101 protein-coding genes, 10 tRNA genes and 2 pseudogenes (2 of these 113 cut by a window edge) are annotated in these 115,343 nt (G+C 45.5%); 71 read left to right on the top strand and 42 right to left on the bottom strand.

Features of this window, described 5'->3' with window-relative positions; translation table 11 throughout:
* Positions 1-204, top strand: the final stretch of a protein-coding gene (locus tag MZ182_RS15810; RefSeq protein ID WP_248068201.1) for a cobyric acid synthase. The gene continues 1,386 nt to the left of window position 1, outside the view; the window shows 204 of its 1,590 coding nt (coding positions 1,387-1,590); its start codon lies beyond the left edge, outside the window; the stop codon is at positions 202-204.
* A 59-nt stretch (positions 205-263) separates the two neighbouring features.
* Positions 264-887, top strand: coding sequence for a cob(I)yrinic acid a,c-diamide adenosyltransferase (gene cobO / locus MZ182_RS15805; protein WP_011919831.1), 624 nt, complete (start codon positions 264-266; stop codon positions 885-887).
* A 297-nt stretch (positions 888-1,184) separates the two neighbouring features.
* On the opposite strand, the gene MZ182_RS15800 is transcribed toward cobO, so the two are convergent.
* A complete protein-coding gene (locus MZ182_RS15800) occupies positions 1,185-2,633 on the bottom strand; it encodes an efflux transporter outer membrane subunit (RefSeq protein ID WP_248068203.1) in 1,449 nt (482 codons plus the stop codon).
* A 118-nt stretch (positions 2,634-2,751) separates the two neighbouring features.
* On the opposite strand from MZ182_RS15800, the gene MZ182_RS15795 reads away from it, so the two are divergent.
* From MZ182_RS15795 to fabF, 5 genes are all read left to right on the top strand, one after another.
* Positions 2,752-3,372, top strand: a complete 621-nt coding sequence (locus tag MZ182_RS15795) for a TetR/AcrR family transcriptional regulator (protein WP_248068205.1) — start codon at positions 2,752-2,754, stop codon at positions 3,370-3,372.
* Positions 3,373-3,463: 91 nt separating this feature from the next.
* Positions 3,464-4,579, top strand: a complete 1,116-nt coding sequence (locus MZ182_RS15790) for an efflux RND transporter periplasmic adaptor subunit (RefSeq protein ID WP_248068207.1) — start codon at positions 3,464-3,466, stop codon at positions 4,577-4,579.
* On the top strand, positions 4,576-7,665 hold the full coding sequence (locus MZ182_RS15785; protein WP_248068210.1) for an efflux RND transporter permease subunit: 3,090 nt from the start codon (positions 4,576-4,578) through the stop codon (positions 7,663-7,665). The genes MZ182_RS15790 and MZ182_RS15785 overlap by 4 nt, the downstream gene beginning before the upstream one ends.
* A gap of 32 nt (positions 7,666-7,697) precedes the next feature.
* Complete coding sequence (locus MZ182_RS15780) at positions 7,698-8,507, top strand: oxidoreductase (RefSeq protein WP_248068213.1); 810 nt, start codon at positions 7,698-7,700, stop codon at positions 8,505-8,507.
* 46 nt (positions 8,508-8,553) lie between these two features.
* Entirely contained in the window at positions 8,554-9,834 is a 1,281-nt protein-coding gene (gene fabF / locus MZ182_RS15775) for a beta-ketoacyl-ACP synthase II (RefSeq protein ID WP_248068216.1), read from the top strand.
* A 619-nt stretch (positions 9,835-10,453) separates the two neighbouring features.
* On the opposite strand, the gene MZ182_RS15770 is transcribed toward fabF, so the two are convergent.
* The gene (locus MZ182_RS15770; RefSeq protein WP_014609791.1) at positions 10,454-11,470 is read right to left on the bottom strand and encodes an IS110-like element ISSpu22 family transposase; all 1,017 of its coding nucleotides are present in this window, start codon (positions 11,468-11,470) and stop codon (positions 10,454-10,456) included.
* Positions 11,471-12,176: 706 nt separating this feature from the next.
* Here MZ182_RS15770 and MZ182_RS15765 point away from each other — a divergent pair.
* Both MZ182_RS15765 and MZ182_RS15760 read left to right on the top strand, forming a co-directional pair.
* Positions 12,177-13,214, top strand: coding sequence for a DUF2235 domain-containing protein (locus tag MZ182_RS15765; protein ID WP_011788370.1), 1,038 nt, complete (start codon positions 12,177-12,179; stop codon positions 13,212-13,214).
* A 16-nt stretch (positions 13,215-13,230) separates the two neighbouring features.
* On the top strand, positions 13,231-14,058 hold the full coding sequence (locus MZ182_RS15760; protein WP_262917209.1) for a cobalamin-binding protein: 828 nt from the start codon (positions 13,231-13,233) through the stop codon (positions 14,056-14,058).
* A 62-nt stretch (positions 14,059-14,120) separates the two neighbouring features.
* On the opposite strand, the gene MZ182_RS15755 is transcribed toward MZ182_RS15760, so the two are convergent.
* Positions 14,121-15,512, bottom strand: coding sequence for an NAD-dependent succinate-semialdehyde dehydrogenase (locus MZ182_RS15755; protein WP_248069190.1), 1,392 nt, complete (start codon positions 15,510-15,512; stop codon positions 14,121-14,123).
* A gap of 217 nt (positions 15,513-15,729) precedes the next feature.
* The gene (locus tag MZ182_RS15750) at positions 15,730-16,848 is read right to left on the bottom strand and encodes a glycerol dehydrogenase (protein ID WP_011919820.1); all 1,119 of its coding nucleotides are present in this window, start codon (positions 16,846-16,848) and stop codon (positions 15,730-15,732) included.
* A 468-nt stretch (positions 16,849-17,316) separates the two neighbouring features.
* On the opposite strand from MZ182_RS15750, the gene MZ182_RS15745 reads away from it, so the two are divergent.
* The 7 genes from MZ182_RS15745 (at position 17,317) to MZ182_RS15715 (ending at position 26,613) form a co-directional block, all read left to right on the top strand.
* Positions 17,317-18,633, top strand: a complete 1,317-nt coding sequence (locus MZ182_RS15745; protein WP_411028092.1) for a DEAD/DEAH box helicase — start codon at positions 17,317-17,319, stop codon at positions 18,631-18,633.
* Between the two features lie 99 nt (positions 18,634-18,732).
* Positions 18,733-19,542, top strand: coding sequence for a M48 family metallopeptidase (locus MZ182_RS15740; protein WP_011788375.1), 810 nt, complete (start codon positions 18,733-18,735; stop codon positions 19,540-19,542).
* A gap of 128 nt (positions 19,543-19,670) precedes the next feature.
* The gene (locus MZ182_RS15735) at positions 19,671-20,288 is read left to right on the top strand and encodes an FKBP-type peptidyl-prolyl cis-trans isomerase (protein WP_248069210.1); all 618 of its coding nucleotides are present in this window, start codon (positions 19,671-19,673) and stop codon (positions 20,286-20,288) included.
* Between the two features lie 72 nt (positions 20,289-20,360).
* On the top strand, positions 20,361-21,173 hold the full coding sequence (gene dapB / locus MZ182_RS15730; protein ID WP_248069214.1) for a 4-hydroxy-tetrahydrodipicolinate reductase: 813 nt from the start codon (positions 20,361-20,363) through the stop codon (positions 21,171-21,173).
* Positions 21,174-21,346: 173 nt separating this feature from the next.
* The gene (gene carA / locus MZ182_RS15725; protein ID WP_248069217.1) at positions 21,347-22,507 is read left to right on the top strand and encodes a glutamine-hydrolyzing carbamoyl-phosphate synthase small subunit; all 1,161 of its coding nucleotides are present in this window, start codon (positions 21,347-21,349) and stop codon (positions 22,505-22,507) included.
* A gap of 27 nt (positions 22,508-22,534) precedes the next feature.
* Positions 22,535-25,759: a carbamoyl-phosphate synthase large subunit gene (gene carB / locus MZ182_RS15720; protein ID WP_011788379.1), complete on the top strand. Its 3,225-nt coding sequence runs from the start codon at positions 22,535-22,537 to the stop codon at positions 25,757-25,759.
* 143 nt (positions 25,760-25,902) lie between these two features.
* Positions 25,903-26,613, top strand: coding sequence for an RluA family pseudouridine synthase (locus MZ182_RS15715; RefSeq protein ID WP_248069220.1), 711 nt, complete (start codon positions 25,903-25,905; stop codon positions 26,611-26,613).
* A gap of 60 nt (positions 26,614-26,673) precedes the next feature.
* Here MZ182_RS15715 and MZ182_RS15710 read toward each other — a convergent pair whose 3' ends face one another.
* The 3 genes from MZ182_RS15710 to MZ182_RS15700 form a co-directional block, all read right to left on the bottom strand.
* Positions 26,674-27,447, bottom strand: a complete 774-nt coding sequence (locus tag MZ182_RS15710; RefSeq protein ID WP_011919816.1) for a substrate-binding periplasmic protein — start codon at positions 27,445-27,447, stop codon at positions 26,674-26,676.
* A 396-nt stretch (positions 27,448-27,843) separates the two neighbouring features.
* Positions 27,844-29,217, bottom strand: a complete 1,374-nt coding sequence (gene mgtE, locus MZ182_RS15705) for a magnesium transporter (protein WP_248069222.1) — start codon at positions 29,215-29,217, stop codon at positions 27,844-27,846.
* Between the two features lie 19 nt (positions 29,218-29,236).
* Positions 29,237-29,950, bottom strand: coding sequence for a hypothetical protein (locus MZ182_RS15700; protein WP_248069225.1), 714 nt, complete (start codon positions 29,948-29,950; stop codon positions 29,237-29,239).
* Between the two features lie 749 nt (positions 29,951-30,699).
* Here MZ182_RS15700 and MZ182_RS15695 point away from each other — a divergent pair.
* A complete protein-coding gene (locus MZ182_RS15695; protein ID WP_248069228.1) occupies positions 30,700-31,890 on the top strand; it encodes an endonuclease/exonuclease/phosphatase family protein in 1,191 nt (396 codons plus the stop codon).
* Between the two features lie 302 nt (positions 31,891-32,192).
* Entirely contained in the window at positions 32,193-33,383 is a 1,191-nt protein-coding gene (locus MZ182_RS15690; protein WP_011788387.1) for a class I SAM-dependent rRNA methyltransferase, read from the top strand.
* 183 nt (positions 33,384-33,566) lie between these two features.
* Here MZ182_RS15690 and rpiA read toward each other — a convergent pair whose 3' ends face one another.
* Positions 33,567-34,229 (bottom strand): ribose-5-phosphate isomerase RpiA, encoded by a 663-nt coding sequence (gene rpiA, locus MZ182_RS15685; RefSeq protein ID WP_014611139.1) that lies wholly within the window; start codon positions 34,227-34,229, stop codon positions 33,567-33,569.
* Positions 34,230-34,459: 230 nt separating this feature from the next.
* On the opposite strand from rpiA, the gene MZ182_RS15680 reads away from it, so the two are divergent.
* The 3 genes from MZ182_RS15680 (at position 34,460) to MZ182_RS15670 (ending at position 37,506) form a co-directional block, all read left to right on the top strand.
* A complete protein-coding gene (locus MZ182_RS15680) occupies positions 34,460-35,392 on the top strand; it encodes a DUF808 domain-containing protein (protein WP_248069230.1) in 933 nt (310 codons plus the stop codon).
* Positions 35,393-35,473: 81 nt separating this feature from the next.
* Positions 35,474-36,370 (top strand): 3'-5' exonuclease, encoded by an 897-nt coding sequence (locus MZ182_RS15675; protein WP_248069232.1) that lies wholly within the window; start codon positions 35,474-35,476, stop codon positions 36,368-36,370.
* Positions 36,371-36,576: 206 nt separating this feature from the next.
* Positions 36,577-37,506: a hypothetical protein gene (locus MZ182_RS15670; RefSeq protein ID WP_248069234.1), complete on the top strand. Its 930-nt coding sequence runs from the start codon at positions 36,577-36,579 to the stop codon at positions 37,504-37,506.
* 105 nt (positions 37,507-37,611) lie between these two features.
* Here the strand turns inward: MZ182_RS15670 and MZ182_RS15665 are convergent, their stop codons facing one another.
* A complete protein-coding gene (locus MZ182_RS15665; RefSeq protein ID WP_011919807.1) occupies positions 37,612-37,950 on the bottom strand; it encodes a PBPRA1643 family SWIM/SEC-C metal-binding motif protein in 339 nt (112 codons plus the stop codon).
* A 348-nt stretch (positions 37,951-38,298) separates the two neighbouring features.
* Here MZ182_RS15665 and MZ182_RS15660 point away from each other — a divergent pair.
* Positions 38,299-38,375, top strand: a tRNA-Trp gene (locus tag MZ182_RS15660).
* Between the two features lie 94 nt (positions 38,376-38,469).
* On the opposite strand, the gene MZ182_RS21465 is transcribed toward MZ182_RS15660, so the two are convergent.
* Together MZ182_RS21465 and MZ182_RS15655 are read right to left on the bottom strand one after the other, a co-directional pair.
* On the bottom strand, positions 38,470-38,661 hold the full coding sequence (locus MZ182_RS21465) for a hypothetical protein (protein WP_025008466.1): 192 nt from the start codon (positions 38,659-38,661) through the stop codon (positions 38,470-38,472).
* Positions 38,644-38,706 (bottom strand): annotated as a pseudogene (locus MZ182_RS15655) (integrase); the annotation flags it as partial. The pseudogene MZ182_RS15655 and the gene MZ182_RS21465, both read right to left, overlap by 18 nt.
* 292 nt (positions 38,707-38,998) lie before the next feature.
* On the opposite strand from MZ182_RS15655, the gene MZ182_RS15645 reads away from it, so the two are divergent.
* Complete coding sequence (locus tag MZ182_RS15645; protein ID WP_011919768.1) at positions 38,999-39,418, top strand: tetratricopeptide repeat protein; 420 nt, start codon at positions 38,999-39,001, stop codon at positions 39,416-39,418.
* A gap of 63 nt (positions 39,419-39,481) precedes the next feature.
* On the opposite strand, the gene MZ182_RS15640 is transcribed toward MZ182_RS15645, so the two are convergent.
* Positions 39,482-40,174 (bottom strand): IS6 family transposase, encoded by a 693-nt coding sequence (locus MZ182_RS15640; RefSeq protein WP_248069238.1) that lies wholly within the window; start codon positions 40,172-40,174, stop codon positions 39,482-39,484.
* A 202-nt stretch (positions 40,175-40,376) separates the two neighbouring features.
* Between MZ182_RS15640 and MZ182_RS15635 the strand changes: the two genes are divergently transcribed.
* The 3 genes from MZ182_RS15635 to MZ182_RS15625 all read left to right on the top strand — a co-directional run bounded on the left by MZ182_RS15635 (position 40,377) and on the right by MZ182_RS15625 (position 44,143).
* A complete protein-coding gene (locus MZ182_RS15635) occupies positions 40,377-40,667 on the top strand; it encodes a DUF2607 family protein (protein WP_011788396.1) in 291 nt (96 codons plus the stop codon).
* Positions 40,668-40,752: 85 nt separating this feature from the next.
* Positions 40,753-42,897, top strand: a complete 2,145-nt coding sequence (locus MZ182_RS15630; RefSeq protein ID WP_248069240.1) for a TonB-dependent siderophore receptor — start codon at positions 40,753-40,755, stop codon at positions 42,895-42,897.
* Positions 42,887-44,143, top strand: coding sequence for a DUF1624 domain-containing protein (locus tag MZ182_RS15625; RefSeq protein WP_248069242.1), 1,257 nt, complete (start codon positions 42,887-42,889; stop codon positions 44,141-44,143). The genes MZ182_RS15630 and MZ182_RS15625 overlap by 11 nt, the downstream gene beginning before the upstream one ends.
* 94 nt (positions 44,144-44,237) lie before the next feature.
* Here the strand turns inward: MZ182_RS15625 and dpsA are convergent, their stop codons facing one another.
* Positions 44,238-44,705, bottom strand: a complete 468-nt coding sequence (dpsA, locus tag MZ182_RS15620; protein WP_011788399.1) for a DNA starvation/stationary phase protection protein DpsA — start codon at positions 44,703-44,705, stop codon at positions 44,238-44,240.
* 207 nt (positions 44,706-44,912) lie between these two features.
* On the opposite strand from dpsA, the gene MZ182_RS15615 reads away from it, so the two are divergent.
* Together MZ182_RS15615 and rimI are read left to right on the top strand one after the other, a co-directional pair.
* A complete protein-coding gene (locus MZ182_RS15615; RefSeq protein WP_011788400.1) occupies positions 44,913-45,263 on the top strand; it encodes a DNA polymerase III subunit psi in 351 nt (116 codons plus the stop codon).
* Between the two features lie 23 nt (positions 45,264-45,286).
* A complete protein-coding gene (gene rimI / locus MZ182_RS15610) occupies positions 45,287-45,784 on the top strand; it encodes a ribosomal protein S18-alanine N-acetyltransferase (RefSeq protein ID WP_025008471.1) in 498 nt (165 codons plus the stop codon).
* Positions 45,785-45,851: 67 nt separating this feature from the next.
* Here the strand turns inward: rimI and lipA are convergent, their stop codons facing one another.
* The 14 genes from lipA to leuS form a co-directional block, all read right to left on the bottom strand.
* Positions 45,852-46,817, bottom strand: a complete 966-nt coding sequence (lipA, locus tag MZ182_RS15605; RefSeq protein WP_011788402.1) for a lipoyl synthase — start codon at positions 46,815-46,817, stop codon at positions 45,852-45,854.
* The gene (gene lipB, locus MZ182_RS15600) at positions 46,814-47,467 is read right to left on the bottom strand and encodes a lipoyl(octanoyl) transferase LipB (RefSeq protein ID WP_011788403.1); all 654 of its coding nucleotides are present in this window, start codon (positions 47,465-47,467) and stop codon (positions 46,814-46,816) included. Before lipB ends, lipA begins: the two co-directional genes overlap by 4 nt.
* Positions 47,468-47,560: 93 nt before the next feature.
* A complete protein-coding gene (ybeD, locus tag MZ182_RS15595; RefSeq protein ID WP_011788404.1) occupies positions 47,561-47,827 on the bottom strand; it encodes a DUF493 family protein YbeD in 267 nt (88 codons plus the stop codon).
* 118 nt (positions 47,828-47,945) lie between these two features.
* Positions 47,946-49,121: a serine hydrolase gene (locus MZ182_RS15590; protein WP_014611130.1), complete on the bottom strand. Its 1,176-nt coding sequence runs from the start codon at positions 49,119-49,121 to the stop codon at positions 47,946-47,948.
* Between the two features lie 145 nt (positions 49,122-49,266).
* Positions 49,267-50,112, bottom strand: a complete 846-nt coding sequence (locus MZ182_RS15585; RefSeq protein ID WP_011788406.1) for a septal ring lytic transglycosylase RlpA family protein — start codon at positions 50,110-50,112, stop codon at positions 49,267-49,269.
* Positions 50,096-51,160, bottom strand: coding sequence for a lytic murein transglycosylase B (gene mltB, locus MZ182_RS15580; protein ID WP_248069244.1), 1,065 nt, complete (start codon positions 51,158-51,160; stop codon positions 50,096-50,098). Before mltB ends, MZ182_RS15585 begins: the two co-directional genes overlap by 17 nt.
* Positions 51,161-51,176: 16 nt before the next feature.
* Positions 51,177-52,283: a rod shape-determining protein RodA gene (gene rodA / locus MZ182_RS15575; RefSeq protein WP_248069253.1), complete on the bottom strand. Its 1,107-nt coding sequence runs from the start codon at positions 52,281-52,283 to the stop codon at positions 51,177-51,179.
* Complete coding sequence (gene mrdA / locus MZ182_RS15570; protein ID WP_011788409.1) at positions 52,280-54,136, bottom strand: penicillin-binding protein 2; 1,857 nt, start codon at positions 54,134-54,136, stop codon at positions 52,280-52,282. The genes rodA and mrdA overlap by 4 nt, the downstream gene beginning before the upstream one ends.
* A gap of 61 nt (positions 54,137-54,197) precedes the next feature.
* Positions 54,198-54,668 (bottom strand): 23S rRNA (pseudouridine(1915)-N(3))-methyltransferase RlmH, encoded by a 471-nt coding sequence (gene rlmH / locus MZ182_RS15565; protein WP_011788410.1) that lies wholly within the window; start codon positions 54,666-54,668, stop codon positions 54,198-54,200.
* Positions 54,668-54,997, bottom strand: a complete 330-nt coding sequence (rsfS, locus tag MZ182_RS15560) for a ribosome silencing factor (protein ID WP_011788411.1) — start codon at positions 54,995-54,997, stop codon at positions 54,668-54,670. The genes rlmH and rsfS overlap by 1 nt, the downstream gene beginning before the upstream one ends.
* A 107-nt stretch (positions 54,998-55,104) precedes the next feature.
* Positions 55,105-55,752, bottom strand: coding sequence for a nicotinate-nucleotide adenylyltransferase (gene nadD / locus MZ182_RS15555; RefSeq protein ID WP_248069254.1), 648 nt, complete (start codon positions 55,750-55,752; stop codon positions 55,105-55,107).
* Between the two features lie 9 nt (positions 55,753-55,761).
* Positions 55,762-56,793 carry a DNA polymerase III subunit delta gene (gene holA / locus MZ182_RS15550; RefSeq protein WP_025008473.1) on the bottom strand — a complete coding sequence of 344 codons (1,032 nt, stop codon included), beginning with the start codon at positions 56,791-56,793 and terminating at the stop codon, positions 55,762-55,764.
* Positions 56,794-56,845: 52 nt separating this feature from the next.
* The gene (gene lptE, locus MZ182_RS15545; protein ID WP_011788414.1) at positions 56,846-57,340 is read right to left on the bottom strand and encodes an LPS assembly lipoprotein LptE; all 495 of its coding nucleotides are present in this window, start codon (positions 57,338-57,340) and stop codon (positions 56,846-56,848) included.
* Between the two features lie 20 nt (positions 57,341-57,360).
* Positions 57,361-59,940 carry a leucine--tRNA ligase gene (gene leuS / locus MZ182_RS15540; RefSeq protein WP_011788415.1) on the bottom strand — a complete coding sequence of 860 codons (2,580 nt, stop codon included), beginning with the start codon at positions 59,938-59,940 and terminating at the stop codon, positions 57,361-57,363.
* 122 nt (positions 59,941-60,062) lie between these two features.
* Between leuS and MZ182_RS15535 the strand changes: the two genes are divergently transcribed.
* The gene (locus tag MZ182_RS15535) at positions 60,063-60,563 is read left to right on the top strand and encodes a zinc ribbon-containing protein (RefSeq protein WP_011788416.1); all 501 of its coding nucleotides are present in this window, start codon (positions 60,063-60,065) and stop codon (positions 60,561-60,563) included.
* A 105-nt stretch (positions 60,564-60,668) separates the two neighbouring features.
* Here MZ182_RS15535 and MZ182_RS15530 read toward each other — a convergent pair whose 3' ends face one another.
* From MZ182_RS15530 to miaB, 7 genes and pseudogenes are all read right to left on the bottom strand, one after another.
* The gene (locus tag MZ182_RS15530) at positions 60,669-61,328 is read right to left on the bottom strand and encodes a class I SAM-dependent methyltransferase (protein ID WP_248069256.1); all 660 of its coding nucleotides are present in this window, start codon (positions 61,326-61,328) and stop codon (positions 60,669-60,671) included.
* 114 nt (positions 61,329-61,442) lie between these two features.
* Positions 61,443-61,946, bottom strand: a pseudogene (locus MZ182_RS21385) (type II secretion system protein).
* A 10-nt stretch (positions 61,947-61,956) separates the two neighbouring features.
* Positions 61,957-63,513 carry an apolipoprotein N-acyltransferase gene (gene lnt, locus MZ182_RS15515; RefSeq protein WP_248069258.1) on the bottom strand — a complete coding sequence of 519 codons (1,557 nt, stop codon included), beginning with the start codon at positions 63,511-63,513 and terminating at the stop codon, positions 61,957-61,959.
* Between the two features lie 42 nt (positions 63,514-63,555).
* Positions 63,556-64,431: a CNNM family magnesium/cobalt transport protein CorC gene (gene corC, locus MZ182_RS15510; protein WP_011788421.1), complete on the bottom strand. Its 876-nt coding sequence runs from the start codon at positions 64,429-64,431 to the stop codon at positions 63,556-63,558.
* 39 nt (positions 64,432-64,470) lie between these two features.
* On the bottom strand, positions 64,471-64,932 hold the full coding sequence (gene ybeY / locus MZ182_RS15505; protein ID WP_011788422.1) for an rRNA maturation RNase YbeY: 462 nt from the start codon (positions 64,930-64,932) through the stop codon (positions 64,471-64,473).
* Entirely contained in the window at positions 64,922-65,971 is a 1,050-nt protein-coding gene (locus MZ182_RS15500) for a PhoH family protein (RefSeq protein WP_025008478.1), read from the bottom strand. The genes ybeY and MZ182_RS15500 overlap by 11 nt, the downstream gene beginning before the upstream one ends.
* Before the next feature lie 246 nt (positions 65,972-66,217).
* Complete coding sequence (gene miaB, locus MZ182_RS15495) at positions 66,218-67,642, bottom strand: tRNA (N6-isopentenyl adenosine(37)-C2)-methylthiotransferase MiaB (protein WP_011919754.1); 1,425 nt, start codon at positions 67,640-67,642, stop codon at positions 66,218-66,220.
* Between the two features lie 465 nt (positions 67,643-68,107).
* On the opposite strand from miaB, the gene MZ182_RS15490 reads away from it, so the two are divergent.
* From MZ182_RS15490 to MZ182_RS15445, 10 genes are all read left to right on the top strand, one after another.
* Complete coding sequence (locus MZ182_RS15490) at positions 68,108-69,244, top strand: FAD-dependent monooxygenase (RefSeq protein WP_231137093.1); 1,137 nt, start codon at positions 68,108-68,110, stop codon at positions 69,242-69,244.
* A gap of 144 nt (positions 69,245-69,388) precedes the next feature.
* Positions 69,389-69,976, top strand: coding sequence for an aminoacyl-tRNA hydrolase (gene pth, locus MZ182_RS15485; protein ID WP_011919752.1), 588 nt, complete (start codon positions 69,389-69,391; stop codon positions 69,974-69,976).
* Between the two features lie 134 nt (positions 69,977-70,110).
* Complete coding sequence (ychF, locus tag MZ182_RS15480) at positions 70,111-71,202, top strand: redox-regulated ATPase YchF (RefSeq protein ID WP_011788427.1); 1,092 nt, start codon at positions 70,111-70,113, stop codon at positions 71,200-71,202.
* Between the two features lie 208 nt (positions 71,203-71,410).
* Positions 71,411-71,487: transfer RNA gene (locus MZ182_RS15475), tRNA-Met, on the top strand.
* A 70-nt stretch (positions 71,488-71,557) separates the two neighbouring features.
* Positions 71,558-71,642, top strand: a tRNA-Leu gene (locus tag MZ182_RS15470).
* A gap of 48 nt (positions 71,643-71,690) precedes the next feature.
* Positions 71,691-71,765: transfer RNA gene (locus MZ182_RS15465), tRNA-Gln, on the top strand.
* 22 nt (positions 71,766-71,787) lie between these two features.
* Positions 71,788-71,862: transfer RNA gene (locus MZ182_RS15460), tRNA-Gln, on the top strand.
* A 2-nt stretch (positions 71,863-71,864) separates the two neighbouring features.
* Positions 71,865-71,941 (top strand) — tRNA-Met (locus MZ182_RS15455).
* Positions 71,942-72,023: 82 nt separating this feature from the next.
* A tRNA-Leu gene (locus tag MZ182_RS15450) sits at positions 72,024-72,108 on the top strand.
* A gap of 43 nt (positions 72,109-72,151) precedes the next feature.
* Positions 72,152-72,226, top strand: a tRNA-Gln gene (locus tag MZ182_RS15445).
* A gap of 479 nt (positions 72,227-72,705) precedes the next feature.
* Here the strand turns inward: MZ182_RS15445 and MZ182_RS15440 are convergent.
* Positions 72,706-73,410: a hypothetical protein gene (locus tag MZ182_RS15440; protein WP_014611124.1), complete on the bottom strand. Its 705-nt coding sequence runs from the start codon at positions 73,408-73,410 to the stop codon at positions 72,706-72,708.
* A 399-nt stretch (positions 73,411-73,809) separates the two neighbouring features.
* On the opposite strand from MZ182_RS15440, the gene MZ182_RS15435 reads away from it, so the two are divergent.
* The 7 genes from MZ182_RS15435 (at position 73,810) to secF (ending at position 80,404) form a co-directional block, all read left to right on the top strand.
* Positions 73,810-74,406, top strand: a complete 597-nt coding sequence (locus MZ182_RS15435) for a PepSY-associated TM helix domain-containing protein (RefSeq protein WP_025008482.1) — start codon at positions 73,810-73,812, stop codon at positions 74,404-74,406.
* A 15-nt stretch (positions 74,407-74,421) separates the two neighbouring features.
* Complete coding sequence (locus MZ182_RS15430) at positions 74,422-74,934, top strand: DUF2271 domain-containing protein (RefSeq protein WP_248065708.1); 513 nt, start codon at positions 74,422-74,424, stop codon at positions 74,932-74,934.
* A gap of 37 nt (positions 74,935-74,971) precedes the next feature.
* Positions 74,972-75,790 carry a DUF4198 domain-containing protein gene (locus MZ182_RS15425; RefSeq protein WP_248065709.1) on the top strand — a complete coding sequence of 273 codons (819 nt, stop codon included), beginning with the start codon at positions 74,972-74,974 and terminating at the stop codon, positions 75,788-75,790.
* A gap of 299 nt (positions 75,791-76,089) precedes the next feature.
* Positions 76,090-76,566, top strand: coding sequence for a transcription elongation factor GreA (gene greA / locus MZ182_RS15420; RefSeq protein ID WP_011788432.1), 477 nt, complete (start codon positions 76,090-76,092; stop codon positions 76,564-76,566).
* Positions 76,567-76,919: 353 nt separating this feature from the next.
* On the top strand, positions 76,920-77,465 hold the full coding sequence (locus tag MZ182_RS15415) for a hypothetical protein (protein ID WP_248065710.1): 546 nt from the start codon (positions 76,920-76,922) through the stop codon (positions 77,463-77,465).
* A 225-nt stretch (positions 77,466-77,690) separates the two neighbouring features.
* Positions 77,691-79,505: a protein translocase subunit SecD gene (secD, locus tag MZ182_RS15410; protein ID WP_248065711.1), complete on the top strand. Its 1,815-nt coding sequence runs from the start codon at positions 77,691-77,693 to the stop codon at positions 79,503-79,505.
* 2 nt (positions 79,506-79,507) lie between these two features.
* On the top strand, positions 79,508-80,404 hold the full coding sequence (gene secF, locus MZ182_RS15405; protein ID WP_011788435.1) for a protein translocase subunit SecF: 897 nt from the start codon (positions 79,508-79,510) through the stop codon (positions 80,402-80,404).
* Between the two features lie 78 nt (positions 80,405-80,482).
* Here the strand turns inward: secF and yhbY are convergent, their stop codons facing one another.
* A complete protein-coding gene (gene yhbY, locus MZ182_RS15400) occupies positions 80,483-80,782 on the bottom strand; it encodes a ribosome assembly RNA-binding protein YhbY (protein WP_006082725.1) in 300 nt (99 codons plus the stop codon).
* Between the two features lie 90 nt (positions 80,783-80,872).
* Here yhbY and rlmE point away from each other — a divergent pair, with 90 nt between their 5' ends.
* From rlmE to rpsO, 14 genes are all read left to right on the top strand, one after another.
* On the top strand, positions 80,873-81,502 hold the full coding sequence (rlmE, locus tag MZ182_RS15395) for a 23S rRNA (uridine(2552)-2'-O)-methyltransferase RlmE (protein WP_011788436.1): 630 nt from the start codon (positions 80,873-80,875) through the stop codon (positions 81,500-81,502).
* A 29-nt stretch (positions 81,503-81,531) separates the two neighbouring features.
* Positions 81,532-83,505 carry an ATP-dependent zinc metalloprotease FtsH gene (gene ftsH / locus MZ182_RS15390; protein WP_248065712.1) on the top strand — a complete coding sequence of 658 codons (1,974 nt, stop codon included), beginning with the start codon at positions 81,532-81,534 and terminating at the stop codon, positions 83,503-83,505.
* A 211-nt stretch (positions 83,506-83,716) separates the two neighbouring features.
* Positions 83,717-84,550 (top strand): dihydropteroate synthase, encoded by an 834-nt coding sequence (gene folP / locus MZ182_RS15385; RefSeq protein WP_011788438.1) that lies wholly within the window; start codon positions 83,717-83,719, stop codon positions 84,548-84,550.
* A gap of 80 nt (positions 84,551-84,630) precedes the next feature.
* Complete coding sequence (gene glmM / locus MZ182_RS15380) at positions 84,631-85,968, top strand: phosphoglucosamine mutase (protein ID WP_014611115.1); 1,338 nt, start codon at positions 84,631-84,633, stop codon at positions 85,966-85,968.
* A 194-nt stretch (positions 85,969-86,162) separates the two neighbouring features.
* Positions 86,163-86,945 (top strand): triose-phosphate isomerase, encoded by a 783-nt coding sequence (gene tpiA, locus MZ182_RS15375; protein ID WP_006082720.1) that lies wholly within the window; start codon positions 86,163-86,165, stop codon positions 86,943-86,945.
* A gap of 1 nt (position 86,946) precedes the next feature.
* Complete coding sequence (secG, locus tag MZ182_RS15370) at positions 86,947-87,282, top strand: preprotein translocase subunit SecG (protein ID WP_011788440.1); 336 nt, start codon at positions 86,947-86,949, stop codon at positions 87,280-87,282.
* Positions 87,283-87,293: 11 nt separating this feature from the next.
* Positions 87,294-87,380 (top strand) — tRNA-Leu (locus MZ182_RS15365).
* Positions 87,381-87,462: 82 nt separating this feature from the next.
* A tRNA-Met gene (locus MZ182_RS15360) sits at positions 87,463-87,539 on the top strand.
* Positions 87,540-87,713: 174 nt separating this feature from the next.
* Complete coding sequence (rimP, locus tag MZ182_RS15355) at positions 87,714-88,169, top strand: ribosome maturation factor RimP (protein WP_011788441.1); 456 nt, start codon at positions 87,714-87,716, stop codon at positions 88,167-88,169.
* A gap of 29 nt (positions 88,170-88,198) precedes the next feature.
* The gene (nusA, locus tag MZ182_RS15350; protein ID WP_011788442.1) at positions 88,199-89,698 is read left to right on the top strand and encodes a transcription termination factor NusA; all 1,500 of its coding nucleotides are present in this window, start codon (positions 88,199-88,201) and stop codon (positions 89,696-89,698) included.
* A 25-nt stretch (positions 89,699-89,723) separates the two neighbouring features.
* The gene (infB, locus tag MZ182_RS15345) at positions 89,724-92,366 is read left to right on the top strand and encodes a translation initiation factor IF-2 (protein WP_011788443.1); all 2,643 of its coding nucleotides are present in this window, start codon (positions 89,724-89,726) and stop codon (positions 92,364-92,366) included.
* 63 nt (positions 92,367-92,429) lie between these two features.
* Positions 92,430-92,879, top strand: coding sequence for a 30S ribosome-binding factor RbfA (rbfA, locus tag MZ182_RS15340; RefSeq protein ID WP_014611112.1), 450 nt, complete (start codon positions 92,430-92,432; stop codon positions 92,877-92,879).
* Complete coding sequence (gene truB / locus MZ182_RS15335) at positions 92,879-93,835, top strand: tRNA pseudouridine(55) synthase TruB (protein ID WP_011788445.1); 957 nt, start codon at positions 92,879-92,881, stop codon at positions 93,833-93,835. The genes rbfA and truB overlap by 1 nt, the downstream gene beginning before the upstream one ends.
* A gap of 128 nt (positions 93,836-93,963) precedes the next feature.
* Positions 93,964-94,233, top strand: a complete 270-nt coding sequence (gene rpsO, locus MZ182_RS15330; RefSeq protein WP_011788446.1) for a 30S ribosomal protein S15 — start codon at positions 93,964-93,966, stop codon at positions 94,231-94,233.
* Positions 94,234-94,309: 76 nt separating this feature from the next.
* Here rpsO and MZ182_RS15325 read toward each other — a convergent pair whose 3' ends face one another.
* A complete protein-coding gene (locus MZ182_RS15325; protein WP_248065713.1) occupies positions 94,310-96,358 on the bottom strand; it encodes a putative bifunctional diguanylate cyclase/phosphodiesterase in 2,049 nt (682 codons plus the stop codon).
* Positions 96,359-96,553: 195 nt separating this feature from the next.
* On the opposite strand from MZ182_RS15325, the gene pnp reads away from it, so the two are divergent.
* The 3 genes from pnp to MZ182_RS15310 all read left to right on the top strand — a co-directional run bounded on the left by pnp (position 96,554) and on the right by MZ182_RS15310 (position 100,711).
* The gene (pnp, locus tag MZ182_RS15320; protein WP_011788448.1) at positions 96,554-98,653 is read left to right on the top strand and encodes a polyribonucleotide nucleotidyltransferase; all 2,100 of its coding nucleotides are present in this window, start codon (positions 96,554-96,556) and stop codon (positions 98,651-98,653) included.
* A 191-nt stretch (positions 98,654-98,844) separates the two neighbouring features.
* Entirely contained in the window at positions 98,845-99,750 is a 906-nt protein-coding gene (nlpI, locus tag MZ182_RS15315; RefSeq protein WP_011788449.1) for a lipoprotein NlpI, read from the top strand.
* Between the two features lie 766 nt (positions 99,751-100,516).
* A complete protein-coding gene (locus tag MZ182_RS15310) occupies positions 100,517-100,711 on the top strand; it encodes a helix-turn-helix transcriptional regulator (RefSeq protein WP_000127614.1) in 195 nt (64 codons plus the stop codon).
* 16 nt (positions 100,712-100,727) lie between these two features.
* On the opposite strand, the gene MZ182_RS15305 is transcribed toward MZ182_RS15310, so the two are convergent.
* Genes MZ182_RS15305 through MZ182_RS15295 form a run of 3 tightly spaced genes read right to left on the bottom strand, consistent with a single transcriptional unit; the run spans position 100,728 to position 103,217 of the window.
* Positions 100,728-101,969, bottom strand: coding sequence for a tyrosine-type recombinase/integrase (locus tag MZ182_RS15305; RefSeq protein ID WP_008305558.1), 1,242 nt, complete (start codon positions 101,967-101,969; stop codon positions 100,728-100,730).
* 1 nt (position 101,970) lies between these two features.
* Positions 101,971-102,240, bottom strand: coding sequence for a hypothetical protein (locus MZ182_RS15300; protein ID WP_024024505.1), 270 nt, complete (start codon positions 102,238-102,240; stop codon positions 101,971-101,973).
* Between the two features lie 2 nt (positions 102,241-102,242).
* On the bottom strand, positions 102,243-103,217 hold the full coding sequence (locus MZ182_RS15295) for a ParM/StbA family protein (RefSeq protein WP_000497807.1): 975 nt from the start codon (positions 103,215-103,217) through the stop codon (positions 102,243-102,245).
* A 464-nt stretch (positions 103,218-103,681) separates the two neighbouring features.
* Between MZ182_RS15295 and mobI the strand changes: the two genes are divergently transcribed.
* From mobI to MZ182_RS15280, 3 genes are all read left to right on the top strand, one after another.
* Positions 103,682-104,128: a conjugative transfer protein MobI(A/C) gene (gene mobI / locus MZ182_RS15290; RefSeq protein ID WP_223419486.1), complete on the top strand. Its 447-nt coding sequence runs from the start codon at positions 103,682-103,684 to the stop codon at positions 104,126-104,128.
* A gap of 364 nt (positions 104,129-104,492) precedes the next feature.
* The gene (locus MZ182_RS15285) at positions 104,493-105,461 is read left to right on the top strand and encodes a calcium/sodium antiporter (RefSeq protein WP_248065714.1); all 969 of its coding nucleotides are present in this window, start codon (positions 104,493-104,495) and stop codon (positions 105,459-105,461) included.
* Positions 105,462-105,529: 68 nt separating this feature from the next.
* Positions 105,530-106,363 carry a mechanosensitive ion channel family protein gene (locus tag MZ182_RS15280; protein ID WP_248065715.1) on the top strand — a complete coding sequence of 278 codons (834 nt, stop codon included), beginning with the start codon at positions 105,530-105,532 and terminating at the stop codon, positions 106,361-106,363.
* Positions 106,364-106,371: 8 nt separating this feature from the next.
* On the opposite strand, the gene umuC is transcribed toward MZ182_RS15280, so the two are convergent.
* Both umuC and umuD read right to left on the bottom strand, forming a co-directional pair.
* Entirely contained in the window at positions 106,372-107,640 is a 1,269-nt protein-coding gene (gene umuC, locus MZ182_RS15275) for a translesion error-prone DNA polymerase V subunit UmuC (RefSeq protein WP_248065828.1), read from the bottom strand.
* Positions 107,641-107,647: 7 nt separating this feature from the next.
* A complete protein-coding gene (gene umuD, locus MZ182_RS15270) occupies positions 107,648-108,097 on the bottom strand; it encodes a translesion error-prone DNA polymerase V autoproteolytic subunit (protein WP_248065716.1) in 450 nt (149 codons plus the stop codon).
* Positions 108,098-108,737: 640 nt separating this feature from the next.
* On the opposite strand from umuD, the gene MZ182_RS15265 reads away from it, so the two are divergent.
* The 5 genes from MZ182_RS15265 to MZ182_RS15245 all read left to right on the top strand — a co-directional run.
* Positions 108,738-109,643, top strand: coding sequence for a 3'-5' exonuclease (locus MZ182_RS15265; RefSeq protein ID WP_248065717.1), 906 nt, complete (start codon positions 108,738-108,740; stop codon positions 109,641-109,643).
* A gap of 213 nt (positions 109,644-109,856) precedes the next feature.
* Complete coding sequence (locus tag MZ182_RS15260) at positions 109,857-110,156, top strand: hypothetical protein (RefSeq protein WP_087741052.1); 300 nt, start codon at positions 109,857-109,859, stop codon at positions 110,154-110,156.
* A gap of 317 nt (positions 110,157-110,473) precedes the next feature.
* Positions 110,474-111,427, top strand: a complete 954-nt coding sequence (locus MZ182_RS15255; RefSeq protein ID WP_064497051.1) for a WYL domain-containing protein — start codon at positions 110,474-110,476, stop codon at positions 111,425-111,427.
* A gap of 80 nt (positions 111,428-111,507) precedes the next feature.
* Entirely contained in the window at positions 111,508-113,343 is a 1,836-nt protein-coding gene (locus MZ182_RS15250; RefSeq protein ID WP_064497050.1) for a site-specific DNA-methyltransferase, read from the top strand.
* Position 113,344: 1 nt separating this feature from the next.
* Positions 113,345-115,343: the 5' portion of a DEAD/DEAH box helicase gene (locus MZ182_RS15245; RefSeq protein WP_064497049.1), read on the top strand. Its footprint extends 653 nt past the window's final position; 1,999 of the gene's 2,652 nt are visible here — the first part of the coding sequence; it begins with the start codon at positions 113,345-113,347; its stop codon lies off the right edge, out of view.

Genomic DNA, 115,343 nt, shown 5'->3' with positions numbered 1-115,343 from the left:
GATGACGGGCAAATCCTTGGCACTTATTTACATGGGCTGTTTGATAGCCCGGATGCGTGTCAGTTGATTTTGCGCTGGGCGGGATTAAACGATGCTAAGGCAATAGATATCAATCAAATACGTGAGCAGCAACTCGATCGTTTAGCCGATGTGTTAGCTGAGCATTTAGACATGCAAAAATTACAGCCAATTTTAGAAGCATAAGTTTTAGAAACATAAGTTTTAAAAGCAGACATTTTTAGCAGCAGAGTGAAAAGAAGACCATGACAGCACAGAACGACAACGAACAAGCGCAAATCAAGGCCGAACGCCACAAGGCTCGCCAACAGAAAGTGAAAGCCGGTGTGGATGCTAAAATTGCCGCCGCCCAAGAGGAGAAGGGGATTCTGCTGGTGTTAACCGGTAACGGTAAAGGCAAATCGACCTCAGGTTTTGGCACAGTGGCCCGCGCCGTCGGTCACGGTAAAAAAGCCGCGGTAGTGCAATTTATCAAAGGCACTTGGGAGTGCGGTGAGCGCAATTTACTCGAAGGCGCAGGGGTTGAGTTTCATGTAATGGGCACAGGTTTTACTTGGGAAACCCAAGATAAAGAAAAAGATACCGCCGCCGCTGTACTCGCTTGGGAAGCCGCCGAAAAGCTGCTGCAAGATGAGAGCATAGATTGCGTGATGCTCGATGAACTCACCTATATGGTGAGCTATCACTATTTAGATGTGGAGCGTGTGCTTAGCGCACTTAAAAATCGTCCACCCATGCAGCATGTGATTATTACGGGCCGTGCTTGTCATCGCGCGATTATCGAGTTGGCTGATACTGTCAGCGAAGTGCAGCCGTTGAAACACGCATTCGAATCGGGTATCAAGGCACAGCAAGGTTTTGATTATTAAACTGAGCGTGTTGTTATCATCATAAAGCGATATTTTTATATCCATATTGGGCAGATAGTAAATGGCGGCCAAGCCGCCAACGATCACGGGTGCAACAATGCCAATCTTCACGAACCCTCTAGCTGTTCGTTTAGCTAAAAGCTATTGCCCCAAAGCGAGTTTCGTCCCTACAAGAAAACCAAGTAAAGAGAAAGTCATTGACCAAATTTAAGTAATGATACAAATTGCTTACTGTCAGAGCTCTACCTCCTTTACTCAAATCATGGTGCTTTAAATGATTTAGAGGATAAGCAGATATTACAGGCTCTCCTTATCTGTTTGCCAACCCCCACCAAGAGCTTTGAAAGCTGTGATGGCAGCCTTTGCCGACTCTGCTTGTGCAAGCGTTTTCCTATCCAATGCTTGTAATAAACTTTCGTCAACTTGCAAAACTTCAATCATGCTAGCTGAACCTCTCTGGTATGCAGAAAGAGAGGCATTTCTGGCGCGGTGAAGGGCACCAACTCCCTGCGTTAGTATCACGGTTTGTTGCTCTTGCTTTTCCAGTGTAGAGAATGCGCTTTCCACATCTTCAGTGGCTTTCAGAACCGCAAGTCTATAGGCTGCAAGCATCTCAGCTTCACGGCCATTAGCTCGTGTTATCTGGGCATCAATTCGACCAAAATCAAATAAGCGCCAGCGTAAACCCAGTACACCAGCAGCTTGATTTGCACCATGGGTTAATAGATTTCCTTCCGCTATTGATGTAGCACTACCGAGCAGGCCACTCAGTGATAGTTTCGGATAGTACTCGGCAATGGCTGCACCAATCTGTGCATTTGACGCCGCCAGATGACGTTCAGCAATAATAAGATCGGGTCTTCGCGTCAGTAATTCTGCCGGAGTCCCCATTTGGATCATTTTAGGTGTCGATGGAATTGGTGATTGCGTGGTCAGTTCTTCCCTATGTGTGCCTGGAACACTGCCTAACATAACATCGAGAGCATTCAACATTGTCTCTAAGCTTGCCTCCATAACAGGAACCGTTGCTTGGTATTGGGCGAGTGCAGCCTGAGCTTGGTCTACTTGACGCTCAGATGTCAAACCTTTGTTATAGAGGAGATTGGTCATTGCGAGTATTTGTTGCTGCGTATCTACTTGCTTGAGAGCAATATCAAGTCGGGCTTGTATTTCACGAATATTGACGTAAATGCTTGCTGTTTGTGCGGCTATCGCTAGCCGTGTTGCTGCTATTCCCGCTGATGTGGCTTGATATTCTGCCAGCGCTCTTTCTCTGTCACGGCGAAGACCTCCAAATAAATCAAGTTCCCAGCTTGCACTTAGGTTGGCGTCGTAGCTGTTTCCATAACGGTCAAAACTTGGATTAGTGTTTAAGATCTGGCCTAGTGGTGTTTCCACGGATTGATAGGCACGAGCTGCTTGTCCTGATACATGACCAGATGGTAACAAGGCCGCATTTGCAGCGCCTAGGCCTGCTTGGGCTTGAGTTAATCTGGCTGTTGCTTGTGCCAAGTCAAGATTTTGGTTCAGCGCAATCTTGATGTACCGAGTCAACTGCTCATCGCCAAATCTTTCCCACCAGACGTAAAGATGGCTGTCATCATTTATTTCTGGATTGCCTTGGGGAAACTGTCCATAAAAATACTTGGGAGTGGAATGTTCCGGAGGGGTATAGTCAGGTCCTACAGTACAACCAGTCAGTAAGTAGGCCATGGTCAATATAATAGATGAGTATTTTAGATGCATATTCTTACCAAAGATTGATAGTTTGTGACTATATTATCATTTGGTCACTTGTTGTCAATCTGGCTATGGCACGTTAAAATTCCAACACGCATGTAAGTTAGTTAGTTAGAGAGAAAGAATGATGAGTGAAGAAAATAACAGTCCCACATTGAATCGAGGCCCTGTTGATCACGATGTTCGGAATCAGATTGTTGCTGCAGCAACTGAGCATTTCAGTCGTTACGGTTATGGGAAAACAACCGTGTCGGATTTGGCAAAATCAATAGGTTTTTCTAAAGCTTATATCTATAAGTTTTTTTCTTCCAAACAGGCAATCGGGGAGAGCATTTGTACAAACTGCTTAGGCGAGATTGAAGCCGATGTTCGAAGCGCGATTAAAGACGTTACTCAGCCGCCAGAAAAGCTACGCCGAATGTTTAAAGAGATTGTTCAGGCCAGTTTTCGTTTATTTTCTCGTGATCAAAAGCTCTATGAGATAGCGGCATCAGCCGCCGCTGAGCGTTGGCAAGCCACCATTATTTATGAGCAAAACATCAAAACATTACTTCAGAGTATCCTCCAAGAGGGGCGCCAAACTGGAGATTTTGAGCGGAAGACGCCCATGGATGAAATAACAACCGCAATTTATCTTGTGATGCGGCCTTACTTGAATCCGCTGATGTTGCAGCATAACTTCGATCATATTGAAGAGGCTCCTATTCAGCTATCTAACCTCGTTCTTCGAAGTCTCGCACCGTAAAAGTTCTAAGCAAAATTATAGTGACTGTTGACTAATTTGGTCACAAGAATAATAATTGCCTTCCTGAATGGTTCTTCATGGAGGCTTATGTATGTCTCGTCACAGCATACTTACAATTGCAGTGATCACTGCCTTACCGCTTGTCTTAACTGCTTGTGGTGAAAAAAAACAATCTGATCCTCGTGCACAAGCACCGCTGGTGCGCACTGTAATGGTCAAGGACATTGGGGTTGAATCACGCTCTTTTACTGGTGTGGTAGCGGCTCGTGTGGAAAGTGATTTAGGTTTTCGTGTCTCTGGTAAGGTGCTGCAACGCCTCGTGGACACGGGACAAACCGTTAAGCGGGGTCAACTGCTGATGCGTATTGATCCTGTTGATTTGAGCCTCGTCGCTCACGCACAACAGGAAGCTGTTGTAGCGGCTAAAGCAAGATCGAAACAAGCGGCAGAAGATGAAGCCCGTTATAGAGATTTACGTGGGACAGGGGCGATATCCGCTTCAACTTATGATCAAGCTAAAGCCGCTGCAGATACCGCTGAAGCTCAACTTAGAGCCGCCGAAGCACAAGCAGAAGTGGCCCGTAATGCCACTCGCTATACTGATCTTACCGCCGATGTTGATGGTACTGTTGTCGCAACTCTGGTGGAGCCTGGGCAAGTTGTTAATGCTGGACAAATTGTCGTTCGCATTGCTCACGCGGGTGCCCGGGAAGCGGTTATTCAATTACCGGAAACCTTACGTCCCCCATTGGGTTCGCAAGGGCAAGCAAAACGCTTCGGAAGAAGCGATGCGGGGTCGTTAGCAACGCTAAGGCAGCTTTCAGATGCTGCAGAGCCTATCACTCGTACCTTTGAAGCACGATATGTGCTCACGGGGGAACTTCAAGACGCACCTTTGGGCTCTACCGTTACTATCAATCTGACTGATGACCATTTGGCCGCAAAATATGGCCTTAAGGTTCCCATCAGCGCCTTATTTGATTCGGGTAAAGGTCCTGGTGTGTGGCGTGTTCATGGCACCCCAACAGAAGTGTCTTGGGATCCCGTTACTGTTTTAAACCTTGAGAGTGACTCGGCCCATATTACAGGCCAAATCAAACAAGGTGATCAGGTTGTCGCTATTGGTGCCCACTTACTCCATGACGGGGAATTGGTGCGTATAGCTGCATCTTCTACCTATGTGGCAATAGAGGATGTACGCCCATGAGCGAGAGTCATCAACTAGAGAAAGTTGAAGGTCGCTTCAATCTTTCGGCGCTTGCAGTGCGTGAACGTGCCATTACGCTGTTCCTTATCCTTCTGATCACGCTGGGCGGGGTCATGGCCTTCTTCAAGTTGGGGCGGGCGGAGGATCCCTCATTCACTATCAAGGTTATGACGATTATCACTGCCTGGCCCGGCGCAACCGCACTGGAAATGCAGGATCAAGTGGCCGAGAAAATTGAAAAGCGCCTGCAGGAGCTGCGTTGGTATGACCGTAGCGAAACCTATACTCGTCCAGGATTGGCTTTTACTACGCTGACCTTGCTGGATAGTACTCCACCGTCCGATGTACAGGATGAGTTTTACCAAGCCCGTAAAAAAATCGGCGACGAAGTTCGCAACCTGCCACAGGGAGTGATGGGACCGTTTCTCAACGATGAATATTCCGATGTGACCTTTGCTTTATATGCACTCAAGGCAAAGGGCGTACCCCAACGAGAGCTGGTGCGCGATGCAGAAAAGCTGCGCCAGCGTTTGCTGCATGTGTCAGGCGTGAAGAAGGTTAATATCGTTGGTGAGCAGTCTGAACGAATTTATGTTGAGTTTTCCCATGAACGGCTGGCGACATTAGGCGTCAGTCCACTGGATGTGTTTGCTGCACTTAACAGCCAGAATGCATTGACGCCAGCGGGATCCATTGAAACCAAGGGGCCAGAGGTGTTCATACGCTTAGACGGTGCCTTTGACGAGCTGCAGAAAATACGTGATACCCCCATTGTGGCACAGGGACGCACTCTAACCTTGTCGGATATCGCAACGGTAAAGCGGGGCTATGAAGATCCATCGACATTCATCATCCGAAACGGTGGCGAACCAGCGCTGCTGCTGGGGATCGTAATGCGTGACGGTTGGAACGGGCTCGACCTGGGTGACGCCTTGGATAACGAGGTCACGGCGATAAATGCCGAGCAACCGCTGGGCATAAGCCTGAGCAAGGTCACCGACCAAGCCGTCAACATTAGTTCGGCGGTCGATGAGTTCATGATCAAGTTTTTCGCGGCTGTGCTTGTGGTCATGCTGGTGAGTTTTGTCAGCATGGGTTGGCGTGTCGGTGTCGTGGTCGCCGCAGCCGTACCATTAACGCTGGCCGTGGTCTTTGCCGTGATGCTCGCGACCGGCAAAAATTTCGACCGCATCACCCTAGGATCGTTGATCCTAGCCCTAGGTTTGTTGGTGGACGACGCCATCATTGCCATCGAAATGATGGTGGTGAAGATGGAGGAAGGTTATGACCGTATCGCGGCGTCAGCTTACGCTTGGAGTCATACCGCGGCGCCCATGCTGTCGGGCACTTTAGTCACGGCCGTCGGTTTTATGCCCAATGGTTTTGCGCGCTCCTCTGCAGGTGAGTACACCAGTAACATGTTCTGGATCGTCGGCATCGCGCTCATTGCCTCCTGGGTAGTGGCGGTGGTTTTCACGCCGTATCTTGGGGTCAAGCTATTGCCTGATGTTAAGAAAGTCGAAGGCGGTCACAATGCTATCTACAACACGCCGCGCTATAACCGCTTTCGCACGTTGCTGGGGAGTGTGATTGCCCGTAAGTGGCTCGTGGCAGGCTCGGTGATCGCGCTATTCGTGGCATCGGTGCTGGGCATGGGGATAGTAAAGAAGCAGTTCTTCCCGATATCAGATAGACCCGAAGTTTTGGTTGAAGTGCAGATGCCCTACGGCACCTCGATTACCCAAACCAGCGTGGCGGCGGAGAAAGTGGAAGCTTGGTTGGCCAAACAGGATGAGGCTAGGATTGTTACCGCCTACGTCGGCCAAGGTGCTCCGCGCTTCTTTTTCTCAATGGGGCCGGAGTTGCCTGACCCGTCTTTTGCCAAGATAGTGGTGCGAACGGACAACCAGACCGAGCGCGAAGCGTTAAAACTAAGACTACGCCAAGCGATTGCCGATGGGTTGGCCCCTGAGGCTCGAGTGCGCGTTACCCAACTGGTGTTCGGCCCTTATTCGCCTTTCCCTGTGGCCTATAGGGTTACTGGACCCGATCCCGATGTGTTACGCAGAGTCGCAGCCGAGGTGCAGCTGGTGATGGACGATAGCCCGCTGATGCGTACGGTCAACATTGACTGGGGTGTCCGTGTGCCGATACTGCATTTCACCTTGCAGCAGGATAGATTACAAGCCCTCGGGTTGAACTCAAGTTCCGTCGCTCAGCAACTGCAATTCCTGCTCAGTGGCATTCCTGTGACTGCCGTACGGGAAGACATTCGTACCGTGCAGATTGTTGTGCGTTCAGCGGGCAGTAACCGACTCGATCCCGCCAAAATTGGCGATTTCACGCTGGCGGGCGCCAATGGGCAGCGTATCCCATTGTCGCAAGTGGGGCATGTTGAGGTTCGTATGGAAGAACCTGTTATGCGCCGACGTGACCGAGTGCCGACTATCACTATTCGGGGAGATATCGCCGAAGACTTGCAGCCGCCAGACGTATCGACGGCGATCACCCAGCAGTTACAGCCCATCATGGCAAAGCTGCCAACTGGCTACAGCATAGTAGAGGCTGGCTCCATTGAGGAATCAGGCAAGGCAATGGTCGCAATGCTACCTATCTTTCCCATCATGCTCGCTATCACACTGCTTATCATCATTCTGCAGGTGCGGTCTATGGCTGGAATGGTCATGGTGTTCTTGACCAGTCCGTTGGGACTAATTGGCGTGGTGCCGACACTGCTACTGTTCCAGCAGCCCTTTGGCATCAATGCGCTGGTTGGCTTGATTGCGTTGTCTGGCATCCTGATGCGTAACACACTGATATTGTTCGGACAGATCCATGAAAATGAGCTGGCTGGATTAGATCCTTTCCGTGCACTTGTTGAAGCAACGGTGCAGCGCGCTCGTCCTGTGATTCTGACAGCTTTGGCCGCGATCTTGGCTTTTATTCCACTCACCCATTCGGTGTTTTGGGGGACGCTGGCTTATACGCTGATCGGTGGCACGTTCGCGGGAACGATTCTGACGCTCATGTTTCTGCCTGCTATGTATTCCATCTGGTTCAAGATCAAGCCAATCCAAGGCAACTGAGCCTCATAAAGGTATTTTAATAGGAAATTATTATGGCTAATAAATCGAAAGTTGTTGTCGTGACGGGTGTGTCATCTGGGATCGGGCGTGCTACTGCTGAAATGTTTGTCAAAAGAGGCTGTGAGGTATTTGGTACTGTTCGTCACCTTGAAAAGGCTCAGCCGATTCAAGGTGTTGAACTGGTCGAGATGGATGTCCGTGATGAAGATTCTATCCAACGAGGGATCCAGTCCATCATTGCAAAAACTAAACGCATCGATATTTTGGTCAATAGTGCGGGGGTGACCTTAATCGGTGCAACAGAGGAGTCATCGGTCGCGGAAGGGCAAACTCTTTTCGATACTAATCTTTGGGGGATTTTACGCACAATACAGGCGGTGTTGCCGTATATGAGGGCGCAACGCTCTGGTCGTATCGTTAATATCAGTTCAGTGCTGGGATTCTTGCCAGCACCTTATATGGGATTATATTCCGCTTCTAAACATGCTGTAGAGGGGTTATCTGAAACCTTAGACCATGAGGTTCGCGAATTTGGTATTCGTGTAACACTTGTTGAACCTTCATTCACAAAAACAAATCTTGATATAAATGCCCCAGTTGTTGCCCGCCCTATATCTACCTACGACGTAAACCGCGAGATCGTCTCTCAAGCGATTCAGAACAATGCCCATAAAGCGTCTGGGCCTGAAGGGGTTGCAGCAACGGTTGTTAATGCAGGATTGGGCGCTTGGAAAATGCGACATACCCCAAAAGGCGAAGCCTCACTTCTTCGGATATTGCGCCGTTTTATGCCTGCCACCCCTGTTGAGAAAGGCATCAGAAAAACGTTCGGCATGAAATAGTTCTTTGTTATGGCAAGTTTATGTTTGTGAAACAAGAGATAAAATAATGAATAAGATCAATAAAGTGCGAATTGTCGTCACGGGTGTAGGTATAGTAAGTCCGCTAGGTGTGGGTGCAGAGATTACTTGGCAGCGCTTACTGGCGGGGCAATCGGGGATACGCAAGCTAAACGATGACTTAACTGTAGGGACGGGAACAGCTGTGGGTGGTCAAGTTCCAAGCCTAGCTGAAGACTCTCTCGCTGGTTATAACCCTGATTGTGTTATTCCGGCCAAAGAACGTAAGAAGATGGATCGTTTCATTGAGTTTGCTCTTGTTGCTGCAAAGGAAGCACTAACGCAGGCAAACTGGCACCCCATAACGGTAGAAGAACAAGAGAGAACCGCAACCATTATTGCTTCAGGTGTCGGAGGCTTCGGTACTATAGCTGAAGCAGTACGCACAACGGATTCACGGGGACCGCGTAGGCTCTCACCTTTTACAGCGCCTTCCTTTCTTGCCAATATGGCAGCAGGACATGTCTCTATCACGCATGGTTTCAAAGGCCCCTTGGGGGCACCTGTAACTGCTTGTGCGGCAGGGGTTCAAGCAATTGGTGATGCGGCTAGGCTTATTCGTAGCGGCGAGGCAGATATTGCAATTTGCGGGGGTACAGAAGCTGCTATCGACCGAGTTACGCTCGGATGTTTTGCTGCCGCTCGTGCTTTATCTACGGGGTTCAATGATCGCCCTCAAGAAGCATCTCGCCCGTTTGATCGTGACCGAGATGGATTTGTTATGGCCGAAGGTGCGGGGTTGTTTGTCATTGAATCGCTAGAACATGCGCTAACGCGAGGCGCGCAGCCAATAGCAGAAATCGTTGGATATGGCACTAGCGCAGATGCTTATCATCTAACCTCTGGCCCAGAGGATGGGAATGGTGCACAACGATCAATCCGGCAAGCCCTGCGACAGGCTGGTATTGAGCCGTGTGATGTGCAACATATAAATGCACATGCCACGTCTACCCAAATCGGTGACAAAAGCGAACTGGCTGCTATTCGAGCAGTGTTTGGTGTGGATTCTAATGTGGCAATTACATCAACAAAGTCCAGTACCGGTCACTTACTCGGTGCTGCTGGCGGTGTTGAAGCCATCTTTACGTTATTAGCGCTACGAGACCAAGTTGTTCCGCCTACGTTGAATCTTATTAATCCAGACGAGGCGGCTAAGGGGCTAAATTTAATTAATTTAGTGAAACGAGATATGAGAATTCAATATGCACTATCGAATGGGTTTGGATTTGGTGGTGTTAACGCGAGTTTATTACTTCGTCGTTGGGAATAAGCAAAATAAGGGTGTAGAAAGAAATCGTTTTCTACAAATTCTGCATTATTAAAACCGTCCGTGAAAAATAATTTGTAGTCTATGAAATCGGTCGCTCAGGATTTTGCCATACTTTTAGTAATTCGAAACTCAAGGATTAGATTTAGGTCCTAACACGAAAATGTCCAAAAACTGTGTTGCGTATGTCTTTTAAATCTACAGGTTACGCTAAAGCCAAAACGGTGAGCCATGGTGATTGGCGAGACGACCGTCCGCCCCATGGCCGCTCTTTGGCGTCCATGCCATCGCGGCATTTGTGAATCCTTTCACATCAGATGGGGCAGTCGAGCATCCACGGATGGACTTGAACAACATATATGGACCCATCCGGTTTGCAAGACATTCGATATCAATTTTGAGAAGAGTTCATTGCACCCATATATTCGGCCTGTTATTGAGGGATTCCTCTGGCCCTGATGGATATTTGCTTCTACTGTCCTTATCATCCCTGCGGCTTCATCAGAGCCTGTGTTTTCGTAAGGTTTTTAGTAGATCAGTCTGACTGTCTCATCATCAAATCAAGTGTCTTAGCAACTTGCTGGTTGGTTAATCGTTAACATAATAAGTACATTTGATGTTGTTACATAGCGAGCCGAAACTCTTCTTCACGTGCCGCGATAACCCATGACATTCTGGCGAGCTTATTCGCGACGGCCACACACGCACGATTGAAACCTCGGCGTTCCGCTAGCTGGATAGCCCAACAACTCAACTTATCCGACTTACTCCCACTGTGCCGCAACACCGCTCTGGCGCCGTGGATGAACAGCGTACGTAAATAGGCGTTTCCCCGCTTACTTATCCCGAGGAGGTTATCTTTCCCGCCACTGCTGTGCTGCTTAGGTACTAAGCCACACCAAGCTGAAAAATGTCGGCCATTGCTAAAGTCTTTACCGTCACCCACTGCAGCATAAATCGCCGTAGCGGTGACAGGCCCAACACCAGGGATAGTCTGTAATCGCTGACAAATCACATTGTTTTGAGTTTCGTTTAGTACTTGAGTGTCACAACTCTTAAGCCGTTTTTCAATGTCGATAACCTCATCATATAACTGATAAAAGATGGCTCTACCCTTGGTGGTCAGTGTATTGGCTTCATCGATCAAAATATCAGGTAGCTGGGCTTTAAAAGCCGATTTACTTTTGGTCATCACAATGCCGTATTCCGCTAGCATCCCTCTGACTTGATTGATTAAAGCTGTTGATTGTTTAGTTAATCGTTCCCGCATACGGTGGAGCAGTTGCACATCTTGCTGCTCGACGCTTTTGGGTTTTACAAACCGCATGTTGGGTCGCTGCGCAGCCTCCGCAATGGCTAGCGCATCGTTGTAGTCATTTTTATTACCTTGCCTAAAAGGAACCACATACTGCGGGGCAATTAACTTAACTATGTGCCCAAATTGCTCAAATTCTCTGGCCCAATAACTCGCGCCGCCACACGCCTCCATAACGATAAGGCAAGGCTCAATTTTCGCGACAAAGGGCAGCAAGTCTTTGCGTCTAAGCATTTTCTTTTTGATTAACTTGCCAGCTTTATCAACACCAACAAGATGAAAAACAGACTTTGCGATATCTAAACCGATTGTAGTAATCTTCATAGGTGGACCCGTCCTCTTTCTGATGAGTTTTAGCGACTACATCGTGGCCCATTGCGAGGCCGATTTAAAGTGGATGGGTCCATTCCATTATCCCTGTTTAACTGCCAGTTCGCCGTCCATGGCTCTCGTTCATAAGCTCAGAAACCCTAGGTTTCTATTCACCGAGTCGACGAGCAAATGGCATGGCAAACCTATAAGTCGGGGCCTATGCATTAAGTTCCCTACAGCTTAAGTTATAAGTCACTCAATCGTACTATTCGTGCACTTTTGTCCCAAAGCGTGCAGCATAAGCTTTTTAAGTCTACAGGCTACGTCAATGCTAAATAGGTGAGCCATCACCGTGTCGTCGAGCAAATACCATGGTTCGCCCTTCAATAGGAGCCTGCATTTTATAACCAAGCAATAAGTCATTTAGTGATATTAGCCCTTCTATATTTAACGCTCCTCTGTCCAACTCTTGTTAAACGAACATTACATATGCAAACTGTAGCGGCATCTTATTGTTCTAATTTGTCAGCTTAGGTTTTTATGTCACTATAGGTTTTTTGCCGCGATGTTAGCATGTAAAGCAAGATGAGCTTTTAACGCCTTGAATCGCCAGCAAACAAGGATAGCGAGGCTGTTATTCCTTGGTAAAACCCGTTAGCGTCTGTATCGACAGCTTTTTACCTGTGAGATTGGGCATCAGTGACTCAAGGATGATGCGATGAATAAACGTATTGTGATTTGTGCCGATGGGACTTGGAATCGGCCCGAGAAAGATCTTAAGGTCGATTTCCCAACCAATGTGCTGCGCCTCGCGCGGGCGATTAGCCCCTTGGCCAGTGACGGCAAACCCCAGCAAGTGTTTTATGATTGGGGTGTGGGTTCCTATTACGATCAAACCATCGGTGGTGCGACAGGGCGCGGTTTACATAAAAACATCATGGATGGTTATCGCTATATAGTGCAAAACTATTCCCCCGGCGATGAGATTTACCTCTTTGGCTTTAGTCGTGGTGCTTACACAGTGCGTTGCCTGTGTGGCTTGATTAATAACTGCGGCATACTCAAACGTCCCGATGCGGCGTTGATTCAACAAGCTTTCGACCACTATAAAAAAAGCAGTGCGCCCTTTGCGCCTGATGGTGAAAAATCCCTCGAGTTTAGAGCGAGATACAGTCATGAATCTCGGGAAATCAAGTTTGTTGGTGTGTGGGATACCGTGGGTGCTATGGGGATCCCTATTTCATTTTTAGGGTTGTTCGAAGATAAAGACGAGTTTTACGATACTAAAATTGGCCGCAATGTGCGCGTTGCCCGTCATGCCTTAGCCATAGATGAACACCGCAGTGATTTTGAGCCGACCATTTGGCAACTACGCGACAATATGGACATGCAGCAAGTGTGGTTTGCGGGTGCCCATAGCAATATTGGCGGCAGTTATAAACCTGATAAAGACGGCTCATTGCTGTCGGATATTGCACTGTTGTGGATGATATCCGAGGCGCAGAAATTTAATTTAAGCCTAGAGCCACATTTAACGGCAAGTTTACATCCTAATCCGCTCGCGACTTTACATGACTCACGGCGCAGTTTTTATCGGATAAAGCAGGCGTACTTGCGGCCACTGGATCCTTCGACTGTTCCTGTGTTACTGCACCATTCAGTGAAAATCCGCTGGGAGCGAGACCCCCAATATCGGCCAAAAAATCTAAAAGTTTACTTGGATCGCTATGGCTGGCCGACTGAGCTAATCAATTAACCACTTAAGGAATAATATGTATATACAAGGCGTTATTGGGCTGTTTTTCTGTCTATATCTGTTGTGTTCGACTGATGTACAGGCGCAGCCCGCTAAACGCATTATTGCGCTCTCTCCCCATGCGGTGGAAATGCTTTATGCCATAGGCGCGGGCGATACGATTGTGGCCGCAACCGATTATGCGGATTATCCTGAGGCTGCAAAAAAGATCCCGCGTATTGGCGGTTACTATGGCATTCAAATGGAGCGGGTACTAGAGCTTAATCCCGATCTGATTGTGGTGTGGGATTCGGGTAATAAAGCCGAAGATATCAACCAGCTTAGGACGTTAGGATTTAATCTTTATGGTAGCGATCCTAAAACCTTAGAAGGCGTCGCCAAGGAGCTTGAAGAGTTAGGCCAACTTACGGGGCATGTTGAAGAAGCAAGCAAGGCTGCGGCCGCTTATCGCGCTGAGCTTATCCGATTGCGGGTTGAAAATGCTAAAAAATCAGAACCTAAGGTATTTTATCAACTCTGGTCTACCCCCTTGATGACAGTCTCTAAAAACAGTTGGATCCAAGAGATTATGAGTGTGTGCCATGGACAAAATGTGTTTTACGATGCCGATAGCGATTATCCGCAGGTGAGTTTAGAAAATGTGTTACTGACTTTACCGGATGTGATTTTACAAAGTGAAGAGGAAGGCAATGTGAAAGGGGTTGATTGGCGCCAATGGCCAGAAATTCCTGCCGTTAAAAATCAGCATATTTATCAACTCAATGCCGATTTATTGCACCGTGCAACGCCCAGAGCATTACTTGGCGTTCAAGCCTTATGTGATGCCTTGGATAAAGCACGTTAAATAAAACGCCTGACAGATTATTCCGTCAGGCGTTTAGTCTGATGCCACTATTTTCTAAGCGTTTAGAAAGGTGCGTTGATATCAACCACATTAATCAGCTTGTGGTTTACAAACTCTTTCAATCCTAAATCGATCAACTCGCGGCCATAACCTGAGCGGCGAACCCCACCAAAGGGTAAGTCGGCCTTGACCATAGTTGGATGATTAACAAACATCATGCCTGTGGAAACCTGCTTAGCGACCGCCAGCCCGCGTTGGGTATCGGCGGTAAACACTGAGCCACCCAATCCAAAGGGCGAGTCATTGGCAACGGCAATCGCTGCTTGCTCATCTTTTACTCTGTGGATACTGGACACAGGGCCGAAGAATTCCCAATAGTAGGCTGGGTTATCTGGCGTCAGGTTTGTCAGTATTGTTGGCTGCACAAAGGCGCCTTGCTGCGGTACTTTAGGCCCCACTTCGGTCGCGGTTGCGCCGTGTTTTACGGCATCACGGATCTTCTGCTTCAACTCATCGGCCGCGCCTTGGGAAGACAGTGGTGCCAGCGTAGTGGCCGAGTCCATAGGATCGCCTGCTTTTAGCGCTTCTATCCCCTTGATATAACCCTTCATAAATTCATCGTAAATGGCTTCAACTAAGATCATCCGCTTAGATGATGTACAGACCTGTCCCGCGTTCCAGTGACGGCCAAACACGGCCCAGTCGATGGTTTTAGGCAGATCGGCATCTTCAAGTACAATAAAGGCATCTGCGCCACCCAGTTCTAGGGTGGACTTTTTCAGTGCCTTACCCGCCAGAGCGGCAATGATCGATCCCGCATCTTCAGATCCCGTGAGCGCAACACCATGCACTTTGGGCGAATTGATGATCTGTTCTATCTGCTCTCGGGTGGCATACAGATTTTGGAATGCACCTGAGGGCAGTCCGGCATCGCGCATTAAGCCTTCAAAGGCCGCTGCGCACTGGGGCACGTTGGATGCATGTTTGAGTAGTAAGGTATTTCCGGCGGCAAGCTGCGGCGCTAAGATGCGCGCAATTTGGTAGTAGGGAAAGTTCCAAGGTTCGATAGCCAATAATACGCCCAGCGGTTCGTTAACCAGTATCGCTTCACCTTCGGCGGGATCGGCAACCGGCAGTTTTTGCGGTGCCAGCAGTCGCTCGGCATGTTCGGCGTAGTATTCGAAAATTTGCGCCGACAGTTCGACTTCAGCTTCGGCTTCTGCTGTGACCTTGCCCATTTCTAAGGTCAGTAGATTGGCGTATTTGGACTTGTTGTCTCTGAGGATCTTCGCTGCCTTAGACAGTATTGCGGCCTTGTCGGCAAAGGGAGTGGTTCGCCAGCTTAAAAATGCCTGATGGGCGGATTCTATCGCCTGTGTGACTTCGGTATCTGTTGCATTTGGAAATTCTTTGATGAGCTTTCCCGTAAAGGGATTGGTTGTTGCATAAGCCATATGTGCCTCCAAGCGTTTAACAAATAGAGCGTAAATGCCAGCTTTGGCATCGAGGGTGGAAATGTCTTGTTTGTTGTGGACTCCCTTGCCATTGATTATGTGGCAAGGAAGCCTAGGATGAACGGTAAACTCGTGTGGCAGCAGGAACTATTCAAGTAGTATTAATTAATAAAATCAGATGGTTGCTACCTACGGTGTACACGTCATATTGTTACGGTTAACAAGCTTCAGCTGTTTTATAGCGTTCAGCCATGGCATTGGCGGCTATCATGGCTTGATAGACGTCATCTGCGGTTAATTTCATCGGCATATTGCCCATAGTATCGCCCTCAGCACATGCTATCTCAGCCACTTTGCGCCACTCGGCCTCGATAAAGGTTTTCAGCCCTAAATCTGCGAGAGTGAGCGGTAGTCCCGCTGTTTTGATAATGCGGACAACGTTATCGATTTCGGCTTTGGGGGCATTTTCGAGCACGAGCTGAGTTAGCAGCCCAAAGACGACTTTCTCGCCGTGCTGAGCTTTATGTAAGTCTGCCACCGCTGACATACCATTATTTACGGCATGGGCGGCGGCTAACCCGCCTGCTTCTGCACCAACACCACTGAGATAGATGGTGGCTTCAATGGTTTGCTCTAGCGCAGGTGTGACTATTTTGTTTTTAACTGCGTCCATAGCAGCTTCAACATTTTCAGTCAGTAACTGATAACAAAGTTGGGCCAATCCCAGCCCTGTGCGGGAAGGCTTTTTCAGGACTAGGTTGACGCCATCCGATTGATAGCAGGCACGAGCTTCAAAATAGGTTGCCAGTGCATCGCCTATGCCTGCCGCAAAAAATCGGGCCGGAGCCGCGGCGATAATAGCAGTGTCGGCAACGACAGCATCTGGGTTCTGTGGCAGAAACAGATAGCGTTCAAACTCACCGGTTTCGGAGTAGATCACTGCAAGTGCAGTACAAGGCGCATCGGTTGAGGCAATTGTAGGGTACAAGATGACAGGCCGTTTTTGATAGAAGGCGACGGCTTTGGCGGCATCTAAGGTTTTTCCACCGCCAACTCCAACAATAACGTTGGTATGATGCTGCTCTGCCAGCGCGCCTAAGCGCTTTATCTCGGCTTCGCTGCACTCATAGTTGAATTGTTCGAGATGGCTGCTGATCCCATTTTGATCTAGCCCAGCGACCGCTTCATTCTTCACGCGGCTGAGGATAAATTCATCGCAGATGATAAAAGCATTGTCACCAAAGTCCTTAACATAATCATGCATTTGAGCTAATAGGCCCTTGCCGATAATAAATTTTTTAGGGGAAGTGACGGTACGTGGAATGACAGTACTCATAGAGCCTCCTTGGCACTGATAATGGATTATCCTTTCAATCTGACTCTAACATACACCCAATTTAATGTATTAGGCAAAGTATCGGTGATATTTTTATTTTCCAGAGTAAATTGCTGTGTTTTTGTTTTATTTTGATTTTTATAACTTATTTTTATAGATAACATATTATTAACGTCTTTTGTGTTGACGTTTTTAGTGGAAGGACTATACGCCTTTGAGTTTACTTTTATTCCTTTATTTACAAGTGGTTACAGTGTTTCTGCGAAACGGTCAAAATGAATAGATCAAAATAGTGCGGTGAGAGTGAGAATAGGGGAAAGCTTATTATATCTGTGCTTAAATAATGCCTTAGGCAAAAAAGGTTTACGTAAAAACGCTTAAACACGTTCTTTTAAATAAGTTCCTCTAAACAAGTGCCCTTAAACTAAATTGGTATTATTAGGTGACACTCAGTAGACTTTCGCTCCCATGTTTTTATCCGGTGTTGTCATGACCTTCTCCGAATTTTCGTCATCCTCTGAGTCACTCACTTTTACCAAACTTGGCTTAAATTCGGCCTTGATTAAGGCATTACCTGCGATGCTGCAGTGTCCTACTCTGGTACAGCAATTGGCTATTCCTGCCATATTAGCGGGGCGTGATGTGTTAGCGTTGGCGCAAACGGGGAGTGGCAAGACCTTAGCATTTGGTTTGCCCTTATTGCAGTCGGTTTTAGAGCAGCAGGCTCAAGCACTGATAACGGCTCAAGCATTGGTACTCGTGCCAACAAGAGAGTTAGCGCAACAAGTGACCCTGGCACTGCAAGCTGTGGCGCAGCCTTTGTCAGGGGCGATGAAAATTCAAACCCTTTGCGGTGGCGTGGACATCGATAATCAATTAATTGAGCTTGTAGAGCGGCCTCAGATTTTAGTGGCAACCCCTGGGCGTATACTGGATTTATGTAAGCAATCCCACATTACCCTCGACTCGATAAAGCACCTTGTTTTGGATGAGGCAGACCGTCTATTGGAAATGGGTTTCTGGCCTGATGTGCAAAAGTTGATTGCGTTGATGCCCAAACATAAGCAAACCTTACTTTTTTCAGCCACGCTGCCCGAGGCTTTGGATACATTGGCGAGTCAATTGCTGATCAATGATCCATTACGCGTTCAAGCCCACAAGGCTAATTCAGTCGTCCCCCATATTGAAGAACAGCTCTATTTGGTGAATAAGGGCAGTAAAACACAGGCATTGATTGCCCTGCTAAAACAATATCAATGGCCGCAGGTGCTGGTGTTTATTAGCGCCCGTGATGATGCAGATGCGGTCACTAAACGGCTCGCAAAAGCGGGGATGAAAGTCGCTGCACTACACGGTGAGAAAGATCAAACGGTGCGCAGCCAAACTTTGGCCGACTTTAAAGCCAAACGCATTCAAATATTAGTGGCGACAGATTTGATGGCGCGCGGCATTCATATCGATGCCTTGCCTGTGGTGGTCAATCTTGATTTGCCCATGAGTGCGCCTGTGTATGTACATCGAATCGGCCGTACTGCGAGAGCGGGCACCAAAGGGCTGGCGATTTCCCTTGTATGCCATGGTGAAATGGCAACCTTAACAACGATTCGCGGTTTAACCGAGCGAGCGTTACCGCTGACATTATTAGCTGATTTTCCGGTAACAGATAAGCCGAGTGAACAAGTCAGTGATGGTAAGGTTGAACGTAAGCGGCCACCGCGGGATAAACAGGCCAACCGCCGTAGCATAAATAAGCACAAGGCTAGCGAGTTTAAAGGTAAACGCTAATCCCATTTGGCTTATCGGCCTTATCTCAGTAAAATCATTTCATTAGCAGAGTCCTGAAAAGACTTCGTCATGTAATCAAAGGATTTGGGAGAGTTCTACATGAAATCAAAACGATTAAGCTTGATGGTGATCACTGTCATGCTCGGATTATCGGCCTGTGCAACCACAAAATCGCCAACAGGAAGGGGTCAGACTCTGTTGTATTCATCAGCGCAAATGCAGCAGATGGGTGATGCCTCTTTTGAAGAGATGAAAAAGCAACTGAAGGTGAGTAACGATAAAAAGCTGACACAATATGTTAATTGTGTGGCTAGCCGCATTACGGCGGTATTGCCAGATCAGACCCAACGCTGGGATGTAGTATTGTTTGACTCTGAACAAGTCAACGCGTTTGCCTTGCCGGGAGGCCATATCGGTGTTTATACCGGATTACTTAAAGTCGCTAATGGTCCTGATCAGCTTGCCACTGTTATTGGTCACGAAGTTGCCCATGTACTGGCGCAACATGGGAACGAACAGGTGTCCCGTGGGCAGTTAACGGGCGTTGGCATGCAAATAGCCGATGCAGCGTTGGGGGCGAGTGGAGTGTCGAATCGTGACTTGTATATGTCAGCTCTGGGGTTGGGTGCCCAAGTTGGGGTTATTTTGCCCTTTGGTAGAGCCCAAGAAAGTGAAGCCGATGTGATGGGGGTAGAGTTGATGGCGCGTGCAGGTTTTGATCCCGCACAAAGTGTTGAACTATGGCAAAATATGTCGAAAGCGGGAGGAAGCCAAGGTATTGAATTGTTATCGACTCATCCATCAAACAGCAACCGTATTGCTCAGTTGCAACAACTTCAAAGCCAAATGCAACCGCTATATCAAAGCGCAAAGGTCAATGTTAAAAACCAGTGTGTTGCACCTAAATAACAATAATAGACAATTTCTATAATGAGTTAGCCCAGAAAGTTAAATAAGCAGTCAGTTTATCAGCATAAGCCTTCGAACTATGCTAAACTGGCGCGCAAAATTCCACTGATAATTGAGAGTCGTTAATTATGTCTGATAAATTCAGTACTATTGAACAGCAAGCAAGCTACGGCGTAGGCCGTCAAATGGGTGAGCAACTGGCCGCTAATTCTTTTGATGGTGTGGATATCCCTGCCGTTCAAGCAGGTTTAGCCGATGCGTTTGCGGGCTTAGAAAGTGCAGTATCTATGCAGGACTTGCAAGTTGCCTTCACTGAAATCAGCGGTCGAATTCAAGCTGCTCAAGAGCAAGCTGCTGCAGCTGCGTCTGCAGAAGGCGAAGCGTTTTTAGCGCAAAACGCTAAGCGTGAAGGCGTAACCGTGACTGACTCTGGTCTGCAATATGAAGTATTAGTCCAAGGTAGTGGCGCGAAACCTACTTACGAAGACACAGTGCGTACTCATTACCATGGTTCTTTCATCAATGGTGATGTGTTCGATAGCTCAGTGGTACGTGGCCAACCGGCTGAGTTCCCAGTCTCTGGCGTAATCGCTGGCTGGACTGAAGCACTGCAACTAATGCCTGTAGGCACTAAGTTAAAGTTATATGTTCCACACCATTTAGCTTACGGTGAGCGTGGTGCAGGCGCATCAATTCCTCCGTACTCGACCTTAGTGTTTGAAGTTGAGTTGTTAGACATCGTCTAATGTGATTGAAACGCCTAAGCCTGCCTTAGGCGTTTTCTTATGGGATAGATGAACCAGTTTGAGGAGAGTGAAATGGGTGGACAAGTGAGAGTTGCAATCGTCGGTGCGGGTGGTCGCATGGGACGCACTCTTATTGAGGCGGCTTACCATCAAGAGCACATTCTTCTGGGCGCGGCAATAGAACGCGCAGGCTCAAGTCTAGTGGGTGTCGATGCGGGTGAGTTGGCGGGCGTGGGTAAGTTGAATGTCATCATTATGGATTCGCTTGATTATGCGACTGATGACTTTGATGTACTGATTGATTTCACCGCACCAGACGCCAGTATTGTCCATTTAGATTGGTGTGTTCGCCATAAGAAAGCCATGGTGATCGGCACAACGGGTTTCAATCAAGCTCAAAAAATACAGATTAATGCCTTTGCCGAGCAAACACCTGTAGTCATGGCGCCAAATATGTCAGTCGGTGTCAACCTAATGTGGAAATTGCTTGAACTGGCCGCAGATGTCATGGGCGATTATACCGATATCGAAATAATCGAAGGTCATCACAGACATAAAAAAGATGCGCCATCGGGTACAGCTCTGAAAATGGGTGAGGTGATTGCTAAAACCTTAGGTCGCGATCTGGAGAAATGTGCAGTGTATGGCCGCGAAGGAATTACCGGTGAACGTGATCGTGAGACTATCGGTTTTGCGACCATTCGTGCTGGCGACTTAGTGGGTGAGCATACTGCGATGTTTGCCGATATCGGTGAGCGTTTAGAGATCACCCATAAGGCGTCGAGTCGTATGACCTTTGCTAATGGTGCCATGCGCGCAGCCCGTTGGGTCGTGGAGCAAAAACCGGGCTTGTATGATATGCAGCAGGTTTTAGGTTTGAATTAATTCATATTAAAAAACGCCGATATGGCGTTTTTTTTTGCACCCAGTTACCAATGGGTGGACGGTTTCGCGTTTTTCCTGTAAACTCGCTGGAATTTGTCAAAATTTCGTAAAACAGCGGAAATTGGTATCTTAAAACAACATAAAAACATTATATTTCAGTGGCTTGGCTCTTTATGGAGGTCGCGTTGACAAAGTCTGCCTTACTCGTACTCGAAGATGGAACCGTATTCACTGGCACAGCAATTGGTGCCGATGGACTCTCTGTTGGTGAAGTTGTTTTTAACACTTCCATGACAGGTTACCAAGAAATTCTAACTGATCCATCCTACTCACGCCAGATTGTAACATTAACCTACCCCCACATTGGTAATACTGGTACCAATAATGAAGATATAGAATCCAATGGGGTTCACGCTTGTGGTCTTATCATTCGCGATCTTCCACTCATCGCAAGTAGTTTCCGCAATCAACAAAGCTTAAGTGATTATCTCAAAGCGAACAATGTTGTTGGCATAGCAGATATCGATACCCGCAAGTTAACGCGTATTCTCCGTGAAAAAGGTGCTCAAGCCGGTTGTATTATGGCTGGTGCAGACTTAGACGAAGCAAAAGCCCTCGCAGCTGCCAAAGCTTTCCCCGGTTTAAAGGGCATGGATCTCGCTAAAGAAGTCACGACTAAAACTGCCTATCCATGGCGTAAAGGTAGCTGGCGTTTAGTGGGTGGCTTACCTGAAGATACGCCAGCAAATGAGCTTAAATACAAAGTAGTAGCCTACGACTACGGCGTTAAGCAAAACATTTTGCGTATGTTGGTGGATCGCGGCTGCGACGTCACCGTGGTTCCAGCTAAAACCTCTGCCGCAGAAGTGTTAGCGATGAACCCAGATGGCGTATTCCTCTCGAATGGCCCTGGCGATCCAGAGCCATGTGATTACGCGATTGAAGCGATTCAGCAGATCCTGAAAACCGACACGCCGATTTTCGGTATCTGTTTAGGTCATCAGCTACTCGCGCTGGCATCGGGTGCAAAAACCTTAAAGATGAAGTTTGGTCACCACGGTGCAAATCATCCTGTGAGCAATATCGAGCAAGGTAACGTGATGATCACTAGCCAAAACCATGGTTTTGCTGCCGATGAAACGACTTTACCCGCCAACATTAAAGTGACCCATAAGTCGCTATTTGATGGTTCACTGCAAGGTATTCATCTGACGGACAAACCTGCGTTCAGCTTCCAAGGTCACCCTGAAGCGAGCCCTGGTCCGAACGATGCCGCCCCGCTGTTCGATCACTTTATCGATCTAATCGACATATACCGTCAGAACGCTAAGTAATACGCAAGCTAGGAGAAGAGAGAAGCAATGCCAAAACGTACAGATATAAAGAGTATTCTTATCCTAGGTGCAGGCCCGATTGTCATTGGTCAGGCATGTGAGTTTGACTATTCAGGCGCCCAAGCCTGTAAAGCACTGCGTGAAGAAGGTTACCGCGTCATTCTAGTGAACTCTAACCCTGCCACTATTATGACCGACCCTGAAATGGCCGATGCAACTTATATCGAGCCAATTCACTGGGAAGTGGTCCGCAATATTATCGCCAAAGAACGCCCTGACGCGATTCTGCCAACCATGGGCGGCCAAACCGCACTGAACTGCGCATTAGAACTCGAAGCCAAAGGTGTTTTAGCGGAATTTAATGTTGAAATGATAGGCGCGACTGCCGATGCGATTGATAAAGCCGAAGATCGTAGCCGTTTCGACAAAGCCATGAAGAGCATTGGCTTAGAGTGTCCACGTGCGGGTATCGCCCACAGCATGGAAGAGGCCTACGGTGTGCTCGAGCAAGTCGGTTTCCCTTGTATTATCCGTCCTTCATTCACTATGGGTGGCTCGGGTGGTGGTATTGCCTACAACAAGGAAGAGTTTGAAGAAATCTGTTCTCAAGGGTTAGATTTATCGCCAACCAAAGAGCTGCTAATCGATGAGAGCTTAATCGGTTGGAAAGAATACGAGATGGAAGTGGTTCGTGATCGTAACGACAACTGCATCATCGTCTGTTCTATCGAAAACTTCGATCCTATGGGCGTGCACACCGGCGACTCTATCACGGTTGCACCCGCGCAAACTCTGACAGACAAAGAATACCAAATCATGCGTAACGCCTCTATGGCCGTACTGCGTGAGATCGGTGTTGAAACGGGCGGTTCAAACGTACAGTTTGGTATTAACCCAATCGATGGCCGTATGGTGATCATCGAGATGAACCCAAGGGTATCGCGCTCATCTGCGCTGGCATCGAAAGCCACGGGATTCCCGATTGCAAAAATCGCCGCTAAGTTAGCAGTCGGTTTCACCCTTGATGAGCTGATGAATGACATTACGGGCGGTCGTACGCCAGCGTCATTCGAGCCTGCTATCGATTACGTTGTGACTAAAGTGCCACGCTTTAACTTTGAAAAGTTTGCCGGCGCGAATGACCGCTTAACCACACAGATGAAATCTGTGGGTGAAGTGATGGCCATCGGCCGTACTTTCCAAGAGTCACTGCAAAAAGCCTTGCGCGGTTTAGAGGTTAGCCGTAACGGTTTAGACCCTATCACTGATATGTCTAAACCTGAAGCGATGTCACGTATTCGCCTCGAGCTAAAAGAACCCGGTTGTGACCGTATTTGGTACATTGCCGATGCGATGCGTGCGGGTCTTGGCCTTGATGAAATCTTCCGTCTGACCAATATCGACCCTTGGTTCCTCGTGCAAATTGAAGAACTGATTAAACTCGAAGGCGTTGTTGCCGAGGCGGGTTTGGCGGGGCTGGATTATGATTTACTGCGTAAGCTGAAACGTAAAGGCTTTGCCGATGCGCGTTTAGCCGATGTATTAGGGGTGAATGAAGCTGAAGTGCGTAAGCTGCGTGATAAATTCGACCTGCATCCTGTCTACAAACGTGTAGATACCTGTGCGGCCGAGTTTGCGACTGACACGGCCTATATGTACTCGACCTATGAGGAAGAGTGTGAAGCCAATCCCTCTGATCGTGAAAAAATCATGGTATTAGGTGGTGGTCCAAACCGTATCGGTCAAGGTATCGAATTCGACTATTGCTGCGTACATGCGGCATTAGCACTGCGTGAAGACGGTTACGAAACCATCATGGTCAACTGTAACCCTGAAACCGTTTCGACCGACTACGACACCTCAGATCGTCTGTACTTCGAGCCCGTCACTCTGGAAGACGTATTAGAAATCGTCCGTATCGAGAAGCCAAAAGGCGTTATCGTGCAGTACGGTGGCCAAACACCACTGAAACTGGCTCGCGCCCTTGAGGCCGCTGGTGTGCCAATTATTGGTACTAGCCCAGATGCGATTGATCGCGCTGAAGACCGTGAGCGTTTCCAGCAGGCGATTCAACGCCTGGAAATGAAGCAACCTGAAAACGATACCGTGACCACAGTTGAAGGTGCAGTGATTGCCGCTGAGCGTATCGGTTATCCGCTGGTGGTGCGTCCATCCTATGTTCTGGGCGGCCGTGCGATGGAAATCGTTTACGACCAACAGGACTTACTGCGCTACTTCAACGAAGCCGTAAGCGTATCTAACGCATCGCCAGTACTGTTAGACCACTTCTTAGATGATGCGATCGAAGTGGATATCGACGCAGTCTGTGACGGTGAAACTGTGGTTATCGGCGCCATCATGGAGCATATCGAGCAAGCTGGGGTTCACTCCGGTGACTCAGGCTGTTCCTTACCGCCATACACTTTAAGCCAAGAAATCCAAGATCGCATGCGCGTGCAAGTCGGCAAGTTAGCAATGGAACTTGGTGTCGTTGGCCTAATGAACGTACAGTTTGCCGTGAAAGATAACGAAATCTATATGATTGAAGTTAACCCACGCGCAGCCCGTACTGTGCCATTCGTGTCGAAAGCAACGGGCGTGCCTTTAGCTAAGATCGCGGCGCGGGTGATGGCAGGGCAAAGCTTGAAGTCGCAAAACTTCACTAAAGAAGTGATCCCACCTTTCTATTCAGTGAAAGAAGTGGTGTTGCCCTTTAACAAGTTCCCAGGTGTTGATCCATTGTTAGGCCCAGAAATGCGCTCTACTGGTGAAGTGATGGGCGTGGGTGATACCTTCGCCGAAGCTTATGCTAAGGCGCAGTTAGGTGCCACAGCAGAGGTGCCTAAGTCGGGCCGTGCATTATTGTCTGTGCGAAACAGCGATAAGAAACGCGTTGCCGATTTAGCGGCTAAGTTAATTGAGCTCGGTTACCAAATCGATGCGACCCATGGTACAGCCATTATTCTGGGTGAAGCGGGCATTAACCCACGTTTAGTGAACAAGGTACATGAAGGTCGTCCACACATTCTCGATCGCATCAAGAACGGTGAATACACTTATATCGTCAACACCACTGAAGGTCGTCAAGCGATTGAAGACTCTCGTCAATTGCGCCGCGGTGCACTGCGTTACAAAGTGAACTACACGACGACCATGAATGCTGCATTTGCCACCTGTATGGCCCATGCTGCTGATGACCGTACCAATGTGACATCAGTGCAAGAATTGCATCAACGCGTATTAGCTGAATAAGCATTACTGTTGATGTCGTTTAATAAGGCCGTATAACCGAGGTTATACGGCCTTATCATTTAGGCCCATTGCGGTTTTACTTTATGGTTCCGTTTTTGAATATTTTGCTCACTGAATTTCCCTTTTAGTTGTCTGAGAAAACGATGTCCGATCCCGAAGATAGCATTACCCAAGTCGATACTTTTATTGCGCCGCCTTGCCTCGGGCAAATACGTATGCTCTATCAAGATAGCGATATTCTGCTGATTGATAAGCCGAGCGGATTATTGAGTTTATCGGGGAAGAATCCGCTGAATCTCGACTCAGTGCATTATCGTTTAGTGCAGGATTTTCCGACGGCCACGCTACTACACAGACTCGATTTTGGCACTTCTGGCATCATGCTGGTGGCACTGAATAAAACGGTTAATGGTTTGCTGACAAAACAGTTTCAGGCGCGCACGGTTGAGAAGCGTTATACCGCATTACTCCATGGGCATCTCACTGACGACAGTGGGGTGATTAATCTGCCTATCGCTAAAGATGTCGACAATTTCCCGCTGCAGAAAATTTGCCACAGCACAGGTAAGCTTGCGATCAGCGAATATCGGGTGCTTGAACGATTACCGGAACCTTTTGCTACACGGGTAGAATTTACCCCCGTTTCTGGCCGCACTCATCAACTTAGGATCCACAGTCAGCAATTGGGACACTCGATTTTGGGGTGTGATCTGTATGGTGGGGTAGGTGAGAAGATAACAGACAACGATTATGCTCTACATCATATAAGGTTAATGCTGCATGCGACTCGCTTAGCCTTCGACCATCCAATAACAGGCGAGCATATCGATTGGATTTGTAAGTGTCCTTTCTAAGGGACGATTTGAACGTGATAGTAAAAGAGATATAGAGTGTAGAATAGTTGAATTTAGTGGTTAGTGGGCTGGTCCTATCCGTTCGGTTTGCATGGGCGGTTCATCCATGGGGAGCCAAGCATGATAAATCGTTTTGAAAGTGCCATCTGCTTTTATCGCTGCTAGGCTATTTTTCCATTGTTCTATCACTTCATTGGCGGTGCCGCGAGAAAAAGCAATGTATAGATGGTTAGCACTAATCGTAAAAAGGGATTCAACATCATCAATACTGGCACCCGCTTCCGTAAGTATGCTTGGTGCTGTTAAATTAGCATTACACCAGAGATCGATACGGTGTTTTATGAGCTGCTTAGCGCTTAAAAGCGGAGTAGAAGACGCTGCAATATTGGTAAACCCTTGTTCGAGGAGTATTCGCTCTTCAACTGAGGCGCGGTAAACGCCAATCGCTTTGGCTGACTTCGCATCCTCTAAACTGGTAATTTTTATCCCACTGTTTTTTAGAGCATAAAAATTAGTCGTCCCAATTGCAACTGGGCCAATCATAGTAAACATCTGCTCTCTTTCTGTCGTGCGTGTCATAGTGAATAACACAGTATTAGGTTGCTCGGTCAGCATTTTCCAACCTCGAGCCCATGGCACGACCTTAATTGGGTCTTGGTTCTTGATGCGTTTTTGAATTTCTTGTACGACTTGTACAGCTAAACCATCGGGTTTACCATCAACAGAGAAGCTGATCGGTGACCATTCTTCGGTATATATATTCAGTGGATTGGCCATGATGGTAGGCACGATCAACACTAAGATTGGTAGCAGTATTCTGGTGGCAAATTTCATTAATAACCCTAAAAATTAGTACGTTATAATTGAGTCTGACTGCCTGCTCTAAAACGATTAAAGATAGAAACTGTATTTTTTATCAAGTATAGCTATTAGCTTGGTTTATAAGATTAAAATTTAATATCGGTTTTCAGAAAAGAGCACCGATTATCGTGCTCTTAAGGTTATCTTTGTTGGTATCGCTTGCTTATAGACTTGCATTAGTGGTTCTATTGCAAATATAGCAATATTAAGAATAAGTTAGATTTATTGTGATGTTAGAATATTAACCCATGATTAATGTTTGTGCTTATATTTTAGGTGTAATTAGCACATTTATGATGTAGACCAAGCCAATCAGAATTAACCCAAAAGTGAGCCGAATAAGGGTTGTTTATTCGGCCCACGAATGATTTAGGGCATAGGTAAGTCGAGCACCATAGTGGCGATACTGAAGTATACGATTACACCTATGATATCGGCGATGGAGGTAATGAGTGGCGCACTCGCGGTCGCAGGATCCATCTTTAATTTGCTCAGTAAGAAAGGCAGAGACATACCAATCAAGCTGCCAATAATCACCACAATTTGCATTGTGAGTGCCGCAACCAGTGCGATTTCAGGTCCGCCTCGCCAAAAGCCTAGCAAGGACACTGCCGCTGCCATGCTGGCTCCTAATAATCCGGCGACAAATAATTCGCGCCCTAGCATAGATAACCAGTCTTTTATTTTAACTTCTCCAGTGGCTAGACCGCGTACCATTAAGGTGGCTGATTGCGAGCCTGCATTACCACCGCTATCGATAAGTAGTGGTAGGAAGAAGACCAATGAAACATAACTGGCAATGGTATCTTCAAAATAGGCAATGCCTGCGCCTGAGAAAATATTTCCAAAGACCAAAACCACTAGCCAAAATACGCGTTTACGATAGAGTAACCCTATGCTGGCTGTTTTTAGATTGTGGTCGATATTGCCTATAGCTGCGGTTTTGGTGAATTCAAGATCCGCCTGCGAACTGGCAATATCCATTGCATCGTCATAGGTAACAATGCCGACCAATTGACCTTTACCATTGATAATGGGAAGTGCCATTAAGTCATAGTGAGCAATCATCTGCACCGCTTCTTCGCGCAGGGCGTTGGCATCAAGCGCAACAGGATCGGGCTTCATAAAATCGACCACTCGCTCATCGGGTTGTGCGAGTAGTAATTGCCTTAAAGAGACTGTGCCTATCAAGCGGCCTAACATATCCACCACATAGGTTTGATAAATAGTTTCCTTATCATTAGCTTCAGTACGTAGCGCCTCTATGGCCTCGCCAGCCGTGTGGCGGCTATTAAGCAAGGTGTAATCTGACGTCATCACCGCACCAACCTTGGCTTTATCATAGGCGGCGAGGGTGCGCATATCTTCCCGTTTGGCCAATGCTAGCGCAGGTAAAATCGCCGCTTGCTGGGTTTCATCGAGCAGATTATAGAGGTCGGCACGTTCATCTGCTGCCATGTGAACCAGTAGCGCAGATAGCGTGGTTTTATCTAATTGCTGTACTAAGCTGGCTTGTAATTCATCGGTCAGGTAGCGAAACAGATTGGCGCAAACCTTAGGTGAGGCCAGTTGCAACAATAGGACTTGTTGAGCTTGATTAAAGACGTTAAATACGGCTGCAATATCCGCAGGGTGGCGTTTTTCGGCTAATTCAGCCATAGCGCTTGCACTGCGTTGCTCGATAATCATTTGCAGATTATGGATGATTTTTTTAGTGTTGTTTTTGCTGTTATTCATGTTCATAGCTCATTCTCCCAACGATCTAGTGACCAAAGTAAAAGGTGATGTCTGCGCCAAGTTGCAGCGCGTTGCCACGAAGGGCATTGCCTAAGCTCAATTCCAGCTGTAGCTGTTGTTGCGGTGTGTGTTGATAGGCGAACTGATAGGCAGTCTCGCTCAACTCTTTTTGATAAAGCTCGGTTATCACGCGGTGATGACTACTGAGTTCATGCGCCGCCGCGATACCAACCAGTAATTGGGTTGATTGATTAAACTCATGGGTAAAACCTACATTGGCATAGAGACTGACATCAGAATCGCCTAAGGTTTTGCCAAAAATGCCGAAGACTTCGGTGGCTAACTCGTTACTGGCATCAAGGTTTTTCTGCAAGTTGATTACCAGTGCACTGTGCCAATCATCCTGCTGCCGATTTGAATCTGAGTGAGAGTTTAAGTTGAGCGGCAGCTTAATGCCGACTTCAGCTTGCTCCTCACGAATATCGTCATTGGCATTGGACGCTAATCCTATATGCCATTCCCATTGATTGCGGCTGCAAGTCGTGGTTGCATTTAATTGCGTCCGAGTATGATCCGACCTAGGTTGTTGCCAGCCCATTTCTAATTCACAGCGCTCAGCGAGGGCAGGATCATCCACTTCGAGATGGGATGCCGCTGCACTCATGCTGTAGTACAAGCTGATACTTGCGCAGGATAGCGATCGCAATATAGATACGTTGCTTTTGTTTATGTAAGCCATATTTAGGCTCCTCAGATGTAAACCCATAGGGGAAACGAAGTCTACTGAGGCAAAAAACTTGCTTTGAGATGCAATAAATACACATAACTGAACCCCAGCAAAATGCTGGAATTGCTAAAGCGCAGCCATAGGCTCAGGCTTATTGTCTGTGATTGATATTTTGGGGGAGGCTGAGTGAAGAATGGTTCACACTACTACCCTGCTTAGCAGGTAGCAGCAAATATTGCGGGCTAGTGCTAGGCGTTAAATCCTGTCTTTTGGACAGGGCATCTACTGTCGCTTATGTGTGTGCCCACAGTGGGTCTCCGCAATGATTAAAGTCGCCACATTCTAAGGGACTGAAATGTAAAGTCAACCGCACATGTTATTACATATGTTTTTGTTTGAATTTACACTTTAAGTAAAAGTTAATTTTATGATCATTCTTGGGCTTGCGTGATTTTGTTGGGAGTGCTGGTGGTTTTGTGTGCTAATCATTGTTGTTTGATTGTTTATTTTTTGGCTGGTAGCGGTTGATTTTTGTTGTCGGATTTAACTGTGATATTGCATTGTGGTTTTTAACGATATGGCTTATCTCTAGTAAGCTGTATTTGAGTCGCCAGAGATGAGTTAATACTTTATCCATAATGGGGAATTTGGCATTAGTGCACTTCGGGTATACCCTTGTCGGCCTGCGGTGAGTCATTGTGCTCATTCAGATTAAGTCAGATTAAGAGAGTTTGCTGTATTCAGATTTGGGGGATTAAGCTGTGGCACACAATATCGATGAGTTGGAATCAATGGCTGCACCTATCGATCATAAGCGCACCGCGAATATCAAGATCGCCAGTATCAATCTGTTTAATTTTATTGAGCCGCCTTTGGCTTACTATGATTTTGAAAATATCTATAGCCATGGGCAATGGCAGAAAAAGTGTCAGTGGTTGAGTGAGTTTCTCGCCCATCGCCAGCCCGATATTGTGGGATTTCAAGAAGTGTTTAGCCCTGAACCGCTCAAACGAATCGCCAGTGAGCAAGGTCTAGGGTATTTTGCGGTCGTTGATGAGCCAACTCTTATCAGTGATTACATTTATCGCAGCCCTGTGGTCGCGCTTGCCTCCCGTTATCCTATAGTGGAAATCAGCAGTGTCGAACCTGATGCACGCTTAGTGACAGCCATGGGATTATCGAGTGAATTTGCCTTTAGCCGTAAGGTGCTGCGCGCAACCGTTGAAGTGCCACATATCGGCAAGTGTGACTATTATGTGGTGCACTTTAAGTCAAAACGTGCCGGATTAGCACTCGAGCCTAAGCTATTTGAACATCAACCTCTCGAACATCAGCCACTTGGGTTAGATAACTTGGCTCCCGCAGCAAGCATGAAACTGCATTCAGAAACCCAATTACTCACAGAGCAAGCCTTAGGCCGCTGGGCATCTACCATGCAGCGCGGCGCAGAAGCAGCGTTATTATTCAATGGCATATTAGTACGTAGGCAAGAATCTAAACATCCCGTTATCGTGATGGGAGACTTTAATGACAGCCTGACAATGGGCGCCTTAGATGCGTTAATGATACAGGGCGAGAGCATTCACAGTAATGACATTAAAGCCGCGGGCCTTGGGCATTTATCCGATGCGGCATTAGCGGCGGTGTTTGCTCAGTATCAACTTAAAGATGCCTATGAATTATTTATTGAAGCGAACTTGAGGGACAGTTTGACTGGCAATACCGCTTACCATAGGGAACACAGAGCGGCGACCCATTACTATGGCCCCAAAGGTTCTGTGCTGGATTATATTTTGCTTTCGAGTGAGTTTGATGCGAGCCATGGCCGCAGTTTAGCGCAAGTCGTAGATTATCAGACCTGCGATAGACACTTAGTCAGACCTGAATATGAACGCGACGCCTACAGTACTGACCATGCGCCCGTCATTGTTGAGTTAGCGCTGCGTAGCTAAGTTCTCGTGTTTGCTTATTAATTCGTCTTATTTCAAATCATGTCAGTTGTCTTTATCGCGCTGGCATCTCCTCGTTACGGTTTTGTTAGCGTTGTTTCATTAACCATTCCAACATCATTTCGCATGAATATCATTCAGAATTAACTGTTAAAATAAGGTATGATCGGCCACCCGTGGATGATGGTAAATAAGCGCTGCGGCGTGTTCGGTACTCGCACTTAGGTGGCATTGGGTATATCATCCGTTTCCCATTTTTAGACAGCAGCCCTTTTTTAGTGGCGGCCCTATTTTTAAAGGCAACTATGGCTATCAGAATCAAACTTAAACCCGGCCGCGAGAAGTCGCTCGAGCGTCGCCATCCTTGGGTATTTTCCAATGCTATTCATAACATTAAGGGAAAACCTGAAGCGGGTGAGACAGTCGATGTGGTCGCGCATGATGGTCATTGGTTAGGTCGTGGTGCTTGGTCGCCTGAGTCGCAAATTCAAGTGCGGATTTGGACTTTTGATCGCGAAGAAGAAATTGATCGCGCGTTTTTTGCCAGACGTTTACAGCGGGCGCAAATCGGCCGTAACGATTTAATCCGTGAGCAGGGTTTAACGGGTTATCGTTTAGTGGCTGCTGAGTCCGATGGTTTACCTGGGATCACCATCGACAGATACGCCAATGTGTTGGTGTGCCAGTTACTGAGCACAGGTGCTGATTTATGGCGCGATACCTTAGTCGAGTTATTGGCTGAGCAATATCCAGATTGTGCTATCTATGAGCGTTCTGATGTGGATTCCCGTAAGAAAGAAGGTCTGCTGCCTGTGACGGGTTTACTGCACGGCACTCTGCCAGAAATGCCAGTGATTATCGAAGAAAACGGCATCAAGATCGCCGTCGATGTGATTAAAGGCCATAAGACAGGTTTCTATCTCGATCAACGTGATAACCGCGCCATTGCCGCCCGTTTTGTCAAAGATAAATCGGTATTGAACTGTTTTTGCTACACGGGGACTTTTGGTCTGTACGCTGCGAAAGCAGGTGCTGCCAGTATTGAAAACGTCGATGTGTCTTCTCTAGCCTTGGCGACAGCGCGCCTCAATATGCAAGTGAACGGTTTGAGTGATGACAATGTGCATTACAACGAAGCCGATGTGTTCAAGTTGCTGCGCCAGTACCGTGATGAAGGCAAAACCTTTGATGTGATTGTGCTCGACCCGCCTAAGTTTGCCGATAACAAAGCGCAGTTAAACGGGGCTTGCCGTGGTTATAAAGACATCAACATGATTGCATTACAGTTGTTGAATCCAGGCGGTGTGTTATTGACCTTCTCTTGCTCAGGATTAATGCCTGCGGATCTGTTCCAAAAAATCGTGGCCGATGCCGCGCTCGATGCGAAACGTGAAATCCAGTTTATTGAACGCTTAAGCCAAGCGAGCGATCACCCTATCGGTAGCGCCTTCCCAGAAGGATTCTACTTAAAAGGTCTAGTTGCCAGAGCTTGGTAAGCCAAGCGTTTGATATAAGCTGTCTGCGATGGGCAACTTAGTTAGATAACATTGAGCTATAAAAAGAATCATAAAAAAATGCCAGCTCTTGAATAAAGTGGCTGGCATTTTTACAGCGTATTTTTTACTGTGTATTTTTACAATCAGCAGCCTTGTGACTGTGATAGGATTTTTGCACTTAACTTATTTGGCAGTAAACGTTTTTACGCCATCAGGGGTGCCAACGAGTAACACATCCGCACCGCGTTTGGCAAACAGACCGTTAGTCACTACACCGACTATCTCATTGATCTGACTTTCTAATTCTTTTGGATTAAGGATTTTAAGATTATACACATCGAGGATTACGTTGCCGTTATCGGTCACAACACCTTGACGATAAACAGGATCTCCACCCAATTTTACCAATTGGCGCGCGACATAAGAGCGAGCCATTGGAATGACTTCTACGGGTAGCGGAAATTCACCTAATATGTTGACTTGTTTAGTGTTATCAACGATGCAGATAAACTTCTCAGCTACAGCCGCGACAATTTTCTCGCGAGTTAATGCTGCGCCACCACCTTTGATCATATCCATACGATCGTTGATTTCATCGGCACCGTCTACATAGACAGATAAACGATCGACGCTGTTTAAGTCATAAACGGGAATTCCTAGCGCTTTCATTTTCTGAGTGGATGCTTCCGAGCTTGAAACCGCACCTTCGATATCATCTTTCATGGTAGCGAGTGCATCAATAAAGTGGTTTACAGTCGAACCTGTACCTACACCGACAATACTGCCTTCTTCAACGTACTTAAGCGCGGCCCAACCAGCAGCTTTTTTCATTTCATCTTGAGTCATGTTGACATCCTGTAACGGCAAATGAGTAAAAAATTCTGCGATTAGTATACTCTTTTCCGGCAGATAATGTGGGGCAATTCCATTGCCAGTGTGATCTGCATTCATGGTATTTCTAGATTAGAAATAATGTAAGCGACTTAAGCAGTTAAGATGAAAAGCATTTCACTATACGCACTCAATCTAACTAAGTTACTATGACAAAAGCAGAATGCGTTTATTAAGGAAGTTTTATGGCTGGGGCGAGTTTATTAACTTTACTCGATGATATCGCATCGATTTTAGATGATGTGGCTGTGATGAGTAAGGTTGCCGCAAAGAAAACCGCAGGGGTACTAGGAGATGATTTAGCGCTTAATGCCCAGCAAGTAACGGGCGTAAGCGCCGATCGTGAATTACCCGTCGTGTGGGCGGTGGCCAAGGGATCGTTCCGTAATAAGTTGATTTTAGTACCTGCAGCAATGCTTATCAGCGCGTTTATTCCTTGGGCTGTCACGCCATTATTGATGTTTGGTGGGCTATTTTTGTGTTACGAAGGCTTTGAAAAACTGCATCACAGCTATAGCCATAGAAAAGGCCAGCAGCAACACCAAAGCCAAGTAGAGAATGATTTACCTGAGATTAAAGATTTCGCCGCCTACGAGGCCGAAAAAGTTAAAGGGGCGATTCGTACCGACTTTGTGTTATCGGCGGAAATTATTGCCATCACCCTTGGTATAGTGGCGGATAGATCGTTATCGACACAGTTTTTTACCTTAGCAATTATTGGCATAGTGATGACCATAGGCGTGTATGGCTTAGTGGCAGCGATTGTCAAAATGGATGATGCGGGGTTGTACTTGAGTCAACGTGAAGGTGCCTCTGTATTAACTCAAATGAACCGTAAATTAGGTTTTGGTTTATTGAGCGCCGCCCCCATATTAATGAAAAGTTTAACGATTATTGGCACGGCAGCCATGTTTATGGTGGGTGGTGGGATTTTAACCCATGGTTTGCATATCATCGGTGAGCAAATTCACCATGCGCAACAAGCTATTGCTGCAATCAGTGTTATCGGCCCTGTCTTAGCGGTTCTCACGCCTAGCATACTTAACGGGTTATTTGGTGTGCTTGCGGGGGCTCTTGCTGTTTTTCTTATGGCGGGAATTCAAAAGCTGCGTAGTTAATTGCTAGTTTTGGTGGAAGATAGTTCGATATAGGAATGGTTTCTAACGGAAGCTATTCTTTAAGCTCTCAAGGACGGTGTCATGAAGTTAATGAAGTATTGCCTTTCACCCAATAAGTTAGCTTGGCTACGTCAGGAGCTAGGCGAGAATGCCGATGGTTTGATTGCAGTAATGGATGCGGCGGGTAGCGCCTATTTGGCCCAAGCAGCACAGTCTGATACTTCAGTTGCAGTAGATGCTTTGCCTAAATTAATAGGGCCTGAGCTTAAGTTATTGTGGTTTAAACAAAAGCTTGCACTTATCACTCGTCTTGATGATATTGAGTTATCCCAATTAGCCCCTTTCGAGCTTGAGGGCGCGCGAGTGATTGTGGTTCAGCCTAATGAATTAACAACAGTGCTGCAAAGCATAAGCAAGCAGCGTGTCATTGGGTTTGATACCGAAACTCGCGCAAGTTTTGAGCGCGGAGTGCAGCATCCCTTAAGTTTGATCCAAATTGCGACCCATGACACCTGCTATTTGTTTCAACATGCGCTGTTAGCTGAGCAGTTAGGGTTATTAAAACCTGTGCTTGAGGATGAGAATATTTTGAAAGTGGGTGTTGGCCTTAGAAGTGACGGTCAAGCATTAACGCGGGAGTGGGGGATTAATGTCACGCCGAGGTTAGATTTGAACTGGGTTCTAGCACAGCTTGGGGCGGGTAAAGAAATGGGTACTCGTCAACTGGTCGCCACGTTACTGCAAAAGCGTATCGATAAGCCCAAAAAAGTGACCCTATCGAATTGGCAACAGGTACCTCTAACCTCTACACAAATTGTTTATGCCGCCTTAGATGCATTGGCAGCGCAACATTGTTTTAGCGAGCTAATTGACAAACTTAAGCCATTTTATCTGGCATCATTAGAAGCGAATACTCAGTTGCTTACTCAAAACCTAACGGCTCGACTTGCTGTCTATTTTGAACAGGCCAATGGGTAAAAGGATGATTTTGAATACCAAAGAAACTCGGGCTAAGTTGAAAGCGGATCCACTTAGCTCCAATGTTAGCTCACTGGGAACTAGCACTTTGGGCTTGATATACCGAGTCATTGGGATGTTGTTTTTATTAGGACTAGTGACGTTCGGGGTTAATACATGGCTTTAAGCTCAAAAATACTTAAGCCATAAAAATGGAGAGGGGCGCTATGTTAGATGCGATTTGTGAACTCGATGTAGAGCAAGGCGACGTAATTCGAGTGACATACAGCGTATTTACGTTTCAGCACTTGTCCGAAGCGGATATTGAGCGTCTGCGTCAAAGGTTATTTTGCCCTGCCTGTAGCGGTAAAGCCTATTTCCGTAAAGCCTCAAAAGATGGCAAAGCTGCCTGCTTTGGATCCCGCTATCATCAAATTGATTGCATTGAATTTAAACCTTCGGCACAAAAATCCCGAGAAGAACAAGATGCCATCGAAGTGCATCAACAGTTGGTGGATGCCGATGCGCTGATGATCGATTTTAGCCGTAAACCGAGAATAGCTAAATCTAGCAGCGCCAAGTCAAAGGAGCACGCAGATAAAGCCATACTTAATTCAGCGCAGATTGCGGATATTGAAGTAAAGAAGGTTAACGCTGACACAGTGCAAGAAGCCCCGATGCAATATCAGGTCGACACGCCAAAAGATACCCCACTCAAAGAAAAACGCGTTCCGAGCCAAGGGCTCGAAAAGTTGCTCCACAGTTTACTGCGTGGTTCCGATTTAGCCACATCCAACCTCTGGGTGTATACAGATAGTGAGCGTAAATACCGCTGGCGGGCAAAGAATCTATTTGTGAATTTTGCCGATGCCGATCCCACAGATAATAAGCCTCATATGTATTGGGGGACGATTTCACATACGGATCCAACCATGAATTGGCTCAATCCCGCAGACAGTAAAGATATAGGTATTCCTATCGATGGGGTAAAGGCAAAACTATTAAAGCAATTTGCCATTGAAGATAAACGTGATTTAGAAGGCGCAGGGCTGATTTTATTTGGCAAGTGTTTTTGGAATAAAGAAAAGACCCGCAAAATTATTCAGTTATGGAATAACGATTTACAGCGAATTTTTATCTCACCAATTGAGGATTAACCGAGTTATTAATGGTTTAAATAGGATTTAGCGGGAAAAGAGAAGTGAAAAGGGGCTTATTCTCGTGGCAGCAAAAAGACCCTATTAAAGTGATGTACTTCGGATTTATTTACCGCAACATTTTTTAAATTTTTGACCACTACCGCAGGCGCATGGCTCATTACGGTTCGGCTTTTTCTCAAAGGTGGTTGTTTTAGGTTTATTTAATAAACCTTCTAATTCAATAATGTTTTCTGGTACATCGGCATTGACTTCAATATTAGCGAACAGTTGATGCTCGGCAACAATAGCGGCAACTTCAAGTTTACGTGCTTCGTCGGCAACGATTAATTGCAGGGGAAAAGCCTCTGTTCCCGGTTTAGCGGCACGTTTAGTGTTGTAGCCATAGCTTTCATGCTTTGGCTTAGGCGTTCTACGACCTTTAAAGAAAAATTTGTCAGACATGAAGGGGGTTCCGTGGAGCTGTGTATGAAATTGACGATGCTTATACTATAAAACACCGGTTTTATAAATCGAACTCAGATATTTTTTCGATAACTGCGTTTATGACGACGCTTTATTCGGGCATCTCACCATTAAATACAGCTTATTTAGCATGGAGGGATTTATCCGTTTGCTTCAAGGTTGCAGTGCAACGCCACTTGGTAGGCTGGCATGGTGTGTTTTTCATCGTTATGCTAATTAAATCAACATACATAATAAAACTTGTTTGAAAAATCCTCAGTTAATGAGGTTTGTCATAAAAAGTCCTTTACCTTTGAGAGTGCTTTTAGCATAATGCCCCACGTCAACAGGGGTGTAGTTCCAATTGGTAGAACAGCGGTCTCCAAAACCGATGGTTGCGGGTTCGAGTCCTGCCACCCCTGCCAAATAAAACAACGGCTTGCATAGAAATATGCGAGCCGTTTTTATTTTTGTTAGAAAAGTTGTTAGAAATGTCTAATCAGCTTTTTGAATAACGATTCACTTCTTAATACTGCCGATCGTTGGCACGATCTCTGTTCTGCGATCATAAACGTTCACTTGGCCAACGGTTTTATGCCCACTAAATTGCTGCTTGTCGTGAATGTTTCCTTCAAAGTCAGAGATGCCTTTCGCTTTGATGTCGTGAAATGTGAACGTTCGTTCAATGTCTGGATATTGTAGGGCTTGCATGATGATATCTGTTGGGAAATGGCGTCCAGAAAAGTTTAGCGACATTGATGATGTTAGTTAAGAGAGCATCGCTCATGATAAACTCGTTCCTCAGTTTGCGACAGAACCCTCGGAAGGTGTATGGCGTCCACTACGAGAAGCAGATATGTCTCATAGAGTCGATGCAGTAAGTTGGTGGAACAGTACCGGAAGAGGATATGGAGCAAGAGCTCCTGAGGTTAGAAACTGGATGCTGGACTCAAATAACTATTACCTTGATCATTACTCTATAAACAGATCGCAAGGTGCTATGTTAGGGCAAATATATTTAAAGCCATTGATTTAAAACGAGGTTCTTATGGGTGGTATTGAATCTGAAATTGTTAAAAAAATCGAGCTTGGGAATTCCTTTGAAGATAAGGGGGATTTTAACAAAGCATTGGAGGTTTATTTTTCGGCATTAACTGATATAGAAGATGCCATTGTTGATAAATATAAATCGGAAGAGGCTCGGTGGTTAATTTCATGCATATGTGGTGTGTATTTCTTAAAAAAAGAATATCTTGAGGCAAAGAAGTGGGCTCTTGAGATATTTAAATATAACATTCCTGAGTATGGAACGTCAGAGCTAATTGATTTAGGGGTAATATATTTCGAGCTGGAAGATAAGGATAATGCTTTTGAGTGTTTTTCAAAAGCATATGCAAGAGGGAAAGGCAGAGCCTTTCAAGGCTATAACAAAAAATATTTTGATTTTTTTAAATCGTATAAAAAATAGGGTTCTGTTGCAAACTGAGAGCTTGCAGCTAAGATTTGAGGGCGCAAGATCCCTCAGATACAATTATGCGGCTAAAGAATAAAATTGTTCCCATGGTGTCATCTTTTCGGTGGTGTTCATTTGCCCTTGCTTTATCATGAACCAAAGTTCAACGCCAGCAAGCGTTGATTCGGCACCTTCCCAAGACTTCCAACCCAAACATTGATGCATTTTACCTTTCACTTTTCGATGACGTTGCTCAACAATATTATTCAGATATTTTATGGCTAAAACCTCAATCATAAACAACATGCAACCAGACAGCCAAAGACGAATATTAATGGTGTCTAATGCCGCAGCATTCGCCCCACTTTGATCAATGACGACCTTTTCAGGTAAGCCATGTTGGTTGATAGCTTTATTGAAAAACGCCCGAGCAGCAGGTTCATCACGGGTCTCACTCAAATAAAAATCAATAATAGCACCGTATTTATCCACGGCGTGATAATAGTAAACCCAGCGACCTTTAATCTTTATGTAGGTTTCGTCCATTCGCCACGACCCTGATACTCGACGCTTTCTCTTCCTGAATACGGCTTCGAGTTGCGGCGCATATTTGATAACCCAACGGTTCAGTGTTGAGTGGTCAAAATGGATATTACGTTCAGCGAACATCTCCTCAATTTCACGGTAACTCAGTTTATAGGCCAGGTAATATCGTAGGGCTTGCATGATGATATCTGTTGGGAAATGGCGTCCAGAAAAGTTTAGCGACATTGATGATGTTAGTTAAGAGAGCATCGCTCATGATAAACTCGTTCCTCAGTTTGCGACAGAACCAGTTGATCTGCCTGCTTATTTTTACCTTATTTCATATACCTCTTGTAACATTTGTGCCCTGTGTCTTAGGTAAATCGATTTGCAACTTTAGTTGTTCTTAACATACAATCGCCTGCCAAATTATGTGAGGAAGTATGGTTTGAACAGTGTGATGCACACAAGACGCACCTTAGCGATATGGCTTGTTGCCATATTGGTGCTATTGTCTGTGGCTTCGGCTGTTCACAGTGTTTCCCATTTAAAAGATGACTCAACAACCCATTGTGCGCTTTGCTTACATCAACACCAAACACAACATGCGTTAACGAGTACACCCTTTCATTTCCAACTGTCTCAACAAAGCTATATCCGCGTTGAGTTTCAAGTCGTTTCCTTTGAACAACTGTTTAGTCGTTTCTTTAATAGTCGTGCACCACCGATAACAGCTTAATTTTCTGATTAAATTCATTAGGTTATTGATTTTGTGGTGTCTTGGTTTTACTAAGGCGCTGATGCTGTTTATTTTCGGAGTGAAAATGACTTATTTTGCTTTCCCAAAGCGCGTAGCGCTTTTACTGGGCGCTTTCGTTGCGTTCAATTCTCCAATGGTGTTTGCCGCGAAGGAGCTTCAATCGAATGAACAAGTTACCGATTCAGATATTGAGCGTTTAAGTATCCATTATCGTCAAGCCTACCGTGGTAATGTACCCGCAGAGGCGCTTCCCCAAGCGATTAGTGTGCTAGATGAACAATTAATAAAAGATGCGGGCCTGACAAGGTTTCAGGATGTTCTGGATTATTCTGCCAGTGTAGCGCGGCAAAATAATGGTGGTGGTTTATGGGATAGTTTTTCTTTGCGCGGTTTTCCGGGCAATGAAAATATGCCATCGGGTTATTTAATCAATGGCTTTAATGGTGGTCGTGGTTTTAGTGGCCATAGGGACTTGTCTAATGTCGCCTATGTGGAAATATTAAAAGGTCCTGGTTCGGCGCTTTATGGGCGTTCTGAGCCTGGTGGCACAGTCAATATCGTGACTAAGAAACCCCAATATGAAAGCAGTGGTTATTTAAAGGCATCGGCTGGGAGTTTCGACCAATATCGGTTAGAAGGCGATGTTACCTCTGGTTTAACCGAGTCTGTGGCGTTTCGGATCAATGGCGCTTGGCAGGAATACGATAGTTTTCGTGATTATGTGTTTAGTGATAAGAAAATCGTTACGCCTTCTGTACGTTGGCAGGTTTCCGATAAAGCCTCATTACTCTATGAGCTTGAGTATCTTAAACAGGAGCAGTTATTTGACCGCGGTTTTATCGTACTCAATAACGATATCAAGACAGTGCCGCGTTCACGTTATCTAGGTGAGCCTAATGATGGCGCAACGAAGGTGAATGCCACTGGGCATCAACTGACCTATGACTATGAATTAAATGATGATTGGTCATTAACGGCGGGTTATAACTATCGCGATTCCACTTTAAAGGGATTTTCCTCCGATGCTGAGCTGGCAGCGGGGCGTCAATCCTTGTTTGATGATGGCCGAACACTGACTCGCCAGCATCGATATAGGGATTATGCCTCAGAGGATAATTCCCTTCGTCTTGAATTAAGTGGTCATCTTGATACGGGTTTTATTCGTCATAATTTGCTGCTTGGTGCCGATGCCTACCACTACAACCTGAAGACGGGGCTTTATCGCTATCGAGGTAAAAAAGGCGAATATGCCATCGATATTTTTGAGCCGCAATATGGCAGCGTTCAACCTGAGGTAAGTTTACTGTATGAGAATGAGGAAACTCAGAAGGCATGGGGGTCTTATCTTCAAGATCAAATGGATTTAACTGAAAAGTGGAAATTACATCTAGGACTGAGGTTTGATAGTTATCAGCAAGATATTCGTGAAACGGCTAAAGAGACGCTATCGGAACAAACCGATAATCGAGTTAGCCCTAAAGTGGGTCTCGTCTATTTGTGGTCAGATGCATTAAGTTTTTATAGTTCTTACTCTGAAGGATTTTTACCGCTTTCAGGAACTGACTATGCGGGGAATCCATTTGAAGCTGAAGAAAGTCAATCTGTAGAGCTGGGCATGAAGTTTAATGCTGCTTGGCTTAACGACCTTGCCATAAATGGTAGTTTAGCCGTGTTTGATGCCAAAAAGAGCAATATTTTAACCTCAGATCCTGTGAATGTAGGGTTTTCGGCTACTTTGGGGGAAGCGAAAAGTACAGGACTTGAATTAGATATCGCGGCCGATCTGACTGAGTCATTACAAGGCAGACTATCCTATGCCTATCTTAATACGCGTACAGCCAACGATACTTTGAATCTTGACTTTGGCGTACAAATACCCGCAGGAAGTCCACTGGTTAACGTGCCTAAACAAACCGCAAGTATTCTGTTGAAACAAGATCTCAATGATTTTTCCATTGATGGGCATTTGGGATTAAGTTGGCGCTATATTGATTCGCGCCTCGGCGATTCTGCCGATCCTAGTTTTCAATTGCCTTCTTATCAGTTAGTTGGGTTGTTTATGAACACCCACTTAAGCGACAACTTAAGCCTTGGTGTGAATCTGGATAACATACTGGATGAACATTACATCGCGAGTAGCTATTCCGCTCTTTGGGCCGTGCCGGGTGAGCCACGTAGCATTAAAGTGAGTGTCAGCTATGAATTCTAATATCAGTGCTAATCCAGCGTTATCTTCAGGTTTTACCGAGCAAGAACGGGGTCATTCTATTGGCCGCACCCGGATCAATAGTATCGATATGATGCGCGGTATGGTGATGCTTATCATGTTACTCGACCATGTGAGGGAGCGGTTTTTCTTTCACATGCAGGTGAGCGATCCTATGGATTTGAGTTCGACCTCTTGGGGGCTTTTTCTGAGTCGTTTTGCTGCCCATTTTTGTGCGCCGGTCTTTGTGTTCTTAACCGGGGTTTCTGCATGGCTTTATGCCAATCGTAGCCATGGTGAGCCACGTTCAGCACGGGAGTTTTTGATTAAACGCGGGCTGTTTTTAATCGCGCTGGAAATTTTAGTGATTAACTTCTCTAACCTCTCTTGGATGGTCAGCTATTACACCCTTTGGTTACAGGTGATTTGGGTGATTGGTCTGAGTATGTTAGCGCTCGCTGCACTGATAAACCTGCCTAGACCTTGGATGGCCCTTTTAGGATTTGCGATTGTTTTTGGCCATAATCTGTTGACGCCTATTGGTTTTCAGCCCAATGAGTGGGCTTACGGTCTGTGGACCATATTGCACGATCGCGGCTATCTCGTCAGCGAAGGTACGCTTAGGGTTAAGGTGAGTTATCCCGTGCTGCCTTGGATTGGAGTGATTTTACTGGGTTATGTTGCAGGGCCACTTTTTAGTAATAAGCCGAACGGAAGACATCTTGATGCATTGGCTCGCCAGCAAAAGCTGTTGTTTTTAGGGATCAGCTGTTGGGTACTTTTTGCTGTGCTACGTGGGTTTAACCTTTATGGCGAAACCTTGCCTTGGCAGTCGGGGGCACATTTGGGTGAAACCTTGATGTCGGTATTTAACTTAACGAAATACCCGCCATCATTAAGCTTTTTACTGGTGACTTTAGGCGGCATGTTCTTTTGCTTAGTGGCCTTTGAGCGGTATTTTGCATTAAGTGGGAAAGTGGGTGGGAGATTAGCGCGAGTCGGTAATGGGTTGTCTGTGTTTGGCTCAGTCCCTATGTTCTTCTATATCTTGCATTTGTACGTGCTGTTACTGCTTTATACTTTAGCGAAATTCATCTTTGGCGCAAACCATGGTGAGTACTTTGGCGTGAACAACATGGGATGGGTTTGGTTTATCGCGGGCGTATTAGCCATCGCATTGTATTATCCCGTTAAGCGATTTAGCGAGTATAAAAAACACAGCACTCAGGCTTGGATTAAGTACCTCTAATCTATTTTGCGTGATCAAGCTTTAAAGGCAAAAGTCGCCAAGTGTTTACTTAGCGACTTTTTTGCTTTGGTCAGAGCAATAATCTATTTAGCGATTACTCTGCGAGTAAGCTGCGTAGCATCCAAGCATTTTTTTCGTGAAGTTGAATGCGTTGGGTCAGTAGGTCGGCGGTTGCTTCATCATTTGCTTTGCTGACGAGTGGATAAAGTGCCCGTGCATTGCGGATAACGATTTCCTGATCGTTAAGTAGCTCGCGGATCATGGTTTCAGCCTTGGTTACCCCTTGATCCTCTTTGATTTCTGTCAAGGAGGCGTAGGCTGAATATGAGCCTAATGCTCTGGCTCCCAGTGCCCGTACTCGCTCGGCGATCAGGTCAACGGCTAAGGCAAGCTCAGTATATTGCTGCTCAAACAGTAAGTGTAAGCTAGTGAACATTGGGCCTGTGACATTCCAGTGAAAGCTATGGGTCTTAAGGTAAAGACTGTAGCTGTCAGCCAATAGTTGGTTTAGCCCTGCGGCGATTTCTTCTCTGTTTGTTTGGTTGATGCCGATATTAATCATGGTATTTTCCTTTCAGTGCCCTACTCAATGGACCAAGAATAACAGGTCATAACTTCAAATAAAGCGATTAAAATAGATTTAACAAATCGCATAAATAGATTGGAGATTTTCTCGCACAGTCATAGTTTATAAGGTTAGTAACATTAACAACGCATAACTGGTATTCTTACGCCATTGTGATTTACGAGTGAAGAGCCTAACTAACCCATGAATAAATCAGCTTATTTAGAAGCCATGGCGATTACCTCTTGGCGTATACGTGACACTAAGGTTAAGCCCTATCAAGTCATTTGGGATGCCGATGGTGCGTTGCCGCAAGCCCAGACGCTTATTGAGCAAGTGCTTGAGTTAATTGGCGTTACGCCAGATGAATGTGATTTTGATTGTCAGATCCATAAAGGAAAGCAAATTATTTGGGATTTGCGTCGCCATAAAGTAAGGCCTCGTACAGCTTGGTTAGTCTCTGAGCCACTAGCGAGTTTGCTTGTCGGGAGTGAGGCTAAACGCGCCTTATGGTCACAGATTTGTCAATGGCGTGAGCAACACAGTAAGGCATAAATCACTGCTTCGGAACTTAATGTGTGAATATTCAAGACTCTAAAATATTAAACCCACAGTTAACTTTAGTGCGTCTTGGGCAAATGGATGTACCGCAAATGGCTTCAATTGAAGCAAGCGCACATTCTCATCCCATGAGCGAAGGCAATTTAGCCGATTGTTTTGGCACGTTATACCGCGTATATGGTTTATCGCTAGCGGGAGAAATGTCTGCTGAAACGTTAATTGGTTTTGCCATTATCCAACAGATCCTCGATGAAGTGACCCTACTGGATATTTGCTTAGCCCCTGAGCACCAAGGTTATGGTTATGGCAAATTATTATTGAGCGAAGTGATTGAAGCTGCAAAAACCTCTGGTGCTGTGGTGGTGATGCTTGAAGTGAGAGAGTCTAATCTTGCGGCACGAACTTTATACCAAACAATGGGTTTTAATGAGTCTGGCAGGCGTAAGGGATATTACAGTACAGATGATGGGAGAGAAGATGCTATTTTGATGGATTTCACCATCACCTCTGAATAACCTATTTCACGCAATAAAAAAACAGCGCAATGGCGCTGTTTTTTACAAAGCAATATTAAACAATAGGTTATTTAACTTCTTTACCTTGTGCTTGCAGATCTGCATGGTAGCTTGAGCGCACTAATGGGCCACAGGCTGCATGGGTAAAACCTAATTCATCGGCTAAGGCTTTAAGCTCATCAAACTCTGCTGGTGGTACATAGCGTTCAACCGGCAGGTGGAATTTAGAGGGCTGCAGGTATTGGCCTAAGGTCAGCATTTCAACTTTATGTTCACGTAGATCGCGCAGTACTTGCGCGATCTCTTCGTTGGTTTCACCCAGTCCCATCATCAGGCCAGATTTTGTTGGCACGTTTGGATGACGTTCTTTAAAGCGTTTTAGCAAATCGAGTGACCACTGGTAGTTAGCACCGGGTCTGGCTTTGCGATAATGCATGGGTGCCGTTTCTAAGTTGTGGTTAAACACATCAGGCGGCTCAGTTGCTAAAATATCTAATGCTGCATCGATGCGTCCACGGAAATCCGGTACAAGGATTTCAATCTTAATCGCAGGGTTCAGTTTGCGGATTTCTCGAATACAATCGGCAAAATGCTGCGCCCCACCATCACGTAAATCATCACGATCTACCGAGGTGATAACCACGTATTTAAGCTTCATATCGCGGATCGTTTGTGCCAATTTAACTGGCTCTTCGGCGTCGGGTTTTAAAGGGCGGCCATGGGCAACATCACAGAATGGGCAACGACGAGTACAAATTGCACCCAGAATCATAAAGGTCGCTGTACCGTGGTTGAAGCATTCCGCGAGGTTAGGGCAGGATGCTTCTTCGCATACAGAATGCAAGCCATTGCTACGTAGGGCTTGTTTAATATCTAAGATACGTTGATTCGAAGCGGGGAGTTTTACCCGTAACCAATCGGGTTTACGTAACATAGTATCGCGCTCGGAGGGCACAATCTTAACCGGAATACGAGATACTTTATCGGCATCCCTTAATTTGACTCCGGGCTGTAAACGTTCTGGCCTATTCATGACGCTGCTAATCCTTGATGATGAACTAGATGTTGGTAGCCCAATAATTGGCTAAAAGTAATAGTGAGTTGTTCGCCTGCTTCTGTCACGGTTTGCGGTCCGCCAAGCGCTTTGGATTGTACCATTTCAAGGCCGGCATAACCGCAAGGGTTAATTCGGCGAAATGGGGCAAGGTCCATATCGACATTTAAGGCTAATCCATGGAATGAACAACCTCTGCGGATGCGCAATCCAAGGGAGGCAATTTTGCGTTCATTAACATAAACGCCTGGTGCATCAGCCTTAGCGTAGGCTTGGATATCATACTTAGCGAGCATATTGATAATGCTTTGTTCTATATGGGTCACGAGTTGACGGACGCCGATTTTACTACGTTTGATATCAATAAGAGGATAAACCACTAATTGCCCTGGGCCGTGATATGTCACTTGACCACCGCGATCCACTTGAATAACGGGGATATCGCCAGCATTTAAGATATGTTCACTCTTACCTGCTTGGCCTTGGGTAAACACGGGTGGATGTTCTACTATCCACAGTTCATCAGGGCTTTCACTATTACGAGTGTCAGTGTAATGCTGCATGGCATGCCAAACTGATTCGTAATCTTGTTTTCCTAGATGTCGGATATGTAAAGTCGTGTCTTGCAAGGGCAACCTCTCCCCTTAAAATTGAGTGGCGTCATTATACGCCTCTTGCGCATAAATGTAAGATAGATCACATTTTACAGCCTTGAGGAATACTTACAGGACGCGACGAACACCTTCAATAGCGGCAAGTTCGGTATACAAAGTTTCAATATGATCTTTACTGGTGACAGTGACGCGAATAGTGATTGAGTAATAGCTTCCTTTGCTTGATGCCTTGGTTGTCGGAGCATAATCACCAGGAGCATGCTTTTGAACGACGGCTACGACTCTATCCGTTAAAGCTTCATGGGCATCACCTACGACTTTGAATGGGAAGGCGCAGGGAAAATCCATTAATTCATCAAATTTGGTATCTAACATAATCAGTGCTCTTAACCTGTAGTTCTTTGTATATGGCGACGATTATACCCGATTCAAGGGTTATGCACTCCCCAAAAAATAAAGCTACCCTGAGGTAGCTTTATTTTTGTGATTTAACTTAGCTAAACCATCCAGAAAACAGCTGTTTAAAGTAGTCAACTAATTTACTAAACCAGCTCCCCTCATTCACTTCTTGTAAGGTGACTAATGGGTATTGTGCTATGTCTTTTCCATCTAATTGGAAAAATAGTCGACCTACAGTTTCACCTTTTTTCAGCGGCGCATCCAATGGCTTAGTTAACTCAAAGTTGGCTTTTAAGTCTTTTGCGCGGCCACGGCTGACAGTGATCGGTGTATCAGTTGCAACGCCTAAATCGACAGTGCTCTTATCACCGTACCAAATCTGTTGAGTGGTAAAGTTATCACCTGCTTTATATGGCGTAATCGTTTCAAAGAAACGGAAGCCATAGGTAAGCAGTTTTTTGCTTTCTGCTTTACGGGCGGCTTCACTTTGTGTACCCATCACGACAGAGATCAAGCGCATACCATCTTTGGTTGCCGAAGCGACCAAGTTATAACCTGCTCCAGAGGTGTGGCCAGTTTTAATGCCATCCACATTCATACTGTTATCCCACAATAAACCATTGCGGTTATATTGTTTGATCCCATTGAAAGTATAGAATTTTTCACTATATACACGGTATTCTTCAGGCACGTCTCGAATAAGTGCGGCACCTAACAATGCCATATCATAAGCAGTTGTTTTGTGGTTATCAGAATCAAGGCCGTGTGAGTTTTCAAAGTAGCTATCACGCATCCCAAGCTGTTTTGACCATGAATTCATCATATCGACGAACGCACCTTCGGTTCCAGCGATATGCTCAGCCATGGCAACACAGGCATCATTGCCTGATTGGATGATAATTCCTCGGTTTAAGTCTGCAACTTTTACGGTTTTGCCAACTTCGATAAACATTTTAGAAGAATCAGAGAAGTTTTTAGACCACGCATTTTTACTGATGGTCACATCATCTTCAGGGGAGACATTGCCAGCTTTAATTTCTTGGCCAATAACATAACTGGTCATCATCTTAGTTAAACTGGCAGGGTTTAGGCTCTCGTAGGCATTACTTTCTGCAATAATTTGGCCCGAATAGTAATCCATCAAGACGTAAGCCTTGGCGGCAACAGTGGGTGCATCAGGTGTAACAATAGGCTGCGCAGCATAAACAGGGAGAGAGACACTAGAAATTAGCAGCAATGTTTTAATGGGACTTTTTACAAAATTCATCATTAACTTGGCACGTCTTTTGGTTGTATTGAATGAAAAGGGCTAAATAGCTTCGCGAGTATACCACCCTTCGACAGGGGTTTTTAGTGAAGGTTCCTTCATTTGTGGTATTTTTCAGTTAAATCGATATCTTAGGCTAATTAATTTACTACTCATGAACTATATAGCTTTCAGGATATCCGTCTTGTTTAACTTTATTAAGCATCTTATCGGCGAGTTCCGCTTGGCCGATAGGACCGAGTTGTAGCCTAAACATATTGTTTACGGGTTGCACTCGGGTCTTAACTTGATATTTTCGCTCAAGTTCTTTTGCTATTTTATTCAGTTTGGCGCGATCCTTAGAGGCGACTAACTGAATGTAGTGATTGCCAGTGTCGTTGATGCTGGCAATGGCTGAACTGGTACCTGCAATACTACCGATATAAATCACCTCGAGTTTAATGCGGGCCGTACCAGTGGCAAGCATGCCGAGTTTATAGGCTGCTGCATAGGACACATCCAGAATACGATCTGAGTGAAACGGGCCGCGATCATTAATGCGGATAATCACTTGCTTATTGTTTTCTAAGTTAGTGATCTTCGCATAACTTGGCAGGGGTAAGGTTTTATGTGCCCCCGACATGGAATACATGTCGTAAGGTTCACCATTGGATGTTTCATAACCGTGAAATTTTTCACCATACCAAGAGGCTCTTCCTGTTTCGGTAAAGCCTTGACCGGTATTCATCACATTGTATGACTCGCCATAAACCGTGTAGGGTTTATTTCCCCTGCGGCTATAGGGTTCATATTTGGGCGTCGCATTTGGCACGTGATCCACATTCGGTGGATTGAGTGGCATTTTGTCATTTTTTAGCGAATAGCGCCCCTTATTGGGGTCCATATTTTTCTTGCTTACATTGGTACTCGCCTTGTCGGGTGTTGAAGAGCAAGCTGCAAGTGTGAAGCATATGAGCAAAGCTAAAAGCAGTGGACAGTTATTTTTTAGAGGCATGCTGTTCTTTTAATTGTTGGCTAAATTGATAAACGGCCATGGAATATAAAGGGCTGCGGTTATAGCGAGTGATCACATAAAAGTTATTAAGGCCAAGCCAATAGTCAGTTTGATCTGCTTGTTTGAGTTCAATTAGCAAGGCTTTTTGGGATATATCTAAGTTTCTTGCATTGGCTAAGGTTAAGGTCGGACTCAGAATGTCTGCGACGCTATCGTTAAGTTTTTCCCCAGCCCATACTTTAGCTTTGGGTGCTGATTTACTCTTGTTGACTAAGGGTAAGGCAACAGGTGCATTGGCCTGCCAACCATGTTCGTGGAAATAATTAGCCACACTGCCAATGGCATCCTCAGGACTTTTTAATAAATCACGGTTACCGCTGTTATCAAAGTCAACGGCATAATGACGATAGCTGGAGGGGATAAATTGTCCGTAGCCCATGGCGCCAGCGTAGGAGCCCTTGAGGCTATTGATATCTAAATGTTCTTCTTTGACCAACTTCATCAACTCGCCAAATTCCTTGCGGAAAAAGCTGGCTCTCGGTTCGTAATAAAACCCTAAGGTATAAAGCGCATCAATAACCGGATAGTTGCCTGTGTACTGCCCATAGAAGGTTTCAATGCCAATAATGGCAACGATAATCTCGGGTTCTACTTGGTATTTTGCTGCTGCTTTGGCAATCGTAGCGTCGTGTTTTTTCCAGAAGGCGAGTCCAGCTTCTAAGCGTTTCTCGGTTAAGAAGATGGGATAATATTGGTGCCAAGGTTTTGCTTCCCAAGGACGCGTTATCGCATCGATGACCGCTTGGTTATAGTTGGCCTTATTAAGAAAGGCGATAGTTTCCTCGCGAGTGAATCCCTGTTGCATTTGAGTTTGGATAAACTCTTCTTGCAACGCCTCTGGAAGTATTGGCGTTGGAGCTCTGACGGCTTCAACTGCTTGTTCGCCAGCGGGAGCTTGTACTGTGTCGCTCGGGGTTGAGCATGCAATAAGGCATGAACTTAAACAAAGTAAACCCAATGGAGCTAAATAAGCTCGAAGAATAAGCATAAAAAAGTCCCTAAAATTATCTATCGACAAAACGTCTGTGGGTATGAATGCTCATTAGAATGCCAAACCCTGTCATCAATGTCAGCATTGAGGTGCCACCATAACTTATCAAGGGAAGCGGCACACCTACTACAGGCAGAATACCTGAAACCATACCAATATTCACAAAAACATAAACAAAGAAAGTCAATGTGATACTACCCGCGAGCAATCTTGCAAAACTGGTTTGTGCGCGGGATGCGATGACTAATCCGCGACCAATAATGTAGAGATACATGATGAGAAGGATAATGCTGCCCACTAAACCAAACTCTTCACCTATGACGGCAAAAATAAAGTCGGTATGACGTTCGGGGATAAATTCAAGCTGAGATTGGGTGCCATCAAGCCAGCCTTTGCCCCAGAGGCCTCCTGAACCAATGGCAATTTTTGACTGAATAATATGGTAACCCGCACCAAGCGGATCTTGCTCAGGATCGAGTAAGGTCAGTACACGAGTTCGTTGATAGTCGTGCATCAAAAAATACCAAAGGATAGGTAAAAAGGCCAAAATAGCGGCGACAAAGGTACCTACAATAGCCCAGCTCATGCCCGATAAAAACAATACGAATATGCCTGAAGCGGCAACCAAAATGGATGTTCCAAGATCGGGTTGTTTTGCGATAAGTAGCGTAGGTACAAGTAAAATGACTCCAGCTCCCGCCAAATAGCGCTTTTTAGGGGGAAGTTGAAACTTACTAATATACCAAGCCATAGTAATAGGAAAGGCGAGTTTAATCAGTTCAGAAGGTTGGAACTCCATAAAACCTAAATTCAACCAGCGTTGTGCGCCTTTATTAATTTCGCCGAAAAAATGTACGCCGAGCAGCAAAACAATCCCTGCTAAATAAATAGGCAGCGCCCAGCGTTTCAGCGCTTCAGGATTGATTTGTGCCATAATAAACATAATGACCAGTGATAGCACTATTCGAAATAACTGGCGTTCCATCATGCCGAGATCTTCACCACTTGCTGAATAGATAACAAACAGTCCAAACCCCATTACGGCAAACAAACCAAGTAATAGGGGAAGATCGATATGCAGACGTTGCCAGATATTCTGATGTTGTGTATGGGCACTCATGGCGTTGGTTTCCAAGTGTCTCTAAGCATGTATTCATCCAGCATGGCACGAGCAACTGGACCTGCATTCGCACCACCCCAACCCGCGTTTTCCATGACGACTGCGAGTACGATTTTAGGATCTTCAAAGGGGGCGTAAGCAATCACTAATGCATTATCACGAAAGTGTTCTGCAATTTTATCCGCATCGTATTTTGTATTTTCAGCTACGCCAATTACCTGAGCCGTTCCTGTTTTCATTGCAGCTGAATAGTTTGCATCGGTGAAACGAGATTTATGAGCCGTCTGGCGCATCGCTTCATTGATAATATTCCAGTTACGAGCATTCTTAAGTTCTATTGGCGGTAACTCATTAACTGGAGTGTCAATTTTTGCCGTATTATCCTTGATAGATTTAAGTAAATGCGGCTGAAAACGACGCCCCTTATTGGCTAAAATGGCAGTAGCATTGGCCAGTTGTAATGGGGTTGCTGTCCAATAACCTTGGCCGATCCCAACTGAAATGGTGTCACCTATATACCAGGCTTGATTGTATTTTAAGCGTTTCCAATCCTTAGAGGGCATATTACCTGCGGATTCCTCAAAAATATCTATTCCGGTATTTTGACCAAAGCCAAAAGGTTCCATAAAACGCGCAATGGCATCGACGCCAACTTTATAAGCTAACTCATAAAAGTAGGTATCACAGGATTCTATAATCGCACTATAGACGTTAACCCATCCATGACCCCAACGCTTCCAATCGCGATATTTACGTTCTACACCTGGGATTTGCCAAAATCCAGGATCCCAAATGCGAGTATGTTCAGTAACGACTTTTTCATCCAAGCCGAGTAGGGCAACCATCGGCTTAATCGTTGATGCGGGGGCATACTGTCCTTGGGTTGCCCTGTTGATCAAAGGTCGAGATTTATCATTGAGTAAATCATTGTAATCTTTGCTGTTAATACCTTGAACAAATTGGTTTGGATCATAACTTGGGCTTGATACTAATGCTAAAATGCCGCCATCTCTTGGATCTATCGCGACAATAGAACCCTTATGTCCTTGAAGTAACTCCACTGCCTTTTGCTGCAGTTTTAAATCGATTGTTAGATATATATCTTGCCCAGGCTCTGGCGGCACAATTTTTAAGGTGCGGATTGTGCGGCCACGGTTGTTCACTTCTTCTTCGAGATGGCCCGGAATTCCATGTAGTAATGATTCATAAAACTTTTCAATCCCTTGCTTACCAATATCTTTGGTTGCAGCATAGTTTTTCCATAGATCACTACGTTCTAACTGGGCGCGATCACGGGTATTAATTTTTCCCACATAACCGAGCACATGGGTTAATTGGCTATTGTAAGGATAATTACGTTTTAGCCCTGCTTCGACAGAAATACCGGGAAATCTGTGCTGGTTAACACTAAAAATCGCCACTTGTTCTTCAGTAAGCTGGTTTTTAAGTGTGAGCGGTTTAAAGCGGCGATGAAATTTCAGCGCTTCGGTAAAGTTTTCTCGTTCTTCCTCGCTGATCTCAATGAGCTTGCCTAGCTCATCTAAGGTCTCTTGCATTTTTGAGATTTTTTCGGGGATAAGATCGAGGGAATAAAAGGGTTGGTTTTCAGCTAGGAGTATACCGTTTCTATCGTAAATTAAACCACGGCTGGGGGCGATAGGGACAACACGAATACGGTTATCGTTAGAGCGGGTTTCATAATCCTTATAGGATTCAACCTGTAGATGATAAAGGTTGGTCACCAATACGCTTAATAGGGCGACTACACAGCAAAAAGTGAATAGCGCACGGCGCTTAAAGAGTGACGCCTCGGCGGCGTGATCATGCATTGTTATCCGCTTTTTTGGCGACACTTATGCTTTCTCCGGCTGATCCCATAACGGGTAGTTGGCACTCGTTAACATTAAGATCCCACTATTCTCTGTGGTAAGGGTGATTCGTGTTTACACTCCACGCGCGGTATAAACTTTCTGCAACCACAATCCGCACAAGCGGATGGGGTAGGGTTAATGCCGAGAGGCACCAACTTTGATGGGCAGCGTCTTTACATGCTGGCGCTAAACCTTCTGGTCCACCAACAAGCAAACTGACATCTCGGCCATCGAGTTGCCATTTACTCAGCGCAGTTGCAAGTTCTGGGGTTGTCCAGTTTTTACCGGGTAGATCTAAGCTAACAATATGATTGCCTTTGGGAATCGCAGCCAACATTTGCTCACCTTCCTTTTGCAGGATACGAACGATATCGGCATTTTTTCCCCGCTTTCCGGCGGGTATTTCGATAAGCTCCAGCGCCATATCACGGGGAAAGCGGCGCTGGTATTCTTCGAAACCACGGGTAACCCAATCGGGCATCCGTGTTCCAACGGCGATGAGTTGCAACTTCATCAGGCTTGCTTTTCTGACCAGAGCTTTTCGAGCTGGTAGAAGTCGCGGGTTTGATCTTGCATAACGTGCAGGATCACATCACCCATGTCTACAAGTACCCATTCACTGCTGTCACGGCCTTCAACACCAATAGGTGGAATGCCTGCTGCTTTTGCTTCAACGACTAGGTTTTCTGCGATAGCTTTAACGTGAGTCTTTGATGTACCTGAACATATGACCATGTAATCGGTAATGTTAGATTGCTTGCTAACATCAATCACAACGATATCTCTGGCTTTCAAGTCATCGATCTTGTCGACAACAAATTGTTTTAATTCCGCGCTCTGCACGCTGACTTACCTCATTAATTTTAAATAGCGCGGTAGTATATCAGTGTTAGACCACGGAATACATTGGATCGGCTGCCCTGTTTGCGATATCTAGGGAGATAATTAGGTTAAGACAAATAAAGTTGTTGTTTTTGAATGTAATTCAAGGTGACAGGCATAAGTGCATCCGTCGGGATTTTTCCTATGGCTAACGCTGAACGTATTTGGGTGGATGAGATATCTTGAGGTGTAATATCAACGGTGAAAATACGGCCATGGATGGGGTGATGTTTTTGGGGGGGATTTTTGAGTGTATCTATTGCTGCACTTCTCTCCATGAGTACTTGCTGCATAGGGTGTTCGTTTGATAAGTGCCAGCCTGGACGCTGGCATAGCACAAGATTGGCAAATCCAAATATTTGTTGCCATTTATGCCAGCTTTGTAGGTGGATAAATGAGTCCATCCCCATAATAAAAAACAATTCAGCATTTGGATATTGTGTGCTCAGTTGTTCGAGGGTGACGACTGTATAAGAAGGGGTATCTCGATTGGCCTCGATATCACACAGCTCGAATCCCGCTAACTCTGCACAGACATCGGCCACCATTTTGAGGCGTTGCGCTGTGGATAAATTGGGCTGATGTTTATGGGGCGGGATATGGTTGGGCATTAGCAGGACTTTATCTAAGCCTAGCGCCTCTTTCACCTCTATTGCAGGGCGAATATGGCCGTAATGTATGGGGTCGAAGGTGCCGCCTAAAATACCAATACGCATATTCTTTACTTAATCTAAGGTTATATGGGCCAAATGTTGATGGGCTTTAGGGTCAAATAACAGACAAAGATGACTAAGCCCCGTCCAATCTTCTTTACCCTGTTGTTTTAAATTAAGCTCAATCTTGGATGCAAATACAAGCATATACTCAATTTGCTCTAGTGTTAGTCGTTGCAAAGCCGCTTGATACAAGGGTTTACGCTTATCCCAAATACGATGTTTTCCCCAAAGAGTATTCAACGCTATGCCTTGCGCTTGCTCATTTTTGAGATTGAGTAGCAGGTTTAGCTCTTTGAATAAGGTCCATAGCAAGATAGGTAGAGCAGTACCCTCACCATTAAGTTGGGCTAACATATGCTGTGCACTTTGTTGTTTATTGAGCAGTAGCGCGTCACTGAGTTGAAACACGGTAAAACGGGACTGATCTTCAAAATAGTGGCTGAGTTCATCTGCACTAACGGGTTTGGTCGGGCTTAACAGTTGCAATAGTTGCATGGCTTGATCGGCTGCGAGTAAGTTGCCTTCATACAGTGAATACAGCATAGCGCGGGCATCATTTTGCAGTTGCAGCTTAAAGTGCTGAAGGCGTGAGTCGAGCCAGCGCATAAACTGATCCCCCTCGGGCGTTGCGCAGGGAATATACATACCCTGGGCATCGAGAGTCTTAAACCATTTGCTGTTAGTTTGTTCGCTAGACAGTTTTGGCCCCTCGATAATCAGTAACATATCAGGATTGGGCGTCTGTAATAGGGATTGTAATGTACTCGAGCCTTCTGCGCCGGGTTTAGCTTGGGGAAGTGTAAGTTCTATCTGGCGTTTACTGGAAAACAGACTCATAGCCTGCCATTCCTGTGTGAGATCATTCCAATTAAAGCCCGTTTCTTGGATAAGTTGGACTTTTTCATCGAAACCTTGGCGTTTAGCCAATTGGCGTATTTGATCCTTAGTTGTTTCAATTAACCAAGGATCATCGCCAAAAATCAGGTAACAGGGCAATAGTTGATTGAGGTGGCGAGAGAGTTGATCTGGATAAACTCTCATTTAGTCGTAGTCCAGCATTAATGATAAACCCGCATTTAATTGTCATTCCGCATTAATTTACCTCAATACTTGCCATCGATTGTAAAATACGATCGGCAGCTTGAATGCGCATTTCTTTGACTAGCAGTTCCATTTCACGACTCTTAGCCAATGCGGTGCGGGGGTCGTCCAAGTAATCACGTCGAATTTCAACCCTAAAGGGTTGCGCCTCTTTACCGGGTAAGGCTACGGCAAACTCTACAAAGTAAATTAACTCGTATTCAGCCACATTCCCAGTGGAATAAAGCGATAGTGTCGAGCGCTCTAACGAGTCTGTTATCAACCTTAACACGGGAATATCATTAGCAGCATCAACTACTTTAACGTTGTTCAGGCGCAAACGCTCACGCACTAAGCGGGTGAGTTCACTGTATTCATCCGGGCTAGTCAAACTTAATTGATTGAGCACGTTTGGGATCTGATAACTTCGTTGGAGCTTAAAACCGCAACCAGCACTGGTCATAATGACCAGTGCGATAATTGCGAAAGCTAACCGTTTAATTAGCATAAGTTTTCGCGGTTTCCTATTTAATTTGCCACTATGCTGAGCAGTTTACCTGGTACATAGATCACTTTACGTACTGTCAGGCCATCTAGGTATTTGATCACATGCTCATCATTCATACCCAAGGCTTCAACTGAGTCTTTATCTGCATCGGCGGCAACAGTGATTTTAGCGCGAACTTTACCGTTCACTTGTACCACAATCAGTTTACTGTCTTCTACCAAGGCAGATTCATCAACAACCGGCCATTGGCTGTCTTCGATGCTGCCTGTATTACCTAAGTCATTCCACAAGGTAAAGCTCACATGTGGAATAATGGGGTACAGTAAACGCACGACCGCAGATAAGGCTTCACCGATAATGGCTCTGTCTTGGCCTGTGGTTTGTGGCGCTTTTTGCAGGTGGTTCATCAGTTCCATTACGGCGGCAACCGCAGTGTTGAACATTTGACGGCGGCCGATATCGTCGGTCACTTTGGCAATGGTTTTGTGGACTTCACGGCGCAGCGCTTTTTGCTCGCTTGTTAACTTGCTGACATCTAAGGCTTCACTGTTATCTTGGGCGATATACTCGCTTGCAAGCTTCCACAGACGTTTAATGAAGCGGTGTGCGCCTTCAACGCCAGACTCTTGCCATTCCAGGGTTAATTCTGGCGGTGAGGCGAACATCATAAATAGACGCACAGTGTCTGCGCCATATTTTTCAACCATCACCTGCGGGTCGATACCGTTGTTTTTCGACTTAGACATCTTGCACATACCAGTGTAAACCAGTTCGTTGCCGTCTTTGTCTATAGCCTTAGTGATACGGCCCTTGTCGTCTTTTTCGGTGGTCGCTACATCTAAAGGAGAAACCCACACACGGGCGCCTTTTTCGTTGATGTAGTAGAAAGCATCAGCCAACACCATGCCCTGAGTCAGCAATTGTTTGGCTGGCTCGTTAGAGTTAACCAGACCCGCATCACGCAGCAACTTGTGGAAGAAGCGGAAATATAACAAATGCATACAAGCGTGTTCGATACCACCAATGTATTGATCTACGGGTAGCCAGTAGTTGGCTTTAGCGGGATCTAACATTTCGTCTGCCTGCGGGCTGCAGTAACGGGCATAATACCAAGAGGATTCCATAAAGGTATCGAAGGTATCGGTTTCGCGCAGTGCATCTTGACCGTTCACTTGGGTTTTGGCCCATTCTTTATCGGCTTTGATTGGGCTTTGAATCCCGTCCATCACCACATCTTCTGGCAGCAATACTGGCAGTTGATCTTCAGGTGTTGGGATCACAGTGCCGTCAGCTAAGGTCACCATAGGGATTGGTGCGCCCCAGTAACGCTGACGTGAAACACCCCAATCGCGTAGACGATAGTTGACTTGGCGCTTGCCTTTACCTTCTGCCACTAACTTGTTAGCGATGGCATTAAAGGCGGCGTCAAAGTCTAAACCGTCGAACTCGCCAGAGTTAAACAGAATGCCTTTTTCGGTGTAAGCGGCTTCACTGATATCGACTTCGCCATCAACAGGCTTGATCACAGCTTCAATCGCTAGGCCGTATTTTTTTGCAAATTCAAAGTCACGTTGGTCGTGCCCAGGAACTGACATTACGGCACCTGTGCCATAGTTCATCAGCACAAAGTTAGCGGCCCAAATCGGCACTTGCTTGCCAGTGATGGGATGAATGGCGAAAAGTCCTGTAGCGACACCGCGTTTTTCCATAGTCGCGAGTTCGGCTTCAGATGTTGTGCTGTTTTTGCACTCATCGATAAAGGCGGCAAGCTCAGGATTCGTTTGCGCGGCGATTTCTGCCAATGGATGACCTGCGGCAATCGCCACATAGGTCACGCCCATTAAGGTATCTGGACGCGTGGTGTAGATATCGAAGGTTTTATCGTGACCTGCCACGCCGAAGGTCATTTCTACGCCTTCACTGCGACCAATCCAGTTACGTTGCATGGTTTTGACCTGTTCAGGCCAGCCATCTAAGGTATCGATATCGTTTAATAATTCTTCTGCATAGGCGGTGATCTTAATAAACCACTGTGGAATTTCTTTTTGTTCCACAGGGGTATCACAGCGCCAGCAGCAACCGTCTTGTACTTGCTCGTTCGCCAGCACGGTTTCATCGTTTGGACACCAGTTGACGGAAGCGGTCTTTTTATAGACTAGGCCCTTCTCGTACAACTTAGTGAAGAACCATTGTTCCCAGCGATAATATTCTGGGGTACAAGTGGCGATTTCACGGCTCCAATCGTAACCAAAACCTAGCAGTTTTAGCTGGTTTTTCATGTACTCTATGTTTTCATAGGTCCATGGCGCAGGTGCTGTTTTATTATTAATCGCGGCATTTTCTGCAGGCAAACCAAAGGAGTCCCAACCAATTGGTTGCAGCACATTTTTACCTTGAAGACGCTGGAAGCGCGCAACGACGTCACCTATGGTATAGTTGCGAACGTGTCCCATGTGGAGTCGGCCAGAAGGATAGGGAAACATCGAAAGGCAATAAAACTTTTCTTTGTTTGCGTCTTCAGTGACTTCGAAGGTTTTGTTGTCATGCCAGTGCTTTTGCACTAAGGCTTCAATTTCTGAGGGATTATATTGCTCTTGCATCACTCTATTTCCGGCAGTGCCGCCTATTTATTTGATCTAACGCCATATCGGCGCGAATAAGATCTGCATAGAATAAACTAGAAGTGATGCATTAAAAAGGTTCCTATGAAGGAGTATTGGTTATGAATGAGAGAAGTGGCGAACTACTAGGACTGTACCAAGCCTTAATTACCGAGGTGAAATCGCAATTTGCAGAAGATAACACGCTGACTGCAAAGAATTTATTTAAATCTGTCACACAAGGTAAGGAGTTTTTGCGTCTAAAAGAACAGGCCAAAGAAGATGAGCTTGCTTTGGTGGAACAATTTTTAAAGCGTGATATTGCCAGCTTTCTTCGAGAACAAAATGCCGATAGTCTCAGCCATAGCCCCAGTTTAATCGTGCTGGAAAATACACTCTGGCATTGGTTAAGTGAGATTACTGATCGTAGCCAAGTGGAATGGCATGAGTTAACACAGGATTTTAAACACCACGGTTATTACCAGAGCGGTGATATTGTTAATCAAGGTATTATGGTCTGCACCAATTGTGGCCATGAAATGAGCATCGAATTTCCCAGCGAAATTCCAGATTGTCCTGAATGTGATAATGAAGAATTTACCCGCGAGCCGCTAACACCTTAACCAAGGTGATGATGTTATGCAGTTAAAACGACGTCTCAGCGTCGTTTTTTTTTGGAAGGGGCTGACTAGACCTAAATTACCCATATTTGCATTCATTAGGCAATATCAACTGTTGGTACGAGAGTAGCTGAGGATTTGACCGCCAAAGGGCGCTAATAAAAATTCAGTGTGAATGGGTTTATGTTGTGAGTGTTCGTAACCTAAGGTCACCATACGTTTACTGAATTTTGCATGATTGCCGCGACCAGGGTCGACCAAAATCACATCGCAAATAGGTTTGGCGTGTTGCTCAATAAATTGCGAAAGCAAGTCTGCATGTTCCTGCTCATACAGCAGATCACTGCCGATAATTAAATCAAATAACCCTAATTTTGATGTTTCATCTGCCCAACCCGTTCGTACAAAGGGAATAGTACGCCCCTTATTCAAGGTTACATTCTGTGCAAGAAAGCTGCCTGTTTCTGGGTGATAGTCAGTTGCCGTGATATCGGCGAGCCTATGATTCAGTACTAGACTGGCGAGCCCTATACCGCAACCTACTTCTAAAATGCGTTTACCCTCAATTGGGTACTCCAACATATGATGCGAGAGAACTTGCTCAGATGGCCAGACTATGCCAAATAATGGCCAAGTTGCAGATGAGATACCGAGCTTTTCTGCCTCGCCATTAATATCTTCAAATTCCTGATTATCTCTTAGGGTACGAATATGAATATCGAGGACACCAAACTCATGGGTTTGGTAGCGGATCCTTAAGGGAGCCATAGATTTGCCTTAGTAAAATGATACGAGGCAATAGAACTCGGCCGCGAATGATGCTGCACTCTAGCGCGAAACGAGGGCGTGTCCTAATTTATTTTTAGGCAGATTATAAGCAGTTTAACAGCCTTGTAGATTGAGATCATACAGAGGTGGGGTATTGGCATCCGTTGCCTGAGTATAACGGAAATAACATTGATCATCATTCACTAAGGTATTGTTGTTAAGATCGTAACCTATATAAGTGATATCAATCCCTTGATACTGAATAATGAGCTTATCATCTGATGTAATCCATTTTTCTACATCGGTATTATCAAGATAACCCCATTTAAGACGCGTCTCTGCCGTACCATCACCATCTAAATCGATATCAATAATATCGTCACGATTCACTACTGCTTGGCTCTTAAGGCTGGACATTTGGGTTTTAGAATAGACTAACGTGTTTGCCGTTTTGACACTGGCCTGAAGTTAGAGCAAGGTTTTCTCCCGAGCTTCTTTGCTTAAGCCAATAAATTTCGGTGCGGCGATTACCGTCAAAATACCAAGGACAATAATGACTATAACCAGTTCAATCAGGGTAAAGCCTGCCGTTTTTTTATTATTGACATTAAGGTACATAGTCTAAATCCTATCGTGCTTTGAAGCATCGTTGAAGGCCAAAAAGCACGAGTAAGCCACAGAGTATCAGCAGGGGATTTTGACCCATTTTAGCAAACCAGGTTTGGCCTGCGACCAGTGGAATAGTGGCACGCAACACGCCCGTTTCAAATTGAGGCAGCGCAGCGGTGATATTGCCATTTTCATCAACGACGGCGGTGACGCCATTATTGGTGGCGCGCACCAAAGGTCGGCCTAATTCAATGGCACGCATTTGGGCTATTTCCATATGTTGTAATGGACCATTTGAAGTACCAAACCAAGCATCGTTAGAGACAGTTAAGAGTAAATCGGTCTCTTGATTGACGCTATCGCGTAACTGCTCAGGGAAGGCGATTTCATAGCAAATAGCGGGTGCAACTTTATGTCCTAGGGCACTCAAATTAGGTTGTTGATATTCGCCTCTTACAAAGGAAGACATGGGCAAATTAAAGAAAGGGGCAATCGGGCGCAGTAGTGTTTCAAAGGGCACAAACTCGCCAATTGGTAGTAGGTGATGTTTCTTAAATTGATTGCTGCCATCGCCCTCATAGTCAGGAGCGGTTTGTTGTTTCTGACTATGATTACCAAGCACGATTAATGAATTATAAAACTCATTATGTTGATGGCTAATAATGCCTGTGATGATCGAGGTGTCATTTAGGTTAGCGACTTTATTGGCATTATCTAAAAAGTCTTGCACCATGGATTCAGGTGCTGGAATCGCCGCTTCGGGCCAAACAATAATGTCTGCATCAAAATGTTCGCGGGATAAATCCATGTATTTTAATAGCGTCGGCCACAGCGCTTCGGGTTCCCATTTCATACTTTGGGGAATATTGCCTTGTACTAATGCGACTTTAACTGTTTCACCCGTAGGATGAATTTCGGAAAGTTTGGGGGCGGTCCAAGCCGCCAATGCAATAATGGGGATTAAAAGTAATAAGCTTTTAAAGCGTTTAGCAAAACAAAGGGCTAAAGCACCTGACAACATAGCGATAAGAAAACTGAGTCCTAAAGCACCAATAATACTCGCAAGGGGTTTTAATGGGCCTTGGGTTTGAGAGTAACCCGCCCAAAGCCAAGGGAATCCTGTCATCACCCAACCTCTAGCCCATTCAGTCAAGGTCCAAAGGGCAGGGAACAGAGCAAGATTACGCCAAAATGGGTTGATTTTACCCTGACTCAGCCACGAGAGCGCGCATCCCGTTATTGCGGGATATAAGGATAAATACAAGGCTAATAAGGCCATCAAGCCGATGGAGGCGATAAGCGGCATACCACCAAAGGTATCAATGCTCACATGCACCCAACTGATCCCGACAGCAAAACAGCCAAATCCAAAGCTTAACCAATAGTAAAAGTTCGCTTTAGGGCTTAAGGATTCACTCTGCCAAAGGGCTAACGCCATGGCGATAGGATAGATGATCCAGAAGGAGTAAGGCGCAAAGGAAAGCGCCGTACTGGCGCCTAAAATAAACGCCAGTACGAGTCGTAACGCACTCAGTCGGGACTTTTGTTGGGCAAAAGCCCGAATGTTAGTTAGCACGGATCATTCTTCTTACACGGAGAGTTATTTTTACGCAGAGAGTTATTCTACGTCTTCGCCAATATTAGGATCGGGGAGTTTAACTCTGAGTTGGATTAAACGCCTAGTGTCAGCATTGATAACTTTAAATTCAATGCCTTCAATTATGATACTTTCGTTACGCTCTGGCAGATGGCCGAAGGCATGGGAGACTAAGCCACCGACAGTATCAAATTCTTCATCGCTGAAATCAGTATTGAACTCTTCGTTAAAATCTTCAATTGGCGTTAAAGCCTTTACCATATAAACCGTATTGCCGACTTTGCGGATCTCGGTTTCTTCGGCGCTATCGTGGTCGAACTCATCTTCAATCTCACCGACGATTTCTTCCAGAATATCTTCGATGGTTACAAGTCCAGATACGCCGCCGTACTCATCGACAACAATCGCCATATGGTAGCGTTGTGAACGGAATTCTTTAAGCAACACATCGACGCGCTTGCTTTCTGGTACAACCACAGCGGGACGGATCACGCGGCTGAGGGAAAACGGCTCATCACTGTTTGAGAAACCGTATGGGATCAAATCTTTAGCAAGTAAGATACCTTCGATATGATCTTTATCTTCATTGACGACAGGGAAGCGCGAGTGGCCTGAACCGATAACGGTTGAGAGCAATTCTTCTACAGTGTTATCGATTTGTATTGCAACAATTTGCGCTCTTGGGATCATAATATCCCGAACACGCATATCAGAAACTTCTAATACACCTTTGATCATTTCGCGGGTATCTTGGGTGATCAAATCGCGCTGCTCCGCACCATCAATCACATCCACTAGATCTTCACGATTTTGAGGTTCGCCCTGGAATAACTGACTTACTCTATCAAACCAGCCTTTCTTATGGGCGTTCGTACTCGGGGGGATATCGTCACTCATAGTTTTCTCATTAACCTCGACAGATCTTATCTTAGTTAATTATTGTTCCTTGTATGGATTGGTAAAACCTAAGCTTTCAATGAGTTGAGTCTCCAACGACTCCATCTCTTCAGCTTCTTCATCTTCAATGTGATCATACCCTAGCAGATGCAAGCAACCATGTACAACCATGTGTGCCCAGTGGGCTTCTAGGGTTTTATTTTGCTCACGGGCTTCATTTTCAACGACTGCGGCGCAAATGACAAGATCCCCAAGTAAAGGAAGTTCAATTTCTGCTGGTGCTTCAAAGGGGAATGACAGTACGTTGGTCGGTTTATCTTTGCCGCGGTAAGTACTGTTTAGCATTTGGCTTTCACGGCTATCGACAATGCGAATTGTTAATTCAGCCCTATCCATACCGTTGCCAATGGCTGTTTTTGCCCAAAGCATAAGCTGCTCTTCTGTGGGCAGCCAATCACTTGTTGTTGCATATTGGACATCTAATGCTAGCTCAAGACTCATGTTTTAATGCTTCCTGCTGCAGTTGTTGGTAGTGGCTTTCTTTCTTTGCTTTTAAGGCTTGCTCTTTTTGATCGAAGGCCTCGTAGGCTTCAACAATCCGTGCTACCACAGGGTGACGCACAACGTCTTGGGAGACAAAAAAGTTAAAGCTGATTTCTTCGACTTGGCTTAACACTTCAATTGCGTGGCGCAGTCCCGACTTAATATGTTTAGGTAAGTCAGTTTGAGTGATGTCGCCCGTGATCACCGCACGAGAGTTAAAACCGATGCGGGTTAAGAACATTTTCATTTGTTCTATGGTGGTATTTTGGCTTTCGTCGAGAATGATAAAGGCATCGTTTAAGGTACGACCGCGCATATAGGCAAGTGGCGCCACTTCAATCACATTTTTCTCGATTAAGCGTTCTACTTTTTCAAAGCCGAGCATTTCAAACAACGCATCGTATAGTGGGCGTAAATAAGGATCGACCTTTTGACTTAAGTCACCGGGTAAGAAGCCGAGTTTTTCACCCGCTTCAACCGCAGGGCGAGTGAGTAAAATACGGCGCACTTCTTGGCGCTCCAATGCATCGACTGCGGCTGCAACCGCAAGGTAGGTTTTGCCTGTACCTGCAGGCCCAATCCCAAAGGTAATGTCATGGCGCACAATATTTGCCACATAAGCGCTTTGGTTTGGATTGCGCGGTTTAATCACACCGCGGCGGGTTTTAATCTGCAGGGCTTTATCGTCACCGCTGTCATCCTGTTCAAGGGAAATGGCCTCTTGAATGGCAATGTGGACTTGCTCTGGCTCGAGATCTGGCGTACTACCTTTTACAGTCTGGGTTTCGATATAAAGTTGCTTAAGTAAGTTATTAGCACTTAGACAATTTCGTGGTAATCCAGTGATTTGAAAGTGGTTGTTTTTTCTAACGATCTCTACGCCTACGCGACGTTCTATCTGTTTGATATTGTCATCGAATGGGCCGCAAAGTGATGCCAAACGGCGTGTTTCTGCAGGTTCGAGATACAGATTCATTGTGGTTAATTTACTGGACAAATAGCACTCCCAATAGCAAATAAGAAAGTAAGGTACGAGGTTGGTTAACCATTGCAATACAATTTCAGTTTACGAGCCATAGCTGATAATTGCTAACGGAAAATAGCAATTGCCTCGGTAGACTTAAACAAAAGTGTGTAAAAGCAAAAGGGCGACTAAGTCGCCCTTCTTTATTATACCCAAGCTACCTGAATCCTGTATCTTCAGGTTGTTTGGGTATATGTACTGTTTCATCCAATTTAAAGCTTATGGCTTAAATTGAGTAACACCTAAATCATCATCTTGCTTATGTTTTGCAAGGATATCTGATGGGCGTAGGCTACGGCGCAGGTCCATTTCATCTTCACCACGGATAAACTTACCGCGTAATGAATTAGTGTAAACGTCGACGATTTCGACATCCACAAAGGTACCTATGTGTTTAGGCAAACCTTCAAAGTTCACTACCCGATTGTTTTCAGTACGGCCGCGTAGTTCCATTGGGTTTTTTACCGATGGACCTTCTACCAGAATACGTTGTACCGTGCCCATCATATGACGGCTATAACGCATTGCTTGCTGGGTGATACGGTCTTGCAGAATGGCCAGACGCTGTTTTTTCTCTTCCATATCGACATTATCGGGTAAGTCTGCCGCTGGCGTACCCGGACGTGCGCTATAGATAAAACTAAAGCTGTGGTCAAAACCGATTTCTTCAATCAGCTTCATAGTATCGGCAAAATCTTCCTTGGTTTCGCCAGGGAAGCCAATGATAAAATCTGAGCTGATTTGAATACCTTCACGGGCTTTACGTAGGCGGCGGATGATAGACTTATATTCAATCGCCATATGGCCACGCTTCATTGCCGTGAGAATACGGTCAGACCCCGATTGTACTGGTAAGTGCAAGAAGCTCACAAGCTCAGGGGTATCTTCGTAAACGTCGATAATATCCTGTGTAAACTCAATAGGATGACTGGTTGTAAAACGAATGCGGTCGATACCGTCAATTGCTGCAACAAAACGCAGTAATTCCGCAAAGCTACAAATTGAACCATCGTGAGTCGCACCGCGATAGGCATTCACGTTTTGGCCGAGTAGATTGACTTCACGCACTCCTTGCTCTGCTAATTGGGCGATTTCAAGAATGATATCATCCAGTGGACGACTGACTTCTTCGCCGCGAGTATAAGGTACGACACAGAACGAGCAGTATTTGCTGCAACCTTCCATGATAGACACAAACGCCGTTGGGCCTTCGGCGCGTGGCTCTGGAAGACGGTCAAATTTTTCGATTTCAGGGAAGCTGATATCGATAACGGCTTTGTCACCGCGGCGTACTTGCTCGATCATATCGGGCAAACGGTGCAAGGTTTGTGGACCAAAGATAATGTCGACGCATTGTGCTCTGTCTTTAATGGCTTTACCTTCTTGCGAGGCAACGCAACCACCCACACCAATGATCAAATTGGGATTTTTATCTTTAAGTGTCTTCCAGCGTCCTAGCTGATGAAACACTTTTTCCTGCGCTTTTTCGCGGATAGAACAAGTGTTGAGCAGGAGAATGTCGGCTTCAGACGCATCTTCAGTCAAGGTGTAACCTTGATATTCGCCTAACAGATCAGCCATCTTGGATGAGTCATACTCATTCATTTGACAGCCCCAAGTTTTAATATGGAGTTTCTTACTCATCAGTTGTATCGCCCTAAGATGCCCAGTAAAAATAGCGCGACATTTTACCTGCAGTTATAGCTGCTGACCAGCTTTGTCCGCACTTTTACCTGTTCGCTTTTATTGTTTTGGGTACCCACATTAATGGTAGGTTTTTACTGGCGTTGTTACCAATAGTGACTAATGCCGCGGATAGGTTGTGCATTAACCATTATCATCAAGCAGTTGCACACTTGAATGCTCATGTTATCTTGAATTTAGGTGCGAAAGATGCTGAACATTTCCGTGATATCTTGATATAAGGCATAATCGATATGCTTTGATACTCTGTCCAACATTTTCTAGCCGTATTGGACACAAATATAAAGAAGGGAATAAACCGTGGTCACTAAGATGAGCGAGACTAAACATGCAGTTACACAGGTCGTGTCCGATACACACTGTGGCGATGTGATCCTATTTGATGTCATTTTAGTGGGTGGGGGGATGGTCGGTGCCGCTACCGCAATTGGACTGGCACAAATGGGGCTGAAAGTCGCGGTCATAGAGTCTTTGGTGCCAGAGGCTTATCATGCCGAACAGCCGTTAGATGTTCGTGTATCTGCTATTAGTGTGGCTTCTGAAGCATTACTTGAACGCTTAGGTGCTATGGACACGTTGCTTAAAATGCGTAACGCGCCTTATTTAGGCTTAGAAACTTGGGAGCTCGATGGCTGCATCACCCAATTCCACAGTTCACAAATTGGCGCCAGCCATTTAGGCCATATAGTAGAAAACCGTTTAATCCAACTTGCCCTGTGGCAACAAATGGCCCAATTGAATAGCATCACGTTATTTTGTCCCGATAAAGTGACTGCGTTTGCTCGAGAAGCTGATGGCGTGAGTGTGTGCTTACAATCAAGTGTTAAACTTGTGGCTAAGTTATTGGTTGGGGCTGATGGTGCAAACTCACAGGTCCGCCAGTGGGCGGGAATTGGTATTTCAGGTTGGGATTATGCTCAATCGGCCATGCTGATCAATATCAAGACTGCGCAGGGGCAGCAGGATGTGACTTGGCAGCAGTTTACGCCTAAAGGGCCACGTTCTTTATTACCTCTGCCAGGGAATAACGCTTCGCTGGTGTGGTACGACGATGCCAATCGAATTAAACAGTTAATGCAGCTTAATCACAAACAGCTCGCAGAGCAGATAAGAGTGCATTTCCCTGCGCGTTTGGACGCTGATTTCACCGTTGAGAATAAAGGCAGTTTTGGCCTCACTCGTCGCCATGCTCAGCGCTATTATGCTAATAATGTGGTGATTCTAGGGGATGCCGCCCATACCATTAATCCGCTAGCGGGCCAAGGTGTTAATCTTGGTTTTAAAGATGTTGAAGCACTTTTAGCGGTAATAAAAGAGGCGTTAGCTCAAGATCAATCTTGGTGGAACCAGACGGTTCTTGCTCAATATGAACGTCAGCGTTACCGCGATAACCAATTAATGATGACGACTATGGACATGTTTTACGCAGGATTTAGTAACGATATTTTGCCGCTTAAACTGTTACGTAATGGCGCGTTAAAGCTGGCTAACATCAATTCACCCATCAAAAAAATCGTACTTAAATACGCTATGGGGCTTTAGTTATTTGGCTTTTCCCCAACAGAAGTACACGGCATTTGTTGACTTTGGCTTTGAGTGCTAAAATGCCGCGTTTTTAGCAGCTATGGCCAGCACTGATGATATTTTATGCTGGTTGCCATCGACCAAATAACGATTTTGAGTGTCATGAGCGAAATAAAATTAATAGTGGGCCTTGCTAATCCGGGGGCCGAATATGCTCAGACCCGCCATAATGCGGGCGCTTGGTATGTTCAAGAGTTAGCTCGAATTTGCGGCGTAACATTAGTCCCTGACAGCAAATATTTTGGCTTAACCGCCAGAGCGGTACTACAGGGTAAGGATGTTCGCTTGTTGATCCCAACGACGTATATGAACTTAAGTGGTAAAGCCGTAGGTGCTTTGGCTAATTTTTTTCGTATCACGCCTGAAGAAATTTTAGTCGCCCACGATGAGCTTGATATGCCGCCTGGCGTCGCTAAATTTAAGTTGGGTGGTGGCCATGGTGGCCACAATGGTTTAAAGGATATTATTGCTAAATTGGCTAACGATAAAAATTTTTATCGTTTACGCATAGGTATTGGTCACCCCGGCGATAAAAACCAAGTCAGTGGTTACGTACTCGGTAAAGCACCTGCGAAAGAGCAAGAGCTTATTGAGGCCGCTATTGATGAGGCTGTACGTTCCACTGAAATTTTATATAAAGAAAACATGGTTAAAGCCATGACCAGATTACACTCCTTCAAAGCGGAGTAGAGTGATATTTGGCAAAATGCCGAATGTCACTATAACAGTTTTATGATTCAGTCATGTGTTGCCATTGGGTAGCACAACTAAAACTCGCTGGTGAGTGTGACTTGCTAGCTAATAATTGAGAGAAAGGTAAGCATATGGGTTTTAAATGCGGCATTGTTGGTCTTCCTAACGTAGGCAAATCAACGCTTTTTAATGCGTTAACTAAGGCTGGCATCGAAGCGGCTAACTTCCCGTTTTGTACTATTGAACCTAACACGGGTGTGGTACCTGTGCCAGATCCACGTTTGGATGCGTTAGCTGCAATTGTCAATCCCCAACGTGTATTGCCAACAACGATGGAGTTTGTGGATATCGCAGGCTTAGTTGCTGGCGCATCTAAAGGCGAAGGTTTAGGTAACAAGTTCTTAGCTAACATCCGTGAAACCGATGCAATCGGTCATGTTGTGCGCTGTTTTGATGATGACAACATTGTTCACGTGGCCAATAAGGTTGATCCTGCGGGCGATATTGAAGTGATTAACACTGAATTAGCCTTGGCTGACTTAGACAGTTTAGAGCGTGCCGTTCTGCGTCAGCAAAAACGGGCTAAAGGTGGCGATAAAGACGCTAAGTTTGAAGTGGAAGTATTAGAAAAAATGCGTCCAGTGCTCGATGAAGCCAAAATGTTGCGTTCAATGGATTTATCAAAAGAAGAATTGGAAGCCGTTGCTTACCTTAACTTCTTAACCTTAAAACCGACAATGTACATTGCCAACGTGGCGGAAGATGGTTTTGAAAATAACCCGCATTTAGATGCAGTTCGCGCCATTGCGGCGACAGAAAACGCCATTGTTGTTGCCGTGTGTGCGGCGATTGAATCTGAACTGGCTGAGATGGAAATCGAGGAGCGCGATGAGTTTATGGCCGATCTTGGGTTAGAAGAGCCAGGTTTAGATCGCGTTATTCGTGCGGGATACCAGTTACTTAATCTGCAAACGTACTTTACTGCTGGCGTAAAAGAGGTTCGCGCTTGGACTATTCCTGTAGGAGCGAGTGCTCCACAAGCTGCGGGCGTTATTCATACTGACTTTGAACGTGGCTTTATTCGTGCGCAGGTGATGGCGTTTGAAGACTTCATTACCTATAAAGGGGAAGCTGGTGCCAAAGAAGCGGGCAAACTACGCGTTGAAGGTAAAACTTATATCGTGAAAGATGGCGATGTTATGCATTTCTTGTTTAACGTATAAGCACGATTATTCAATGGCTAAGCATTCGTAAATTAGACTAGATAAGGGCAATAGGGCGCAATTTAGCGTATCTGTTGCTCAGTTTGGTGAAGTAATAGCCGAATAGCTTAAGCTAAGGGAAATAGCGAAAAAAAGCTGTTGACCTAGATAGATCGAATAAGCATAATACGCCCCGTTCCTCGCTACGAGGGGCGTGCAATACCGAAGTGGCAATGTAGCTCAGCTGGTTAGAGCACAGCACTCATAATGCTGGGGTCGCAGGTTCAAGTCCCGCCATTGCTACCATCTTTTAAAGATGAGGTTATTGCTACTAGGTAGTTGCTAGCATCCTTTCAAGATGTAAAATTGAGACAGTGCGGGAATGGTGAAATTGGTAGACACGCCAGATTTAGGTTCTGGTGCCGAAAGGTGTGAGAGTTCAAGTCTCTCTTCCCGTACCATTATTTAAAAGACATCGGCGATAGCGGATGTTTGAAACAGAGTTTAGTTGGGGTATCGCCAAGCGGTAAGGCACCGGGTTTTGATCTCGGCATCCCTAGGTTCGAATCCTAGTACCCCAGCCATTTTTTAGTTTCTTAAGTTGTTTGGGGTATCGCCAAGCGGTAAGGCACCGGGTTTTGATCTCGGCATCCCTAGGTTCGAATCCTAGTACCCCAGCCATTGGCAATGTAGCTCAGCTGGTTAGAGCACAGCACTCATAATGCTGGGGTCGCAGGTTCAAGTCCCGCCATTGCTACCATATTTAATCCATGTTAAATCTTTTGATTTATCTGGGGAAAATCCAGAGCTGTTTTTATGAGCATTTCTGGTACATTTTTGATGCGGGAATGGTGAAATTGGTAGACACGCCAGATTTAGGTTCTGGTGCCGCGAGGTGTGAGAGTTCAAGTCTCTCTTCCCGTACCATCAAAATGTCATCTTCGAGAGAAGATAAAAGTAAAAAGTTTATTGGGGTATCGCCAAGTGGTAAGGCACCGGGTTTTGATCTCGGCATCCCTAGGTTCGAATCCTAGTACCCCAGCCATAATAAAAAGCCCGTCCTATGACGGGCTTTTTGCTTTCTGAGTTTCAATATCCGTTATTATTCCCACTTTCTCTTCTGCAATGATCTTTATCTTTACTCTGTATAATACTTTTTTAAATTCAGTAGATTAACTTTATTGAGTGGAAGTTAAAGAATTCATAAACAGTGTTTATACCAATCACATTAAATATCTAATCAGTTCAGAGCCTCACAAGCATCTCAATCCAAGGCGCATTGACGCAGAAATGGTCATTCCCTTTTAAGTTAATGCAACACGGGAGTGGGATGCCTGTGTGGCTCCCGAAGGGCGGGTTTCAACGCGCTTTATACTGCGTTTAAGGCTTTTGACAGAGCACCACTATGCCTTCAAGCCTTCGCCTTGTCTAAAGCGCGTTGAACTCCCGCTGAATGAACAGATATTTAATACGATTGGTATTACACCAGAGTGGCCCATGAATTGGCCACTCTGGTTGTTATATTTACTGTTTTTTTACTTCAGGTATAACAGGTTGCGTTATTTCTGCTGGAACAATTGGAGCGGTTATCGTGGTTGCGGCTTCTGTTACTGGAGTTGTAATGACTGCGTCTTGAACTGCCTTAACATCCCCAGTTGCTAATGCTTTGGTTGCATTAAGTTCAGCAGGGCTTACATCTAGTTGCTGTTGTACTTGATTTGTGCCTGCTTCAATCACTTTTTGCTGCAGTTTTTGCGGATCGGTATAGTCGGCGAGTTCTTTTGGCCAACTAGGAACGAGTTTCTCAGCCTGATCCGTAAACTGCTCAGAGATAATTTTGGGTGAGCCACCGGTTAGCAGCATCACTGCCATTTGGTTAGTATCCGAGTTCCATACAAATCCGGCTTTCTCGGCCATTTCTGGTACAGGGGTGTAAGTGGATACAAGGTAAAATAACGGCCCTTCTTGCTGTATTTTATCGGCTGTTTTTAACAGTGACACGGTTGTTTCATACTTATCACCTAAGAGTGACTTCATACGATCTTTAATCAATGGCTGTTCAAACAGTCCGACATCATTAGGGTTTAAACCGACAAGGGGTTTAAGTAATGCCCACATCAATTGACCTTGAGGTGACATTAATAAGAGGGGGGCGACACAGGCATTAAGCATCATTGCGAGCAAAACAATGTGTAGGCAACGCAGTTTTTTGAGCAGAGATGTACTCAAGATAAATTTTCCTTTGGAAGTACCAGCAAGTCACCGGCGGCGGAATTGTAGCCGATTCTGACGGGGTAAACGAGAGGTGATAAAGGTAAATTTTAACATTCTGAAATGGTGATAATGTTGATTTAATGGCCTCTTAAGATGGCTGTTTTTACAGACGTTGCATGGGAGTGAGTTTGAGGGGGGCTATTCTTAACAATTAAATCAACCAACTGTGAAAAAGTGGTTTTTCAGTACTCAATATGTAAAGTTTGTAAACTTGGTACTGTTTGATAATAAATATCATTTAATCTTCGGGCCATTAATTTTGTTTAATGCAATCGTAAATCCTGTTGCGTAATAAAGGCTGATATTGAAGTTTTGAGGTTCAATTCAATATGGTCTCTTTTAGAGAATGTGTCATTGAAATTAAAAGTCAGTAAGTCATCGTTATCCTATGCCCGTATTATCCATGTTTATGTTTCTATGGCGTTATTATTGCTGATGCTGTTTTTCGCAGTAACAGGAATAACATTAAACCATCCAAATTGGTTTTCAGGAGCAGATCAGGAGCCTTTGCGTGAGCAAGTTGCAATTCCTAGTTATTTACTCCCTGTCGATGCGCAAGATCCACAGTGGCGTTTAGCCGCTGGGCATTGGCTAAAAAGTGAATGGGCGATGGATATCGCGAGCGCTGATATCAGTGACGATGAAATTAGCCTCGTCAATAAAGGGCCTGGAACCTATCGCAGTGTGACACTGGATTTACTTGATGCAAAAGCCTATGTCGAAAGTATTGATTATGGTGTTGTGGCGGTACTCAATGATTTGCATAAGGGGCGAAACACCGGGACCGTTTGGGCTTGGATACTCGATCTGAGTGCAGTGCTCATTATCTTATTTTCGCTGACGGGGGCTTACCTTTTGCTTCCACAAACAAAACGTCTTAAAAAATCATTGCTATACATGGTGTTAGTCAGCGGGAGCTGCGGACTTGTGTATGTTTATTTTGTTCCATAAGGAGTGTAGGCGAGTATGCGTTATCTTATTTGCACCATTGCAGCCAGTGCAATGTTAATGAGCTCAGCGGCATTTGCTGCGCCGAAAATGACAGTTGATTTGACTTTACCTGAAATTACCGAAGGGCAATACCATAGGCCTTATGTTGCTGTATGGGTTGAAAATGCCCAAGGGCAACCTGTTAAAACCTTAAGTCTATGGGTATGGAATGAAGGGTATAAATGGCTAAAAGATATCCGTCGCTGGTGGCGTAAAGCGGGGCGTGAAGATATGAGTTTTGTGGATGGTATCGCGTCAGCTACCCGTCCAGCAGGCCGATACAAAATTGATTGGGATCTAAAAGATGACGCTGGTAAATCCATAGAACTTGGCACTTACACACTCTTTATAGAAGTGGTGCGTGAGCATGGGGGGCGTGATTTAGTGCGTCAAAATATTGATTTGAGCGCAGGGGACTTTTCGGTACAGATCCCTGCAACAACTGAAACTGGCATTATCGATATCCGCTTAAGCGGAATGACTCGCTAAGCTCGCTATAGTTGATTGTTTAACTTAAGGAAAAAATATGAAATTACGTCTGATTGCATTATTCACCTCGCTCTGCATTAGCCCTTTGGCAAGCAGCCATGACAGATGGATTCTACCTAGCCATTTTAATGTTTCCGCCGAAAGCCAAGAGGCCGTGTGGATCACTTCTGATGTGTCGGCCAGTAATCAAGTTTTTATGATGGATAAACCTTATACTGCCAGCGATGTAAGGGTATTACAGCCCAACGGAAAATCAACGTCTCCAAGCTCAAGTTACACTGGAGGGCGTAAATCGGTGTTCGATGTGCAGTTAACACAAGATGGTACCTATAAGTTTGAAAAAGAAGTATCTCCGCGTTATTTTTCTCAATATAAAGTCAAGGGAAAGGAGGGCGTTGTCCGTAGTCGCTTAGATAAAAAATCAACGGCAGCGGCTATGCCTAAAGGGGCCTATGATCTTGAAAGTGCTTTAAATGTGTCGCGGGTTGAAACCTACGTAACACGTAATAAGCCAACCGATGAAGTGTTAAAGCCTAAAGGCGAGTTTTTAGAGCTAGTGCCTGTAACCCATCCTGCAGATATCGTTGAAAATGAAGCCGCTATATTGCAATTTGTTTTCGATGGTAATCCTGTTGAAGGCGTAAAAGTCGCCATTATGAAAGACAGTAGCTTATATCGTAACAAGCCAGAAGAAATCGAATTCACCTCAGATAAAGAAGGTAAAATTTCAATGACCTTACCTTCAGCGGGACGTTATCTCTTACATGCGGCGATTGAGCGCCCGAATTCAGATAAATCCCTTGCTGATAAAACCGTAAGCGAAATATTTTTAACCTTCGAGGCGGGGCTTGAATAGGCGAGTTAACTGCTATTTGAGGTTTAAATTTTAAGTATTTATGCCCACTCTCTTAATGGCGAGTGGGCATTTTTTATTGCCATTCCATACTAAAATTTGTGCGAAACTTCCCTAGATATACAGATTTGAATTTCAATGCTGGTAACTCTGCTTCAGGTTGGGTAAGCTGCGTGAACGCATCGTTCTTGATGCATCAAAAGCGCATAACGATTAGAATAGCGCAATTCCACCTTCATTTGACTGTGCTGACCTCAGCGTTGGCACGGGTTGCTTTTGTTTTAAAGGAGACGAAAGAAGTTATGACTAAGGTTCCTATGACAGTTGTCGGTGCAGAGCAGCTGCGTAAAGAGTTAGATATTCTCAAGTTTGAGCGTCGCCCAAAAATCACTGAAGCGATTGCCTCAGCCAGAGAATTAGGTGACCTAAAAGAAAATGCGGAATATCATGCGGCCCGTGAAGAGCAGGGTATTTGTGAAGCCCGTATTCGGGATATTGAGGGAAAACTCTCTAATGCGCAGATCATCGATGTGACTAAGATGGTGAATAACGGCCGGATTATTTTTGGCGCCACAGTCACCATTTTAAACCTAGATACCGATGCTGAAGTGACTTATCGTATCGTCGGTGACGATGAAGCTAATATTAAAGAGAATCTGATTTCGGTTAATTCACCTATTGCCCGTGGTCTTGTGGGTAAAAATGAAGGTGATGAGGTCTCTATTACCACTCCAGGCGGAGTAACCGATTACGAAATCATCTCCGTACAATATATATAGCCTGCTTAACATGCTTGAGTGTGGCTCGTTGTTGTTCTCAAACCGCCTTTGGGCGGTTTTTGTTATCCGCTAGTTAAAGTGTGTATCTTTGTTTAGGACTTGAACTGGCGCCTTCATCCATGGCTTTGGTCAAGAATAAATAGATAAGATGGATAAAGATTAATTTGTCTCTTGGTCAGTTTTTACTTAAGCTTCAAAGCTCGCGATATCAACATTAGCATATAGATATATTGTTGATTTTGCGTATTTAGAACCACTTTTTTCATCATCAACTAAAATGTTATTTTAATTTTAATGATTTTTCTTGTGTTTTTAGAGGGCAAGCTTTGGTAAAGCATTGGTGGACGGGATTGATGTTAGTTTGCGTGGCGATCATGTTGATTGCCCACTCGGCTGCCAATATTCAAAAAAACTATGTGCAGCGCAGTGATGCAACTCACCAGCATGTTTTGATGCAGCATGTATCAACACACAATCTAAAACCAAACACTGCTCCTCATCGCCCTTCAGATATAAGCCCCATAGCCCTGTCTAATGCGCAAACTGTTGAAAACTGCAGTTCATTGAATACTCATGATATTAATCTAGCCAGCGCAAATTTGGCATCCTTGCCATCACCTTGTCCGAGTTCTGATTATGTTAGCCATTCGGACGACTTAGATTTTGCCCCCATAAATTCGGCGCGATTTATCAGTCTTGCCCAGCACGATGTGCGAGAGGTCAAGCCGGAATATTTGCTCGCACTGGATTTTACTTCAGAATCCGCGCCTAATATCGTGGAATTGCCCAAGCTTGATATCACATCCGATTGGACGCTTTCGGCTGTATCTTCCCCTGCGCGAATTTCGGGTTGGAAAGTCTCCAATCTTCAATATCGATTTAGCCAACAAGCCGCTTAATTCGCCTATTTAGGTGTGCCATCAACTGGAGTCTGCTCCCGTTGAGCTTGCATACCATTGCATTTTTGTTCTCACCGAAACTTTTGTTTGCGGCTAAATAGGGCGTGATGACTTGAGCCTTACGAGCTTAGCTGCTGGTACTTAATAACATGTTTCGGACTGATATCAATATGTTCGTTTAGCGATTTGACTCAAATGCTGAGCGATAAATAGCGAGTTAATCCCATGGAAAGAAAACCCAATCAACGGCTGTTAAATCACTATTCAGCCTGGAAATACGTAGTCTTGGTTGTTACTCTCATTGTGATGTTATTCAGTGCCTTGCCAACATTTTATGGTGAGGATGCCGCAGTGCAAGTGGGCGCGAAGGCGGGGTTAACACTCGCGCCTGTTGCCCTTCGAGATAAGCTGCAAGCTGAAGGCGTGACGGTAAAACGTATCGACCAAAAGAATGGTGAAACCTTAATTGTCCTCGATGAGGATAGCCAACAAACCTTAGTCAAAACTTTGGTTTCTTCTATGGTGACAGAGCCAAAAGAGTTGACTTTATCCCTTGCCAGTGCGGCGCCAAGTTGGTTACAAAACTTAGGCTTTCAGCCGATTAAGCTGGGGCTCGATTTACGCGGTGGCGTACAGTTCTTACTCGATGTGGATGTTGAACCTGTGTATCAAACTCAGGCAGAAGCACTTGTCGATTCACTACGCCAATTTATCCGTGAGCAGAACATTCGTGGCGCTAGCGTGCATTTGGATCAAAGCAGCCAGTTGAATGTAACCTTGCCTGATAATGATGCTCGCGCGGCCGTGCGTCAGATGATGAAACAGTCCTATCCCAATTGGCAGTCATCTAATGCAGATGATGCTGGTTTACAGATTAAGTTGAGCCAAGAAGAACAAACGAAATTGCGTAATTTAACCGTGCAGCAAAACCTGCAGGTTATGCGTAGTCGTATTGAAGAACTTGGCATCACTGAAGCCTTAGTGCAGCGCCAAGGCGAGCACCGAATTCGGATTGAATTGCCTGGAGTACAAGATCCTGCCGCCGCTAAAAACGTGATTGGTGCTACAGCGAGCTTGGCTTTCTTCGAGGTGAAAGAGTCTGGCTCTGTGAATGCTATGGTACTTAAAGATAAGTCAGGTAATTCGGTTTATGTTGGTCGCACACCAGTGCTGGGTGGCGATCATATTGTCGATGCGAGGGCAAGCATAGGCGAGATGGGTATGGCCGAGGTGAACATAAATCTTGACCGTGTCGGCGGGCAGAAAATGTCCGAGTTTTCCCGTACCAATATTGGTAAGCCTATGGCGACGTCTTACAGTGAATACAGCCGTGATGAGCAAGGTAAAGCCAAGCAAACTCAAGAAATTATCAGCGTCGCGACCATTCAATCTCAGCTTGGGGATCGTTTTCGCATCACTGGTGCGGGCACCTACCAAGAAGCACAACAATTAGCTCTGTTACTGCGAGCGGGTTCTATGACGGCGCCTGTGACTATCGTTGAGGAGCGCACCATTGGTCCGACATTAGGTGCTGAAAACATTGAAAACGGTTTTGCCGCGCTCGGTTTGGGTATGGGTATTACCTTGTTGTTTATGGCGCTTTGGTATCGCCGTCTCGGTTGGGTGGCAAATATTGCACTGATTAGCAATATGGTGATCCTGTTTGGTTTACTGGCGCTTATCCCTGGCGCTGTATTGACCTTACCCGGTATTGCCGGCCTAGTGTTAACTGTGGGTATGGCGGTTGATACTAACGTGCTGATTTTCGAGCGGATAAAAGATAAGTTAAAAGAAGGTCGCAGTTTCGCGCTGGCGATTAATACTGGGTTTGATAGCGCATTTTCTACCATTTTCGACGCTAACTTCACCACGATGATCACCGCTGTTGTGCTTTATTCCATTGGTAACGGTCCGATCCAAGGTTTTGCCTTGACCTTAGGTCTAGGTCTATTGACCAGCATGTTTACCGGTATCTTTGCTTCAAGGGCCTTGATCAACTTAGTTTATGGACGTGATGCTAGCCGTCATGTGAGGGTATAACCATGAAAAATATCAATCTAACGGGTCAATTAACTCTGTGGCGCTATATTTCGAGCGCGATTTCGATCTTTTTAATGCTGGCATCGTTAACCATTATCGGCGTGAAGGGCTTTAACTGGGGCTTAGATTTTACCGGTGGTGTGGTCACCGAAGTGCAGATCGATAGAAAAATTACCAGCAGTGAGTTGCAACCTTTACTCAACGCTGCTTATCAACAAGAGGTCAGTGTGGTTTCGGCCAGTGAGCCGGGGCGTTGGGTGTTACGTTATGCTGACACTGCACAAAGCAATGTGGATATTGCGCAAACCTTAGCGCCACTGGGCGAGATACAAGTGCTAAATACCAGTATTGTTGGCCCGCAGGTAGGTAAAGAATTGGCAGAGCAGGGTGGTTTAGCACTGCTAGTCGCTATGCTGTGTATTTTGGGGTACTTAAGTTATCGCTTCGAATGGCGGCTTGCTTCTGGTGCACTATTCGCGTTAGTGCATGATGTGATTTTTGTGCTTGCTTTCTTTGCGCTGACGCAGATGGAGTTTAATTTAACTGTGCTCGCTGCTGTGCTGGCGATTTTAGGCTATTCCTTAAATGACTCGATTATCATTGCTGATCGTATTCGTGAGTTATTAATTGCTAAGCCAAAACTTGCGATTCAAGAGATTAATAATCAAGCGATTGTGGCGACGTTTTCCCGCACTATGGTGACATCAGGGACCACCTTAATGACGGTTGGTGCACTGTGGATCATGGGTGGTGGGCCGCTGGAGGGGTTTTCGATTGCCATGTTTATCGGTATTTTAACGGGAACATTCTCATCTATTTCTGTTGGTACTTCATTACCTGAACTGTTAGGTTTATCGCCAGAGCATTATAAGGTGCAAGTCATTTCAGATACGCCTTAATCGTTCAATGTAAAGCGAAAACAAAGAGGCCACTCAATTGAGTGGCCTCTTTGTTAACACAATAAAAATTAAGAAAAATTACTTTGCCTTTGGCAGAGCAATCTTCATTTCCGGCGATTGACGATAAATCACCAGAATATGACCAATAAGTTGCACTTTTGCGGATTGAGTTTCACGTACTATGGCATCAACGATGGCATTTTTTAGCTCTCTGTCGGCAGAGGCTACTTTCACTTTAATCAATTCATGATAAGCGAGTGCGCTTTCAATTTCAGCGAGTACACCTTCAGTCAATCCATTGGCACCAAGCAGCACCACTGGCTTTAGCGGATGCGCTAGACCTTTTAAATGCTGTTTTTGTTTGGTTGTTAAGTTCATTTCTACCAACTTTTGCTGAGTTACTGTTGAAAAACGGCTATTCTACCCTTATATAGCCCTTGTGTAACTCTCAATTGTTGCGGATTTTAAATGTCAGGTAAAAAACGTACGGCCAGTTCCAATCGCTGGATGCTGGAACACTTTGATGATCATTATGTCAAACTAGCACAGAAACGGGGATTGCGTTCTCGCGCTGCGTTTAAGCTTGAAGAACTTCAGCAAAAGGATCAACTTATTCGCCCTGGTATGACGGTAGTCGACCTGGGAGCAGCACCAGGTGGCTGGTCACAGGTAGCGGTTAAGTTGGTTGGAGATAGGGGAAAGGTTATCGCCTGTGATATTTTACCCATGGATCCCATCGTTGGGGTAGACTTTTTGCAAGGGGATTTTCGTGAAGAAAAAGTCCTTGAAGCATTGCTTACCCGCGTCGGTGCAGATAAGGTTGACGTTGTGTTGTCAGACATGGCGCCTAACATGAGTGGTTCAGACGGTGTCGATCAACCGCGTGCTATGTATTTAGTGGAACTCGCCTTAGATATGTGTCATCAAGTATTGGCACCTAATGGGAGTTTTGCGGTGAAAGTCTTTCAGGGGGAGGGCTTTGACGAATACATGAAAGCGGTTAAAGAAGCGTTTAAAGTAGTTAAAACACGTAAACCAGACTCTTCGCGGGCGCGTTCCCGGGAAGTCTATCTTGTGGCGACAGGGTACAAGTTGTAGTACTCTAGCGTTAATCATCGCAAGACTTTATGAGGTCTAGTAATTTGAGTGACATGGCAAAAAATCTAATACTCTGGGTTGTCATCGCCGTTGTGCTGATGTCAGTGTTTCAGGGTTACTCCCCCTCTTCTTCGTCATCGCAGAAGATGGATTATTCTACCTTCTTAGACAATGTTCGTGATGGGCAGGTTGCTACGGTCGAGGTTAAGAGCGATCAACGTACTATTGAAGGTGCTAAACGGACTGGTGAAAAATTCACTACTATCATGCCGTTATATGACCAAGATTTAATTAATGATCTTGATCGTAAAGGCATCACAATGAAGGGGCAAGAAGCCGAAGAGTCAGGGTTCTTAACCCAAATCTTCATCTCTTGGTTCCCGATGTTATTGCTTATCGGGGTATGGATTTTCTTCATGCGCCAAATGCAAGGCGGCGGTGGCAAAGGCGCAATGTCCTTTGGTAAGAGTAAAGCCAAACTGATGAGCGAAGATCAGATTAAAACGACATTTGCCGATGTTGCGGGTTGTGACGAGGCGAAAGAAGAAGTGAAAGAGCTGGTTGATTACCTGCGCGATCCGACTAAATTCCAAAAGTTGGGCGGCCGTATTCCAACGGGCGTGCTGATGGTGGGTCCTCCTGGTACAGGTAAAACCTTGCTGGCAAAAGCCATTGCGGGCGAATCTAAAGTACCTTTCTTCACTATCTCGGGTTCGGATTTCGTTGAAATGTTTGTTGGTGTCGGTGCATCCCGTGTGCGTGACATGTTTGAACAAGCGAAAAAGTCTGCACCTTGTATCATCTTCATCGATGAAATTGATGCGGTCGGTCGTCAACGTGGCGCGGGTTTAGGTGGGGGGCACGATGAGCGTGAGCAAACACTGAACCAAATGCTGGTTGAGATGGATGGCTTTGAAGGTAATGAAGGCGTTATCGTTATCGCGGCGACTAACCGTCCAGACGTACTCGATTCTGCGCTATTACGTCCGGGGCGTTTTGACCGTCAAGTGGTCGTTGGCTTACCTGACGTTCGTGGCCGTGAGCAGATTTTGAAAGTGCATATGCGTAAAGTTCCGCTTTCAGAAGATGTAAAGGCAAGCGTTATTGCCCGTGGTACACCAGGTTTCTCGGGTGCTGACTTAGCTAACTTAGTGAACGAAGCTGCCCTGTTTGCGGCTCGCGGAAATCGCCGAGTTGTAGGCATGGAAGAATTTGAGCGTGCAAAAGATAAAATCATGATGGGTGCTGAGCGCCGCTCTATGGTGATGTCTGAAGCCGAAAAAGAAATGACCGCTTACCATGAAGCGGGTCATGCGATTGTGGGTTGTTTAGTGCCAGAGCACGATCCTGTGCACAAGGTGACTATCATTCCTCGCGGTCGTGCACTGGGCGTGACTTTCTTCTTACCTGAAGCAGACTCAGTCAGTCAAAGCCGTCGCAAGTTAGAAAGCCAAATTTCAGTCGCTTACGGTGGTCGTTTAGCAGAGGAACTCATTTACGGTAGCGACAAAGTGTCGACTGGCGCATCACAGGACATCAAATACGCGACATCTATTGCGCGTAACATGGTGACTCAGTGGGGCTTCTCGGACAAGCTAGGTCCATTGCTGTATGCTGAAGAAGACGGTGAAGTGTTCTTAGGCCGTAGTATGGGTAAAGCCAAAGCCATGTCCGATGAAACGGCAACTATTATCGATGCAGAAGTGAAAGTCTTTATCGACAAAAACTACGCTAGAGCGAGACAGATATTGACGGATAACCTCGATATTCTGCACTCAATGAAAGAAGCCTTAATGAAGTATGAAACCATTGATTCACTTCAAATTGATGATTTGATGAATCGTCGGGAAGTGCGTCAGCCTGCCGATTGGCAAGTGGATGACAATGGTTCTAACGATAAAGGCAATGGCCATGGTGAACCAGTTGCGAAAGCGGAAGACAGTGTTATTGCAGCACCTGTTGAGCCAGAACTGAAAGATCCTGATGAATCTCCAGCTAAATAACGTGTTGTGAAACCAAAGAAAACCCCGTAAAGGGGTTTTCTTGTTTTACCTTGTTAGCAATTTGACGGCGCTGTCATTAATATTGTCTATCACGACAGATATTTGTCCTTTGACATTAGTTAGTTCGAATAGAAAGTGATAGCTTAAAAGTAATGACGCAAGTGATGCCAGCGAGTAAAATCGTAAGTGTTCGTATTACAGGAGTAAATGCGTGTTTGAACTGATTGCTGGCACTAAACGCCTCGCATTATCTTCGCCCATTGTGATGGGTATTCTTAATGTCACTCCCGATTCTTTTTCCGACGGTGGTCAATATTCTTCCTATGAATTAGCCTGCCAACATGCCGATGATATGGTGGCTCAAGGCGCGGGAATGATTGATATTGGCGGTGAGTCGACAAGACCGGGTGCCGCCGAGGTGAGCTTAGCCGATGAGCTTGCTCGGGTGATCCCGTTAGTGAAATATGTTGCGGCGCACCACGATGTGTGGATTTCGGTCGATACCAGTAAAGCTGAAGTGATGCGTCAAGCTGTTGCTGCAGGCGCACATTTGATTAACGATGTGCGTGCCCTGATGGAACCTGGTGCGCTTGAAGCCGCCGCAGAGTTGCAAGTCCCCATATGTCTGATGCATATGCAAGGTGACCCCCAAAGCATGCAGTTTTCTCCGACTTACCATAATGTTATTGAAGACGTTTCTGCCTTTTTAACTGAACGGATTGAAACTTGTTTGCGAGCGGGGATCTCCCGTGAGTTATTAATACTCGATCCGGGATTCGGTTTTGGCAAAAGTTTAGAACATAACTATGAATTACTGGCAAAACTAGACCATTTTTCCAAGTTTGATTTACCGATATTAATAGGATTATCTCGTAAGAGCATGATAGGAAATCTCTTAGCAAAACCGACCTCTGAACGTCTTGCTGGGAGCCTTGCTGGCGCTTTGATAGCGGCCCAAAAAGGCGCTCATATCATTCGCGTGCATGATGTTGCGCAAACTGTGGATATGCTCAAGGTGTTACAAGCGACACAAGCGTATTTTTAAGCATCGTTATGCTCTCGTTAAGCATTTAATTAATATTATGATCCCAAATCATTGGGACACATTTGAGTTTGTGGAGCGATATGAAAGAACGTAAATTTTTTGGAACTGACGGTATTCGGGGAAAGGTCGGTTCAGGTCAAATGACGCCTGAGCTTGCGCTTAAGTTAGGTTGGGCGGCGGGGCGCGTGTTATCCCGCAGTGGTACCAAAAAGGTGATTATAGGTAAAGATACCCGTATTTCGGGCTATATGTTTGAGTCAGCATTAGAAGCGGGCCTTTCTGCTGCAGGCCTTAATGTGATGTTAATGGGACCAATGCCAACGCCAGCTGTAGCCTATTTGACGCGTACGTTTCGCGCCGAAGCTGGGGTGGTGATCAGCGCGTCACACAATCCGTATTACGATAACGGTATTAAGTTTTTCTCCACCGACGGCAGTAAGTTAGACGATAACCTAGAGCTAGAAATTGAAGCCGAGCTTGAAAAGCCCCTCGTTTGTGTTGAGTCGCATCTATTGGGGAAGGTATCGCGTATTGAAGATGCCCGTGGCCGTTATATTGAGTATTGCAAAGGTAATTTTCCTGCAGAACACACGTTAACTGGGCTAAAAATTGTGGTCGATTGTGCCCATGGTGCAACTTATCACATAGCGCCAGCTGTGTTTCGTGAGCTAGGCGCCGAGGTGATTGCCATTGGTGATAAACCCAACGGGATGAACATCAACGATAAAGTGGGCGCAACGTCCATGGGCAAGATTTGTGAAACCGTTTTGGCCGAAAGTGCCGATTTAGGTATCGCACTCGACGGTGACGGTGATCGTATTATGATGGTCAACAGCAAAGGCGAAGTCATCGACGGCGATCAAATTTTATATATTCTAGCCTGTGATGCGAAATCCCGTGGCGTATTACGCGGTGGTGTTGTTGGTACGTTAATGTCAAACCTTGGGCTCGATCTCGCCTTGCAAGCATTAGATATCCCCTTTGCGCGTTCGAAAGTGGGCGACCGTTATGTGATGGAACTACTTAAAGAACTTGACTGGCGCATCGGTGGTGAAAACTCAGGGCATATTCTTAACCTTGACCATGGTACGACGGGTGACGGTATTATTGCGGGGATTTTAGTGTTAGCGGCCATGCGTCGTCAGAATGCCACGCTAGAAGAATTGACCTCTGCGATGGAAATGCTACCCCAAGTGTTAGTCAATGTGCGCTTTGAAGGCGAACACGATCCCCTAAAGTCTGATAAAGTTAAAGCGGCGCAGGCACAGGTTGAATCTCAATTGGGCGTACGTGGTCGTGTACTATTACGTAAGTCAGGCACTGAACCTTTGATCCGTGTCATGGTGGAAGGTGATGATCATAGTGCAGTATTGGCGCACGCAAATTTGATTGCGGATGCGGTAAAATCGGCAAGCTGATATTTTCCTATTTTGTAATGAGTGCGGCTGATACCAATTTAAAATGAAGGTGTTAGCTGCACAAATGAACAGAAAATAGCTTGGTCGTGTAAAAAGTAAGCATCCCGACCAGGTAACTGAAAAAAATCGAATTTAGCTATTGTAACTTAATAAGTGGTTCGCTATTATTCACGCCGCTTTCAGAGGAGACAGTGATGGCACTCAGACGTCCTATGGTAGCTGGCAATTGGAAGATGAACGGCAGTGCGGCATTAGCACAAGAGTTGTTCAAAAAATTTGCCTCTAAGCTCCAAAATGATTCAGCTGAAGTGGTTTTATGCCCGCCTTCTATCTATCTAGAGAGCGTTAGGCAACTGCTAGAAGCAAACAAGGAAGCGTTAGACGGTTCACTTGTTAGGATGGGCGCACAAAACCTAAGTCAACACGACTTTGGCGCTTATACCGGAGAAGTTTCAGGTCAGATGCTAAAAGATTCAGGATGTCGATATGTGATTATCGGGCATTCAGAACGTCGCCGTATGTACGGAGAGACGAGTAATATTGTAGCGGAGAAATTCGCCGCTGCACAAAAGCACGGCTTAACCCCAATATTGTGTGTGGGAGAGTCAGGTCCAGCGCGTGAAGCAAGACGTACCTTCGAGGTGATTGCGGAAGAGTTGGATATAGTGATCCAGAAAAATGGCACTATGGCTTTTGATAACGCCATTATCGCCTACGAGCCATTATGGGCAGTAGGGACAGGTAAAAGCGCTACACCAGAGCAGGCTCAAGAAGTTCATGCGTTTATTCGAAAACGTCTCTCTGAGGTATCTCCATTTATTGGAGAAAATATCAGGATTCTCTACGGTGGTAGTGTGACACCGAGTAATGCTGCAGATTTATTTGCCCAACCTGATGTTGATGGTGGACTGATTGGCGGTGCTAGCTTAAACTCTAGCGAGTTTTTAAGTCTGTGTACCATAGCGATGAGCGCATAATATGTATGAAGTTCTACTAGTTATTTACTTGTTGGTTGCATTAGGGTTAATTGGCCTAGTTTTAATTCAACAAGGTAAGGGAGCTGACATGGGGGCCTCGTTTGGCGCCGGTGCATCAGGTACTCTGTTTGGTTCAAGCGGTTCAGGTAATTTTCTGACACGCACTACGGCGATTCTTGCCATTGCGTTTTTTACCTTAAGTCTGATTATCGGTAACTTAAGTGCAAACCACGCAAAAAATGAAGATTCATGGAAAAATTTAGGTTCAGATACTGAACAGGTCACTCAACCTGTTCAAGATGGAACTGAAAAGTCAGAAACAAAAATTCCTGACTAGTAAAAGGTGTCGCCGAGGTGGCGAAATTGGTAGACGCGCAGCCTTGAGGTGGCTGTGGCCTAACGGTCGTGCGGGTTCAAGTCCCGCTCTCGGCACCAAATATAATTAAGATTGACGATGTAAGTTCAGTCTTAGTTATTGCAAGAAAAGACGATAGTCAATATACTTGCACACAGTTGACGCGGGGTGGAGCAGCATGGTAGCTCGTCGGGCTCATAACCCGAAGGTCGTCGGTTCAAATCCGGCCCCCGCAACCAGCTCCTAGTAACGAATAGTGTTTGAATTCGTTATGGTTTACAGGTTCTTGACACTAAAAACCTCGTGATTACGGGGTTTTTTGTTATCTAGGACTTTTAAATTTGTCGTATATATTCTTTACGACGTTTTACTAGGGCTATTTAGCCCTTTTTTGTTTTTTCCGGGGGTCAATTTTGGCAACATTAGAATCCAGACTGGCAGAAATGCTCAAAGTGCCTGTGGAAGCATTAGGCTTTCAACTCTGGGGCATTGAATATGTTCAAGCGGGTAAACATTCAATACTGCGCGTGTTCATCGACGGTGAAAATGGTATCAATATCGAAGATTGTGCTAATACCAGCCGCCAAGTCAGTGCTGTACTCGATGTTGAAGACCCTATTTCGACCGAATATACCCTAGAGGTTTCTTCACCTGGTGTGGATAGGCCGTTGTTTACTGCCGAGCAGTATGCAGCCTATGTAGGGGAAGATGTAAAAGTTCAACTGACTATGCCCGTCGCGGGCAGTCGTAATTTAAAAGGCGCCATTACAAAGGTCGAAGGGCAAATGCTCTCACTGAATGTGAATGGTAAAGAGCTAGTTGTCGCCCTGGATAATATCCGTAAAGGCAACGTAATCGCTAAGTTTTGATAGTTTCAAGGTGAACGAGGCAAGACGAGATGAATAAAGAGATCCTGCTAGTCGCTGAAGCGGTTTCAAATGAAAAGGCCGTTCCACGCGAGAAAATTTTTGAAGCGCTAGAGATCGCTCTGGCTACTGCAACCAAGAAAAAATACGATGGCGATATTGATGTCCGCGTTGCGATTGACCGCAAAACGGGTGGCTATGAGACATTCCGCCGTTGGATGGTCGTTGATGATCACGGTGAAGCCTTAGAAAACCCATTTCGCGAGATTACGCTTGAGGCGGCTCGTTATGAAAATCCGGATATTCAACCGGGTGAGTTTATCGAAGACGATATCGAGTCTGTTGTATTTGACCGCATTACGACTCAAACCGCCAAACAAGTGATCGTACAAAAGGTACGTGAAGCTGAACGTGCTCAAGTGGTTGAGCAGTTCAGAGATAAAGAAGGTGAACTGATCACTGGCGTTGTGAAAAAAGCAACCCGTGAAAGTGTCGTGGTCGATTTAGGCAATAATGCTGATGGCGTGCTGTTCCGTGAAGATTTAATTTCACGCGAATCTTTCCGCCCTGGTGACCGTGTGCGTGCATTATTGTACTCAGTACGTCCAGAAGCTCGCGGTGCACAATTATTCCTAAGCCGTACTAAACCCGAAATGCTGATTGAGCTTTTCCGTGTTGAAGTACCTGAAATCGCTGATGAATTGATCGAAGTCATGGGCGCAGCCCGTGATCCAGGCGCACGCGCTAAGATCGCGGTTAAGTCGAATGATCGCCGTATCGATCCTATCGGTGCGTGTGTTGGCATGCGCGGCGCACGTGTACAAGCTGTATCAAATGAACTGGGTGGCGAGCGTGTTGATATCGTATTGTGGGATGATAATCCAGCACAATATGTGATCAATGCCATGGCGCCAGCTGATGTAGCTTCTATCATCGTCGACGAAGATAACCATTCAATGGATATCGCGGTTGAGGCTGATAGTTTGGCACAAGCCATTGGACGTAATGGCCAGAACGTACGTTTAGCAACTCAACTTACGGGTTGGGAACTGAACGTAATGACAGTGGAAGACATGAATAAGAAACATCAGGCTGAAAGTGCCAAAGTGGTGAGTCTGTTTATTAATTCACTGGATGTCGATGAAGATTTTGCACAAGTACTAGCGAATGAGGGCTTTACGTCGCTTGAAGAGGTCGCTTATGTACCTGTGTCTGAATTATTGGCGATAGACGGTTTCGACGAGGATCTCGTTGAAGCTTTACGTGAACGTGCAAAAGCTGCGATCTCGACAAGAGCGCTCGCATCTGAAGAAGCACTGGATGGTGTGGAGCCAAGTGATGAGTTGTTAGCACTTGAAGGTGTTGAAAGACACTTAGCCTATGTTTTAGCAAGCAAAGGTATTGTGACTCTAGAAGACTTGGCTGAACAAGGCATTGATGATTTGATCGAAATTGAAGAATTGACAGAAGAAAAAGCAGGTACGCTCATCATGGCTGCCCGCAACATCTGTTGGTTTGGCGAAGAAGCATAAGTCGATCAACAGGGGGATTTAACTGATGGCAGATACTACCGTAGAGAAATTGGCCACGGAAGTGGGTAAAAGTGTTGAACGTCTGATAGAGCAATTCTCTCAGGCAGGAATTAAGAAAGGCCAAGCCGATAACGTATCTGAAGCCGAAAAGCAGCAGTTACTCGATTATCTGAAAAAGCAGCACGGTGCTGATAGTGCACCGACTAAGATGACGCTGCAACGCAAAACGGTATCAACCCTGAGCGTGGCGGGTAATGGTGGTCAATCTAAAGACGTTAAAGTGGAAGTGCGTAAAACCCGTACTTTTGTTAAACGCGATGTGAATGACACAGTGCTAAAAGCAGAAGAAGAGGCGAAAGCCGAAGCTGAAGCATTAGCAAAAGCAAAGGCCGAAGCGGAAGCGGCTCAAGCGGCCAAAGCGAAAGCTGAGGCAGAAGCTAAGGCAAAAGCAGAAGCTGAAGCCAAGGCAAAGGCCAAAGCGGCGGCAGAAGTAAAAGTGACTAAAGAGTCTTCACCAGAAGTAGAAGCAGCGCGTCTAGAGGCTGAACGTCTTAAAGCGGCTCAAGAAGCAGCAACTAAACGTAAGCAAGATGAAGAAGCGGCGAAAGCGGCTGAAAAGGCCCGTTTGTTAGCTGAAGAAAACTCTAAGCGTTGGGCAGAAGAAGAACGTCAGCGTCTAGAAGCCGAAAGAAACGGCGATCATCACATCACTACCTCTAAAGTGGCTCGTGCCGCTGAAGATACCTCTGATCTGGATGAAGAAAAACGTGGACGTCGTGCTCGTAATAAGAGCAACGCTAAAAAACGTGGTGGCAAAGATGCGCGTGATGGCCGTGAAAAGCATATGCGCAACCGCAGTACTGCGCCTGAGTCTATGGCCCATGGCTTTAACAAGCCAGTCGCTGCCGTAAGCCGTGATGTGCGTATTGGTGAAACAGTGACCGTTTCTGAACTGGCGCATTTAATGGCCGTTAAAGCGACTGAAATCATCAAACAGATGATGAAAATGGGCTCAATGGTTACGATCAACCAAGTGTTAGATCAAGAGACTGCCCAGCTAGTTGCCGAAGAAATGGGTCACAAAGTGGTGCTTATCCGTGAAAATGAACTTGAGCACCAAGTGCTGCAAGATCGTGATGACGAAGATGGCATCAAGCTAGAATCTCGTGCGCCAGTTGTAACTATCATGGGGCACGTTGACCATGGTAAGACTTCGTTACTCGACTATATTCGCCGCGCTAAAGTGGCTGCTGGCGAAGCCGGTGGTATTACGCAGCATATCGGTGCATACCATGTTGAAACCGAAAATGGCATGATTACTTTCCTTGATACTCCTGGTCACGCCGCGTTTACCGCCATGCGTGCTCGTGGTGCCAAGGCAACGGATATCGTGGTACTGGTTGTGGCTGCCGATGACGGTGTAATGCCACAAACTATCGAAGCTATTCAACATGCTAAAGCCGGTAACGTGCCATTAATCGTGGCCGTGAACAAGATGGATAAGCCGGAAGCGGATATCGATCGCGTTAAGAGCGAACTGTCACAACACGGCGTGATGTCTGAAGATTGGGGCGGAGATAACATGTTCGCCTTCGTATCGGCTAAGACAGGTGAAGGTGTTGATGATCTGCTTGAAGGTATCTTGCTGCAAGCTGAAGTATTAGAGCTTAAAGCGGTACGTGATGGTATGGCTGCGGGTGTGGTGATTGAATCCCAACTGGATAAAGGTCGCGGCCCTGTTGCAACGATTCTGGTTCAAGAAGGTACACTGCGCCAAGGTGATATCGTTCTATGTGGTTTAGAGTACGGTAAAATCCGTGCAATGAAAGACGAGAACGGTCGTTCAATCACTGAAGCGGGTCCATCAATTCCTGTTGAAATTCTGGGTCTGTCTGGCGTACCGTCAGCCGGTGATGAAGCAACCGTCGTACGTGACGAACGTAAAGCTCGCGAAGTTGCCCTGTATCGTCAAGGTAAGTTCCGTGATGTTAAATTAGCGCGTCAGCAAAAATCTAAGCTAGAAAACATGTTCGCGAACATGACTGACGGCGAAGTGAAAGAGCTGAACATCGTTCTGAAAGCGGACGTTCAAGGTTCACTCGAAGCGATTACAGACTCATTAACGGGTCTGTCTACCGACGAAGTGAAAGTGAACATCATCGCTCGCGGTGTAGGTGCACTGACCGAAACCGACGCAACCTTAGCGGCAGCGTCTAACGCGATCATGGTAGGCTTTAACGTGCGTGCTGATGCACAAGCACGTAAGGTTATCGAGAGTGAAAGTGTTGACCTACGTTACTACAGCGTAATCTATAATTTGATTGATGAAGTGAAAGCGGCGATGACAGGTATGCTGTCTCCTGAATTCAAACAACAAATTATCGGTCTGGCTGAAGTACGTGATGTGTTCAAGTCGCCGAAACTTGGTGCAATCGCCGGTTGTATGGTGACTGAAGGCACCATCAAGCGTAGCGCACCTATTCGCGTACTGCGTGATAACGTGGTTATCTTCGAAGGTGAACTCGAATCCTTACGTCGCTTTAAAGATGACGTTGCCGAAGTTCGCAATGGTATGGAATGTGGTATTGGCGTTAAGAACTACAACGATGTTCGCGTAGGCGACCAAATCGAAGTATTCGAAACCGTCGAAGTGGCACGTACACTTTAACGATAAGGAGGGCGGCATTAGCCGCCCTTTCGATTTAATGACATTAGCTATGGTACAAATATTATGGCAAAAGAATTCAGTCGTACACGTCGTATAGCACAGCAACTTCAGCAAGAACTTGCTCAGGTGTTACAACGCGACATGAAAGATCCTCGTATTGGCTTTGTTACCGTAAATGACGTAGACGTCTCACGCGATCTCAGTTATGCCAAAGTCTTTGTGACTTTCTTCGAGGAAGACAAAGCTGTCGTTCAAGAAAAGCTGAACGCTCTCATCAGCGCAGCCCCTTACATCCGTACCTTAGTGGCGGGCCGTATGAAGCTGCGTGTTATGCCTGAGCTACGTTTTGTTTATGACAGTTCATTGGTTGAGGGGATGCGTATGTCTAACCTCGTTAGCCAAGTCATCAACCAAGACAAGGCAAAACAACAGCAGTTTGGTAGCGCAGATGAAGTCCTCAATGAAGATGAGGATGCTACCGACGATACAGATGATACAAAAGGTAAAGATTAATGGCTCGTCGTCCGAAAGGCCGTTTTATCGATGGGATAGTGTTACTGGATAAATCCACTGGCATGAGTTCTAACTTTGCCTTGCAAAGGGTAAAGCGCTTTTTTAATGCGAATAAAGCTGGGCATACGGGCGCACTCGATCCGTTAGCGACAGGTATGTTACCTGTGTGCCTAGGTGAAGCGACTAAGTTTTCCCAGCACTTATTAGATGCTGATAAACGTTACTTAGTGACAGCAAAACTGGGCGAGCGTACCGATACCAGTGATTCAGATGGTGAAGTGGTTCAGACGCGCCCAGTTACATTTACTGAGGCGCAACTACTGAGTGCGCTTGAGCACTTTCGTGGTGACACTCAGCAAGTGCCTTCTATGTATTCCGCGCTGAAATATCAGGGGCAGCCTCTGTATAAATATGCGCGTGAAGGCATAGAAGTGCCGCGAGAATCTCGCCCTATTACGGTATTTGAGCTTAATTTCATCAGTCTTGAAGGTGATGAGTTGACCTTAGACATTCATTGCTCTAAAGGGACTTATATTCGCACCATCATTGATGATCTTGGTGAAATGTTAGGTTGTGGCGCCCATGTGATTATGTTGCGACGAACTCAAGTTGCACAGTATCCCTATGCCAAAATGGTTACACTAGAACAGCTCGAAGCACTTGTCACCCAAGCACATGAACAACAGATAGATCCGAGTGTATTACTCGATCCTCTCTTATTACCCATGGATACGGCAGTGGCTGACTTTCCTGAGGTCAATGTGCCTGAAGCGAGTGCGGCTTATTTGATGCAAGGCCAAGCGGTACGTGTGACAGGTCTAAAAGCTGACACATTAGTGCGTATCACCTTAGGGGATGCGCATCGATTCGTTGGTATTGGTGCAATGAATGATGATGGCCTTTTGGCGCCGAAACGGCTCATAGTGATCCATGACGAGCCGATAGTCACAGATTAATTCATTCTGCCAATTCGAAATACGCCCGCCTTTTTATTGCGCTAGGGTTGGATTATGGGTAGAATAGCGCGCCCTCTGGCTGAGTTAGTGATCGGCTAGAGATTCATACTATATATTTGGAGAGACACATGTCACTAAGTACTGAAGCGAAAGCAAAAATCCTGGCTGAATTTGGCCGCGGCGAAAACGATACAGGTTCAACTGAAGTTCAAGTTGCCTTGTTAACTGCACAAATCAACCATTTGCAAGATCACTTCAAAGAGCACATCCACGATCACCACTCACGTCGTGGTCTGTTACGCATGGTTAGCGCGCGTCGTAAGTTAACTGCTTACCTGAAGCGTACAGATGCTGAGCGTTACACTGCACTGATCCAAAAGTTAGGTCTACGTCGTTAATCTCACGTCGACTAACGTAAAAAAGGAGGCTTAGCCTCCTTTTTTATTGCGCGCAGATTAAGTTATACCGTTTTGCCTATGCTCTGCTGTCGATACTTGTGATTGTTGCAGTTTGGCTGGCGATATATAAGGTTTCAAATTCTGCTTGCGGTAATGGCTGACTAAAATAAAACCCTTGGCCTATCTGACATTGGTTTTCCTTAAGCCAGTCTAACTGTAATTCATTTTCAATCCCTTCTGCCACAATGGTCAGATTAAGTTGCTTACCTAACATCAAAATTGTCGATGCAATTGCGCTGTCTTCCGGTAAATCGGATACAAAACAACGGTCGATTTTCATAATGGTGATGGGGAGATGACGTAGATAGGATAGCGAAGAATAACCTGTGCCAAAATCGTCAACGGCGATACCAAAACCTGCCGACTTGAGTTGCTCAAGCTTATTGATGGCCAACTCAATATCATTCATTAATGAGGTTTCTGTAATCTCAATTTCGAGTAACTCTGGTTGAATTTGGTAGCGCAACGCCATTTGTTTGATATCAGATACTAAACTTGCATCAGCAAATTGTTGTGATGCAACATTAATAGCGATGGGGATCGCGAAGTGATACTTTTTTTGCCATTCCCTTAATGTTTTACAGCTTTGCTCTATCACCCAGCGGCCAATAGGAATAATGATCCCAGTTTCTTCTGCAACAGGAATAAATGACATAGGACTAATCAAGCGCCCATCTTTTTGCCAACGAATTAAGGCTTCACAGCCAGTGACTTTACCTGTTTGTAGGTCTAGTTTAGGCTGGAAATAGAGCAGAAATTCATTATTTTTTAAAGCATCATGTAGTGATGCCTCGGTGCGCAATCTTACCGCAGCACGCTCTGTCATTTGCTGTTTAAAAAAGGCCCATTGATTTGAACCAGCCGCTTTTGCACTATACATGGCGATATCGGCATGACGGATTAGATCTTCGGCACTATTGCCATCTTCGGGATAAATTGAAATGCCAATGGATGCCGCTGGGTGAATCGCATGTTCATTCAATTGAATGGGCACATTAAGTTGCACAAGAAGTTTATCGACAAAGTCGGCAGCTTGGTCGGGTGAATGTACGGCATCGGCTAAAATAACAAATTCATCGCCACCTAGGCGTGACACCGTTCCCTTATCACCGACAACACGCTCAAGAATGCGTGCAATACGAGCTAAAAACTGATCGTCGAGTGCATGACCGAGAGAGTCATTAATATTTTTAAAACGATCTAAATCGATAAACATGAGTGCAAAGCTACGTTTGTGTACACGCGACCGTTGGATAGTAACGGCAATCGTTTCGAGTAATAGTGTACGGTTTGGCAGTCCTGTGAGCGGATCTCTTGTTGCCATCTTACGTAGTTTTGATTGCGTTTGACTAAATTGAATAAGGATCTGATTAAATTTTGACGTCACTAAACCGAGCTCATCATCTTTGTGTGCATTGGACACTGGAAGCAGATTTTCATCCGGTGAGTCGGGGTCAATTTTATCAATAGCTTCACTGATCCTCGCGATGGGTTGGGTTAGAAAACGATGAAATACAACCGATAACACGAGGGTGAGTAAGAGGGCTCGCGCCAAAGTTGCGAAGAAACCGAGTTTGAGTTGTGAAAAGAGAGTGTCTGTTAGCTCTTGAGTATCATAGAAAAGAGTCAGAGTACCGATGAGCTGTTGTTTTTGTGTTCCTTCAAAATAGAAGGGGCGGTACAAAGGTCGGGATATTTCTTTTAATTCATCGAAGAGTTTATTACTCAGCGTTACAAACGTCTGAGAATTATTACTTTTAGTATTGCTGACAGAGACAAACATTGAACCATCATCAAGTTCGATAACGGCAGAGCCAACATGCTCAACTTTGATGGCGCCTTCTAGGGTTTGTCTCGCTAAGTTGTCATCAAGAGCCCATACCGCATTAGCCGCGGGTTGCTCAACTGAATTAAGTAATTCTTGTTGAGTGGTGGTGAGCTGCTGTTTTGTTGATAATACAACAAGGGCTATTTCAACTATAAAAATAGCGATGGCAAAAAATAACGCAGTAAAAACAACGAGGTTAGTTTGCTTCCATGTTAGGGATTTAAAGCGACCCGTCATAAAGCTTGTCCTTTATTGTTGTTTTTCACCATAAGGTAGATTTTCCGTATCAGTTTGAAGTACAACTCTTTATCAATTTGTCCACTTTAGTGAAAAGATAGGTCTTTGTCATCATTATCTGCTCTTTATCTATTGTCCTTAATTGCAGTATACTTACGCGCGTAATTCAAGGTCATTAATTAAGGAATGGGTCACGTGAATCCAATTGTAAAGAGTTTTGAGTATGGTCAACATACAGTCACCCTGGAAACAGGCGTTATAGCGCGTCAAGCTGATGCTGCTGTGTTAGCAAGTATGGGTGACACAACAGTGTTAGTCACTGTTGTTGGTAAAAAAGAAGCCGAAGCCGGTCGTGATTTTTTCCCTCTGACTGTTAACTATCAAGAAAAAACCTACGCAGCAGGTAAAATTCCTGGCGGTTTCTTTAAGCGTGAGGGGCGTCCTTCAGAAGATGAGACATTAATTGCTCGTCTTATTGACCGCCCAATTCGTCCTCTTTTCCCTAATGGTTTCAAAAACGAAGTTCAAGTTATCATCACAGTTGTATCTGTCGACCCACAAATTGAGCCAGATATCATCTCTATGATTGGTACTTCTGCTGCATTGGCCATTTCTGGTATTCCGTTTAGCGGTCCTTTGGGCGCTGCTCGTGTCGGTTATATCAATGGTGAATATGTATTGAACCCAACAGTGGCTCAAATTGAAACGAGCCAATTGAATTTAGTGGTTGCTGGTACAGCAAGTGCCGTGTTAATGGTGGAATCAGAAGCCCAAGCATTACCAGAAGAAGTGATGTTAGGTTCTGTTGTTTATGGTCACGATCAACAACAAGTGGTTATTAACGCGATTGCTGAGTTTAAAGCTGAAGCGGGTAAACCAATGTGGGATTGGACTGCGCCAGTGCAAGATGAAACGCTTGTTGCTCAAATTAAAGAGTTGGCTGAAGCGGGTTTAGGGGATGCGTATAAAATCCAAGTTAAGCAAGATCGTTATGCTCAAGTTGCTGTAGTTAAAGCTGCAACGAAAGAAGCGTTATTAGCAAGCAATCCAAATATTGATTTACGTGAAGTAGACAATTTACTGGGCAGCTTAGAGAAGAAAGTCGTTCGTGGTCGTATTATTCGTGGCGAGCCGCGTATCGATGGTCGTGAACCCGATATGATCCGTGCGTTAAGTGTATTAGCGGGCGTATTGCCACGTACTCACGGTAGCGCCTTGTTCACTCGCGGCGAAACCCAAGCCTTAGTAACTTGTACTTTAGGTACTGAACGTGATGCACAGAAGATCGATAGCATCATGGGTGAGCGCACTAATCGTTTTATGTTGCACTATAACTTCCCTCCTTACTCTGTTGGTGAAACCGGCATGGTGGGTTCACCTAAGCGCCGCGAAATCGGTCATGGAAAGTTAGCATGGCGTGGTATTAACGCTGTGATGCCATCGGCAGAAGAATTTCCATACAGCGTGCGCGTTGTATCTGAAATTACTGAATCTAATGGTTCAAGTTCTATGGCGTCTGTCTGTGGTACTTCCCTTGCGCTGATGGATGCGGGTGTACCTATCAAGACTTCTGTAGCAGGTATTGCTATGGGTCTTGTAAAAGAAGGCGATGATTTTGTCGTACTTTCAGACATCTTAGGTGATGAAGATCATTTAGGTGATATGGACTTTAAAGTGGCGGGTACCCGTGGTGGTATTACTGCACTGCAAATGGATATCAAGATCGAAGGTATCACCAAAGAAATTATGGAAATTGCACTACAACAAGCCTATGGCGCACGTGTGCATATTCTAAATGTGATGGATCAAGCGATTGGTTCGCACCGTGATGATATTTCTGATCATGCTCCACGTATCACTACAATCAAAATTAACCCAGAGAAAATCCGTGATGTTATCGGTAAAGGTGGCGCAGTTATTCGTGCTCTGACCGAAGAAACTGGCACTACGATTGAGCTGGAAGATGATGGTACGGTAAGAATTGCCTCTTCAAATGGTGAAGCGACCAAAGAAGCTATCCGCCGTATTGAAGAAATCACTTCAGAAGTCGAAGTGGGCCGTATCTATAATGGTAAAGTGATCCGTATCGTTGATTTCGGTGCATTCGTGAACATTCTGCCGGGCAAAGATGGTTTAGTACACATTTCACAAATCAGTGATGAACGTGTGGCTAACGTGTCTGATCACCTTGAACTTAACCAAGAAGTTGCTGTTAAGGTAATGGAAGTGGATCGTCAAGGTCGTGTACGCTTGTCAATCAAAGAAGCACAAACGAAAGAAGCTGCAGCAGAATAACTGAGTCATAGGCTCAATATTCCATGTGCTTTTAAGTGATTGCATAGAAAGGAGATCAATTGATCTCCTTTTTCTTGGGTCGAATTTAATATAATTGTGATTAATGCTATTCGTTAATAGAAGTCCTCTGGTGGGATTGCTATGATGAATACTCTTCTGCATGTGTTGGGAATCTAAAAAGGTAGAAATGGATGAGTCTTAAAATTAGAACCGCTGTTGTTGCTGTGCTGGCGGGTGCCAGCCTGATGTTGGCTGGATGTGCGACGACCACTCAGTCCCCTTTAGATAACCACAATGATCTTGAAGGCAAGTTAGTCGTAGCGCCTGTGATGCCTGACTATAAAGTCGAGGTCACACTCGCTAAGCTTAATGAGATTTTATCTGCCGTCGAACTGACAAATGAACAGAGAGCCAGATTTCATTATGATCGCGGCGTAATATACGACAGTGTAGGTTTAAGGCTATTGGCGCGTATCGATTTTATGCAAGCACTTAAACTGCAGCCAGATCTTGCTGACGCTTATAATTTTCTTGGTATTTATTATACCCAAGAGGGCGAGTATGACAGCGCCTATGAAGCTTTCGATGGCGTATTGGAACTTGCTCCTAATTACGATTATGCCTATCTAAACCGTGGGATAGCACTTTACTATGGCGATCGAAATGCGCTTGCCATTAAAGATATGCAAGCCTTTTATGCTGGTGATAATAAAGACGGTTATCGTGCATTGTGGTTATATTTGATAGAGTCCAAAGATAATCACGAACAAGCCAAACAGCGGTTATTAGAAAATCGTAAGAATCTTGATAACGGAGTATGGTCAACAGTTATTGTCGATTATTATTTAGGACACAAGCGCCGTGATGATGTGTTTAATGCAGCCAAAGAAGGTTTGACTCATCCAAAAGAATATGCAGAGCGTTTATGTGAAGCGTATTTTTATCTTGCAAAAATGGCGATAGAGCAAAAGCAATATCAAGATGCAGCAAATTACTTACGGCTTACACTCGCGACTAATATCTATGATTTTGTTGAACACAGATATGCCCGAATTGAGCTAGCAAAAGTTAAGGGTTTGCTCGAAGACACAAAATAACCTCTTCAGCCTGGGCTCATCTCGGGCTTTGCCTAGCCAAGTGAGAACTGAGGCGCTATAATTTGCGCCTTTTTAGCGATACTAGTGCATAGGTTAATATGTCAGGCAATAAAGTAGAGGTGGATAAACGTCGTACCTTCGCGATCATATCGCACCCTGATGCCGCCCAGCCTTTCAACGCTTAAAACCACCTTTCATTGCACACCACAATCACATCTCTACGTACTGAATTTAAAGGCTTTTTGTCTTTTTCTCGTTTCTTTGCTTTTCAATGATGTTCAAGCGTAACCTCGGAAAGTGTGTACAAACTTGAGTACAAATTCCGTTTTAGAGGCCTTTGGCGAAATTTCCATGACACAAATCTGGCTGTAGGCCTTGCTGTTACTGGTTTTGATGAAGAAAGTACCTCCTGCTTTTGGCACTTTGGTTTCGACATTACAAAAGCGGAATAAATGCGATCATCTCTAGTTTTTTGTTTATAAGCTTATGAATTTAAAGGGTTCGTCATTGTGGTTTTTGGTGTGTCATCGTTGCGAGTGTACAAACAGTGTATACAAATTTTTCTCGTTAGGCGTGTTGATTACTATTCATGACACAAACCGCCTTGTAGCCCTTGTTATTCATAGGTTTGAGCTGAAAAGTACCTAATAGCAACATTTGTGTTTTGATAAGGCTGATCTTCTGTACAAATCATGCATCTTTCTGACCATCAACAAGTGATGAATCAGGCGATGATAGCTTTACATTGATTTTCAGGAGAATGCAGATGACAGCAGTAGCTCACCAAGTAACCCCTTTTCTAACGTCTTACGAAGTGATGGCTCGTTACCACATTAGCTATACGACGCTTTGGCGAAGAATAAAAGATGGCAGCTTGCCGCAACCTCGTATCAACCGAAATACACGAAACAAGCTGTGGCACATTGAAGACCTAGAAGAGTATGAGAAGAAAGAGGACTGAGCCTCTTTCTTTTATTTTATTGTCCGAAACGCCAGTTGAATGGAAAGCCTGTCGGCTCGATGATGGTCTCTAGCTGTTGATACCAAACGTCGTAAGCATGACGCATTTCATCCAGGTACTGATATTGGTTGTAGATAGCATCCAACCCTTTTTTGCTGTGGCCAATCATCAACTCGGCAACTTCTTGCGTCGTGATGGCAGACATTCGCGTTCGCATCGTTCTGCGAAGATCATGCATAGACCAGTGTTCCATCTCAATACCGAGCGATCTGCGAGCCCAGATTTTCACATTGTTAGGAATAGTGGTATCAAAGCCATTTGTGGCAAGCTCTTCTTGTCCGTTCGCGGGAAACAAGTAAGTTGATTTGCTCATCTGCATCGCCAGTTCAATCAGCTCGATAGCAGGCCTAATCAATGGCCGCATGATCGGCGCTCCAATTTTCTCACCTTGTTTGCGGATCTCTATGGGCACTGTCCACATTGCAGATTGCAAGTCAAAGTGATGCTTTTCAGCTTGAATGAGTTCGCCCTTGCGACCGCCCAATAGCAGAAGCAGTTTTATGTAGATGCGATTCTTCTCAGTGATTTTTGACTCGTGCAAATAGCGCCAAAGTATCCTGATCTCGTTGTCATTTAGCACCCGAGTTCGTTTTCCTTTTTTACCGCCAACCTTTTTTGCTGTGATCCCAGCGGCAGCGTTAATTTCCAAAATTTGTTCATCAATCAGCCAGTCATAAAACTTGTGCAGCACAGACACCAGACGTTCTGTGTTTGAAGGGGACGACTCCGAAACCTCACGAAGACAGTTTCGCAAGGACAATTCATTGATGTCAGTTAATGGGTACTTGCCAAGTCGGGGCAGCAAATATATTTCACTGCTGCGTTTTTGGTAGTGCCACGTTTTCTCCTTTAGCCCTTGCTTACCGGCAGAGTCTATCCAGTCTCGAAAAATCGATTCGAAGCTTTGATTAGCAGAATACTTAGCCCGTTCCTGCTGTAGGTAGAGCTTGGGGTTTCGGCCTTGATCAAGTACTGCCCTTAACCTATCCAGCTCATTCCTGGCTTCAGCAAGCTTCATAAGGGGGTAAGTACCTATGTCTACCCGCTGTTGCTTGCCATCGAACCGATAACGAAACTGAAAAACAATTTTGCCCTTGGGCGATACCCGAGCACTTAGCCCATCTCGGTCGGCTTTTACTACGGTTTCTTTTGCTTCTTTATTTAACCTGGCATCGAGCCAGCTAACTGATAACGCCATGTTATAAGCCCAGCCCTAGTTTTGATTTTAATGATTGTTTACGTGTTTCTGCTTTGGGTTCTGGCGCTGTACTCATAGAAGTAACTTCACCATCTGGTGCAAGGCCATCCACCGGTACAGATGTCGTGGATAGATTGGGTTGGCTCATGTGAATTAACCCAAAGGTGGCCAGCATCCGCAGACGCTCAGCGCGTTCCCGTGGCGGCGTCTTTTCTAATTCTTTGAGCAGTTCAGGGTGGCTCCCTGGGGGAATGTTGACGACAACTCTCATGATCAGGCCCCATAAAACCAGAAGCCTCGGACGTTCGCCAAAACAGACTGTTCCGGCACGATGATCTTGCTTCGTGAAAAAATCTCCTTGGCCGCTTCCTTATAAGCCAAAGCTCCACCTCCGGCGATCAATACCAAGTCCGCATTAATGCTTTCGTCACGCATAGATTGGCGCATGGCTGTAAGAGCAACAGGCGCTACCTTTTTCATGGCGGCATTCAGATAAGGTGAAATATCGACTTTTTCACCAAATAGCAGCACCTGCAAGTCGCCGGTTCTCATGGCTTTTTCAAGTCGATCCATTCCGACTTTGGCACCGTGATCTTCCGAAATCAGCTTATCAATCGTTTCCAGTAGCACGGACATTGCCTGAAGACTTGTTCCTGATGAGCTGTAGCGAATTTCTCCGGCCTCAAGGGCAACCCAGTCAACAGAAAAGAAGCCGGGATCGATGACGACGACGCGACCTTCTTCAATCAAGCCCAAATCACCACCTGTTTGAACCAGATCCATATAGGCACCGGCAGGCTGCGGCAGCACTTTGACGTCATGAACGGTGATGCTGCGCTTTGGCGTCACTTGATGGACACCTTTTAAGCGCTGTACAAGGTCAGACTTACGTTGTGGTTCATGAAACTGGGAAACCGGTAATCCAGTGACAACCAAATCGATGGATTCTGTTTCAGCCATTAACAAGGCGGCATGAAAAAGCGCTTTATAGGTTTTTGTGGTGGGATATTCCGGGTGAAGCTCTCGTTCCCAGCCTTGAAGGCGTCCAGCAGGCACACCAGCGGCCCAACGCTCATTATCGACAGAGACATACAAACAAGTTTCATCATCGCCTCCACCGATACGCTCCGGCATACGATCCGCAGGACCGGCACCCGCAGGCAGAATAATGGTTTTCGGTTCACTGCCTGATTGGCCAATAGCCAGCTTCAGGTTCGAGTAACCGATATCTACGCCTAGTACAAACATACTTATCTCCTGTGCACTCAAAGTGCTCTAACGGTTTTCAATCAACTGCGCTGTTCACGCTTGGGCATTTCCAAGTGCTCTGGCGGTTCACTCAAATGTCATTATCAGGATTCGGTGCACTGGCGGTGGGCAGAAAGGTGACAAATCCTTTCATCTATCTGCCTATTGCATTTTCGCAAAAGTATGAGAATAGGCTCTGTTTGGCGGCTGGTTACCTAGCCCAAAAAATCGAGACGCCAAACGTCGTTTGCATTCTGGCCTGAACTTGCCAAACGGTTTGTATCTTCATGGCGATACGTCTTTTTAGGTGTTTTTAAGTGAAATCGGCTTGTATCCCTTGTCAGGTATGGGATTGCGCGAGTTGATTTATATCGAGACGCCAAACAGTGATTGTTACGGCAGTTTTACGTTTGGCGTTTCGATCCAAAAGCCAAACGGATAGTGGTTTTGGCTTTTGGGGTTAATTGGATGGGGAAATTGGTTTGGTAGAAATCGTCAATGAACAATGGAAAGCAGAGGTATCAGATTTACTTCAGCAAGAAACGGACAGGCTAAAAGCACTGGCACGAGCTGAAGTTGATGACTTTTGGGTTACCCATTACAAGGTTCGTGAAAATGAGCCATTTAAAGATTGGGGGCTGCTTGGTGTCCGTATCAGAGACTTTAAGTATGGCTTTGGCATTGAGTGGTACATCAACAGTTTTCACGGTCAACGAGGCAAGCGCGTTGTCTTTAGCAAGGGTCTGCGTATCTCAAAGACGAAGCTGAGATACTCATTTTTGGACTGCCAAGGTCTAGCCAAAGAATGGGAGTTAGCGCTGGCCATGGAGAAAGAAGAATTCTTCAGTGATGTTCGACGCCAGGTTGATAAGCTCAACATGCTGCGTCGCAGAGTGAACGCTTATTGCTAAGTTGTAAATAGCTATAAATGGTTATATCATTCAGTTCTAACCTTAGGGGAGTAGTCTCTCAGTTTTTACTGTGATAACCGTCAACAGTCTCCGAACAGCAGTTCGTGGCGGTTATGTCCATACTTGGATTGACAAGACTTAAGGCAAATGGCGCTCTCGGGGTGGAGAGTCTCGTTTGCCTTTGTCTAAACCACCCCAAGGAAATACTCATGTCACAGCTAACCATCGTTATTACGATCAACCGATTGGCGTCTTATGCCAGTGGAAATACTCGTAAATTTTCATTCAGTAAAGCCATTAAACAACTTCCAAACTGCATCTCCTTTGATAACAAAAACCATTTTACAAATGGGAGTGTCGTCTAATGTTAGTTGCTTCTTTAGCCATTTTAGGTGGTTTCATTCTATTGGTTTGGAGTGCTGACCGTTTCGTTGAAGGTGCTGCTGCTACTGCTAAACATGCTGGCATGCCGTCATTGCTAATTGGAATGGTCATTGTTGGTTTCGGTACGTCTGCACCTGAAATGGTTGTTTCTGCAATGGCGGCCATTGATGGCAATCCAGATTTAGCCCTCGGTAATGCGCTCGGCTCGAATATCGTCAATACAGGTTTAATTCTAGGGTTAACAGCCATTATTACCCCAATATTGGTGCAATCAAAAATAGTCAGAAAAGAGATCCCTTTATTATTGCTTATTAGTTCTGCGCTCGGTTATTTCCTTTGGGATGGCTCGCTAACACGTTTTGAGTCTGTTCTTCTTCTGGTGGGGTTCTTTACCTTAATTGGCTGGAGTATTTACTCTGCTATGAGAGGTAAAGGGGATAAATTAGAAAGTGAAATGGATCAAGAACTGGTTGAGCACGAGATGCCTATCAAAAAAGCTATTTTTTGGCTGGTGATTGGCTTGATTCTTCTGATAGTGAGTTCACGAGTACTCGTTTGGGGAGCAGTGAGTATCGCAGAGGCACTGGGTGTTAGTGATTTAATTATCGGCTTAACGATTGTTGCTTTGGGCACGTCACTCCCTGAATTAGCAGCATCCATTATTGCAGTTAGAAAAGGTGAGCATGATATCGCTATTGGCAATGTAGTGGGTTCTAACATGTTTAACTTACTCGCTGTCGTTGGTATCGCGGGCGTTATATCGCCGATTACAGGTATGTCTTCCGAGGTTATGTCTCGCGACTGGTTAGTTATGATGGGTTTGACAATCGCCTTGCTATTTATGGCCTATGGATTTCGTGGCGCTGGACGGATTAACAGATTGGAAGGCGCAGGTCTGCTAATCGCATTTTGTGCTTACAACACTTGGCTAGTTTCTTCTGTGATTTGATCACGACATCAAAAAGTATTAAATGTGCATTGGACTCAACTCACATGCGCACAATGAAAGAGAGAGATATGAAAGATTCACTTATTCAATTTTGGCAAAATCATTCAGAGGCAATAGTAGCGCTTGGTTATAATTTAATCTTGGCTATTGTTATTTGGGTGGCCAGCTCACTTATTGCAAAAGCAGTGCGCAAAGCGATTCAAGACACTAACTCTAAGTTGAATAAAGTTGACGCGACCCTGATACCAATATTTTCAACCGTAGCCAGTTACGCGGTTTATGTCATTGGTGGTGTATTTATTTTAGACATCTTTGGGGTAAATACCGCGAGTCTTATCGCTCTAGTTGGTGCCGCAGGGCTAGCAGTTGGTCTTGCGCTTAAGGATACGCTTAGCAACATCGCGGCTGGAATCATGCTATTGATACTTCGACCGTTTAAATCTGGTGATTTTATTGAGTTTGGTTCAACTCAAGGGACAGTTAAAGAGATAAACTTATTCACTACAGTGCTTGAAACCATCGATGGTTTGTATATTGCCTCACCGAATAGCGTCTTGTGGGGAAATAATATTAAAAACTTCACCCGTAATGGTAAACGCCGGATGGATATTGTTGTGGGAATTTCCTATTCAGACTCCATAGATGACGCGTTTAAAATATTGCAAGGTGTTGCAGAAAATGAATCAAGATTGATGTCGGAACCACCGCCTCAGGTAATGGTTGCGTCCATGGCCGACAGTGCAGTAAACATTCAGTTGAGAGCATGGGCAACCAATGAAAACTATTGGTCAGCTTATTGGGATTTGAATAAGCAGGTAAAAGAAGCCATTGAAGCAGCTGGTCTGACTATTCCGTTCCCTCAGCGTACGCTCCACATTATCGAAAACTCAAACAGCAAATGAAGGGAGCATTACCGCACTCGCGGCAACTGGTCCCAGCGTGTTGTATAGGCGGGAGACAAATGCTCTCGCTTCATCGACCAATCTTTCTTCGTACCTTGTCCAGCAAAGAAAACCTTTCCGGCACCGCTTTGATTAATGGTGTCCAATACAGACATTAACTGCTGGCTATTAGAGCGGGTCGATATGTCATCGAATAGTCCTGGTTGAAACATGCCGGGATCGTAAAAGTCAGACAGCATGACGCCCGCTTTGGCATAACGAAAACCATCCTTCCAAATCCGCTTGAGTAAGTGATTGGCCAGCTCGATAAAATCCCGCGTATCGCAACTGGGGATCAGCAACTCACCCGATGCAGAGTTGCTGTACTGCGGCTCGTTGTCCTTAAAGGGGCTGGTACGTATAAACACGGTCAGCACTTTGGCTTGCTGCTGTTCTTTGCGAAGCTTTTCAGTGGCGCGGGTTGCGTATTCACATACGGCTTCACGTAACAATTCGAATTGCGTTACTTTTACGCCAAATGAACGGCTACAGACGATTTGTTTCTTAGTTGGCGGGATCTCTTCAAGTTCAATGCACGACTCACCATTGAGCTCTCTGACGGTTCTCTCTAAAACCACCGAAAACTGCTCTCTGATGGCTCTAGGAGAGGCATTGGCGAGGTCTAAGGCTGTGGTGATGCCCAAATCATTTAAACGCTTAGAAAGCCGTCTACCAACGCCCCAAACATCATCAACTGGGACTAATGCGAGCAATCGACGCTGCCGATCTGGATTGGTTAGATCTACAACCCCCTGAGTGGCTGGATACTTTTTGGCGGCATGGTTTGCCAGTTTGGCGAGTGTTTTAGTCGGTGCAATGCCTACACAGACGGTGATCCCAATCCAGTGACCTATCCGCTCTCGCACTTGTTGTCCGAACTCGACAAGGGATAGGGCAGACTCAATACCGGTTAAGTCCAAAAACGCTTCGTCAATGGAGTAAACCTCTACTCGTGGTGCCATCTCTTCCAAAGTGCGCATCACTCGACTGCTCAAATCTGCGTACAGCGCGTAATTGGACGAGAATGCCAAAATGCCATGGCGCTGCATTTCAGATTTGATCTGAAAGACGGGTACGCCCATTTTAATACCGAGTAACTTAGCTTCACGTGACCGTGCAACCACGCAGCCGTCGTTATTGGACAGCACCACAACCGGCGTATCTTTTAAATCAGGACGAAACAGCTTCTCACAACTGGCGTAAAAGTTGTTGCAGTCCACCAAGGCAAATACTGGCATGGGATAGTCACGACTTGCGGCGCATGTTTCGCACCACATTGGTAACCACGCCAAATATCTCTAACTCTGTCCCTTCAGGAATATGAATGGGCTCATACGCCTGGTTTCTTGGGATCAGCATGACGCACGGCCTCATTTGAAGCTCCTTTACCGTGAGTTCTCCATGGATTCCCGCGATGACAATGTCACCGTGTTCGGCTTGGACAGAGCGATCAACCACCAAAATATCATCTGGGTGAATTCCGGCATCAATCATTGAATCACCTTCAACACGTACAAAGAACGTTGCAGCCGGTCGCTTGATGCACAGCTCGTTGAGGTCGAGCGTTTGCTCAACATAATCCTGCGCTGGGGAGGGAAAACCAGCAGAAACACGTTCCATGAACAATGGAATACGAAGGCGCTTGGCTTTGATGAAGGCAAGTGCGCCGCTACGGCCTATCAGCGAGACACTCATGACGAACCTCGAAAAATCATAATTAATACTGTTTGTTTATACAGTATCTAATGCTATGCTGATTTCTACAAGTAAAATTGTAGGTAAAACTGTAGTTGTTCGAGTAAGACGCTGTGTTGTCGGTGATTTATTTTTTTGTGTTGAAAAGCTTGATGTGGGGATTGCTCGCCCTCGTCAAAGCCTGCAAGGCTTGGACAATACTGCTTCTGCCTACTGCTCTTGTTTCTGTTACTGATCCTGTTACTGCTACTGGTTAACGCATGGGTCAAGTAACCGTCAGACAAGGCTTGTTGAACCCTTTGCAAAGGGTTTAAAAACAGTTAGTAAAATTCTGCTTCGTATTGAATTTACTGACTTAAAGCGAAGTTAGGAGCACCATTAAAATGCTCAGTCGAACTCAGTTCAAGCCTTTTGCAACCGTTTGAAAAGGGGTTGGCTAAGCCATACGTAAAGGGTATCGGTAAGGGTTACCTAAACGGTTTAGCTAAGGCTTTCTGAAAGGCTTAGTCAAAGCCTTCATACATGGGTTCACCCAGTAGAAAGATTAAAAAAACGCTGAGGTATCCAAGGTGCATTTTGTACAACCTGTGACACAGTGAAATAACCCAAAGCGAACAATAGAATTGAAGAGGAACCATCAATGACAAGAGCCCCTGCGCCATTTCCGATAGAGCGCCTCGCGGATATCCCAGAAAGACCAGAAGATTTTAGATTGCTGGAGCGTATTCCATTAACGCGTGAGCCGCAGTCCTGGCCACTTGAACTTTCTCCTATGGTCGGTGATGAACAGCCGATGGTGCTGCTCGATACAGAGACAACCGGACTGTCTGCCGATGATGAGTCCATTATTGAGCTTGGAATGGTTAAGGTGCTTTACAGCCCCTCGGCTAAGCGGATTGTGTCGATTGTTGATGTGATCAGCCTGTATGAAGATCCCGGCAAGCCTATCCCTGAGCTGATTACCGAGTTAACCGGTATTACCGATGAGATGGTGCAAGGCCAGCACATTGATGATTCACTGGTAGCGGGTTGGTTATCCGATGATCCGCTGGTGGTTGCACACAATGCACAGTTTGATCGTCCTTTCTTTGAAAAGCGGTTTGCCGCATTAGGCCATCTATCTTGGGCCTGTTCAGCCAATGGCATAGATTGGAAAGCATTGGGTTTTGAAAGTCGAAAGCTTGAGTACCTACTGCTTCGCTTAGGTTGGTTCTATGAAGGACACAGAGCTGCAACTGATTGTTTGGCGATGGCCTGGTTGTTTCATTTGTTGCCTGAGTCCGTTGCAAACTTGTTGTCTGAGGCAGACAGGCGAACTGTGTTAGTTCGTGCGTTTGGTGCGCCGTTTGACGTAAAGGACTATTTAAAAGAGCGTGGTTACCGCTGGCATGACGGTGTTAAAGGTGCCAACAAACATTGGTGGCGCGAAATCAGCGAAGACGAGTTGCCGCAGGAACAAACTTACCTGGATGATTTGTATCATCGTGGCTCAGAGCATGCCCACTATGAATACAAAGATGCCCGCAATCGATTTAAAGCTTTGTAGCTCTTCACAAGGTAAGCCTTGCATATTTGAAAACCTCTGGAAAATGGAAAGTGAACTTACGTTATACCCAAACTACTTGGTGTTGCAGCTAGGCGGCAAGTGAGCGAGTCCCCATGAGCATAGATCTTCTATGTGATTGGGGTGAGCGAATGCAGGTAACACCGCTGCGGCTGCAAGTAGGCAGGGTATATAACCAACAAGAGGAATCTTTCCATGTACCAAGACACCTACATTGAATACTGGGGCGAAATCTTCGTCTCTGCCCGCATCATTGAATTTGGCATCACGTTCGAGCACTTTCTTAAAGATCCATGGAAGCACTTGATGTCCTGTGGCCAAGAGTCTGCCCCAGACGCGATTGCTGAAGGGATGCTGCCATTGCTACCAGCCCAGGCAGAAGTTGCTAGGCGCATTCGGGAGAGTGAGCAACGAGCTCTGATGTCCACAGACTCGGAAAAAGGGAAGTCTCAAAGCAGTAACATCGTGGTGCCACTGGTTCAGGTGGCGCATTGATAGCTGCTATCACCAATGACACGAAACAAGGTCTTCATGCCCATACCTGAGCGGTAATTGCAATCCAGATCAAAAAGTTGCCGCTTAGTCTTCCCTACAAAATATTTTGTGATAGGATGACACCTAATAAAATTAATTAGGTTGAAGCCTATTCAGTGTTTTATGGCCATCTGTCCAGCTTCAACCGGTAGAGATTGATTAGTCATTGCGGATAAAGAGCAGGATTGAGTGACGCTTTTCAATGTGATTACGCGATGTCGGTCCGTATTTTATAAACAGAGTTTTAAGAAACTGGTTGAATTGGATAAACAAGACGCATGACAAATGATGGTCTGAAACAAACGGTAGCAGCGAGTTCACTCGCTAAAGAAAGTGCGAAAGGAAAGCCAGATAGGCTTTCGCAGATAGCGCAGTTGCCACAAGCAACCAGGGATCGCATTGCCCACATCGACTTCACCTTATTGTTTAAGGGAGAAGCGGTACGGGCGGATTTAGTTGATCGCTTCAGCATAGCCGCTGCACAAGCAACGAAAGACTTCACAATGTACCGAGAGCTTGCACCAAGCAACATTGAGTATGACCAAAAGCTCAAGTTGCATAAACGTGGTGAAGCATTTGAACCCTTGTTCGACTATGACGTTGTTCGAACACTGGCAACCATTAGCCAAGGGTACGGAGATGGCTTCACTGGAAAGGTAAAACCACCTCTTGCGTGTGAAGCGCCTTATCACCTTAATAAGCCGAATCTATCGATTGTCGCGAAAGTCACCGAAGCCATACACAAAGGCAAAGCCTTGCGTATCACCTATGTGTCGTTATCGAGCGGAGAAACCACGCGTGAAATTGTACCGCATACGCTGGTGGACAATGGCCTACGTTGGCATGTTCGTGGTTTTGACCGCAAGCATAGTGAGTTCCGTGACTTTGTATTGACCCGCATTAAAGCTGCGGTTGTGCTTAAAGACTCTACATTATCTGAAGCGGAGCTCGAAACTCAGGACAGGCAATGGAACCGATTTGTAGAGCTGGAGTTAGTGCCACACCCACGCATAGAACACAGTGAAGTAATTGAACTGGACTATGGCATGACGGAGCGCGTGATGAAGGTTGAGATCAGAGCTGCAACTGCGGGGTATTTGCTCAGGCTTTGGAATGTGGATTGTTCCGAGACCGCGTGTTTATCAACCAGTCATTGTCAACTGGCATTAAACAATCGTGCTGCGCTGTATGGGGTTCAAAACCTTGCAATTGCGCCGGGTTATGTCACTTAGATGATGAGCACAACCCAGACAACCGCTTTTTATGACTAAAGATTAATCATCAGAATTAAATAAGAATTTAAGGAATACCGATGCCAACGTTGGATTTTAAAGGTAAACAGTTTGTTTATTCACACCACCTGAGTGTGCCGTTTCGTGAACTAAAAGTGGTTGAAGATAAATCGTTACCACAGCAAGGCAAGGCGGCATCGCTGGATGATAACCTCATCATCCATGGCGACAACCTTGAAGCCCTCAAGGCGTTACTGCCTACCCATGCGGGTAAAGTAGACTGCATTTTTATCGACCCGCCATACAACACAGGCAATGAAGGCTGGTGTTATAACGACAACGTGCGTTCACCATTGATGCAGGAATGGTTGAAAAAGTCAGCCAACCCTGTTGATAAAGAAGATATGGAACGTCATGACAAATGGCTTTGCATGATGTGGCCTAGATTAACTCTTTTGAGGGAGCTATTGGCAGATGAGGGAAGTATCTGGATGACTCTTGATGATAACGAGATACACCGAGCAAGGATGCTTTTTGATGAAATATTTGGCGAGGAAAATTTTGTTGCGTGTTGTGCATGGGAGAAAACCTATACGCCGAAAAGTAATGGGAGAGTCATAAGTACCGATCATGATTATGTTCTGATCTATTCAAAGACTTCATCTTTTACCGAGCATGGCTGGAATTACCTTGCTAAAAATGAAGAGCAAGTTGGGCGCTACAAAAACCCTGATAATGATCCCAATGGTCCTTGGAGAACATACCCATTGGATGTTCGAACTGAGGATAGCGAGCGCAGGGAAAAATACCGTTATGAAGTAGTTCTTCCTTCTGGGAGGGTTGTAAAGCCTGCTAAAGGAAGGCACTGGGCGCTACCTGAAGCTGAGTTTATAAAACAGAGAAACGCTGGCGAAATTTATTTCGGTAAAAAAGGCGATGCTATGCCTACAAAAAAGGCATATTACGATCCTAATGAAGATAAAGGGGTTATCGCACGCAGCTGGTGGACTTATAAAGACGTTAAAGGTAATCAAGACGCAAAGAAAACACTGTTAGATATTTTTGGTGATGTTGAGACTGATTTCCTTACTCCAAAACCATATCAATTAATTCAAAGGGTTCTGGAAATAGCCACAGACAAAGATTCTATAATTTTAGATTCTTTTGCTGGTTCAGGAACAACAGCACATGCTGTGCTTGAAGCTAATAAGAATGATTCAGGGAATCGAAAATTTATATTAATTGAGTGCGAGGAGTATTGTGACCGCACCACGGCAAGTCGTGTTCGAGGGGTGATTAATGGCTACAAATTCAAAGGTACTCAAAAACAAGAGCTTTTTGCAGAAAAAATCACTTGGTCTGTATTTGAAAAGAAACAGTCTAAGCTTCTAGAAAAAATTGCTGAAATAGAAGCAAAACACAGCAAAGATTTCGACAAAATCAAAAAAGAGCTCAAAGACGGTGTGCTGACTGTCACCGGTGAGCGCAAAGTGGATGAGTTTGCCCCTGGCATTGGTGGCAGTTTTACCTATTGCACCTTGGGTGAACCGATTCAAATTGAAAGCTTACTTACCGGCGAAGCGATGCCGTCATTCGACGCGCTCGCACGTTATGTGTTTTATACCGCAACTGGTCAGTCGTTAGAAACGGTCGCTAAAGCCTCTGCCGATGGTTTTATCGGTGAAACAGACTTATTCCGTATTCATCTGTTCTATCGTCCAGATAGCGAATGGTTGCGCTCAAATGAAGCCGCATTAAACGCGGACAAAGTCGAGGTTATAGCGAAAAACAATGCTACGAAGAAGCGCACCATTGTCTTTGCTGTGGCGAAATTTATGAGCCAGAAAGACTTAACTGAAAAACGCATTGAGTTTTGCCAGTTGCCTTACGCTATCCATCGCATTATGGGGGCGTAACATGGAGTTAAAAGACTACCAAAATGGTGTGCTGGATAAGCTGGACTATTATCTGAAAAAGCTGGCCGACACCAAGGAAGAAGCGGAAGATTTTGTGGCTTTTCAGAAAATGAAAGGCAAAGAGGCTCGCTTAACCGATTACGCCAAAGATACGTGGGAAGCTCTGGTACAGGAGCGCCGTATTGACCTACTTAAAGACAAAAGCGGCCACTTGGTGCCAGCGCCTTATGTCACAAGATTTGACGGCTTAGAGCGGCCAATTCCTAACGTATGCCTGAAAGTACCGACGGGTGGCGGTAAAACCTTACTTGGCGTTGCTGCGGTCGAGCGCCTGCAAACGGATTTGTTTGCGCAACAAACGGGTATGGTGCTGTGGGTGGTGCCTTCGGATGCTATTTACAAGCAAACCTGGAAACAGTTGGCTAATCGTGAACATCCGTATCGGCAAATGCTTGAACGTGCTTCGGGTGGGCGGGTAAAAATGCTCGAAAAGAACGATGCCTTTACCAAGCGGGATACCGACGAAAACCTGTGCGTTATGTTGTTGATGCTGCAATCCAGTGCGCGTCAATCTAAAGAAACCTTGCGCATGTTCCGTGACAGCGGGCGATTTACCACTTTCTTCCCGATTGAAGATGACACCACAGCCAATGAGGCGCTGTTGAGCAGTATTCGTAATTTAGATTGTAACGATCTTTCGGATTACGGTTGGCAAGAAGGCATCGCCCCAGGCTCTGTGTCAGTCAAACAAAGCCTAGGCAATGTGTTACGTATGGTTCGCCCAGTGATTATTGTGGATGAAGGGCATAAAGCCTATAGCGAAACCGCACGAGAAACCCTGTGTGGATTTAACCCTAAGTTTATTCTTGAGCTCTCGGCAACCCCTAATGCAAACGGTAAGCATCACTCAAATGTGCTGGTGAACGTGTCTGGGCAAGCGTTGAAAGATGAGCAAATGATTAAGTTACCCATCAACTTAATCAATGAAGACAAAAGTGAGTGGAAGCATACCTTGTCGCTTGCGCACGCTAAATTGGCAGAGCTTGAACAAGATGCCGGACAGCTACAAAACGAAACCGGTCGCTATATTCGGCCCATCATGCTGATCCGTGTTGAGCGCACAGGTAAAGATCAACGAGATTCAGCCTTTGTGCATGCGGAAGACGCCCGCGAGTATTTGATGGAAAAATTGGGCGTAAATGAAAATGAAATTCGCCTGAAAACGTCTGACAAAGACGAGTTAGGTGATGATGATTTGCTCAGCGAAATGTGCCCCGTTAAATACATCATCACAAAGGATGCACTGCGTGAAGGTTGGGATTGCCCCTTTGCTTATGTGTTAACCGTGTTGTCAAAAATGACCGCCAAAACGGCAATCACCCAAATGATTGGCCGGGTACTCCGTCAACCACATGCGCGATTGACGCAAAAACCAAGCTTAGATGAGTGTTATGTCTACACCTTTGATCAGGATGTGATGGAAGCCGTCGCCGGTGTTAAGCAAGGCTTAGAAGAAGAAGGGATGGGGGATGTGGCGAATCAGGTTAAAGCCTCGGAAGCCAATAAACCCGCCGCAGTAGTGAGCAAAGAAACCTTATTGCGTAGAGAGCGTTTTCGTAACCTACCGAAAATATTCTTGCCTCGTGTTTTACACCGTGATGCAGGGTACAAAGATGGCTACCGTTTGTTTGACTATGAACGGGATGTGCTGGGTGACCTAGATTGGGAATCGCTGTCTTATTTGAATGCAGATAACTTTCAGCTAGTGGACGACAAGTTACAGCGCACGATTGCCCGTATCGACTACAAAATGTCAAAGGATAACCAAGGCGAATTGGACTTGGCCGATCCGGTTCACGAAAACATCGAGTTTGACCCCATCGCAGGCCTAGACATCTCCTTTATGGTAAGGCAGCTCACCGATGTTATTCCAAACCCATGGCAAGCCATGCGGGTATTAACGCACACCTTAGACAGCTTGCGTCGCAATGGGGTTACAG

The sequence above is a fragment of the Shewanella sp. JNE2 genome (assembly GCF_023159115.1).
GTDB classification, from domain to species: Bacteria; Pseudomonadota; Gammaproteobacteria; order Enterobacterales; family Shewanellaceae; genus Shewanella; species Shewanella putrefaciens.
This window is presented reverse-complemented; position numbering and strand designations above follow the sequence as displayed.

Bases quoted from the DNA above. Each gene is read 5' to 3' on its own strand.
- cobO (WP_011919831.1), top strand. From the start codon at position 264: ATGACAGCACAGAACGACAACGAACAAGCGCAAATCAAGGCCGAACGC.
- MZ182_RS15800 (WP_248068203.1), bottom strand. From the start codon at position 2,633: ATGCATCTAAAATACTCATCTATTATATTGACCATGGCCTACTTACTG.
- MZ182_RS15795 (WP_248068205.1), top strand. From the start codon at position 2,752: ATGATGAGTGAAGAAAATAACAGTCCCACATTGAATCGAGGCCCTGTT.
- MZ182_RS15790 (WP_248068207.1), top strand. From the start codon at position 3,464: ATGTCTCGTCACAGCATACTTACAATTGCAGTGATCACTGCCTTACCG.
- MZ182_RS15785 (WP_248068210.1), top strand. From the start codon at position 4,576: ATGAGCGAGAGTCATCAACTAGAGAAAGTTGAAGGTCGCTTCAATCTT.
- MZ182_RS15780 (WP_248068213.1), top strand. From the start codon at position 7,698: ATGGCTAATAAATCGAAAGTTGTTGTCGTGACGGGTGTGTCATCTGGG.
- fabF (WP_248068216.1), top strand. From the start codon at position 8,554: ATGAATAAGATCAATAAAGTGCGAATTGTCGTCACGGGTGTAGGTATA.
- MZ182_RS15770 (WP_014609791.1), bottom strand. From the start codon at position 11,470: ATGAAGATTACTACAATCGGTTTAGATATCGCAAAGTCTGTTTTTCAT.
- MZ182_RS15765 (WP_011788370.1), top strand. From the start codon at position 12,177: ATGAATAAACGTATTGTGATTTGTGCCGATGGGACTTGGAATCGGCCC.
- MZ182_RS15760 (WP_262917209.1), top strand. From the start codon at position 13,231: ATGTATATACAAGGCGTTATTGGGCTGTTTTTCTGTCTATATCTGTTG.
- MZ182_RS15755 (WP_248069190.1), bottom strand. From the start codon at position 15,512: ATGGCTTATGCAACAACCAATCCCTTTACGGGAAAGCTCATCAAAGAA.
- MZ182_RS15750 (WP_011919820.1), bottom strand. From the start codon at position 16,848: ATGAGTACTGTCATTCCACGTACCGTCACTTCCCCTAAAAAATTTATT.
- MZ182_RS15745 (WP_411028092.1), top strand. From the start codon at position 17,317: ATGTTTTTATCCGGTGTTGTCATGACCTTCTCCGAATTTTCGTCATCC.
- MZ182_RS15740 (WP_011788375.1), top strand. From the start codon at position 18,733: ATGAAATCAAAACGATTAAGCTTGATGGTGATCACTGTCATGCTCGGA.
- MZ182_RS15735 (WP_248069210.1), top strand. From the start codon at position 19,671: ATGTCTGATAAATTCAGTACTATTGAACAGCAAGCAAGCTACGGCGTA.
- dapB (WP_248069214.1), top strand. From the start codon at position 20,361: ATGGGTGGACAAGTGAGAGTTGCAATCGTCGGTGCGGGTGGTCGCATG.
- carA (WP_248069217.1), top strand. From the start codon at position 21,347: ATGGAGGTCGCGTTGACAAAGTCTGCCTTACTCGTACTCGAAGATGGA.
- carB (WP_011788379.1), top strand. From the start codon at position 22,535: ATGCCAAAACGTACAGATATAAAGAGTATTCTTATCCTAGGTGCAGGC.
- MZ182_RS15715 (WP_248069220.1), top strand. From the start codon at position 25,903: ATGTCCGATCCCGAAGATAGCATTACCCAAGTCGATACTTTTATTGCG.
- MZ182_RS15710 (WP_011919816.1), bottom strand. From the start codon at position 27,447: ATGAAATTTGCCACCAGAATACTGCTACCAATCTTAGTGTTGATCGTG.
- mgtE (WP_248069222.1), bottom strand. From the start codon at position 29,217: ATGAACATGAATAACAGCAAAAACAACACTAAAAAAATCATCCATAAT.
- MZ182_RS15700 (WP_248069225.1), bottom strand. From the start codon at position 29,950: ATGGCTTACATAAACAAAAGCAACGTATCTATATTGCGATCGCTATCC.
- MZ182_RS15690 (WP_011788387.1), top strand. From the start codon at position 32,193: ATGGCTATCAGAATCAAACTTAAACCCGGCCGCGAGAAGTCGCTCGAG.
- rpiA (WP_014611139.1), bottom strand. From the start codon at position 34,229: ATGACTCAAGATGAAATGAAAAAAGCTGCTGGTTGGGCCGCGCTTAAG.
- MZ182_RS15680 (WP_248069230.1), top strand. From the start codon at position 34,460: ATGGCTGGGGCGAGTTTATTAACTTTACTCGATGATATCGCATCGATT.
- MZ182_RS15675 (WP_248069232.1), top strand. From the start codon at position 35,474: ATGAAGTTAATGAAGTATTGCCTTTCACCCAATAAGTTAGCTTGGCTA.
- MZ182_RS15670 (WP_248069234.1), top strand. From the start codon at position 36,577: ATGTTAGATGCGATTTGTGAACTCGATGTAGAGCAAGGCGACGTAATT.
- MZ182_RS15665 (WP_011919807.1), bottom strand. From the start codon at position 37,950: ATGTCTGACAAATTTTTCTTTAAAGGTCGTAGAACGCCTAAGCCAAAG.
- MZ182_RS21465 (WP_025008466.1), bottom strand. From the start codon at position 38,661: ATGCAAGCCCTACAATATCCAGACATTGAACGAACGTTCACATTTCAC.
- MZ182_RS15645 (WP_011919768.1), top strand. From the start codon at position 38,999: ATGGGTGGTATTGAATCTGAAATTGTTAAAAAAATCGAGCTTGGGAAT.
- MZ182_RS15640 (WP_248069238.1), bottom strand. From the start codon at position 40,174: ATGTCGCTAAACTTTTCTGGACGCCATTTCCCAACAGATATCATCATG.
- MZ182_RS15630 (WP_248069240.1), top strand. From the start codon at position 40,753: ATGACTTATTTTGCTTTCCCAAAGCGCGTAGCGCTTTTACTGGGCGCT.
- MZ182_RS15625 (WP_248069242.1), top strand. From the start codon at position 42,887: ATGAATTCTAATATCAGTGCTAATCCAGCGTTATCTTCAGGTTTTACC.
- dpsA (WP_011788399.1), bottom strand. From the start codon at position 44,705: ATGATTAATATCGGCATCAACCAAACAAACAGAGAAGAAATCGCCGCA.
- MZ182_RS15615 (WP_011788400.1), top strand. From the start codon at position 44,913: ATGAATAAATCAGCTTATTTAGAAGCCATGGCGATTACCTCTTGGCGT.
- lipA (WP_011788402.1), bottom strand. From the start codon at position 46,817: ATGAATAGGCCAGAACGTTTACAGCCCGGAGTCAAATTAAGGGATGCC.
- ybeD (WP_011788404.1), bottom strand. From the start codon at position 47,827: ATGTTAGATACCAAATTTGATGAATTAATGGATTTTCCCTGCGCCTTC.
- MZ182_RS15590 (WP_014611130.1), bottom strand. From the start codon at position 49,121: ATGATGAATTTTGTAAAAAGTCCCATTAAAACATTGCTGCTAATTTCT.
- MZ182_RS15585 (WP_011788406.1), bottom strand. From the start codon at position 50,112: ATGCCTCTAAAAAATAACTGTCCACTGCTTTTAGCTTTGCTCATATGC.
- mltB (WP_248069244.1), bottom strand. From the start codon at position 51,160: ATGCTTATTCTTCGAGCTTATTTAGCTCCATTGGGTTTACTTTGTTTA.
- rodA (WP_248069253.1), bottom strand. From the start codon at position 52,283: ATGAGTGCCCATACACAACATCAGAATATCTGGCAACGTCTGCATATC.
- rlmH (WP_011788410.1), bottom strand. From the start codon at position 54,668: ATGAAGTTGCAACTCATCGCCGTTGGAACACGGATGCCCGATTGGGTT.
- nadD (WP_248069254.1), bottom strand. From the start codon at position 55,752: ATGCGTATTGGTATTTTAGGCGGCACCTTCGACCCCATACATTACGGC.
- holA (WP_025008473.1), bottom strand. From the start codon at position 56,793: ATGAGAGTTTATCCAGATCAACTCTCTCGCCACCTCAATCAACTATTG.
- lptE (WP_011788414.1), bottom strand. From the start codon at position 57,340: ATGCTAATTAAACGGTTAGCTTTCGCAATTATCGCACTGGTCATTATG.
- leuS (WP_011788415.1), bottom strand. From the start codon at position 59,940: ATGCAAGAGCAATATAATCCCTCAGAAATTGAAGCCTTAGTGCAAAAG.
- MZ182_RS15535 (WP_011788416.1), top strand. From the start codon at position 60,063: ATGAATGAGAGAAGTGGCGAACTACTAGGACTGTACCAAGCCTTAATT.
- MZ182_RS15530 (WP_248069256.1), bottom strand. From the start codon at position 61,328: ATGGCTCCCTTAAGGATCCGCTACCAAACCCATGAGTTTGGTGTCCTC.
- corC (WP_011788421.1), bottom strand. From the start codon at position 64,431: ATGAGTGACGATATCCCCCCGAGTACGAACGCCCATAAGAAAGGCTGG.
- ybeY (WP_011788422.1), bottom strand. From the start codon at position 64,932: ATGAGTCTTGAGCTAGCATTAGATGTCCAATATGCAACAACAAGTGAT.
- miaB (WP_011919754.1), bottom strand. From the start codon at position 67,642: ATGAGTAAGAAACTCCATATTAAAACTTGGGGCTGTCAAATGAATGAG.
- MZ182_RS15490 (WP_231137093.1), top strand. From the start codon at position 68,108: ATGGTCGGTGCCGCTACCGCAATTGGACTGGCACAAATGGGGCTGAAA.
- pth (WP_011919752.1), top strand. From the start codon at position 69,389: ATGAGCGAAATAAAATTAATAGTGGGCCTTGCTAATCCGGGGGCCGAA.
- ychF (WP_011788427.1), top strand. From the start codon at position 70,111: ATGGGTTTTAAATGCGGCATTGTTGGTCTTCCTAACGTAGGCAAATCA.
- MZ182_RS15430 (WP_248065708.1), top strand. From the start codon at position 74,422: ATGCGTTATCTTATTTGCACCATTGCAGCCAGTGCAATGTTAATGAGC.
- MZ182_RS15425 (WP_248065709.1), top strand. From the start codon at position 74,972: ATGAAATTACGTCTGATTGCATTATTCACCTCGCTCTGCATTAGCCCT.
- greA (WP_011788432.1), top strand. From the start codon at position 76,090: ATGACTAAGGTTCCTATGACAGTTGTCGGTGCAGAGCAGCTGCGTAAA.
- MZ182_RS15415 (WP_248065710.1), top strand. From the start codon at position 76,920: ATGTTAGTTTGCGTGGCGATCATGTTGATTGCCCACTCGGCTGCCAAT.
- secD (WP_248065711.1), top strand. From the start codon at position 77,691: ATGGAAAGAAAACCCAATCAACGGCTGTTAAATCACTATTCAGCCTGG.
- secF (WP_011788435.1), top strand. From the start codon at position 79,508: ATGAAAAATATCAATCTAACGGGTCAATTAACTCTGTGGCGCTATATT.
- yhbY (WP_006082725.1), bottom strand. From the start codon at position 80,782: ATGAACTTAACAACCAAACAAAAACAGCATTTAAAAGGTCTAGCGCAT.
- rlmE (WP_011788436.1), top strand. From the start codon at position 80,873: ATGTCAGGTAAAAAACGTACGGCCAGTTCCAATCGCTGGATGCTGGAA.
- ftsH (WP_248065712.1), top strand. From the start codon at position 81,532: ATGAGGTCTAGTAATTTGAGTGACATGGCAAAAAATCTAATACTCTGG.
- glmM (WP_014611115.1), top strand. From the start codon at position 84,631: ATGAAAGAACGTAAATTTTTTGGAACTGACGGTATTCGGGGAAAGGTC.
- tpiA (WP_006082720.1), top strand. From the start codon at position 86,163: ATGGCACTCAGACGTCCTATGGTAGCTGGCAATTGGAAGATGAACGGC.
- secG (WP_011788440.1), top strand. From the start codon at position 86,947: ATGTATGAAGTTCTACTAGTTATTTACTTGTTGGTTGCATTAGGGTTA.
- nusA (WP_011788442.1), top strand. From the start codon at position 88,199: ATGAATAAAGAGATCCTGCTAGTCGCTGAAGCGGTTTCAAATGAAAAG.
- infB (WP_011788443.1), top strand. From the start codon at position 89,724: ATGGCAGATACTACCGTAGAGAAATTGGCCACGGAAGTGGGTAAAAGT.
- rbfA (WP_014611112.1), top strand. From the start codon at position 92,430: ATGGCAAAAGAATTCAGTCGTACACGTCGTATAGCACAGCAACTTCAG.
- truB (WP_011788445.1), top strand. From the start codon at position 92,879: ATGGCTCGTCGTCCGAAAGGCCGTTTTATCGATGGGATAGTGTTACTG.
- rpsO (WP_011788446.1), top strand. From the start codon at position 93,964: ATGTCACTAAGTACTGAAGCGAAAGCAAAAATCCTGGCTGAATTTGGC.
- MZ182_RS15325 (WP_248065713.1), bottom strand. From the start codon at position 96,358: ATGACGGGTCGCTTTAAATCCCTAACATGGAAGCAAACTAACCTCGTT.
- nlpI (WP_011788449.1), top strand. From the start codon at position 98,845: ATGAGTCTTAAAATTAGAACCGCTGTTGTTGCTGTGCTGGCGGGTGCC.
- MZ182_RS15310 (WP_000127614.1), top strand. From the start codon at position 100,517: ATGACAGCAGTAGCTCACCAAGTAACCCCTTTTCTAACGTCTTACGAA.
- MZ182_RS15305 (WP_008305558.1), bottom strand. From the start codon at position 101,969: ATGGCGTTATCAGTTAGCTGGCTCGATGCCAGGTTAAATAAAGAAGCA.
- MZ182_RS15300 (WP_024024505.1), bottom strand. From the start codon at position 102,240: ATGAGAGTTGTCGTCAACATTCCCCCAGGGAGCCACCCTGAACTGCTC.
- MZ182_RS15295 (WP_000497807.1), bottom strand. From the start codon at position 103,217: ATGTTTGTACTAGGCGTAGATATCGGTTACTCGAACCTGAAGCTGGCT.
- MZ182_RS15285 (WP_248065714.1), top strand. From the start codon at position 104,493: ATGTTAGTTGCTTCTTTAGCCATTTTAGGTGGTTTCATTCTATTGGTT.
- MZ182_RS15280 (WP_248065715.1), top strand. From the start codon at position 105,530: ATGAAAGATTCACTTATTCAATTTTGGCAAAATCATTCAGAGGCAATA.
- umuC (WP_248065828.1), bottom strand. From the start codon at position 107,640: ATGCCAGTATTTGCCTTGGTGGACTGCAACAACTTTTACGCCAGTTGT.
- umuD (WP_248065716.1), bottom strand. From the start codon at position 108,097: ATGAGTGTCTCGCTGATAGGCCGTAGCGGCGCACTTGCCTTCATCAAA.
- MZ182_RS15265 (WP_248065717.1), top strand. From the start codon at position 108,738: ATGACAAGAGCCCCTGCGCCATTTCCGATAGAGCGCCTCGCGGATATC.
- MZ182_RS15260 (WP_087741052.1), top strand. From the start codon at position 109,857: ATGTACCAAGACACCTACATTGAATACTGGGGCGAAATCTTCGTCTCT.
- MZ182_RS15255 (WP_064497051.1), top strand. From the start codon at position 110,474: ATGACAAATGATGGTCTGAAACAAACGGTAGCAGCGAGTTCACTCGCT.
- MZ182_RS15250 (WP_064497050.1), top strand. From the start codon at position 111,508: ATGCCAACGTTGGATTTTAAAGGTAAACAGTTTGTTTATTCACACCAC.